At 74.9% G+C, this 115343-nt stretch carries 88 protein-coding genes, 2 tRNA genes and 3 pseudogenes (2 of these 93 only partly in view); 59 read left to right on the plus strand and 34 right to left on the minus strand.

The window, feature by feature from the left end:
* Positions 1 to 258 (plus strand): annotated as a pseudogene (gene clpX / locus ACOQFB_RS03675) (ATP-dependent Clp protease ATP-binding subunit ClpX) (it extends 983 nt beyond the left edge of the window).
* A 105-nt stretch (positions 259 to 363) separates the two neighbouring features.
* Here the strand turns inward: clpX and ACOQFB_RS03680 are convergent.
* Positions 364 to 2106 carry an aminotransferase class V-fold PLP-dependent enzyme gene (locus tag ACOQFB_RS03680; RefSeq protein ID WP_421608662.1) on the minus strand — a complete coding sequence of 581 codons (1743 nt, stop codon included), beginning with the start codon at positions 2104 to 2106 and terminating at the stop codon, positions 364 to 366.
* Positions 2107 to 2289: 183 nt separating this feature from the next.
* Here ACOQFB_RS03680 and lon point away from each other — a divergent pair, with 183 nt between their 5' ends.
* Positions 2290 to 4722, plus strand: a complete 2433-nt coding sequence (gene lon, locus ACOQFB_RS03685; RefSeq protein ID WP_059437416.1) for an endopeptidase La — start codon at positions 2290 to 2292, stop codon at positions 4720 to 4722.
* On the opposite strand, the gene ACOQFB_RS03690 is transcribed toward lon, so the two are convergent.
* Positions 4719 to 5867, minus strand: coding sequence for an HNH endonuclease (locus ACOQFB_RS03690; RefSeq protein ID WP_059437400.1), 1149 nt, complete (start codon positions 5865 to 5867; stop codon positions 4719 to 4721). The two genes, lon and ACOQFB_RS03690, sit on opposite strands and share 4 nt — an antisense overlap.
* Positions 5868 to 6241: 374 nt before the next feature.
* Positions 6242 to 7036 carry a class I SAM-dependent methyltransferase gene (locus ACOQFB_RS03695; RefSeq protein ID WP_421608663.1) on the minus strand — a complete coding sequence of 265 codons (795 nt, stop codon included), beginning with the start codon at positions 7034 to 7036 and terminating at the stop codon, positions 6242 to 6244.
* A 153-nt stretch (positions 7037 to 7189) separates the two neighbouring features.
* Between ACOQFB_RS03695 and ACOQFB_RS03700 the strand changes: the two genes are divergently transcribed.
* Together ACOQFB_RS03700 and nadA are read left to right on the plus strand one after the other, a co-directional pair.
* Positions 7190 to 7411, plus strand: coding sequence for a hypothetical protein (locus ACOQFB_RS03700; protein ID WP_421608664.1), 222 nt, complete (start codon positions 7190 to 7192; stop codon positions 7409 to 7411).
* Positions 7408 to 8412 carry a quinolinate synthase NadA gene (nadA, locus tag ACOQFB_RS03705; RefSeq protein ID WP_421608665.1) on the plus strand — a complete coding sequence of 335 codons (1005 nt, stop codon included), beginning with the start codon at positions 7408 to 7410 and terminating at the stop codon, positions 8410 to 8412. The genes ACOQFB_RS03700 and nadA overlap by 4 nt, the downstream gene beginning before the upstream one ends.
* A gap of 51 nt (positions 8413 to 8463) precedes the next feature.
* Here nadA and ACOQFB_RS03710 read toward each other — a convergent pair whose 3' ends face one another.
* Positions 8464 to 9834: an NCS2 family permease gene (locus ACOQFB_RS03710; protein ID WP_421608666.1), complete on the minus strand. Its 1371-nt coding sequence runs from the start codon at positions 9832 to 9834 to the stop codon at positions 8464 to 8466.
* 112 nt (positions 9835 to 9946) lie between these two features.
* Positions 9947 to 12067, minus strand: coding sequence for a S46 family peptidase (locus tag ACOQFB_RS03715; RefSeq protein ID WP_421608667.1), 2121 nt, complete (start codon positions 12065 to 12067; stop codon positions 9947 to 9949).
* An 874-nt stretch (positions 12068 to 12941) separates the two neighbouring features.
* Between ACOQFB_RS03715 and ACOQFB_RS03720 the strand changes: the two genes are divergently transcribed.
* Positions 12942 to 13997 (plus strand): MXAN_5187 family protein, encoded by a 1056-nt coding sequence (locus ACOQFB_RS03720; protein WP_494492573.1) that lies wholly within the window; start codon positions 12942 to 12944, stop codon positions 13995 to 13997.
* A gap of 228 nt (positions 13998 to 14225) precedes the next feature.
* On the opposite strand, the gene ACOQFB_RS03725 is transcribed toward ACOQFB_RS03720, so the two are convergent.
* From ACOQFB_RS03725 to ACOQFB_RS03745, 5 genes are all read right to left on the minus strand, one after another.
* Positions 14226 to 15980 carry a sensor histidine kinase gene (locus ACOQFB_RS03725; protein ID WP_421608669.1) on the minus strand — a complete coding sequence of 585 codons (1755 nt, stop codon included), beginning with the start codon at positions 15978 to 15980 and terminating at the stop codon, positions 14226 to 14228.
* Positions 15977 to 17437 (minus strand): ABC transporter substrate-binding protein, encoded by a 1461-nt coding sequence (locus ACOQFB_RS03730; RefSeq protein WP_421608670.1) that lies wholly within the window; start codon positions 17435 to 17437, stop codon positions 15977 to 15979. Before ACOQFB_RS03730 ends, ACOQFB_RS03725 begins: the two co-directional genes overlap by 4 nt.
* The gene (locus ACOQFB_RS03735) at positions 17434 to 18813 is read right to left on the minus strand and encodes a VCBS repeat-containing protein (RefSeq protein WP_421608671.1); all 1380 of its coding nucleotides are present in this window, start codon (positions 18811 to 18813) and stop codon (positions 17434 to 17436) included. The genes ACOQFB_RS03730 and ACOQFB_RS03735 overlap by 4 nt, the downstream gene beginning before the upstream one ends.
* Positions 18814 to 18833: 20 nt before the next feature.
* Entirely contained in the window at positions 18834 to 21599 is a 2766-nt protein-coding gene (locus ACOQFB_RS03740; RefSeq protein ID WP_421608672.1) for a penicillin-binding protein 1A, read from the minus strand.
* Positions 21600 to 21807: 208 nt separating this feature from the next.
* A complete protein-coding gene (locus ACOQFB_RS03745) occupies positions 21808 to 23169 on the minus strand; it encodes a sigma-54-dependent transcriptional regulator (protein ID WP_421608673.1) in 1362 nt (453 codons plus the stop codon).
* 152 nt (positions 23170 to 23321) lie between these two features.
* Between ACOQFB_RS03745 and ACOQFB_RS03750 the strand changes: the two genes are divergently transcribed.
* The 3 genes from ACOQFB_RS03750 (at position 23322) to ACOQFB_RS03760 (ending at position 25493) form a co-directional block, all read left to right on the plus strand.
* Positions 23322 to 24020 (plus strand): OmpA family protein, encoded by a 699-nt coding sequence (locus ACOQFB_RS03750; protein WP_421608674.1) that lies wholly within the window; start codon positions 23322 to 23324, stop codon positions 24018 to 24020.
* On the plus strand, positions 24017 to 24859 hold the full coding sequence (locus ACOQFB_RS03755; protein ID WP_059439218.1) for a tetratricopeptide repeat protein: 843 nt from the start codon (positions 24017 to 24019) through the stop codon (positions 24857 to 24859). Before ACOQFB_RS03750 ends, ACOQFB_RS03755 begins: the two co-directional genes overlap by 4 nt.
* An 85-nt stretch (positions 24860 to 24944) precedes the next feature.
* A complete protein-coding gene (locus tag ACOQFB_RS03760) occupies positions 24945 to 25493 on the plus strand; it encodes a GspE/PulE/PilB domain-containing protein (protein WP_059439219.1) in 549 nt (182 codons plus the stop codon).
* A gap of 9 nt (positions 25494 to 25502) precedes the next feature.
* Here ACOQFB_RS03760 and ACOQFB_RS03765 read toward each other — a convergent pair.
* Positions 25503 to 27163, minus strand: a pseudogene (locus ACOQFB_RS03765) (sigma 54-interacting transcriptional regulator).
* 93 nt (positions 27164 to 27256) lie between these two features.
* Positions 27257 to 28081, minus strand: a complete 825-nt coding sequence (locus tag ACOQFB_RS03770; protein WP_421608676.1) for a tetratricopeptide repeat protein — start codon at positions 28079 to 28081, stop codon at positions 27257 to 27259.
* A gap of 127 nt (positions 28082 to 28208) precedes the next feature.
* Here ACOQFB_RS03770 and ACOQFB_RS03775 point away from each other — a divergent pair, with 127 nt between their 5' ends.
* Both ACOQFB_RS03775 and ACOQFB_RS03780 read left to right on the plus strand, forming a co-directional pair.
* Positions 28209 to 28736, plus strand: coding sequence for a hypothetical protein (locus ACOQFB_RS03775; protein ID WP_421608677.1), 528 nt, complete (start codon positions 28209 to 28211; stop codon positions 28734 to 28736).
* A 55-nt stretch (positions 28737 to 28791) separates the two neighbouring features.
* Positions 28792 to 29760: a homoserine kinase gene (locus tag ACOQFB_RS03780; RefSeq protein ID WP_421608678.1), complete on the plus strand. Its 969-nt coding sequence runs from the start codon at positions 28792 to 28794 to the stop codon at positions 29758 to 29760.
* A 153-nt stretch (positions 29761 to 29913) separates the two neighbouring features.
* Here the strand turns inward: ACOQFB_RS03780 and ACOQFB_RS03785 are convergent, their stop codons facing one another.
* Entirely contained in the window at positions 29914 to 30375 is a 462-nt protein-coding gene (locus tag ACOQFB_RS03785; protein WP_059439496.1) for a nuclear transport factor 2 family protein, read from the minus strand.
* Positions 30376 to 30484: 109 nt separating this feature from the next.
* Between ACOQFB_RS03785 and ACOQFB_RS03790 the strand changes: the two genes are divergently transcribed.
* Positions 30485 to 30943 (plus strand): AAA family ATPase, encoded by a 459-nt coding sequence (locus ACOQFB_RS03790; RefSeq protein ID WP_421608679.1) that lies wholly within the window; start codon positions 30485 to 30487, stop codon positions 30941 to 30943.
* A gap of 10 nt (positions 30944 to 30953) precedes the next feature.
* Here the strand turns inward: ACOQFB_RS03790 and ACOQFB_RS03795 are convergent, their stop codons facing one another.
* Positions 30954 to 33215 carry a type VI secretion system protein gene (locus tag ACOQFB_RS03795; RefSeq protein WP_421608680.1) on the minus strand — a complete coding sequence of 754 codons (2262 nt, stop codon included), beginning with the start codon at positions 33213 to 33215 and terminating at the stop codon, positions 30954 to 30956.
* A 65-nt stretch (positions 33216 to 33280) separates the two neighbouring features.
* Between ACOQFB_RS03795 and ACOQFB_RS03800 the strand changes: the two genes are divergently transcribed.
* On the plus strand, positions 33281 to 33646 hold the full coding sequence (locus ACOQFB_RS03800; RefSeq protein ID WP_421608681.1) for a TIGR02266 family protein: 366 nt from the start codon (positions 33281 to 33283) through the stop codon (positions 33644 to 33646).
* A gap of 119 nt (positions 33647 to 33765) precedes the next feature.
* Here ACOQFB_RS03800 and ACOQFB_RS03805 read toward each other — a convergent pair whose 3' ends face one another.
* Both ACOQFB_RS03805 and cglC read right to left on the minus strand, forming a co-directional pair.
* Entirely contained in the window at positions 33766 to 34224 is a 459-nt protein-coding gene (locus tag ACOQFB_RS03805; RefSeq protein WP_059439077.1) for a DUF192 domain-containing protein, read from the minus strand.
* Positions 34221 to 34640 carry an adventurous gliding motility lipoprotein CglC gene (gene cglC, locus ACOQFB_RS03810; protein ID WP_059439076.1) on the minus strand — a complete coding sequence of 140 codons (420 nt, stop codon included), beginning with the start codon at positions 34638 to 34640 and terminating at the stop codon, positions 34221 to 34223. Before cglC ends, ACOQFB_RS03805 begins: the two co-directional genes overlap by 4 nt.
* A gap of 201 nt (positions 34641 to 34841) precedes the next feature.
* On the opposite strand from cglC, the gene ACOQFB_RS03815 reads away from it, so the two are divergent.
* The 8 genes from ACOQFB_RS03815 (at position 34842) to cglE (ending at position 46205) form a co-directional block, all read left to right on the plus strand.
* A complete protein-coding gene (locus ACOQFB_RS03815; protein WP_421608932.1) occupies positions 34842 to 35660 on the plus strand; it encodes an outer membrane beta-barrel domain-containing protein in 819 nt (272 codons plus the stop codon).
* The gene (locus tag ACOQFB_RS03820) at positions 35657 to 36442 is read left to right on the plus strand and encodes an outer membrane beta-barrel domain-containing protein (protein WP_059439074.1); all 786 of its coding nucleotides are present in this window, start codon (positions 35657 to 35659) and stop codon (positions 36440 to 36442) included. The genes ACOQFB_RS03815 and ACOQFB_RS03820 overlap by 4 nt, the downstream gene beginning before the upstream one ends.
* 6 nt (positions 36443 to 36448) lie before the next feature.
* Positions 36449 to 38191, plus strand: coding sequence for an adventurous gliding motility protein GltC (gltC, locus tag ACOQFB_RS03825; RefSeq protein ID WP_421608682.1), 1743 nt, complete (start codon positions 36449 to 36451; stop codon positions 38189 to 38191).
* A 24-nt stretch (positions 38192 to 38215) separates the two neighbouring features.
* Complete coding sequence (locus tag ACOQFB_RS03830) at positions 38216 to 41794, plus strand: tetratricopeptide repeat protein (protein WP_421608683.1); 3579 nt, start codon at positions 38216 to 38218, stop codon at positions 41792 to 41794.
* Positions 41791 to 43152, plus strand: coding sequence for an adventurous gliding motility TPR repeat lipoprotein GltE (gene gltE / locus ACOQFB_RS03835; RefSeq protein ID WP_421608684.1), 1362 nt, complete (start codon positions 41791 to 41793; stop codon positions 43150 to 43152). The genes ACOQFB_RS03830 and gltE overlap by 4 nt, the downstream gene beginning before the upstream one ends.
* A gap of 89 nt (positions 43153 to 43241) precedes the next feature.
* The gene (gene cglF, locus ACOQFB_RS03840) at positions 43242 to 43511 is read left to right on the plus strand and encodes an adventurous gliding motility protein CglF (RefSeq protein ID WP_059439616.1); all 270 of its coding nucleotides are present in this window, start codon (positions 43242 to 43244) and stop codon (positions 43509 to 43511) included.
* A 30-nt stretch (positions 43512 to 43541) separates the two neighbouring features.
* Positions 43542 to 45575: an adventurous gliding motility protein GltG gene (gltG, locus tag ACOQFB_RS03845; RefSeq protein WP_421608685.1), complete on the plus strand. Its 2034-nt coding sequence runs from the start codon at positions 43542 to 43544 to the stop codon at positions 45573 to 45575.
* Between the two features lie 159 nt (positions 45576 to 45734).
* Entirely contained in the window at positions 45735 to 46205 is a 471-nt protein-coding gene (cglE, locus tag ACOQFB_RS03850) for an adventurous gliding motility protein CglE (RefSeq protein ID WP_494492455.1), read from the plus strand.
* A 52-nt stretch (positions 46206 to 46257) separates the two neighbouring features.
* Here cglE and ACOQFB_RS03855 read toward each other — a convergent pair whose 3' ends face one another.
* On the minus strand, positions 46258 to 47940 hold the full coding sequence (locus ACOQFB_RS03855; protein WP_059439398.1) for a CotH kinase family protein: 1683 nt from the start codon (positions 47938 to 47940) through the stop codon (positions 46258 to 46260).
* Between the two features lie 117 nt (positions 47941 to 48057).
* A complete protein-coding gene (locus tag ACOQFB_RS03860) occupies positions 48058 to 49392 on the minus strand; it encodes a metallophosphoesterase (protein ID WP_059439399.1) in 1335 nt (444 codons plus the stop codon).
* 286 nt (positions 49393 to 49678) lie between these two features.
* Here ACOQFB_RS03860 and ACOQFB_RS03865 point away from each other — a divergent pair, with 286 nt between their 5' ends.
* The 9 genes from ACOQFB_RS03865 (at position 49679) to ACOQFB_RS03905 (ending at position 69834) form a co-directional block, all read left to right on the plus strand.
* Complete coding sequence (locus ACOQFB_RS03865; RefSeq protein WP_421608686.1) at positions 49679 to 50899, plus strand: putative porin; 1221 nt, start codon at positions 49679 to 49681, stop codon at positions 50897 to 50899.
* Between the two features lies 1 nt (position 50900).
* Positions 50901 to 51572 (plus strand): VTC domain-containing protein, encoded by a 672-nt coding sequence (locus ACOQFB_RS03870; RefSeq protein WP_421608687.1) that lies wholly within the window; start codon positions 50901 to 50903, stop codon positions 51570 to 51572.
* A 4-nt stretch (positions 51573 to 51576) separates the two neighbouring features.
* Positions 51577 to 53262 (plus strand): thymidylate kinase, encoded by a 1686-nt coding sequence (locus ACOQFB_RS03875; protein WP_421608688.1) that lies wholly within the window; start codon positions 51577 to 51579, stop codon positions 53260 to 53262.
* On the plus strand, positions 53250 to 53768 hold the full coding sequence (locus ACOQFB_RS03880; RefSeq protein ID WP_059439589.1) for a DUF4956 domain-containing protein: 519 nt from the start codon (positions 53250 to 53252) through the stop codon (positions 53766 to 53768). Before ACOQFB_RS03875 ends, ACOQFB_RS03880 begins: the two co-directional genes overlap by 13 nt.
* A gap of 364 nt (positions 53769 to 54132) precedes the next feature.
* Positions 54133 to 65217 (plus strand): tetratricopeptide repeat protein, encoded by an 11085-nt coding sequence (locus ACOQFB_RS03885; protein ID WP_494492456.1) that lies wholly within the window; start codon positions 54133 to 54135, stop codon positions 65215 to 65217.
* Entirely contained in the window at positions 65214 to 66446 is a 1233-nt protein-coding gene (locus tag ACOQFB_RS03890; RefSeq protein WP_494492457.1) for a hypothetical protein, read from the plus strand. The genes ACOQFB_RS03885 and ACOQFB_RS03890 overlap by 4 nt, the downstream gene beginning before the upstream one ends.
* Before the next feature lie 94 nt (positions 66447 to 66540).
* Positions 66541 to 68325: an adventurous gliding motility protein GltJ gene (gene gltJ / locus ACOQFB_RS03895; RefSeq protein WP_494492458.1), complete on the plus strand. Its 1785-nt coding sequence runs from the start codon at positions 66541 to 66543 to the stop codon at positions 68323 to 68325.
* Between the two features lie 193 nt (positions 68326 to 68518).
* Complete coding sequence (locus ACOQFB_RS03900; protein WP_059439371.1) at positions 68519 to 69640, plus strand: TIGR04552 family protein; 1122 nt, start codon at positions 68519 to 68521, stop codon at positions 69638 to 69640.
* Entirely contained in the window at positions 69637 to 69834 is a 198-nt protein-coding gene (locus ACOQFB_RS03905) for a hypothetical protein (RefSeq protein WP_059439370.1), read from the plus strand. Before ACOQFB_RS03900 ends, ACOQFB_RS03905 begins: the two co-directional genes overlap by 4 nt.
* Before the next feature lie 3 nt (positions 69835 to 69837).
* On the opposite strand, the gene amrB is transcribed toward ACOQFB_RS03905, so the two are convergent.
* A complete protein-coding gene (amrB, locus tag ACOQFB_RS03910; protein WP_059439369.1) occupies positions 69838 to 70737 on the minus strand; it encodes an AmmeMemoRadiSam system protein B in 900 nt (299 codons plus the stop codon).
* A gap of 12 nt (positions 70738 to 70749) precedes the next feature.
* The gene (ffh, locus tag ACOQFB_RS03915; protein WP_059439368.1) at positions 70750 to 72402 is read right to left on the minus strand and encodes a signal recognition particle protein; all 1653 of its coding nucleotides are present in this window, start codon (positions 72400 to 72402) and stop codon (positions 70750 to 70752) included.
* 55 nt (positions 72403 to 72457) lie between these two features.
* Here ffh and ACOQFB_RS03920 point away from each other — a divergent pair, with 55 nt between their 5' ends.
* Positions 72458 to 72919 carry a DUF2203 domain-containing protein gene (locus ACOQFB_RS03920; protein ID WP_237758187.1) on the plus strand — a complete coding sequence of 154 codons (462 nt, stop codon included), beginning with the start codon at positions 72458 to 72460 and terminating at the stop codon, positions 72917 to 72919.
* On the opposite strand, the gene ACOQFB_RS03925 is transcribed toward ACOQFB_RS03920, so the two are convergent.
* The 3 genes from ACOQFB_RS03925 to ACOQFB_RS03935 form a co-directional block, all read right to left on the minus strand.
* Positions 72912 to 74906: a M48 family metallopeptidase gene (locus ACOQFB_RS03925; RefSeq protein ID WP_421608691.1), complete on the minus strand. Its 1995-nt coding sequence runs from the start codon at positions 74904 to 74906 to the stop codon at positions 72912 to 72914. The genes ACOQFB_RS03920 and ACOQFB_RS03925 overlap by 8 nt on opposite strands.
* Positions 74907 to 74909: 3 nt before the next feature.
* Positions 74910 to 75491 carry a LemA family protein gene (locus ACOQFB_RS03930; protein ID WP_059438046.1) on the minus strand — a complete coding sequence of 194 codons (582 nt, stop codon included), beginning with the start codon at positions 75489 to 75491 and terminating at the stop codon, positions 74910 to 74912.
* A 135-nt stretch (positions 75492 to 75626) separates the two neighbouring features.
* A complete protein-coding gene (locus ACOQFB_RS03935) occupies positions 75627 to 77060 on the minus strand; it encodes a hypothetical protein (RefSeq protein WP_059438047.1) in 1434 nt (477 codons plus the stop codon).
* Positions 77061 to 77408: 348 nt separating this feature from the next.
* Between ACOQFB_RS03935 and ACOQFB_RS03940 the strand changes: the two genes are divergently transcribed.
* Positions 77409 to 77612: a hypothetical protein gene (locus ACOQFB_RS03940; RefSeq protein ID WP_059438048.1), complete on the plus strand. Its 204-nt coding sequence runs from the start codon at positions 77409 to 77411 to the stop codon at positions 77610 to 77612.
* A 228-nt stretch (positions 77613 to 77840) separates the two neighbouring features.
* Positions 77841 to 79439, plus strand: coding sequence for a phytoene desaturase family protein (locus ACOQFB_RS03945; RefSeq protein ID WP_059438049.1), 1599 nt, complete (start codon positions 77841 to 77843; stop codon positions 79437 to 79439).
* On the opposite strand, the gene ACOQFB_RS03950 is transcribed toward ACOQFB_RS03945, so the two are convergent.
* Positions 79375 to 80121, minus strand: a complete 747-nt coding sequence (locus ACOQFB_RS03950; RefSeq protein ID WP_059438050.1) for a tetratricopeptide repeat protein — start codon at positions 80119 to 80121, stop codon at positions 79375 to 79377. The genes ACOQFB_RS03945 and ACOQFB_RS03950 overlap by 65 nt on opposite strands.
* 63 nt (positions 80122 to 80184) lie before the next feature.
* Positions 80185 to 81570, minus strand: coding sequence for a pyridoxal-phosphate dependent enzyme (locus ACOQFB_RS03955; RefSeq protein WP_421608692.1), 1386 nt, complete (start codon positions 81568 to 81570; stop codon positions 80185 to 80187).
* Between the two features lie 212 nt (positions 81571 to 81782).
* On the opposite strand from ACOQFB_RS03955, the gene ACOQFB_RS03960 reads away from it, so the two are divergent.
* The gene (locus ACOQFB_RS03960) at positions 81783 to 82358 is read left to right on the plus strand and encodes a nuclear transport factor 2 family protein (protein ID WP_059438052.1); all 576 of its coding nucleotides are present in this window, start codon (positions 81783 to 81785) and stop codon (positions 82356 to 82358) included.
* A gap of 54 nt (positions 82359 to 82412) precedes the next feature.
* On the opposite strand, the gene ACOQFB_RS03965 is transcribed toward ACOQFB_RS03960, so the two are convergent.
* A complete protein-coding gene (locus ACOQFB_RS03965) occupies positions 82413 to 84104 on the minus strand; it encodes a multicopper oxidase domain-containing protein (RefSeq protein WP_494492459.1) in 1692 nt (563 codons plus the stop codon).
* A 119-nt stretch (positions 84105 to 84223) separates the two neighbouring features.
* Here ACOQFB_RS03965 and ACOQFB_RS03970 point away from each other — a divergent pair, with 119 nt between their 5' ends.
* The 6 genes from ACOQFB_RS03970 to ACOQFB_RS03995 all read left to right on the plus strand — a co-directional run bounded on the left by ACOQFB_RS03970 (position 84224) and on the right by ACOQFB_RS03995 (position 87924).
* Positions 84224 to 84388 (plus strand): hypothetical protein, encoded by a 165-nt coding sequence (locus tag ACOQFB_RS03970; RefSeq protein ID WP_494492460.1) that lies wholly within the window; start codon positions 84224 to 84226, stop codon positions 84386 to 84388.
* A 123-nt stretch (positions 84389 to 84511) separates the two neighbouring features.
* A complete protein-coding gene (locus tag ACOQFB_RS03975) occupies positions 84512 to 84718 on the plus strand; it encodes a hypothetical protein (RefSeq protein ID WP_494492461.1) in 207 nt (68 codons plus the stop codon).
* Between the two features lie 527 nt (positions 84719 to 85245).
* Positions 85246 to 85617 carry a CBS domain-containing protein gene (locus ACOQFB_RS03980; protein WP_494492462.1) on the plus strand — a complete coding sequence of 124 codons (372 nt, stop codon included), beginning with the start codon at positions 85246 to 85248 and terminating at the stop codon, positions 85615 to 85617.
* Between the two features lie 133 nt (positions 85618 to 85750).
* The gene (locus ACOQFB_RS03985; protein ID WP_059438055.1) at positions 85751 to 86119 is read left to right on the plus strand and encodes a GFA family protein; all 369 of its coding nucleotides are present in this window, start codon (positions 85751 to 85753) and stop codon (positions 86117 to 86119) included.
* Positions 86120 to 86221: 102 nt separating this feature from the next.
* Positions 86222 to 87676: an NAD(P)/FAD-dependent oxidoreductase gene (locus ACOQFB_RS03990; RefSeq protein WP_421608694.1), complete on the plus strand. Its 1455-nt coding sequence runs from the start codon at positions 86222 to 86224 to the stop codon at positions 87674 to 87676.
* A 14-nt stretch (positions 87677 to 87690) separates the two neighbouring features.
* The gene (locus ACOQFB_RS03995; RefSeq protein WP_421608695.1) at positions 87691 to 87924 is read left to right on the plus strand and encodes a hypothetical protein; all 234 of its coding nucleotides are present in this window, start codon (positions 87691 to 87693) and stop codon (positions 87922 to 87924) included.
* A gap of 9 nt (positions 87925 to 87933) precedes the next feature.
* Here the strand turns inward: ACOQFB_RS03995 and ACOQFB_RS04000 are convergent, their stop codons facing one another.
* Entirely contained in the window at positions 87934 to 89496 is a 1563-nt protein-coding gene (locus tag ACOQFB_RS04000) for a putative Ig domain-containing protein (RefSeq protein ID WP_494492463.1), read from the minus strand.
* Between the two features lie 25 nt (positions 89497 to 89521).
* Here ACOQFB_RS04000 and ACOQFB_RS04005 point away from each other — a divergent pair, with 25 nt between their 5' ends.
* The 4 genes from ACOQFB_RS04005 to ACOQFB_RS04020 all read left to right on the plus strand — a co-directional run bounded on the left by ACOQFB_RS04005 (position 89522) and on the right by ACOQFB_RS04020 (position 92178).
* Positions 89522 to 89881 carry a hypothetical protein gene (locus tag ACOQFB_RS04005; protein WP_421608697.1) on the plus strand — a complete coding sequence of 120 codons (360 nt, stop codon included), beginning with the start codon at positions 89522 to 89524 and terminating at the stop codon, positions 89879 to 89881.
* A complete protein-coding gene (locus ACOQFB_RS04010; protein ID WP_421608698.1) occupies positions 89881 to 91041 on the plus strand; it encodes a hypothetical protein in 1161 nt (386 codons plus the stop codon). The genes ACOQFB_RS04005 and ACOQFB_RS04010 overlap by 1 nt, the downstream gene beginning before the upstream one ends.
* A complete protein-coding gene (locus ACOQFB_RS04015; RefSeq protein ID WP_421608699.1) occupies positions 91041 to 91538 on the plus strand; it encodes a hypothetical protein in 498 nt (165 codons plus the stop codon). The genes ACOQFB_RS04010 and ACOQFB_RS04015 overlap by 1 nt, the downstream gene beginning before the upstream one ends.
* A 253-nt stretch (positions 91539 to 91791) precedes the next feature.
* A complete protein-coding gene (locus ACOQFB_RS04020; RefSeq protein ID WP_421608700.1) occupies positions 91792 to 92178 on the plus strand; it encodes a hypothetical protein in 387 nt (128 codons plus the stop codon).
* A 50-nt stretch (positions 92179 to 92228) separates the two neighbouring features.
* On the opposite strand, the gene ACOQFB_RS04025 is transcribed toward ACOQFB_RS04020, so the two are convergent.
* Positions 92229 to 92489: a hypothetical protein gene (locus ACOQFB_RS04025; protein ID WP_421608701.1), complete on the minus strand. Its 261-nt coding sequence runs from the start codon at positions 92487 to 92489 to the stop codon at positions 92229 to 92231.
* A gap of 204 nt (positions 92490 to 92693) precedes the next feature.
* On the opposite strand from ACOQFB_RS04025, the gene ACOQFB_RS04030 reads away from it, so the two are divergent.
* The 8 genes from ACOQFB_RS04030 to ACOQFB_RS04065 all read left to right on the plus strand — a co-directional run bounded on the left by ACOQFB_RS04030 (position 92694) and on the right by ACOQFB_RS04065 (position 98103).
* Positions 92694 to 93776: a phage major capsid protein gene (locus ACOQFB_RS04030; RefSeq protein WP_421608702.1), complete on the plus strand. Its 1083-nt coding sequence runs from the start codon at positions 92694 to 92696 to the stop codon at positions 93774 to 93776.
* A 247-nt stretch (positions 93777 to 94023) separates the two neighbouring features.
* A complete protein-coding gene (locus tag ACOQFB_RS04035; protein WP_421608703.1) occupies positions 94024 to 95388 on the plus strand; it encodes an ATP-dependent Clp protease proteolytic subunit in 1365 nt (454 codons plus the stop codon).
* A gap of 136 nt (positions 95389 to 95524) precedes the next feature.
* Positions 95525 to 95689 (plus strand): sigma factor-like helix-turn-helix DNA-binding protein, encoded by a 165-nt coding sequence (locus ACOQFB_RS04040; protein WP_421608704.1) that lies wholly within the window; start codon positions 95525 to 95527, stop codon positions 95687 to 95689.
* 61 nt (positions 95690 to 95750) lie between these two features.
* Positions 95751 to 96323, plus strand: coding sequence for a hypothetical protein (locus ACOQFB_RS04045; protein ID WP_421608705.1), 573 nt, complete (start codon positions 95751 to 95753; stop codon positions 96321 to 96323).
* A gap of 40 nt (positions 96324 to 96363) precedes the next feature.
* Positions 96364 to 96567, plus strand: coding sequence for a hypothetical protein (locus ACOQFB_RS04050; protein WP_421608706.1), 204 nt, complete (start codon positions 96364 to 96366; stop codon positions 96565 to 96567).
* A gap of 105 nt (positions 96568 to 96672) precedes the next feature.
* Entirely contained in the window at positions 96673 to 97224 is a 552-nt protein-coding gene (locus tag ACOQFB_RS04055) for a hypothetical protein (protein ID WP_421608707.1), read from the plus strand.
* A 76-nt stretch (positions 97225 to 97300) separates the two neighbouring features.
* Positions 97301 to 97912: a hypothetical protein gene (locus ACOQFB_RS04060; RefSeq protein WP_421608708.1), complete on the plus strand. Its 612-nt coding sequence runs from the start codon at positions 97301 to 97303 to the stop codon at positions 97910 to 97912.
* Positions 97909 to 98103, plus strand: a complete 195-nt coding sequence (locus ACOQFB_RS04065; RefSeq protein ID WP_421608709.1) for a helix-turn-helix domain-containing protein — start codon at positions 97909 to 97911, stop codon at positions 98101 to 98103. The genes ACOQFB_RS04060 and ACOQFB_RS04065 overlap by 4 nt, the downstream gene beginning before the upstream one ends.
* 251 nt (positions 98104 to 98354) lie before the next feature.
* Here the strand turns inward: ACOQFB_RS04065 and ACOQFB_RS04070 are convergent, their stop codons facing one another.
* Entirely contained in the window at positions 98355 to 98816 is a 462-nt protein-coding gene (locus ACOQFB_RS04070; protein WP_494492464.1) for a hypothetical protein, read from the minus strand.
* On the opposite strand from ACOQFB_RS04070, the pseudogene ACOQFB_RS04075 reads away from it, so the two are divergent.
* Positions 98746 to 99180 (plus strand): annotated as a pseudogene (locus ACOQFB_RS04075) (hypothetical protein); the annotation flags it as partial. The gene ACOQFB_RS04070 and the pseudogene ACOQFB_RS04075 overlap by 71 nt on opposite strands.
* Before the next feature lie 187 nt (positions 99181 to 99367).
* Here the strand turns inward: ACOQFB_RS04075 and ACOQFB_RS04080 are convergent.
* Positions 99368 to 99453: transfer RNA gene (locus tag ACOQFB_RS04080), tRNA-Leu, on the minus strand.
* Between the two features lie 183 nt (positions 99454 to 99636).
* On the opposite strand from ACOQFB_RS04080, the gene ACOQFB_RS04085 reads away from it, so the two are divergent.
* Positions 99637 to 100521 (plus strand): hypothetical protein, encoded by an 885-nt coding sequence (locus ACOQFB_RS04085; RefSeq protein WP_421608711.1) that lies wholly within the window; start codon positions 99637 to 99639, stop codon positions 100519 to 100521.
* Here the strand turns inward: ACOQFB_RS04085 and kdd are convergent.
* The 3 genes from kdd to ACOQFB_RS04100 all read right to left on the minus strand — a co-directional run bounded on the left by kdd (position 100518) and on the right by ACOQFB_RS04100 (position 105993).
* Positions 100518 to 101540, minus strand: coding sequence for an L-erythro-3,5-diaminohexanoate dehydrogenase (gene kdd / locus ACOQFB_RS04090; RefSeq protein ID WP_421608712.1), 1023 nt, complete (start codon positions 101538 to 101540; stop codon positions 100518 to 100520). The genes ACOQFB_RS04085 and kdd overlap by 4 nt on opposite strands.
* A 63-nt stretch (positions 101541 to 101603) precedes the next feature.
* Positions 101604 to 102413, minus strand: a complete 810-nt coding sequence (locus ACOQFB_RS04095; RefSeq protein WP_421608713.1) for a hypothetical protein — start codon at positions 102411 to 102413, stop codon at positions 101604 to 101606.
* A 214-nt stretch (positions 102414 to 102627) separates the two neighbouring features.
* Positions 102628 to 105993: an ATP-binding protein gene (locus ACOQFB_RS04100; RefSeq protein ID WP_421608714.1), complete on the minus strand. Its 3366-nt coding sequence runs from the start codon at positions 105991 to 105993 to the stop codon at positions 102628 to 102630.
* 77 nt (positions 105994 to 106070) lie between these two features.
* On the opposite strand from ACOQFB_RS04100, the gene ACOQFB_RS04105 reads away from it, so the two are divergent.
* The 5 genes from ACOQFB_RS04105 (at position 106071) to ACOQFB_RS04125 (ending at position 112008) form a co-directional block, all read left to right on the plus strand.
* Positions 106071 to 107837: a M61 family metallopeptidase gene (locus tag ACOQFB_RS04105; RefSeq protein ID WP_421608715.1), complete on the plus strand. Its 1767-nt coding sequence runs from the start codon at positions 106071 to 106073 to the stop codon at positions 107835 to 107837.
* Between the two features lie 101 nt (positions 107838 to 107938).
* Positions 107939 to 109258 (plus strand): aminopeptidase P N-terminal domain-containing protein, encoded by a 1320-nt coding sequence (locus ACOQFB_RS04110; protein WP_421608716.1) that lies wholly within the window; start codon positions 107939 to 107941, stop codon positions 109256 to 109258.
* A gap of 387 nt (positions 109259 to 109645) precedes the next feature.
* Positions 109646 to 109719: transfer RNA gene (locus ACOQFB_RS04115), tRNA-Pro, on the plus strand.
* 301 nt (positions 109720 to 110020) lie between these two features.
* Entirely contained in the window at positions 110021 to 110581 is a 561-nt protein-coding gene (locus tag ACOQFB_RS04120; RefSeq protein WP_421608717.1) for a hypothetical protein, read from the plus strand.
* Positions 110582 to 110715: 134 nt separating this feature from the next.
* Positions 110716 to 112008, plus strand: coding sequence for an ATP-binding protein (locus ACOQFB_RS04125; RefSeq protein ID WP_421608718.1), 1293 nt, complete (start codon positions 110716 to 110718; stop codon positions 112006 to 112008).
* A 40-nt stretch (positions 112009 to 112048) separates the two neighbouring features.
* Here ACOQFB_RS04125 and ACOQFB_RS04130 read toward each other — a convergent pair whose 3' ends face one another.
* On the minus strand, positions 112049 to 112708 hold the full coding sequence (locus ACOQFB_RS04130; RefSeq protein ID WP_421608719.1) for a recombinase family protein: 660 nt from the start codon (positions 112706 to 112708) through the stop codon (positions 112049 to 112051).
* Positions 112709 to 112817: 109 nt separating this feature from the next.
* Here ACOQFB_RS04130 and ACOQFB_RS04135 point away from each other — a divergent pair, with 109 nt between their 5' ends.
* Positions 112818 to 115343, plus strand: partial view of a DNA methyltransferase gene (locus ACOQFB_RS04135; RefSeq protein WP_421608720.1) — the 5' portion only. Its footprint extends 375 nt past the window's final position; only the first 2526 of its 2901 coding nucleotides appear in the window; its start codon is at positions 112818 to 112820; its stop codon lies off the right edge, out of view.

The raw sequence follows: 115343 nt of genomic DNA on the forward strand, positions 1-115343 counted from the left end.
CAGTACAAGAAGCTGCTCGAGATGGACGGGGTGAACCTCAAGTTCACCGACGGCGCGCTGGTGGCCATCGCCCGCGCCGCCATGAAGAACAAGGCCGGCGCCCGCGGCCTGCGCGCCATCCTCGAGAACGCGATGCTCGACATCATGTACGACGTGCCGAGCCGCCGGAACGTCCGGGAGATCGTCATCTCCGAGGACGTCGTGGACAAGCACGAGGCGCCGCTCGTGGTGATGCAGAAGGAGGCGGAGTCGGCCTAGGCCGTCCGTCCCTCGACTTCTGGTTCGACGGGCTCACCATGAGCGGGCCCGACCGGCTCACCCTGAGCGTCCCTCGACTCCGCGCGGCCCACGGGCCGCGCTACGCTAGGGATGAGCGAGCGGCTCCTGGGCCGCCGGGGTCGAAGGGTCCGCGTGCACGTAGCGGAACCAGACCAGCCGGTCCACGAACGCGTCGCCGGTGGGCGGGTTCCACCGCGGGGGCTGGGCGGCGTGGCGGGCCTCGAGCTCCCGCGCGAGCCGCCGCGCCTCGTCCAGGTAGTCGCGGCGCAGCGCCGCCGCCTGCGCGTCGGTGACCGGCTCCTCGGCCGGGGTCGCCGGCGGCTCGTCGCGCAGGAGCGCCGCGCGCACCGCCTCCACCGTCAGCTCCACCGGCACCGGATCGGCCGGCGCCGCGTCCAGCGGCCGCCACATCCCGTCGCCCCAGCCCAGGCGGTACAGCGGCAGGAACGCCTCGCCGTGGTCCGCCACCAGCTCCACCGCCTCGAGCAGGAACTCGATCTCCTCGTCGGTGGCCGTGTAGGGCAGGGAGATCCGGACCCAGCCCGGCTTCAGCGCCAGCACGCCGAGCGCGATGGCCCGGCGGAGCTCGCCCGAGCGCTCCGGGCCGATGCCCAGCAGCCGGTGGCCGTACGGCCCCGCGCAGGAGCAGCCGGCGCGGTTCTGGATGCCGAACAGGTGGTCGAGCAGCGCCGAGACGAAGTCGTGGTGCAGCCCCTCCACGTTGAACGAGAGGATGGGCAGGCGGGGCCCGCGCGCCGGCCCGTAGAGCTGGATGCGCGGGTGCCGGCGCAGGCGCGCCATGGCGCGCTCGGCGAGCGCCGTCTCGTGCGCGAGGATGGCCTCGGGGCCCAGCGCCTCCTTCACCAGGAACGCGAGCCCGGCGCGGACGTCGCCCAGGATGTCCGGCGTGCCGCCCTCCTCGCGCTCCGCGAGCCGCTCGGTGTAGTCCACCGAGAGCCGGTCGAACGCTGCCACGTACTCGACGGTGCCGCCGCCGGGCCGCTCCGGCGTGCGGCTGCGGAACAGGTCGCGGTGCGCGACGAGGATGCCGGATCCCTCCGGCCCGCCCGCGAACTTGTGGGTGGACACCACGATGGCGTCGAGCCGCTCGTCCGGGTCGGCCGGGTGCATATCGATGGGGACGTACGGGCCGGCCGCGGCGTAGTCGGCGCAGGCCAGGAACCCGCGGCGGTGGAGCACGCGCGCGACCGCGCGCACGTCGGTGAGCGCGCCGGTCACGTTCGACCCCGCCGAGAACGCGCCCACGCGCAGGGGGCGTCCGGCGTAGCGGGCCGCCTTCCGGTCGAGGTCGGCCAGGTCCACCTGGCCGTCGCCGTCGAGCTCCACCTCCACCACCTCGGCCACCGACTCGAGCCAGGGCAGCTGGTTCGAGTGGTGCTCGTAGGGGGAGACGAGCACCACCGGCCGCTCGTCCGCCGGGAGGTGGCGCGAGAGGCCGTACGCGCGCTCCAGCGGCTCGGAGATGCGCAGGCCCAGCAGGCCGACGAGCTTGTTGACGGCCGAGGTGGCGCCGCTCCCCACGAACAGCACCACGTCGTCCCGGCCCGCGTTCACGGCGCGTGCGATGGCGTCCCGCGCCGACTCGCGCAGCCGGGTGGTGACCCGGCCGGTGGTGGAGATGGCCGTGTGGGTGTTCGCGTAGAGCGGCCGCGCGGCGGCCACCAGCGCCTCCACGGGCGCGAGCGCCCGCCCGGTCGCGGTCAGGTCGGCGTACGTCACGAGCCGGCGCCCGAAGGGGGTGCGGACGAAGGTACGCCGGCCGATCTCGCCGCGGCGAACGTGCGCGGCCACCTGGTCGAAGGACATGGGTCCCGGCTTGTAGCGGGGCGCGGGACGCCCGACAAGAGCGCGGGCGGGCGGGGGAGCCCGGCCGGTGCGAAACCTGTGTGCGGTCCCGAAGAACGGGGTCGGCCCGGATGTTAAGTGTTAGTCTCTCACCGGCCTCGACGGGCAGCTCCGGGGCCATCAAGGAGCCTGAACACCGTGCCCATTTTCTCGCGCAACGACGACGGGAAGAAGGACGGGAAGAAGAGCCGCACGCTGCCGCTCCTCCCGCTCCGCGACATCATCGTGTTTCCCCACATGGTGGTGCCGCTGTTCGTCGGTCGTCAGAAGTCGATCGCCGCACTCGAGGAGGCCATGGCGCACGACAAGGCCATCCTCCTCTGCGCGCAGAAGAAGGCGAAGACGAACGAGCCCGCCGCCGACGACATCTTCGCGGTCGGCACCGTCGGCTCGATCATCCAGCTGCTCCGGCTCCCCGACGGCACCGTGAAGGTGCTGGTGGAGGGCAAGCAGCGCGCCCGCATCCGCCGCTTCCTCGACTCGGACAAGTTCCTGGTGGTCGAGGCGGACGACATCGAGGAGGAGAGCGAGCGCACGGTCGAGCTCGAGGCGCTGATGCGCTCCGTGCACTCGACGTTCGAGGCCTACGTCAAGCTCAACAAGCGCATCCCGCCGGAGATGCTGACGTCCGTGTCGTCCATCGACGACCCGGCCCGGCTCGCCGACACCATCGTCGCGCACCTCTCCCTCAAGCTGAACGACAAGCAGTCGATCCTCGAGACCGAGTCCCCGGCCAAGCGGCTGGAGAAGCTCTACGAGCTGATGCAGGGCGAGATCGAGATCCTGCAGGTCGAGAAGAAGATCCGGACGCGCGTCAAGAAGCAGATGGAGAAGACGCAGAAGGAGTACTACCTCAACGAGCAGATGCAGGCGATCCAGAAGGAGCTCGGAGAGCGCGACGAGTTCAAGAACGAGATCCAGGAGCTCGAGGAGAAGATCAAGAACAAGAAGATGTCGAAGGAGGCCACCCTCAAGGCCAAGAAGGAGCTCAAGAAGCTCAAGATGATGAGCCCGATGAGCGCCGAGGCCACGGTGGTGCGCAACTACATCGACTGGATCCTCTCGCTCCCCTGGTACGACTACACCGAGGACAAGCTCGAGATCCCCGAGGCCGAGAAGGTCCTCGACGAGGATCACTACGGGTTGAAGAAGCCCAAGGAGCGGATCATCGAGTACCTCGCGGTCCAGAAGCTGGTGGACCGGATCCGCGGCCCCATCCTCTGCTTCGTGGGCCCGCCGGGCGTGGGCAAGACGTCGCTCGCGAAGTCGATCGCCCGCTCCATGAACCGCCGCTTCGTGCGCATCAGCCTCGGCGGCGTGCGCGACGAGGCCGAGATCCGCGGGCACCGCCGCACGTACATCGGCGCGCTGCCCGGCAAGATCATCCAGTCGCTGAAGAAGGCGGGCTCGGGCAACCCGGTGTTCCTGCTCGACGAGGTGGACAAGATGTCCACCGACTTCCGCGGCGACCCGTCGGCCGCGCTGCTCGAGGTGCTCGACCCCGAGCAGAACTTCAACTTCAACGACCACTACCTCGACCTCGACTACGACCTCTCCAAGGTCATGTTCATCTGCACGGCGAACACGATGGCGGGCATCCCGCTGCCGCTGCAGGACCGCATGGAGGTGATCCGGCTCGCCGGCTACACCGACCTGGAGAAGCTCTCCATCGCGCAGCGGTACCTGATCCCGAAGCAGAAGGAGGTCAACGGCCTCGAGCACGTGCCGGTCGAGTTCAAGCGCAGCGCGCTGCGGGCCCTGGTGCACAAGTACACCAAGGAGTCCGGGGTCCGCTCGCTGGAGCGCGAGATCGGCTCGATCTGCCGGAAGATCGCGAAGGACGTGCTGAAGACCGGCCAGGTGGACGGGAAGACGTACGTGGTCAGCGAGCGGATGGTGCAGAAGTACCTGGGCCCGCCGCGCTACCGCTACGGCACCGCCGAGGAGCAGGACCAGGTCGGCCTCACCACCGGCCTCGCCTGGACCGAGCTCGGCGGCGAGCTGCTCACCGTCGAGGCGCAGGTCATGCCCGGCAAGGGCAAGCTCACCATCACCGGCAAGCTCGGCGAGGTGATGCAGGAGTCCGCGCAGGCCGCCATGAGCTACGTGCGCTCGCGCGCCGAGCTGCTCGGCCTCGACAAGCGGTTCCTCGAGAACGTGGACATCCACGTCCACGTGCCCGAGGGCGCCATCCCCAAGGACGGCCCGTCCGCCGGCATCACCATGGCGACGACGCTGGTCTCCGCGCTCTGCCGGATCCCCGTCCGCAAGGACGTCGCCATGACCGGCGAGATCACGCTGCGCGGCCGCGTGCTCCCCATCGGCGGCCTGAAGGAGAAGGTCCTCGCCGCCCACCGCGGCGGCATCAAGAAGGTCCTGATCCCGAAGGAGAACCAGAAGGACATCCGCGAGATCCCGCGCCGCGTCCGCGAGAAGCTGCAGATCGTGCCCGTGGACCACGCCGACGAGGTGCTGCGCGAGGCGCTGGTGCTCGAGCGCCCCGAGGAGTTCCTCGCGAAGCCCGGCGGCCCGAAGCCCGAGGCGCCGTCCGCCGGCGGGGCCGCGGCGCAGGCCTAGCCTCCGCCGCTCGGAAAACTCCGGGGCCGGTCGCGCGCAGGCGCGGCCGGCCTCTTCGTTTGTGGCGCGTACCCGTCCATCAGCGCGTCCCCGAGGACCCGGCGCGCCTCCGCGAGGTTGTGGCCCCGGCAACGGATCCTGAGGTTGTCCTCCGTCGAGCCCCCGCCGCGCGCTCGCGGCACGATGTGGTCGAGCTCGAGCTGGTGCGTGGACTCGCAGCGTTCCCCGGACGCGAGCACGAAGGTGCACCGCCCGCCGTCCCGCGCCCAGACCTCCCGGCGGACGTGGGCAGGGATGTGGTCCGCCTTCGAGGGGCGAGCCTTCTTCTGCGGCCGAGCGATGAGCCCCTTGCGGCGGGCGCGGTCGGCGAGGAGCACGTCGAGGGCGGCCTCGAGGACCTTCTCGCGGGAGGCGCCGGGCATCGCGTGGGAGAGCGCATCGCGGGCAGCGTCGAGCTTCTTCAGGAAGGCCTTGGAGACGGTGAGGTGCATCCGCGCGGAGTCCCCGTCGAGCCAGTCCACCGAGCTGGGCCTGGCGGCAGGGGGCAGCCCAGGAGTGAGCGCCACCGGGCACGCCCCCACGGCTCGCGGTTCGACAGGACCACCGCGAGCGGAATCCGGATGGCCCGCGGGCTCGACCCGGTCGGGTGCGTTTGGTTCGGGCGCCCGAAATGGAATCGGCGCCGAGATGGGCGCCGCCACCGACGCCGGCGCACTGACCGCCCGGACCGGCACGACGACCTCGCGGCGGGGCGGGTTCTCCACGGGCCGGATCGAAGCAGCGACCGCAGCCGCATCCCGGCTCGACAGCCCGAAGAACCGCGGCAGGATCTCGGCGCAGTTGTCGGGGGTCACCACCTTCGCCAGCTCGCAGACGGAGGACAGACACAGCCGGCCGTCCCGGAGCGCGCCCTCGACGGCGGGGTACCGCTGGATGAGCTCGGCGGCGGTCTTCCGGTACTGGGCCGCGCCGGCCGAGAGTCCCAGCTCGCGGCGGAGGAACGAGAACAGCGACGTGTGCCCGCGCTCCCTCCACAGCCCCCTGCGGTCGAACTCCGCGAGGGCGACCAGGAACTCCGCCATGGCGTGGCGCTCGGAGCGAAGGAGAACGACGAGACGCTTCGTGAACTCGAGTGCGGTGTCCATGCACGAAGCATCGCACGCGAATTTCGCGCATCGTAAAACGCGCGAGAACGCCTCAGGGCGCGCGAACGCGAGCAGGGGTCCGCGCCCCCTCGGCTGACGTCCGCGCGCCGCAGCGGCGCCCCAGGAGCGCGCGAGAGGGCTGCGCCCGAACGCCGCTGCTCACGAACGCCGCGCTGCGCCTGAACGCGGTCAAGCGTTCACGCGAGGAAAAACGGGTGCACTCTCGGTGCGTCACCCGTGCCCACCTCGCGCACGTTCCGCGTGCCACGCCCCGCGCTCGGGCCTCTCGTGAGCCGATCCCGCCGCCCCCGGTTCCGGCCACGCAGGACCGGTCCAGATCCCGCCGGACCCTCGTAGCCCAGCCCCCCCGGCCCTCACCCCGCCACGACCCTCGCATAATACCGATGCGCCCCCCGCGCGCTCGGCAGCGGCACCAGCCCCAGCCGCGCCAGGTCCCACCCCGGCGCGCCGTCCTTCACCACCACCCAGCGCCTCGCCACGCGCCGCGCCTCGGCCAGCGCCTCCGGCGCGAGCGGCCGCGCGTCGGCGAGCCGGCGCACCACGTCGAACCCGCCCGGCTCCGCGCGCGCGTGCCGGAACATCGGGTCGAACACCACCACGTCGAAGGACCGGTCCGCCGCGGCGGCGAGGAACGCGGCGTGGTCGGCGCAGCGGATCTCCACCCGCCGCGCCGGCTCGTGCTCCAGGCGGCGCATCCCCTCGCCGGTCCACGCGGCGAGCGCGCGCGAGGACTCGAGGCCGAGCACCTCGCCACGCGGCCCGACCGCGGCGGCGGCGACCAGCGCGTCCGCCCCCAGCCCGGCCGTGCAGTCGAGCACGCGATCCCCGGGCTCGAGACCGGCCGCCTCGGTGAACGGATCGCGATCGGGCGGCGCGGCGGGGCGCCCGGAGGCGCGCGCCGCCAGCACCCGCTTCATGCGCAGGATGCCCATCCCCGGCGACCAGGCGTGCTCGGCCCCGCCGGCCACGAGCACCGCGCGCGCCGCGGAGAGCACCAGGGCGGTCTCGCCGCCGGCCGCAGCGACCACGCGGGTGAGCGCCCGCCCGCCGCGGGCGGCGTAGGGCAGGTCGTAGCGCGCCGCGGCGAGCACGGCGTCGCGCTCCTCCTCGGCGGACGGGCGGAGCGGGGTGGTGACGACGAGGCGCACGCCGCCAGGGATGCCCGCTCACGGCGCGGCGCGCAAGGCCCGGCGTGCGCGGGCCGGCGCCGGGCGGGTTGCGCCGGAGCGCGCAGGCGGCGTAGGATGCGTACGTCTTCGCGAACGTTTATATAATTGTTCGAGCAGTCGGAACCGCGGCGCATGAACCGAAAGAACGGCGAGCGGCAGGGCGGCAGGGCGGCCAAGGTCCGCAGCTACTCGGCCACCGACGAGGACGTGGCGATGCTCGACGCGGTGGCCCGCTACCACGGGTTCTCCAAATCGGCCACCCTGGTCGGCCTCGTGCGCCGCGAGTTCTGGCGCCTCTTCCCCGCCGGCACGGGCGACATCAAGCCCGCGCGCGGCGCCCGGGTGAAGCCATGACCCTGCCCGTCGTCCCCATCCACGATCCGGTCGCGAACCCCGGCACCGGCAGCGACCTCCCCGCCGCCGAGGTGGCCGGGCTCGAGGCGGAGATCCGCGCCCTGGCGAAGGAGAAGGACGCGGTCATCCTGGCGCACAACTACCAGCTGCCCGAGGTCCAGAACGTGGCCGACCACGTGGGCGACTCGCTGCAGCTCGCCATCGTGGGCCAGAAGGTGCCTCAGTCCACCATCGTCTTCTGCGGCGTGCACTTCATGGCCGAGTCGGCCAAGGTGCTGGCGCCGGACAAGCGGGTGCTCCTGCCGAACCTGTCCGCGGGCTGCTCGCTGGCGGACTCGATCACCGCCGAGTCGCTGGAGGACTGGAAGGCGCGCTACCCCGGCCACGCGGTCGTCACCTACGTGAACTCCACCGCCGAGGTGAAGGCGCTCTCGGACATCTGCTGCACCAGCGCGAACGCCGCCTCGGTGGTGCGCTCGCTGCCGCAGCAGAAGATCCTGTTCACGCCGGACCGGAACCTGGGCCGCTGGGTGGCGGCGAAGGTGCCGGAGAAGGAGGTGGTGGTCTACGACGGCTGCTGCCCCGTGCACGACGTGCTGCGCTCGGCCAACGTCGAGAAGGTGCGCGCCAGCCGCCCCGAGGCGGTGGTCATCGCGCACCCGGAGTGCCGCGCCGACGTGATCGACATCGCCGACGTGGTCTGCTCCACCACCGCGATGATCTCCGCGGTGGAGAAGTTCCCGTCGGCCCGGACGTTCATCGTCGCCACCGAGCACGGCATCGTGCACCAGATGAAGAAGCGCTGGCCGGACCGCGAGTTCATCGTGGCCGACGGCTGCATCGGGTGCCGGATGCACTGCCCCTACATGAAGATGATCGACCTGCTCATGATCCGCGACGCGCTGGTGCGCGGGAAGCACGAGGTCAAGGTCGAGCCCGACGTGGCCGCCGGCGCGCGCCGCGCGCTGGAGCGGATGATCGCGGTGCCGCGGGACGCGTGAGCCCGGCGCGGCCGCCGCGGGCCCTCCCGCGCGCGCCCGCCGGCCCGCCGCCTACCCGCCGATGGCGAAGTAGACCACGAACGCGATCGAGGCCCCGATCATGAGCGGGTGGACCTCGCGCGCCTTGCCGCCGGCGAGCTTCAGGAGCACGTAGGAGACGAAGCCCGCGCCGATGCCGTTCGTGATCGAGTAGGTGAACGGCATCACCGTCACGGTCAGGAACGCCGGGATCGACTCGGTGGGATCGTCCCAGGCGATCGCGCCGACGTCGCGCATCATCATGTAGCCGACCAGCACCAGCACCGCCCCGGTGGCCTGCGGCGGGACGATGCCCGCGAGCGGCGAGATGAACAGGCACAGCGCGAACAGCGCCGCCGTGGTCACCGAGGTGAGCCCGGTCCGGCCGCCCGAGGCCGCGCCCGCGGCGCTCTCCACGTAGGTCGTCGCCGAGCTGGCGCCGGCGAGCCCGCCCGCGATCGCGGCGAGGGAGTCCACCATCAGCACCGTGCTGGCGCGCGGGAAGTTGCCCTTCTCGTCGAGGTACTTCGCCTCCTGGCCCACCGCCACCACCGTGCCGACGGTGTCGAAGAAGTCGGAGAGCATGATCGAGAACACCGCCAGCGAGGCGGCGAGCGGGCCGAGCACGGCGACGAACGAGAAGTCCACCTGGCCGAGCATCGAGAAGTCCGGCAGGCCGAAGATCGAGGTGGGCAGGTTGGCGACGTGCGGGGCGAAGCCCGCGCCGCCGAACGCCGCCTTCGCGGTGACGGCCACCGCGGTCGAGACCGCGATGCCGATGAGCAGGGCGCCGCGCACGCCGCGCGACACCAGCCAGGCGGTGAACACGAGCGTCAGCGCGAACAGCACCACCGGGAACCCGGTGAGCCGGCCCGCCGCGCCCTCCGGGCCGAGCTGCAGCAGCGCGCCGCCGGCCGAGATGAAGCCCGCGGCCTTGAAGCCGATGATGGCGAGGAACAGGCCGATGCCGATGCCGATGGCGCGCTTCAGCGTCATCGGCACGGCGCGCACCACCGCCTGCCGCAGGCCGGTCGCCACCAGCAGCGTGATGAGCACGCCCTCGGCCACGATGACGCCCATGGCCTGCGGGTAGGAGAGCTTCTTGCCCAGCACCAGGCCGAACGCCACCACCGCGTTCAGCCCCATCCCCGAGGCGAGCGCGAGCGGCAGGTTCGCGAACAGGCCCATGGCGGCGGTCATGACCGCCGCCACCAGCGCCGTCGAGGTGAGGATCGCCGCGAAGTGGCCCGCGCCCGCCGCGCTCCCGAGGATCTCCGGGTTCACGAACAGGATGTACGCCATGGTCATGAACGTGGTGGTGCCGGCCAGGATCTCGCGGCGCACGGTGGTGCCGCGGGCACGGAGGCCGAAGAAGCGATCGAGGGCGGAGGCGGAAGCGGTCACGGCGGTCTCCTTGAGGCGGCGGAGGATACCAGGGGCCCTGGGCGGGGCGGCGCGGCAAAATGGACGGGCCCGGGCGCCTCGGCGGCACCCGGGCCCGCGGCGATCCGTCTCGCTACTTCGTGCTGCGGGTGCCGCCCGGCGGGGTGGCGGCCCCGGCGGTGCCGGCCGGCCCGGCGCCGAGCTCCGAGACGAGGCGGTCGGCGCCATAGACGCGCTGCAGCGCGTGGACGATGGCGGACGAGTGGACCGCCACGGCGCGGTTCGCCGAGTCGTCGAACCCGTAGTCGCCGCCGAGCGAGGCCAGGTTGCCGTCGAAGGCCAGCCCCACGATGCGGAGGTCGCGGTCGAACACCGGCGAGCCGGAGTTGCCGCCGATGATGTCGTTGTCGGTGACGAAGTCGAGCGGCGTGGCCAGGTCGAGGCGGGGCTTCGCGTCCAGCCAGCTCTTCGGGAGCGCGTAGGGCTCGCTGCCGGTGTGGCGCTCGAACGCGCCCGCGAAGGTGGTGAACGGCGGCACCTCGTGCCCGTCCTGCTTCCAGCCCTTCACCTGGCCGTAGGAGAGCCGCGGCGAGAAGGTGGCGTCCGGGTAGATGGTCCGGCCGTAGACGGCGAACCGGGCCTGCGCGATGAGCGCCTGGTTCTGGGTCTCGACCGAGTCCACCTCGTCCTCCCACCGCGTGCGGATCGCGCGGGCGTCGGCGTCCGTGGCGCGCGCGAGCGCGATGAGCGGGTCCTTGCTGGCCTCCACCGCCGCCGCGCCGCCCTCCCAGAGCGCCTTGCGGACCGCCGGGTCGCGCAGCGCCGTGCCGGCCACCGCCTTGCGCGCGACCTCGGCGGGCGAGGCGGTCCCGAGCGCGTGCTTCACGGCGGCGTGATCCGTCCCGAGCCGCTCGCGCACCTTCTCCAGCCAGAACCCGAGCCGGACGGTCTCGTAGGCCGCGTCGATGGGCGCGGCGCTGTCGACGCGGTCCGCGAGCGAGGGGAGGGCGGTGTCGCGGTACTCCTTCAGCCGCTCGCCGTCCGGCTTCTTCCGCTCCTCCGCGGCGCGCACCAGGTGCCGCGCCATCCAGAACAGGTCGCCGCCGATCCGGGTGCGCCCCGAGGGGAAGAGCTCGAGCCAGTCGTAGGGGACGTCGAGCGCGCGCGCCCGCACCTGCGCGGCCGCGATGCGGTCCCAGGCCGGGAGGTACTTCCGGGCCTTCGCCGGATCGCGACGCAGCGCGGCGCGGAGCCGGTTCTCGTCCGCCACCTTCGACGCGAAGAACGCCGCATCGCGGAGCGCGGCGAGCTGGCCGCGGCGCGCCTTGACGCTGTTCTCGTTGTAGAAGAGCCGCGAGGTGGAGACGCGCTTCGCCTCCGGGCCGGTGAGCTGGAAGCCCGTGAGCAGGCCGCGCTCCTCCGCCAGCCGCTCGAGCGCGTCGGGCAGGGCGTGGTCGCGCACGTACTCGAGCTGCGCCACCGTGAGCAGCCGCTCGGTCTTGCCGGGGTTGCCGGACACGAACGTGAGCGCGCCCGCCGGGGCGCCGGCCGGCGACCAGCTGAAGTGGTCCGGGGTCGGCGCCGGCTTGCCGTCCCGGTACACGCGGATGAACGCGACGTCGAGGTCGTACCGCGGGAACATGAAGTTGTCGGGGTCGCCGCCGAAGAACGCGATGGCGAACTCCGGCGCGAACACGAGGCGGACGTCGTCGTAGCGGCGGTACTGGTACAGGCTGTAGACGCCGCCGTGGTACAGCTCCACCAGCTCGCAGAGCAGGCCCGGGTCGCCGCCCTGGCACTCCTTCTCGATCGCGGCCTTCTGGGCGACGAGCGCGGCGTTGAAGCGCGCGCCCTCCAGCCCCGCCAGCGCGCCGTGCACGCGCTTCGTCACGTCGGTGATCCGGAGCAACTGGTCCACCTGCATCGCGGGGCAGCGCAGCTCCTCCGCGCCCGAGCGCGCGAGGTATCCGCTCGCCACCAGGTCCTTGCCGGCGCTGGAGAGATCCTCCACGCACCCGTGCACGCAGTGGTGGTTCGTCATGATCAGGCCGCCGTCCGACACGAACGACGCCGAGCAGCCGCCGGCGAGGCGGGCGGAGGCGAGCCGGGCGCGGTCGAGCCAGGCCGCGGAGGGATCGAAGCCGTACTTGCGGGCCACGCGATCCGACGGGAACGCGTCGTAGGTCCACATGCCCTCGTCGGCGCTGCCGGCGAGCGGGGTGGCGAGGAGGAGCGCGAGCAGGAGTCGCTTCACGAGGTGGGTCTCCGGGCGAGTCGGACCGGCCCGGAGGGGCAGCCCGATCGAGGTTGGAACAGCATCGTACGGAGGAAAGGTGCACTCGGACGTGACACAGGGCGAGGGGGCGGCGCCCCTTCTGGCCCGGGGTCCGGCCCCGTGCCAGCCGCCTGCTCGATCCGGGGCATCGTGCACTATGCGTGAACCCGGGCCCGGCGTCGAAGCGCCTGGGAACACGGAAGAAAAGAGGCGCTCGCTCGCCCGGCGGCAGGTTTGACACCCCCTCGGCAAGCCGCCTATAAGGGCGGACGATGAACCGGCTCAAGCTCTGGCTCTATGCGCTCATCGTGGTCGGGGCCGGTGCGGCCGCCCTCCACCTCCTCACCTCCGACCTCCGCGCGAGCGCCCTGCGCCAGCTCGACGGGCGGCTCCAAGCCGGCGCGGCGCGGCTCGCCGCGTCGCAGCACGCGCTGCAGGCGGAGGCGAACGGGGTGGCGGCGCTCGCGGCCCGCGACGCCGCGCTGCTCCAGGCCCTCGCCCCCGCTGCGGCCGTCCCCGCCGGGAAGGCGCGGGGCGTCCCCGCCGCGGCCCCGGAGCCGGCCGCGCGCGCGGCGGCGCTCGACGCCGCGGCCGCGGCCGCGCTCGCCGCGGCGCAGTCCGAGCTGGGGACGGCGCTGGCAGGGGCGCGCGCGGTCGCGGTGGACGCGGCCGAGCTGGATCGCCGCGCGGCCGAGCCGGCGGCGGACGCCGACGTGGTGGCCGCGCTCCGCGAGGCGCTCGCCGGCAAGCCGCGGCGGGCCTACACCCGGGCGCAGGGCGGGCTCGCGTTCGCCGTCGCGGTCCCGGCCGGCGGGGCCGGCGCCGTCGCGGTGGTGGTCCCGCTCGACGCGGCCTGGCTGCGCGGCGTCGCCGCGGGCACCGGCGTGGACCTGACCCTGGCCGTGCCCGGCGCGAAGGTCGCGTCCTCGGCGCCGGCCGGCGCCGACGAGCTCGCGGCCGCCGCCCGCGGCGGCGCCGGGCGCGAGCGCGACGCGGGCCGGCTCGCGCCGGTGAAGGTGGACGTGCTCGGCGTCGGCCTCGGCGCGCAAGGGTTCCTGGTCGGCGCCGCCCGGCGCACCGGGTGCTCGCGGTGCCGGTCGCGGGGCTCCAGGACGCGGCGGTGGTGGTGTCGGCGCAGGCGGCGCCGGCGCTCGCGCCGCTGGTGCGGCTGCAGTGGAACGGCGTGGCGCTCCTCGCCGTCCTGCTGGTGCTCGGGCTGCTCTTCGGCGCGCTGGTGCGCAGCGCCGAGCCCGCGCCGGACGTGCCGGCCGACCTGCTCGCCGCCGCGGACCGGATCGGCCGCGGCGACTTCGCCGCCCGCGCGCCGGCCATGGCCGGCAAGATGGGCACGCTCTCGGCCGCGCTGAACCGGGCCACCGAGGCGGCCGGCGCCGCGGCGCACGGGCCGGCCCCGTCGCTGACGCAGGAGTTCTTCGCCGCGCCGGCGCCCGCCCCCGAGCCGGAGAGCTTCCAGCTCCCGCCGCGCCCGCCGCCCGCCCCGGTGGCCGCGCCGTCCGCCGGCGCCACGCAGCGGCTCGACGCCAGCGCGCTGCAGGGCGGCGCGTTCGAGGCGGCGCCCGTCCCGGCCCCGCCGCCGGCCCGCCCGGCCCCGGCGTTCGCGCCCGAGCCGCCCCAGGCCGTGGCCGGCGACCTGCTCCAGGCCGCCGCGCGCACCGCGGCGCCGGAGCCGGCGAGCGACGAGGAGCACTGGCGCGAGGTCTTCCGCGACTTCCTCCGGGTCCGCGGCGAGTGCGGCGAGCCGGTCGAGGGGCTCACGTTCGAGCGCTTCCGCCAGAAGCTCGAGCAGAACCGCGCCACGCTGGTGGCGAAGTACGGCTGCCGCACGGTCCGCTTCCAGGTCTACGTGAAGGAAGGGAAGACCGCGCTGAAGGCCACGCCGGTGCGGTGAGCGGCGGCTGCGCCCCCGCCGCGCTCACGCGCCGTGCGCGGCGGCCGCAGGCGCCGCCACCGGCAGCCTCAGCGTGAACGTCGCGGCTTCTGGGCGGGGGGCTGCGCCCCCCGCTCCATCGAGCGGAGCTCGATGGAGCCTCACCCCCGCTGCGCGGGTCCCGTGACCTCGCGCGCCCGCGTTCGCGGGCGCGCGCGAGGTCCCCGCGGGCGCGGCTCCGCCGCGCAATCAGGCGCCCCGTGCGGCTTGCGGCGCGGGCGCCGCCGGCGCGGCCACCGGCAGCCTCAGCGTGAACGTCGCGCCCGCGCCTGGCGGGGACGCCGCCTCGAGCGCGCCGCCGTGCTCCTCGGCGATGCGGCGCGCGATGGCGAGCCCGAGCCCGGTGCCGCCGGGCTTGGTGGTGAAGTAGGGCTCGAACACGCGCTCCAGGTCGCCGGGCGCGATCCCCGGGCCGGAGTCGGACACCTCGAACGCCACCGCGTCGCCGTCGCGGTAGGCCGCGAGCCGCAGGCGGCCGCCGGACGGCATCGCGTCGAGCGCGTTCCGGACCAGGTTGAGCAGCACCTGCATGACCTGGTCGCGGTCGGCCAGCACCGCCGGGAGATCCGGCGCGACGGCCCGCTCGACCTCGACGCCCGGGGGCGCCGCCGGGAACAGCGCCAGCACCGCCGACGCCAGCTCCTCGGCCGGCACCTCGGCGCGCTCCGGCGCGGGCAGGCGCGCGAAGCGGCTGAACTCGTCCACGATCCGCTTCAGCCGCCGGACCTCCTCGCCGATGGCCTGCGTGCCCTCGTCGAAGATCTCCGGGAAGTCCGCGCGCCCCTGCGCGTGCGCCTCGCGCAGCGTCTCCACGCTCATGGCGATGGGGGTGAGCGGGTTCTTGATCTCGTGCGCCAGGCGGCGGGCCACCTCGCGCCAGGCCGCGATGCGCTCCGCCTGCGCGAGCCGGGCGCGCCCCTGCGCCAGGTCCTGCGTCATGGCGTTGAACGCGCGCACCAGCTCGCCCACCTCGCCGCCGGCGTGGACGTCGACCCGCGCGGCGAGGTCCCCGCCCGCGACCCGCGCCGCCGCGGCCCGCAGCCTCTCCAGCGGCCGCGTGATGCGCGCCGCCACCACCGCGCCCAGCGCCGCCGCGGCCGCGACGCCCGCGGCGAGCGCGCCCAGGAACGCGAGCAGCACCGTGGTCTCGGCGCGCGCCAGCCCCTCGGACGCGAGCGACACCTCGACCCGCGCCACCGGGGCGTCCGCCGGGCCGAGCGCGAGCGTCCGGCGCGGCGCGGCGGAGAGCCCGCCGAATAGCAGGCGCAGCCGCCGCCAGCCGCGCGCCGGCCCGGGCGCCTCGGCCGACGCGGCCGCCACCACCTCGCCGTCGGAGGAGCGGATCACCACCGCGCCGCCGGTCAGCGCGGCGAGGCGGGCCGCGCGGGCCTCGGTGAGCGCCACGCCGCCGGCGACCCGCAGCGGGGGATCGCCCGGCCCCGGCGCCCAGGCCACCAGCGCCAGCACCGGCTCGACGCCCTCCGGCCCGGCCCGCGAGACGACGCGGGGCACCGCGCGCCCGGGGCGCGCCGCGTCGGGGAGGTCGGCCAGCTCCGGGTCGGGATCGCCGGCGCGGCCGGGGAGGTGGCCCGACGAGACCACCCGCCCGTCCGCCTCCAGCACCGCGAGCACGTCGAGCCCGCGCGGCCCCATCCACTCGCCGGCGCGCGCCGCCGCCTCGGCGAGCTCGGCCCCGTCCGCGGCCCGGTCGCGCGCGAGCGCCTCCAGCTCCGGCGCCCGGGCCAGGTCGGCCACCGCGCCGGCGGCGTGCTCGCCGAGGCGCGCCAGCTCCTTCTGCACGGCGGTCGCGGCGCCGTCGAGGCGGGCGGCGTGCTCGGTGGTGAGGGCGCGCCCCAGCGCCCGCGACACCGGCACCAGCGTGGCGGCCAGCGGCACCGCCGCGAACAGCGCGAACGCGAGCGCGAGCTTCGTGCGGAGCGTCATCGCGAGCCTCCCCCCAGCAGCCAGAGATCGCCGGGGTCGATCCCGCCGTCGGCGCGCGGCGCGGCCCCCTGGAGCGCCGGCGCCGGCGAGGCGCGCTGGCCGGACGCGAACAGCGGCACGAGGTCGAGCGATCGCTCCAGCTCGGCGACGCGCGCCAGCGCGGCCGGGCCGTCCAGCCCCGCGAGCGCGGCGAGGGCGCGGCGCGCGGCGGCCGGCCCGCGGGTGGCCAGCGCCACCTGGCCGGCGGCGAGCGCCGGGCGAAGCCCGAGGATCGGGACCGAGACGATCGCCACCTCGCAGTCGCCGGCGGCGAGGCGCGCCGCGAAGCGCTCCGGCGGCGCCACCTCCACCGAGACGCGGATCCCGGCGTCGTGGAGCTTCACCTGGAGGCGATCCGCGGCGGCCCGGGCCTCGGGCGCGCCGGCCGGGACGAGCAGGGTGAGCTGGCGCGGCGCCGGCGTGGTCGCGAGCGGCGCCGGGAGCGGGCGCGGCCGGCCGGGGAGGATGGCCGGGGGCACCAGCGTCTCGAGCGGCGCGGAGGGGCCGCGCACGAAGCGGCGGGCCAGCTCGGCGCGGTCCACGGCCTCCAGCGCGCGCCGCACCGCCTCGGCGCCCGCGCCCAGGCGCGACCGCTGGAGCGCCAGCACGGTGACGGTGAGCGGCGCGGCGGGGACGGCGCCGTCCGAGACCGCCTCCGGCCGGAGCGCCAGCTCCGCCTGGCCGCGCTCGAGCGCGCGCGCCGCGGCCCGCGCGTCGGCGGCGCCGAGCAGCAGGCGGTCGGCGAACGGCAGGCCGCGCACAGCGTACGGGTTGGGCGCGAGCCGGACGCCGCGCGCGTCGTGCCCGTCGAGCACGAACGGGCCGGCGCCGGCGCCGCGCGGCGACACCACCGCCGAGGGGAGCGCGGCGAGCGCCCAGGGGAGCTCCGGGAACGGGAACGCGAGCACGACGCGCAGCTCCAGCTCCGAGAGCACCTCGAGCCCCGCCGGCGCGGCGGCGCGCCCGTCCAGCACCGCGTCCGCGCCCGCCACCGGCAGCAGCGCCCAGGCGTGCGGGGCCGGCTCGCGCCCGGGGCCGGTCCGCGCGAGCAGGCGCGCCAGGCTCGCCGCCACGTCGGCGGCGCGGAGCGGCGTGCCGTCGCCGAAGCGCAGCCCGGGGCGGAGGCGCAGCCGGTACGCGGTCCCGCCCGGCTCGGGCGCGGGGAGCTCGGCGAGCAGGCCCGGCGCGAGGCCGCCGGCCGCGTCGAGCTCCACGAGCGTGGCCTGCAGCGCGCGCACCAGCGCGAGGTCCTGGGGCGCGGTGGCCTGCGCCGGATCGCCCACGCGCGGCGTCGCGGGGAGCAGCACGCGGAGCTCGCCGCCCGAGGCGGGCGGGACGGCGCCCGTCGCCGGGCCGGCGAGGCCGGCGCCGAGCGCGAGCCCGAGCGCGAGGCAGGGCGCGGCGGCGCCCCGGATCACCGGGCCTCCCGCGCGTCCGCGCTCACCAGCAGGAGCGTCGTGAGCGGCCGGCCGTCCGGGCCGGCGCCCACCGAGGCGAGGACCGCGTCGTCCACGCCGTCGCCGGTGACGTCCCCGCCGGCGCCCGCCAGGATGCGCCCGGGGATCGGGCCGGACTCGAGCAGCGGCGGACCGCCGGAGGTGCGCAGCACGCGGACGCGATCCGGCGCCGCGGGGCCGGGCTCGGACGCCACCAGCTCGGCGGCGCCGTCGCCGTCGAGATCCGCGAGCGCGAGGCCGGCGCCCACGCCGCGGAGCGGCGGGGCGGCGGGCGCGAGGTCGGGGCCGAGCAGGTCGAGCCGGCCGTCCACGCCCAGCGCCGCGACGGCCACGCGCCCGCCGTGCGGCGCCGCGGCCACGCGGTAGAGGCGTCGCGGCGCGCCGGCGTCCGGGGGGGCGGGGACCGCCGCCGGGGTCGCGCCGGCGGGATCCGCGGCCAGCCGGTCGAGCAGCTCGCCGCGCCCGGGCGCGAACGCGCCCCACACGCGCAGGCCCTCGGCGGCGCAGAGCGGCGTCCCGTCGAGCGGGCCGGCGGGCTCGAGCGCGCCGGCGCGGAGCGCGAGCACCTCGCCGCGCGCGGCGCCCGCCAGGCGCACCGCGATCCGCCCGGGCCCGAAGTCGCCCACCGCCAGCGCGGCGGCCGGCGCGCGCACCGGCGTGCGCTCCCCAGGGTCGAGCGCGCGCCGCGCCACCGGTGCACCGCCGGTGGAGATCACCCAGGCCTCCGACGCGGTGACGGCGACGATGGCCCGGACGCCGGCCTCGCCCGGCTCGCCCACCGCGAGCGCCAGGACCTCGTCCGGCACCTGCCCGATCGCGCGCACGCTCGCGAAGCCCGCGCCGGCCGGCCGGTCCTCGCGGGCGAGGAGCAGCGTGTCCGGGTCGGCGGGCGCGCGGGCCTGCACGAGCCGCGGCGGGATGGCGCGCGCGCCCGGGCGGTGCTGCAGGAAGAAGGACGCCCAGGCCGGGATCGCCTCGCCGACCAGCGACAGCTCGCGCCGCCCCGGCACCAGCCCGGCCTGCACGCGCAGGAGCCAGTCCTGGCCGGAGGCCCGCGCCGCCGCCTCGGCCTCGCTGGCCGGGACGCGCGCCGGGGTCACGGCGTAGCCGCGCCGGGCGAGCGCCGCCTCCAGCGCGGCCTCCAGCGGCGCCGCCAGCGCCCGCGCGCGCGTCTCCACCGAGAGCGTCAGCGCGCGGCGGCCGTCCGGCGGCGGCCCGAGCGCGTCCGCGAGCGCCTCGGCGGCGGCGGCGAGCGCCGGGGGCGCGGCGCCGGGCGCCTGGGCGCGGGCGGGGAGGGCGGCGAGCGCGAGGGCGGCGAGCAGCGCGGGCGGGATCACGGGGATGGCCGCCCGCGGCGTCAATGGTCGTCCATGAAGAAGTTCTGCGGCGCCGAGCCCGGGTGCGACGAGGCCTCCTGCGCCGGCGCGGTGCCGGACAGGAACGGCAGCGCGGGGGCGGCGGCCTGGTCGGGCGGGGCGAGCATCCCGCTCTGCGGATCGACCCGCGCCAGCTCGACGCCGGGCACCGGGTCGAAGTCGGTCGCGGGCCGCCCGCCCAGCGCGCCCTGCATGAACGCGATCCACGCCGGGAGCGCCGCCACCGCGCCGGTCTCGCGCGGCCCGAGCGGCGAGTGGTCGTCGAAGCCGACCCACACGCCCGCGACCAGCTCCGGGGTGTAGCCGACGAACCAGGCGTCGCGGTGATCCTGGGCGGTGCCGGTCTTGCCGGCGGCGGGCCGCGCCAGCACGCGCGCGGCGGCGCCGGTCCCGCCCTCGATCACGCCCCGCAGCATCGAGGTGACGACGTACGAGACGTCGGGCCGCGTGCCCGAGGCCGGGACCGGGAACGGGGTGGGCGCGGCGGTGGCGCCCGCGCCGGCGACGGCCGGGGCCGCGGCGGCGAGCGCGCCGGCGGCGGCGTCGGCGGGGGCCGGGGCGCCCGCCGGGGCGGCGGGCGTGGGCGCGGCGGCGGGCGCCGCGGGGGCGCCGGCCGGCTCGACGGCGGACGCGGTCACCACCACCGCGCCGTCCGCGGACGGCGCCGGCGGCGCGACCGGCCGCTGCTCCTCCAGCACCTTGCCGGCGCGGTCGCGGACGCGCAGCACCACCAGCGGCGGCGTCTGGAAGCCATTCGCCGCGAGGCTCGCGTACGCGTTCACCAGCTCGATGGGCAGCACCTCGCCGGTCCCGAGCGCGAGCGTGAGGTTGCGCGGCAGCTCGGACGCGATCCCCATCCGCTTCGAGAAGCCGATGACCGCGTCCACCCCGAGCGCGTCCACCAGCTTCACCGAGACGGTGTTCTTGGAGTGGGCCAGCGCGGCGGCCAGCAGCATGGGGCCGTCGAACTGGTCCTTCTCGAAGTTGCGCGGCTTCCACTCCTTGCCGGTCCACGGGTCGCGGTAGAGGTCGGGGGTGTCGTAGACCACCGTGGCCGGGGTGAAGCGGCGCGACTCGATGGCGGCGCCCCACACGAACGGCTTCATGGCGCTGCCCGGCTGCCGCCGCGCCTGCGTGGCGCGGTTGAACTGCGACGCCTGGAAGTCGAGCCCGCCCACCAGCGCGCGCACGCCGCGGGTGGCCGGGTCGATGGCCACCAGCGCGCCCTGCACGAGCGGCGTCTGCTCCAGCGCGAGCGGCAGCGGCTTGCCGGCGGCCGCGGTGCGCGCGGCCGGCACCTTCCCCGGCACCACGCGCACGTTCACCACGTCGCCCGGTTGCACCACCGTGGACATCTTCTTCGGCGCGGCCGTGGCGGAGGTCGGGTTCCACTTGCGGGCCCAGGCGGCCTGCGCCAGCGTCACCTCGCCGCGCGCGTTGCCCAGGTCCACCACCGCGGCCCGGTCGTCCACCTCGCGCACCAGGCCGGCGTAGACGCCGCCGTCCTCCAGGCGCCGCGCGCGCGCCATGCGCGCCACGTCGCGCTCCTGCTCCGCGTCCTCGCCCGGCTCGATCTGGTCGGGGTTCACGCGCCCGAGGTCCCAGACGTACACCTCGCCCGGGCCCGGCTCGATCGCCTCGAGCCGCTTGCGCCAGAGCGGCAGCGCCGCCTCCACGCGCGGCCGGTCGAGGTGGAGGAGCGGGCCGCGCCAGCCCTGGCGCTTGTCCACGGCGCGCAGCGCGCCCTCGAGCGCGCTCTCGGCGGCCGCCTGCAGGCGCGCGTCCATGGCCACGTCCACCTGGAGCCCCTGCGTCTCGACCACCTCGGCGCCGTAGCGCTCGTCGAGGTACTTCCGGACCGCGTCCGCGTACCAGGCGCCGGGCGGATCCTCCGGCGGCGGGCGCGTGCGGATGGCGCGCGCCGACTCGGCCTCGGCCTGCGCCCGCGTGATGAAGCCCTCCTCCATCATCCGGCGCAGCACGTACCGCTGCCGCTCCTTGGCGCGGGCGGGGTGGTTCACCGGCGACCAGCGCATGGGCGACTGGATCACGCCGGCCAGCACCGCCGCCTCGCCGAGCGTGAGGTCCTTCACGCCCTTGCCGAAGTAGAAGCGGCTCGCCTCCTCCACGCCGTAGCGCCGGTGCCCGAAGTAGATCTGGTTCAGGTACAGGTAGAGGATCTCGTCCTTGGTCAGGTTCTGCTCGAGCCGCGGCGCGAGCACGAGCTCCTTCACCTTGCGCTTCACCCGCCACTCGGTGGGGAGCAGGAACGTCTTCACCACCTGCTGCGTGATGGTCGAGCCGCCGCACTTCACGCCCCCGCCCAGCAGCCCCTTGGCCGCGCAGCGCGCGATGGCGAGGTAGTTCACGCCCTCGTGCTCGTAGAAGCGCGCGTCCTCCGCCGCGAGCACCGCCTTGCGCAGCACGTCCGGGATGCCGTCGATCGGGACCACGGTGCGCCGCTCGCGGGCGAACTGGAACACCTCCTCGCCGTCGGCGCCGAACACGCGGGTGGAGACGAGCGGCGCGTAGTCCTTGAGGCCGTCGAACGCGGGCAGCTCCCGGGTCCAGGCGAGGAGCAGGCCGCCGCCGAGCAGGCCGCCGGCGAGCACGGTCAGGGCGGCGGCGCGGAGGAGCCGCTTCGACTTGCGGGAGAGGCGACGGCGCACGCGCGGCGGCTCCTCGCCCTCGGCGGCGCGGACCACGGCGGCCGGGGGCGGTGTGGCGGGGTGGGAGGGGGTGTCCACGGCGAGGGCTCGAACGATAGCTCCCGGGGTGGCGTCCGGCAAAGCGCCGCGGCGGCGAAAGGTCATGCCCCTGGGGGAGCAGTCGGCGTGCCAGGGGCCCCATCGTCATGGAACGCCCGGCGGCGCAGCGGATTCCGTGCCGGCGTGTCCCGGCCGACACGCCGGCACGTGGCCGGGGCGACACGGCCGGGCGGGGGCGGGCGGGCGGCTACTCGGCGCCGCGCTTGATGCCGAGCGCGCGCATCTTCTTGTAGAGGTGGCTCCGCTCGAGGCCCAGGGCGCGGGCGGTGTCGGACACGTTGTCCTGGTGCGCCTCGAGGGCGGCGAGCACGATCTCCCGCTCGGCCTCCTCGACCAGCTCGTGGAACGCGGCGCCGGCGCGCAGGCGATCGCCGCGCGGGCGGCGGGCGCCGGGCAGCATCGCCACCACGTCGTCGGCGCCGATCTCCGGGCCGTCGCAGAGGATGGCGAGCCGCTCCACCAGGTTGCGCAGCTCGCGCACGTTGCCGGGCCAGTCGTGCGTCTGGAGCGCGGCGATCGCCTCGCGGCCGAGGCGCATGGCGCGCCGCCCGTTCCGCTCGCAGGCCTCGCCCAGGAAGCGCGCCGCCAGCTCGGGCACGTCCTCCTTGTGCTCGCGCAGCGCCGGCGTGTGGATGGGCACGACGTTGAGCCGGTAGTAGAGGTCCTCGCGGAAGCGGCCCGCGGCCACCTCGGCCTGCAGGTCCTTGTTGGTGGCGGCCACCACCCGCACGTCGCAGCGCAGCGTCTGCTGGCCGCCGACGCGCTCCAGTTCGCCCTCCTGCAGCACGCGCAGCACCTTCGCCTGCATGGCGGCGGGCATGTCGCCCACCTCGTCGAGGAACAGCGTCCCGCCGTCGGCCTGCTCGAAGCGGCCGCGGCGGGCCGCCACGGCGCCGGTGAACGCGCCGCGCTCGTGGCCGAACAGCTCGCTCTCGATCAGCTCCGCCGGCACCGCTGCGCAGTTCAGCTTCACGAACGGCCGGTCGCGCCGCCGCGACTGCTCGTGGATGGCGCGCGCCACCAGCTCCTTGCCGGTGCCGTTCTCGCCGGTGATGAGCACGCGGCCCTCGGAGGGCGCGGTGCGGCGCACCAGGTCGAACAGCCGCTGCATGGCGGGGCCGCCGCCGATCATCTCGAGCTGGCCCGCCGCGCGGCGCAGCGCCGCGTTCTCGGCGCGCAGCGACTCGAGCGCGAGCGCGTTCTTCACCGCGACGAGCAGCTTCTCCTTCTCGGTGATGGGCTTCTCGAGGTAGTCGAACGCGCCGAGCTTGAAGGCGCTGCGCACGGTGTCGATCGAGCCGTGCCCGGACATGATCACGACCGGCAGCTCCGGGCGGGTCTCGCGTGCCTTCTGGAGCACTGCCAGCCCGTCCAGGTCGGGCATCCGCACATCCATGACCACCACATCCACCGGCAGTGCGGCGAGCTTCTCGAGCGCCTCGCGGCCCCCGGAGGCCGTCTCCACCGCGTAGCCCTCCATGGAGAGCGCGCGCGAGAGCGTGAGCTGGATGTTGCGTTCGTCGTCCACGACGAGGACCGTCGCCGGCATGCCGGGATGTTAATCCCGGATGGTTCTGCGAGAAGGAAATCCTTTGACAGCCGATCCGAATGGAGCCAATAAGCGGACGTCCCCAAGTTCCCAGACTTGTCATTTTTCGACTGGAGGTCGTCATGCGTCGTGTTCTCCTTCTCGCCCTGACCGTGTCAGGCGCCCTCGTCCTCGGCGGCTGTCCGTCGAAGCCCAAGAACGGTGAGTGCAAGACCAGCCAGGACTGCGCCGAGCAGGAAGGGTACGGCAAGGTCTGCGTCGAGGGCCGCTGCCAGGAGTGCGGCCAGGACTCCGACTGCAAGGAGGGCTTCGTGTGCCGCGCCAACGCGTGCGTTCCGAAGCCCCAGTGCGCGGCCGACACCGACTGCCCCGCCGGCCAGATGTGCCAGGGCGAGCGCTGCGTGGCCCGCGAGCCCGGCTCCTGCGCGTCCGATCGCGACTGCGGCGCCGGTGAGAAGTGCCAGGCCGGCCGCTGCGCCGCCGCCGCCCCCGAGGCGTCCGTCCCGCCCGAGTGCGCCGACGTCACCGCGTTCAGCGTCCACTTCGCGTTCGACCGCTCGAACCTGACGGCCGAGTCGCAGCAGAACCTGCAGAAGCTGGCCGACTGCCTGAAGCAGGCCCCGGCGAAGCGCGTGCTCGTGCAGGGCAACTGCGACGAGCGCGGCACCGCGCAGTACAACGTCGCGCTCGGCAACCGCCGCGCCGAGGCCGCCAAGAAGTACCTGACCGATCTCGGCGTCAGCTCCACCGTGGACACGGTGAGCTACGGCGAGGAGAAGCCGGTCTGCACCGAGGCGACCGAGGCCTGCTGGGCCAAGAACCGCCGCGACGACTTCCAGATCGAGCGGTGATCCTCCGCACCTCCATCCGGGCCGCCGCGCCGGCGCTCGCGCTCCTGCTGACCGCATGCTGGGTCCCGCTGGAGCGCGGGCGTCAGATGGAGGCGCGCCTGGACAAGCTCGAGGCGGACTCCGCCGAGCAGCAGCGGGTCGTCGCCGATCGCGTCGCCGCGGTCGATCGCAAGATCGCCGAGGTGCAGCAGAAGATCGACGAGCTGAACCGCGCCGCCCGGCGGAGCGGCGCCGATCTCGGGGTCTCCCTCCAGCGCCTGCAGGACGACTTCACGCGCGTGAAGGGCGACCTCGAGGTCGAGGCGCACCGCCTCGGGCAGGTCGAGAAGTCCGTCGCCGCCCTCTCCGACCGCACCGACAAGCGCTTCGCGGCCCTCCGCGGCCGCGGCGCGCTCGACGAGCTCGAGGCCAAGGAGCGCATCGGCACGCTCGACCGGCCGGACGACAAGGTCTCCTTCCTCGCGCTCGCGCAGAAGGAGGAGGCGACCGGCGACAAAAGCGTCGCGAAGACGCTGTACGACGAGTACCTGCGCCGCTGGCCGGCCGACGCCATGGCCCCCGAGGCCGCCTTCCGCTCCGGCGAGATCTGCATGGAGCAGAAGCGCTGGCGCGAGGCGCTGGTCGCGTACGGCTGGATCTACGAGAAGGCCCCGCGCTCCGAGCGCGCGCCCGACGCGATGCTGGGCATCGCCCGGGCCATGCTCGAGGTGGACGAGCTGAAGAAGGACGCCCCGGGCGTGCTGAAGGAGCTCGTGGCGAAGTTCCCCAGGTCGGACGCCGCCGCGCAGGCGAAGAAGCTCCAGGCCGAGCTCGCCCCGAAGAAGCCGCGCCGGAAGTAGGTTCGTTCCTCTCACCTCCCTCCGAGGTAGGTGGTACACTCCGTCCCGTTCGAGGCGGTGTTCCACCGTCCGTGGAGGGTGTGCGATGGCGAGGATGCGGATCGGCGAGCTGCTCGTGGCGCAGGGCGCCATCGACGCGGTCCAGCTCGAGAGCGCGCTCGCGCACCAGCGCCGCTGGGGCGGGCGCCTCGGCCGCAGCATCGTCAGCCTGGGCTTCCTGGGCGAGCCGGTCGTGCTCGGCGCGGTGGGTGCGCAGCTCGGGGTGCCGTTCATGGAGATCGGCGATCGGCACGTGCCGCCGGCGGTGCTCCGCCTGCTGCCCGAGAAGCTCATCCGCACCCGCAAGGTGCTGCCGCTGTCGCGCGTGAACGAGCCGCGCGGCGCGGCGGTGGTGGTGGCGCTGCCGGACCCGGCCGACCTCGGCGTCCTCGACGAGATCACGTTCGCCACCGGCCTGCGGGTCAAGCCGGTGCTGGCCGCCGAGGACGACCTCGAGCAGGCCATCGCGCGGCTGCTCGACGGCGCGACCCTCCGGCCCGGCGGCTTCGCCTACCGCCCGGACGCGCTGGACCTGCCCGAGGACACGAGCCCGCTGACGCTGCTGCGCCGCGCGGATCCGTCGAGCTACAACTGATCCACGGCGTCAGGCCACCTCGGCCTCGTCGTCGGGCTCGGGCGCCTCGCCGGGCGGCCGCCCCTCGTCGTGCAGGCCCCACTGGCCGATCCGCTTCATGACGGTGCTCTTGGCGATGCGCAGCTCCTTCACCACCGCCGCGCGCTTGCCGCGGTTCCGGCGCAGGGACAGGCGGATCGCCTCCCGCTCGATCTCCTCCAGGGTGAGGCCGCGCACGTAGAGCGTGTCGTCGTCGCCGCCGTCGGCGGGCGCGGCGCGGGTGTCCTCGAACGTCACCGCCGCGGGCCCGATGGCCAGCCCCTCGCCGCGGAACAGGAGCGCGCGCTGCACCACGTTCCGGAGCTGCCGGACGTTCCCGGGCCAGTCGTACGCCTCCAGCTTCGCGAGCGCCTCCTCGCTCCAGCGCAGCGCCACGCCGCGCGGCGCCGCGCGCGCCAGGAACGCCTCCGCCAGCTCCCGCACGTCCCCGGCGCGCCGCCGCAGCGGCGGGACGGTGATGGGCACCACGCAGAGCCGGTAGAACAGGTCCTCGCGGAACCGTCCGGCGCGCACCTGCGCGCGCAGGTCTCGGTGCGTGGCGGCCACGATGCGGACGCTCACCTGGATCGGCCGCGACGCGCCCACCCGCTTCACCTCGCCCAGCTCGAGCACCCGGAGCAGCTTCGGCTGCAGGTCGAGCGGGAGCTCGCCGATCTCGTCCAGGAAGAGCGTGCCGCGGTCGGCCTCCTCGAAGGCGCCCTTGCGCATGCGCTCCGCGCCGGAGAACGCGCCCTTCTCGTGGCCGAACAGCTCGGACTCGATGAGCGTCTCGGCGATGGCCGAGCAGTTCACCGGGATGAACGGCCCGTCCCGCCGCGCGGAGCGGGCGTGCAGCGCGCGGGCGAACAGCTCCTTGCCGGTGCCGGTCTCGCCGAGGATGGTCACCGCCGCCTCCGAGGGGCCGACCCGCTCCACCAGCTCGAACGCCTGCCGCATGGCGCCGTCGCGCGAGATCATCCCCTCGAACGCCTCGGCGCGGGCGGGCTCGGGCGCCTCGCGCGGCTCGAGCACGATCTCCGCGTCCCCGAGCTGCACCGCGAGGCCGAACGGCAGCTCGGCCCGCGTCACGCGCGCGCCGCTGATGAACGTGCCGTTCGTCGAGCCGAGGTCCACGAGCGCCCACCGCCGCCGCCGCGCGCCTCGACGCGCAGGTGGCGGGCCGAGACGAACGGGTCGTCGAGCGGCGCGTCGCAGGTCGGGTCCTTGCCCACCACCACGCCCGCGGCGGTGACGGGGACGGTGCGCTCGCGGCCGCCGGCGCGGAGCCGGAGCCGCGCGGGCGGCGGCGCCGCGGCGGCCGCGTCCCCGGGCGCGCGCAGCCGCGTCTCGCCCGCGCCCGGCGCGACGCCCTCGACGGCGCGGAAGAGCGCCCGCCACGCGCCGAGCGCGAGGTCGGCGCCGTCCGCGAGCCGCGCCTCCCGCGCCGGCGTCCCGCCCATGACGGTGCCCGCGCCGGAGCGGTCCACCAGCCACCACCCGTCGGCGCGCCGCTCGACCACCGCCTGCACGCGGGCGAGCCCGGGATCGGGCAGGGACACGTCGCACTCCGGGCCGCTGCCGAGCGCGGTGCGATCGGTCAGCGTGACGCGCAGCAGCTCCTCGCCGTGGCGGAAGAAGGCAAGCTCGGGCATGCGCCCGAGGCTAGCCAACCCCGCGCCGCGGGTGAAGGTCCGGCCTCCGCTGTGAGTGCGGCAAGACGGGGAGTGCGTGGTTGACCCGGGGCGCTAGCCCCTGGCCAGCTCCTCGAACTCGGCGTTGCCCTTCAGGCCGTCGAACATCGGGTCGGTGCGGAGCCAGTCCCGCACCTTGTCGGCGTCCTGCGCCAGCGCCTTGCGCAGCGCCTCGAGCGCCGCGGCCGGCTTGCCCCACAGCGCGTACAGCGCCGCCACGTCGTAGTTGAGGAGCAGGTCGTCCGGCTTCAGCGCCGCGGCCCGCGCGTAGGCGCGCTCGGCCTCGGCGTAGAAGCCCTTCTGCGCGTAGCAGATACCCAGGTCCAGCTCGGCCTCGAAGTTGGACGGCTCGAGCCGCACCACCTCCCGGAGGTGGGCGATGGCGGCCCGGTAGTCGCCCTCGTCCATGAGCAGGCCGGCCAGCTCGTGGCGCGGGAACGGGTCGGACGGCTCGAGCTCGATGGCGACGCCGAGCTCCTTCACGGCCTCCTCCGTCTTGCCCTGGTCGGCCAGCGTCAGCCCGAGGTTCAGGTGCGCGTCGGGGTGGTCGGGCTCGAGCTGGATCGCGTCGCGGTACTCCGCGACCGCCATGTCCGGCCCGTGCGTGGCGAGGAAGCAGGCCAGGTTGTAGTGCGCGGTGGCGCTGTCCGGCTCCAGCCGCAGCGCGGTGAGGTACTCGTTCAGCGCCTCGCGGTAGAGCTTCTTCTCCGAGTACACGGTCGCGAGGTTGTCGTGCGCGTGGGCGGAGCTCGGGTCGAGCTCGATGGCCTTGTGGAACTCGTTGATGGCCTCGTCGAGCCAGCCGCGGTCGGCGAGCTCGATCCCGCGCGAGTTGTGCGCGTCGGACTGGGCGATGGGGTCCTTCTTGTCGCGGCTCACGGCGGCGGAGTGTACTTTCGTTTCGCCCGGAACAGGGGCGCGGAGGTCGGCAGGGGCGAATCTAACCGGCGCCGGCCCCGGGGCCAGGGACGGAGAGGGCGGACGGGCGGGCGCCCGGGAGGCGAGGGTGAGGCGAGGGACCGCGTGGTGGGCGGCGGCGATCGCGCTGGCGATCGCGGCCGCGGGCGCCGCCTGGTGGTGGGGCCGAGGCGAGGAGGACGACGAGGCGCGCATCCGCCGGCTGGTGGACGGCGCCGCGGCGGCGGTGGCTTCGCGCGACGTGAACGGGGTGGTGGCGCCGCTCTCCGAGCGGTTCCGCGGCCACGGCCTCGATCGGCATGGCGCGAAGCAGCTCGTCGCGCTCGAGGTGCTGCGCGGCGCCTGGGTCTCGGCCACGGTGGCCGGCGCGACCGTGGCGGTGGACGGGGAGCGCGCCGCGGCGCAGGTGGACGCGGTGCTGGCGCGCGCCGCCGGCCGCGGGAAGGCGCTCGCCGAGCTCCTCCCCGGCGAGGGCAGCGCGCACCGCTTCGCGCTGCGGCTCGAGCGCGAGGGGGACGGCTGGCGCGTGGTCGAGGCGGCCTGGCGGCCCATCACGCTCGCCGAGGCGCTGGCGGGGCCGCCGCCGGCGGAGCTCGCGCCGGCCCCGGACCGTTGACGGGGACGACCCTGGAGGGCATGCTCCGCCTCCCGGCTCGCGCCGGCCCCGACCGATGGCCCTCTACACCGTCCTCTCCAGCGAGCAGATCGCCGCCGCGGTCCGGAGCTTCGGGCTCCCCGCGCCGGACCGCGTCCAGCCGGAGCCGAAGGGCAGCGTCAACACGAACTACCACCTGTGGACCGGCGGCGAGCGCTGGTTCCTGCGGCTCAACGAGGGCAAGACCGACGCCGACGTGCGGTTCGAGGCCGAGGTCCAGCGCTACCTCCACGAGGCCCGGTTCCCGGTGGCGCGCCTGCGCCTCGCGGTGGACGGCCGGCCCTGGGTGCCGGTGGAGGGCAAGCAGGCGATGCTGTTCGCCTACGCGGCCGGCGAGGAGATCTCGCGCGACGCCGCCGGCCCCGAGCGCTGCCGCCGGGTGGGCGAGCAGCTCGGGCGGCTGCACGAGCTCGCGTCCGGGTTCGTGCCGGAGCGCCGCAACCCGTACGCGCCGGAGCGCGTGCGCGGGTGGATCTCCGAGCTGCGGCCGGACGGCGGGGGCGACGCCGACGTGCGGGCGGCGCTGCCGATGCTGGACGACGAGCTGGCGCGCGCGGACCGGCTCCCCGGCGCGCCGCGCGGGCTGGTCCACGGCGACCTGTTCATCGACAACGTGCTGTGGATCGGCGACCGCGTCGGCGCGGTGCTCGACTGGGAGATGAGCTGCGTGGACCCGTTCGCCTACGACCTCGGGGTCGCGGTGAACGCCTGGTGCTACGTGGACCGCTACGACCCGGCGCGCGCGGCCGCGCTGCTCGCCGGCTACCGGTCGAAGCGCCGGCTCGAGCCGGAGACCGCGGACGCGCTCTACCCGTGGGCGCGCTACGCCGCGCTGCGCTTCACCGCCTCGCGCATCCACGCGTTCCACCGCGCCGAGCTCGGCGCCGACCGGCTGGCCTGGAAGGACTGGCGGCGCTACCGCGACCGGCTCGCCGCGCTGCGCGACATGGGCGAGGGCGGGTTCCGGGCGCTGCTCGGCGTGTGACGGCCGCGCCCCGCTCGCGGTTCGAGGGGCTCACCGCGAGCGAACTCGGTCTCCGCTCGCGGTTCGACGGGCTCACCGCGAGCGAACCCGGTCTCCGCTCGCCCCGAGCCTGTCGAGGGGCGCGCGGACGGCTCGAACCGGATCGCTCCCGATCTACATGCCGGCGGTGAACAGCCAGCGGCCGTCCACCTTGCGCAGGTGCATGCGGTGCACGTCGGAGTCGCGCCGCGGCACCACGCCGGTCGGGGTCTTCACCCGGTACCAGCCGTCGTAGAACACCTCGGCGACGGCGCGGTCGCCCTGGACCTCGATCTTGCGGACCTGGATCTCCAGCTTCAGCGCGTCCACCTTCGCGAGGTCCTCGGGCAGCGTGCGCGCGAGCGTGGCGCGATCCACGTCGTCCTCCGGCGCGGGCGTGGCGGCGTCGTCGAAGTAGTCCGGCGCGGCGAGCGCGACCACCGCGGCCGCGTCGCGGCGGCCCATGGCCTGGACGTACTGCTGGATGGCCTCGAAGACCCCGCGGTTGTCCCGGGTGTCCTCGATGTTGGTGCCGGGGAGCTGGCGCGCAGCGCAGGCCGTGGCCAGGGCGAGCAGGAGGGCGAGGCGCTTCGTCATGCGCGCGACTTTGTCCCGCCCGAGGTGCCGCGTCAATCTTCTCGGGCCTTTCCGGGGCGCCGCGGCGGGCGGTTGCCGCCGCGCTTTCCCGCCGCATACATTTCCGGCGATGGCCGATCCCAGCCTCGCCTCGCTCCGCGCCTTCTTCGAGACCGCCCCCGCCGCCCGCAAGGCCACCCGGCCGCTGGCGCGCGGCGCGCGCGTGAACCTGGCGCTCGACGACGGCCCGGCGCGCTTCACCATGGCGAGCGGCGCGCCCGCGGTGGAGGCCGGCGCGGCGCCGGACCCGGACTTCACGCTCACCCTGCCGGCCGGGGCGGTGGAGCGCATCACCGGGCTCCGCTCCGACGACGTGGGCGAGTTCGGGGTGGAGTTCTTCAGGCTCGTCATCGAGCGCGACCCCGCCGTGAAGGTCCGCGTGAAGGTGGACGCGTCCACCGCGCGGCTGCTGGAGCACGGGTACCTGGGCGTGCTCGCGGTGGGCGGCATGAAGGTCGGCTGGTGGCTGCTGAAGAAGGGCGTGAAGAACCCGAAGGCCGCCATCGACCGGCTCCGCAACGGCGTCTGACACCCGCGCGTCAGCGCGCCCCGGGCCTGGCCCCGGCCTCGAACGCGCAGCGGCGCAGCCCCGCCTCGAGGCGCTCCCGCTCCGCGTCGCCGGCCGCCCGCGCCAGCGCCGCGCGGAGCGCCCGCTCCCCCTCCTCGCGCTCGCCGGCGGCGCAGGCCGCCTCGCCGCCGGCCGCGCGCGCCTCGGCCTCGAGCGCGGGCGGGAGGCCGCCCGCGGCGGCGCGGGCGAGCAGGGCCGCCGCCGGCGCCGCCTCGCCGCGGATCCAGTGCGCGCGCCCGACCAGGTAGGCCGCGAGCGGCGCGTCCACGGCCGCGGTGCGGGCCAGCGCGAGCGTCGCGTCGCCGAGGCCGAGCAGGTACGGCAGCGCGGCGGGGGCGAGCCACGGGTCGCGCAGCGCCGCCAGCTTGGCCGAGAGGAGCCGGGCCTCGCCGCGGTCCGGGCCCGCCGCGAGCGCCTCCGCCCAGCCGGCCGCGGCCGCGGCGGCGTCGCCCTGCCGCCAGCGGACGTCGGCCTCGGCGGCGTCGAGCGCGCCCTCGAGCGCGCCCTGGCCCTCGCCCCGGGCCCGCGCCTCCGCGTACGCGGCGAGCGCGCCCGCGAGGTCGCCGCCGCGCGCCAGCGCGTCGCCGCGCGCCTTCGCCGCCCAGGGCGAGCCGGTCAGCGCGCCGGCGCGGCGGTACAGGTCGCAGGCCTCCCCGGTCCGCCCGGCGGCGGCCGCGGCGCCGGCGCCCGACTCCAGCGCCGCCGCCTCGCGCGCGCAGCGCCGCGCGAACAGGCTCCCGCGCGCCAGCCGCGCCTCGGCCTCGCGCCGGAGCCCCTCGGGCACCGTCACGCCGTCGAGGAAGCGCTGCCACTCCTCCACCAGCGCCGGCAGCGGGCGGCCCAGCGCGGCGGCGACGTCGCCGGTGGCGTAGGCGCGCGCCACCGGCGCCGGGCCGTGGCGCGCGAGCAGGAACGCGAGGAAGCTCCCGGCCGCGGTGTACGCGCGCGCCGGCGCCTGCGTCCAGAAGCCGCCCGGGCCCACGATGGCCGGGAGCTCCGGGAGCCGCCCCTGATCGCGCGCGGCTCGGGACCACTCGTGCACCGTCCAGGCGCCGCGCGGCACCTCCAGCGCCACCGCCAGCCCCTCCACCAGGCCCGCCGACACCAGCACCCCGGCCCGGGCCGGGACGCGCAGCGGGCCGGGCGCGAGCGCCGAGGCGACGGCGTGGACCACCTCGTGGCGCAGGACCGGGTGCGGGAGCGGCGCGTCGCCCAGGTGGATCTCGGCGCGCCAGGGCTTGGTGAAGTCGGTGCCGGCCGCGCCCACCAGGCGCCGCTTCTCCTCGGCGCTCCGGTAGACGTACACCGTCACCCGCGGCGGCCGCTCGACCCCGAGCGCGCCAGCCACCTCGGCCACGTGGAGCTCGCACTCCGCCAGCAGCTCGGCCGCGGCCGCCTCGGGCTTCTCCGAGGGGAGCACCAGCGTGCAGCGCGGCCCCTCGCGGACGCCGCCCAGCGCGCGCGCCACCGTCTCGCGCGAGCCGTCCAGCCCGAGCGCGGCGCGGGCGCCCCGCGCGGCGGCGACCGCGCCGGCCGCGCCGGCGAGCGCGAGCAGGACCCCGGCCAGCCGGCGTCGCGCGCGGCGGGGGCCGAGCGCGAGCTCGGCCGCGGCGGCCACCGCGACCGCGAGCGCGGTGGCGTCGAGGGCGCCCAGCACCACCCGCCCGTCCACCCGGAGCGCCTCGTCGTAGAGCGGCCCGGGCCAGGCGCCGAGCAGCGGGCTCCAGGCGAACGCGGCCGGGCCGGCGTACGCGCCCCGGAGCGCCGCGCCCAGCGCGGCCAGCACCGCGAGCGCGTACAGGGCCGCCGCCGGGCCGGGGCGGCCGCGGGCGAGGAAGGCGGCCGCGGCGCCCAGGGCGGCCGCGAGCAGCGCCGACGGGAGGGCGAGCAGCGGGAAGAAGCCGGCGGCGGCGAAGGCGCTGCACGGTCCGAGCGCGGCGCGGACGAGGGCGCCCGCGAAGAGCAGCGCGAGCAGCGCGGCGGCGATCGCCCCCGCCGCGGCCGCGGCGGCCGCGGGCGACGGGGACGGGCGGGCCCGGGCCTCGCGGGCGGCGGCGAACCCGAGCCAGGGACCGAGGGCGAGCGCCGCGAGCAGCGCGCCGGCCTCGGCCAGCTCGTATCCCGGCGCGTCGAGCAGCGGGAGCGAGCCGCTCGCCAGCCCGAGCGCGGCGAGCAGCGCCGCGGCGCCGCGCACGGCGCGCCGCCGGACCAGCGCCTGGAGGAGATCGAGCATCGCGTCCCGCCGATATCGGCGCCGCAGCTATCGGCCGCGCCAGCCCCGGGATAACATGGCGCGCGATGCCGGAGAACCGCGAGCACGCGCGCGCGCCCATCGAGCTGAAGGTCGACTACAAGAAGCTGAACAGCTTCTTCGCCGACTACACGAAGAACATCTCGAAGGGCGGCACGTTCATCAAGACCCGGAAGACCCTTCCGGTGGGGACGCGCTTCGTGTTCCGGCTCGCGGTGCCGGGGCGCCCGGCCGCGTTCGAGCTGAACGGCGAGGTGGTGCACGCGAGCGCGCAGGGCGAGGAGGCGGGGATGGGCATCCGCTTCGTCTGGTCCGACGCGCGCCTCCGCGCCGACTTCGAGGGCACGGTGGAGCGCCTGATGTCCGAGAGCCTCGGGCCGCTGCTGGCGAAGCGGCTGCTGAGGAAGGGCTAGGCGCCGGTGGGAAACGCTCATGGTTCGACGGGCTCACCATGAGCGGATCCAGGCCCGAGAGCTCCGCTCGCCCTGAGCCCGTCGAAGGGCGGGCGGGGGGCGCTCGACCGGGCCGGTCCTCAATACAGCACGTTCTCGAACCGCACCCGGTCGCCGGCCTTCACGCCGTGCGCCGCGGCCCAGCCGCCGTTCACCTCGAGCACGTAGCGGCTCGGCACGCCCACGTCGCGCGGCGACAGGGTGAGGGGCTCGGCCCGCTCCACCACGCCCACCACGCGGCCGGCGTCGTCGACGAAGATCATGTCGAGGGGGATGAGCGTGTTGCGCATCCAGAACGTGTGGACGTCGCTCTCGTCGAACACGAACAGCATGCCGGCGTCCGCGGCGAGCGAGGACCGCTCCATGAGGCCGCGCGTGCGTGAGGCCTCGTCGCGCGCGACCTCGACCCGCACCGCGTGGCTCGCGCCCGCGGCGGTCTCGACGATGACGCGCGGGGCGGGGCGCGCCGGCTCGGGTGCCTTGGGAGAGGCACACGCCAGCGCGGCGGCGAGCAGGAGCACGGCCCGCGCGCCGCTCACTGCCGCGGGACGACGCAGTAGGACGAGTACTGCGTCTCGCCCAGGTAGCGCTGGCGGGTCGTCTCGTCGAGGCTGGCGAGGAACGCCGGGTCGAGCACCACCTGGTCGCAGACCAGGCCGGTCTCGGACTTGTAGCAGTCCTGGTCGGAGACGCACGGCTTCGAGCAATATCCGCACGAATCGCCGGAGCAGCCGCCGTACTTGGAGCCCGCGGGGGCCGGCGAGACGATGCAGATGAGGTCCTCGCAGCCGATGTTGCCGGACTCGAAGTAGTCGCCCGACGCGGTCTGCGGGCTCGGCGGTTCGCCGCTCCCCCACGAGAGCTTGCAGCGCTCTCCGACGTTCGGGTTCTGGCAGGCGCTGAGCGCGGCGACGGAGGCGAGCGCGGCGATCAATCGGATGACCTGGGGACGCATGATTGTGGGAATCGTTAGCACGCACCTCGCGGCTCGACAAGGAAGGCTCTCGACCCGCTACAAGCGCCTACAGGCGCACAGAATCACGCATTTCTGCGCGGTACGCTCCGTTGCTCCTCCCATTTGCTTTGGCTAGGATGCCCCGTGTACGTGGGACGCCATCGAATGAGAAAACATCTCGCATATGCCTGGTTGCTCGTCGTGGTGGTCCCGCTGTCCGGGGCCGCCCAGGACCTTCCAGGGCTCGATCTGAGCCAGCCACCTCCGCCCGCGAAGGACGCGGACCCGGTGCGCACGGATGACCTTCCGCCACCCAAGCCGGCCACGCCACCGCCCTCCCAGGGCGCGGCGAAGGCCGAGCCGGCGCCGGTGCTGCCCTTCTCCGAGAAGGACGTGGCGCTCGGCGACAAGGTGAAGGCCGTCCAGCGCAAGGGGTTCATGAAGCGCGGGCGCTTCGAGATCGCGCCGATGTTCTCGGCCACGGTGAACGACGCGTTCTACCAGAAGCTCGGCGTCGGCCTGCGGCTCGCGTACAGCGTGCACGACTCCTTCGCCATCGCGCTGCGCGGCGCCTGCTACCGCGAGGACTGGGGCTGCGGCACCTCGCTGCGCACCGACAACGTGCGCGAGGGGAAGCTCGCCTTCCAGAGCCAGCTCCTCACGTCCGATCTGTACGGGCAGGCGATGCTGGCCGGGGTGTGGTCGCCGATCTACGGCAAGGCGGCCTTCCTCAACCAGAGCATCATCCACTTCGACCTGTTCCTGACCGCCGGGTTCGGCGCGGTGTGGACCGCGACCAGCGTCGCGCCGCGCAACGAGGGGCCGCACCTGGCCACCGACCTCGGCGGCGGCGTCCGCTTCTACCCGCGGGAGTGGATGGCGTTCGAGCTCGGCCTGCTCGCGACGCTCTACCCCGACCAGCCCGTCGCCTCGGTCCCGAGCACGCTGCAGAAGGTGTTCACCGCGAACGTGGGCTTCTCGTTCTTCTTCCCGACGACGTTCGAGTACGTCCACCCATGACGACCGACGGCCTGACGATCCGATCCCTCGCCGCACGGGCGCTCGCCGCGCTCGCGCTGGCGCTCCTGCTGGCGCCGCTCGCGGCGCGGGCGCAGAGCAAGTCCGACGCCTTCGCCGGCAAGATCCCGCCGGTCTCCGGCGCGCTCTTCCAGAAGGCCGGACGCTTCGAGCTCTCGCTGACCGGCAACCTCTCGCTCAACGACGCGTTCTACGCGAAGCGCTGGGGCGGCCTGAAGCTCGGCTATCACCCGGCGGAGTGGCTCTACGTGGGCGCGGCCGTGGCGGCGGGCAGCTCCACCCGGACCGGGTCCGCGGTGGTGTGCCCCTCGAACGGCGGCTGCCAGGACGCCGCCGACACGCAGCTGTACCAGGTGCCCGGCAACCTCAAGATGGTCACGGGCCTGGAGGTGGGCTGGTCGCCGGTCTACGGCAAGCTCAACGTGTTCGCGGAGCGCGTCGCGCACTTCGACCTCTCGGTGATCGCCGGTGCCGACTGGATCTCCTACGAGGAGGTGCTGTCGGCCACGCAGGCGGAGGCGCTCGCGGTCTCGGGCGGGAAGCCCGGCACGAAGAGCACCTTCGGCGGCCACGTGGGGCTCGGCTTCCGCGTGTTCTTCGCCGAGTGGATCGCCGCCCGGCTCGAGTTCAAGGACTACATCTACTCGGTCCCGGTGCCCAACTGGCAGGAGGGCGGCGCGGCCCGGGACGACATCCAGAACCAGCTGTTCACCGAGATCGGGTTGTCGTTCTTCTTCCCGTTCCACAACCGGGCGGGGCACTAGGCCACCATGGCGCGCGCCACCTCCAAGATCCTCCTCGCCGTCGCCGCCCTCGCCGCCGCTCCCGCGGCCGAGGCGCAGCTCGGCATCGATCTCACCGCGCCGGACAAGAAGCCGGCCCCTCCCGCCGCGCAGAAGCGCGACGAGTCGCTCTCGCTCCCCGCGCTCGAGCTCGGCAAGACCGCGCCCGCCGCCGAGGCGAAGGCGCGGCTCGACGCCGCCAAGCGGCTCCTCGACGAGAAGGCCACCGAGACGGCGGCCCTCGCGTTCGACCAGATCCTGCGCGAGCCGGCGCTGGCCGTCGCGCACGACGAGGCGCGGTACCAGCTCGGCAAGGCGCTCGCGCGCATGGGCCTGCTCCACTCGGCGCTCGCCACCTTCGACGAGATCCTGGCGAAGGGGCCGGGCGGCTCGCGCTTCTACGGCTCCTCGATGGAGTGGCTGTTCTACGCGGGCAACAAGCTCAAGAACGAGCAGCCGCTGCTGTCCCGCGTGGCGAAGCACGCCCGCGACTCGTTCCCGCCCGGCTTCGAGGACCGCTTCCACTTCCTGCTCGCCAAGTACGAGTTCGAGCGCGGCCGCGCGCTCGCCGACGCCGGGCGCGCCGACGAGGCGCGCGGCGCCTGGGGCGAGGCGCGCCGGCTGGTGTCGCTGGTGCGCGAGCAGGCCGGCGCCGCGGCGCCGAAGGGCGACGCCCCGTCGAACGAGCAGGGCGACGTGTACGCGAAGGCGCGGTTCGTGGACGGCCTGGTGCTCTACGCCTCCGGCGACGACGTCGGCGCGTCCGAGGCCTTCAAGCAGGTGGTCCGCCTGACGAACCCGAAGCGCGGGCGGGCCTCCGACCCGCAGCTCCGCGAGCTCGCGTTCCTGCAGCTCGCGCGCATCCACTACCAGAACCGGCAGAACCGCTACGCGATCTTCTACTACGGGAAGATGCCGTGGGGCGGCGAGAGCTGGCTCGAGGGGCTGTGGGAGGCGTCGTACGCCCACTACCGCATCGGCGACTACGAGAAGACGCTCGGCAACCTGCTGACGCTGCAGTCGCCGTACTTCAAGGACGAGTACTTCCCGGAGTCGTACGTCCTGAAGTCGATCGTCTACTACGAGAACTGCCGCTACCCCGAGGCGCGCCGCGTGCTCGAGACGTTCGCCGGGCTGTACCAGCCGGTCTACGACGAGCTCGTGAAGACCACCGCCGCGCAGCGGCCGCCGGCGGCCTACTACGACCTGCTCGACACCGACGCGCGCGGCGGCGCCCTCCCGCGCCGCATCATGAAGCTCGCGTTCACCGACCAGAACGTCCGCCAGCTCGCCCAGAGCGTCGCGGAGGTCGAGGACGAGATGGACCGCGGCATCGGCGGGCGGCGCTCCGAGTTCCGCCAGTCGGCCCTGGCCAAGCGGCTGGGCGACCAGCTCCGGGCCGAGAAGGTCACGCTGGTCGAGGAGGCCGGGGCGCGCACCCGCGCCAAGCTCGAGTGGGAGCGCGACCAGCTCCGCTCGCTGCTGGCCCAGGCGCTCCGCATCAAGATCGAGGTCTCGCGCAAGGAGCGCGAGGCGCTGGAGGGCTCGCTGGCCCGCGGCAGCCAGGTCGAGGTGGTGAAGGACCTGAAGTACTCCTCGGCCGTGTCCGACGAGCACCTGTACTGGCCGTACGAGGGCGAGTTCTGGCGCGACGAGCTCGGCACGTACTCGTACACGCTCACCCGCGGCTGCAAGGACCGCCTCTCGCGGCCCGGCACCGCCTCGAAGTAGGGCTTCACCAGGAGAGACCGAAGCATGACCCGTGCTCTCGCCCTCGGCGCCGTGGTGGTGGCGCTCGCGGCCGGTCCCGCGCGCGCCGCGGATCCGCGCCCGCAGCCCAAGGAGGCGGACCTCGGCCAGAAGCGCCAGGTCGCGCCCGACGCGTCGCTGGGCGGGAGCCTGCAGGCCGCCAAGAAGGCGTCCGAGCCGGGCGGCCCGAAGCTGGACTTCGAGACGTTCCGCAAGAAGGTCGAGGTGGACATCTCGGCCAAGCGCCGCGAGGAGATCGCCAGCCTCCAGCAGCTCATCCAGCTCGGCGGCGGGTCGGCCACCGAGACGCCGCAGTGGTACTTCCGGCTGGCCGAGCTGCTCTGGGAGGAGTCGCAGTACTTCTTCTTCGAGGCGAACCGCCGCGACGACCGCATCATCGAGATCGGCACCTCCAACCCGGCCGAGGTCGGCCGGCTCCAGGACGAGAAGAAGGGGCTCGACCAGCAGTCGCGGCGGCTGCAGGAGCAGGCGGTGGCGCTCTACAAGGCCATCATCTCGCGCTACCCGAACTACCCGCGGCTGGACGAGGTCCTCTACTTCCTCGGCGAGAACCTCTCCCGCCGCGACCGCAACGACCCCGACGCGCTGAAGGCTTACCGCGCGCTCATCCAGAAGTTCCCGAGCTCGCGCTACGTGCCCGACGCGTGGATGGCCTTCGGCGAGTACTACTTCGACCGGGCCAACAAGAACGACCGCAACGGCAACCTGCGCAAGGCGCTCGAGTCGTACCGGAAGGCCGCCGAGTACCAGGAGAGCTCGGTCTACGGCTACGCGCTCTACAAGCAGGGCTGGGTCCACTACAACCTCGGCAACTGGAGCGAGGCGCTGGAGCTGTTCCGCGGGGTGATCTTCTTCGGGGAGATGCCCACCAGCACGGTGCCCGCCGACCGCAAGCTCGCGCTGGTGAAGGAGGCGCGGAAGGACTACGTCCGCACCTACAGCCACGTCGGCTCGGCCGAGGGCGCCTGGGACGACTTCCGCCGCGTCGGCGGGCAGACCGGCTGGTGGGACATGCTGAAGTCCCTGGCCGGCCTGTACTTCGACGAGGGCAAGGATCGCGACGCGGTGCTGGTCTACCACCGCATGATCCAGGAGAAGCCGCTCTCGGTCGAGGCGCCGTTCTTCCAGTCGCGCATCGTCACCTGCGCCGGCCGCATGGGCCGCAAGGACGCGGCGGTGGCCCAGGCGCACGTCTTCGTGCGGATGCTCCGCGACATCGAGGCGTCGGCCGAGGGCAAGGACCCGAAGAACGAGAAGGTGCTGAAGGAGGCGCGGCGCGACGCCGAGGCCACCCTGCGCATCCTGGCGGTGCAGTACCACAACGAGTGGAAGAAGACGCGCGACGACCCGGTCGCCGGCTTCGCCGCCGCGGTCTACAAGGACTACCTCGACGTCTTCCCGGGCGAGCCGCCCGCCTACGAGATGCGGTTCTTCCACGCCGAGCTGCTCTACGCGCTGGCCGAGTTCGAGGCCGCCGGCGCGGAGTACGAGCGCGTGGCGCTCGTGGACGTCCAGGCGCTCAAGGCGAAGCCGCAGGCCGGGCAGCCGGCGCCGAAGCCGGGCAAGTTCTTCAAGGACGCGCTCGAGAACGCGGTGTTCGCCTACGACCTCGTGGCGAAGAAGCTCGACGAGACCGAGAAGCGCCAGCCCTCGGACCCGAGGAAGAAGCTCCCCATGGCGCCGCAGCGGCAGAAGCTGGCCGAGGCGTGCCAGCGGTACCTCGAGTACCAGCCGAAGGGCGAGAAGTGGGTGGAGATCGCGTACAAGCTCGCGAACCTGCACTACCGCCACAACGCGTTCGGCGAGGCGAGCGACCTGTTCACGCGCATCGCGCTCGACCACCCGCAGCACGAGCTGGCCGGCTACTCCGCGAACCTGGTGCTGGACGCCTACAACCTGCTCGGCGACTGGCGCAACGTGAACGGCTGGGCGAAGCGGTTCTACGACAACCGCGCGCTCATCGCCGCGCACCCGCAGCTCAAGGACGACCTCTCCCGCGTCATCGAGCAGAGCGCGTTCAAGGTGATCGAGGAGAAGGAGAAGGCCCAGGACTTCGTGGGCGCGGCCGAGCAGTACCTCGCCTTCGCGCGCGACTGGCCGGCGTCCCGCCTCGCCCCCACCGCGTACTACAACGCGTCGGTGGACTACGTCCGCGCGCACCGGCTCGACCGCGCGATGGAGATCCGCGAGCAGTTCCTGCAGCGCTACCCGACGCACCAGCTCGCGCCGAAGTCGCTCTACGACAACGCCGAGGCCTACGAGGCGGTGGCGGACTTCGGGCGCGCCGCGGACCACTACGAGCGCTACTTCCAGGCCTGGCGCGCCGCCAGCCGGCGCGAGCCGCCGCCCGCCGCGAAGGCCAGGGGCAAGGCGCGCGGCAAGGCCGCCGCCGCGGCCGAGGCGCCGGCCGGCCCGCCCGCCGTGTACGAGGAGAAGAAGGCGAACGACGCCATCGTGAACGCGGCGGTGTTCCGCGCCGGCCTGCGCGAGTGGGCGAAGGCGGAGGCCGCCACCCGGGCCTACCTCGACACGTGGCCGAACGGGCCGGACGCGCGGCGGATGTTCCGCTCGCTCGCCGACCTCTACGGAAAGCAGGGCCAGGCCAGCCGCGAGCTGCGCCAGCTGGAGGAGTTCCAGCTGAAGTACGCCCGCGACCCGGAGGACTGGATGGACGCGCAGCAGCGCATCGCCGCCATCCAGGAGAAGTCCGGCAACGGCGCGGCCGCGCAGCGCACGTACCAGGCCGGCTACGCCTACTGGAAGCGGAACCGCGACAAGGTGAAGGAGCGCGGGCTCGGCCTGGTGGCGCAGGCGATGTACCTCGAGCTCGAGGACGACTTCGCGAAGTACGACAAGATCACGCTCGACGTGGCGCCGAACTACCTGAAGGCGCAGCTGCAGGTGAAGGGGCGCAAGCTGAAGCAGCTCGAGGACGCCTACGGCGAGGTCGTGAAGCTGAAGCAGGCCGGGCCCGCCATCTGCGCGCTCTACAAGATCGGCCTCGGCTACGAGCGCTTCGCCCGCGCGCTCCACGCCGCGCCCATCCCGCGCGAGATCCGCGGCAACAAGGCGTTCGTGGAGGAGTACCGGGCCCAGCTCACGCAGGCCTCCGAGCCGCTGGAGCGCAAGGCGGTGGAGGGCTTCGAGCTCGCCGCGAACGCCTCGCGCGACTACGGCGTGGTGAACGCCTGCGCCCGCGACGCCTCGGCCCAGCTCGCGAAGGCGAAGCCGGACCACGCCGCCGGCGCCGCGGCGGCCGAGGTCGTCCCGCCCGTCCCGGCGCCGCCGCTCGCCGAGGCGCCGAAGGGCTACGGCATCCTGGCCGAGATCCAGCCGGTGCAGGCCCGCCCCGCGGCCGGCGCGCCCCGCGCCGCCGAGGCGCCGCTGCCCGCGCTCCGCCTGCAGCCCGTCGGCGCCCGCAGCGCCGCGGCGGAGCCCGCCGATCCGCGCACCGGGCGCGGCGCCGCCGAGCCCGCCGACGCCCGCGCCGGCCGCGCCGACGCCGAGCCGCAGCTCCCCCGCCGCAAGAAGGGCGGCGACGAGGACGAGGACCTCCTGCCGTGACCACCGCGCGCACCGCCTCCCTGCTGCTCCTGCTCGCCGCCGCCGGCTGCGCCGGCTCGCGCGCGAGCGCCCCGGCGCCGGCGTCCGGCGCCCGCCCCGCGGGGCTCCCCGCCGACGCGGCCGAGGCGCTCTCGGCCCGCTCGCAGCGGCTCTACTCCGAGGCCGTCCAGGCGCAGGAGGACCAGCGCCGGCTCAAGGTGCCCACCGACTGGGCGGTCCTCGAGCGCAAGTGGCGCGCGGTCCTCGACGCGGGCGAGGTCGCCGAGGCGCGGCACAACCTGGGCGTCGCGCTCGAGGCGCAGGGGCGCGTGGACGAGGCGCGGGCCGAGTACCAGAAGGCGCTCGCCGCGAAGCCGGGCCTGCGCCAGGCGGCCGTCAACCTGGGCGTGCTGCTCGAGAAGCAGGGCGACCTGGCCGGCGCGCAGTCGATCTACGCGGCGGTGGTGCGCGACTTCCCCGAGGACGCCCGCGCGCGCGAGCGGCTCGCGGCGATGTACCGCAACGCCGGGCAGCTCGACGAGGCCTGGCGGCTGGCCCGCGAGGCCCTGCTGCGCGACCCGCGCTCGGTGGGCGCGTACATGGTGATGGCGCGGGTCTCCCTGCAGCGCGGCAACCTGGACGTGGCGCAGCTCATCCTGCTGCGCGCGCAGAAGCTCGCGCCGTCCGAGCCGGAGCTGCCGTTCCTCGCCGGCGAGGTGCTGGCGAAGCAGGGCGAGGTCGAGGCCGCGGCGGTGCAGTGGCGCAAGGCGCTCGCCCTCGACGACGGCTTCCTGCCGGCCCGCCGCGCGCTGCTCGACGCCGCCGTGAAGGGTCGCCGCTGGCCGGTGGTGGCGGAGCACGCCCAGGCCATGGTGCGCGCGGATCCGAAGAGCGCGCCCGCCTGGCTCGCGCTGGGCGTCGCGAAGCGGCACCTGGACAAGCCGGACGAGGCGCTGGCGGCGTACGCGCGGGCGCAGGAGGCATCCGGCGACGCGCTGCCCGAGGTGCACCTCGCCCGCGGCGTGCTGTTCATGCGGGTGAAGAACGAGTGCGAGCCGGCGCTGGAGGAGCTCCGCGCCTACGGCCGGATGGTGGGGCCGGTGGCGGCCGCCGACTCGCCGGCGCTCAAGCTCCAGCGGGAGTGCGAGCAGATCGTGGCCGAGAACCGGCGGGCGCAGGAGGCCGCGAAGGAGATGCAGCGGGAGGCGGAGCGCAAGGCGGCGGAGGCCGCCGCGCGCAAGGCCGCGGCGACCGCGCCCGCGGTCGCGCCTGCCGCCGCCGGGGCAGGGGCGGGGGCGGGGAAGGGCGAGCCGGCGGAGCCGGGCACCGGTGCGGGCGGAGGTGCCGCTCCCACATCGCCCCCGAACCCGTCACGGTGAGCGTCGAGGTCGGTTCCGGAGCACAGGCGTTGCTACTTGCACCACCGGCCGCGGTGATAGCCTCGGCCAACGAGAATCGGGGTTCGAAGATGCGAATGCTTCTGCTCATGCTGGTGCTCGGCGTTCCGCTCGCGGCATCCGCCCAGTCGAAGGGCCAGGGGGCGGCCCAGCAGCCTCAGGGCAAGGTCGAGTACGAGAAGAAGACGGTGATCAACTTCGAGGACGACACCATCGAGGGCGACCTGAAGCGGCCCGACGGCGAGTACGTGGAGTCGCGCCAGAAGGTGGACCACTCCAACCTCATCAAGATCCGCGAGGACTGGCGCGACAAGGTGATGCAGGCATCCGGCGACCTGTAGCCGTCACCCAAGGCGACCACCCGGGAGACCATGGCCACCCCCATCACCCTCAAGGTGTTCCGCGGCAACGAGCTCGTGCGAAGCGAGCAGTTCAGCCGCGAGATCATCAAGATCGGACGCCTCGCGTCGGCGCACCTCGTGCTCGACGACGAGAAGGTCTCGCGCATCCACTCGGTGATCGAGGTCTCGCCGGACGGCGCCATCTCCATCATCGACATGGGCAGCGCCGAGGGGACCTTCGTCAACGGCAAGAAGGTCAGCCGCGGCGCGCTGCGCGCCGGGGACCAGATCACGCTGGGCGGCCTGCTCATCGTGGTGGAGGGCGCCGCGGCCGAGGCGCCCGCGCCGGTGCTCGCCGCCGTTCCCGCGGTCGAGGCGGTGAACCACGCGGTCGCCGCGCCCGCGGCGGCCCGCCCGGCCAAGGTGAACGGCAACGGCGTGAACGGCCACGGGCACCCGCACGCCGAGCTGCCCGCGCCCGTCGCCGCACCGCTCGCGTCCGCACCGCTCGCGGCCGCGCCGCTCGTCGCCGCGGCCGGCGCCGCCGCGGTCGCCGCCGCGCCCGCCCCGGCCCCGCAGCCGGAGCCCGAGCCCGCCGCGGCCCCCGCGCCGGCCCCGCGCCGGCCCGCCGAGCCGCGCCGCCGCGCCGCGCTCCGGCCCGCCGAGAGCGCCGCCGAGGACCTCTCCGCGGCCGCCGACCTCGGGGTCGAGCTGCGCGTGCTCTGGGGCGACACGCTGCTCGACGCCGCCACCTTCGTTCGGCCGAAGCAGCCGGTGCTGGTGGGCGACGGCGAGAAGTGCAGCCTGCGCGTCGAGGGGCTGCCGCTCGCCGAGTTCCCGATGCTCCGCTTCGAGGACGGCGACTACAAGTTCGCGTTCGGCTCCGGGATGACCGGGGTGGTGGACGAGCGGGGGCAGCGCACCGCCTTCGGCGAGCTGGTGAAGTCGCGCAAGGCCGCCAGCGACGAGAAGGTGAAGGGCGCCTACTGGATCCCGGTGCCGCGCGCCGGCGCGGTCCGCGCCGAGGTCGGCAGCCGCCTCGCCATCGAGGCGCGCCCGAAGAAGCCGGAGCCGGTGAAGCCGGTGCCGTTCTGGGACCGCATCAACTACCGGCTGCTCAACCTGTTCCTGGTGCTGTTCTTCATCCAGTCCGGGTTCATCGTCGCGGCCAACAACTTCCCGTACGACACCGACGTCCTCGCCGACGACCTGTTCAAGAACCCCTCGCGGATGGCGAAGTTCATCATCAAGCCGCCCGAGGCGAAGCCGAAGAAGCCGGAGAAGCTCGCCGGCGGCACGCAGAAGGACGATCCGGGCGAGATGGCCGAGAAGCACAAGGGCGACGAGGGCAAGATGGGCAAGCGGGACGCGCCCAAGTCGAACGCCCGGTCCGCGCCGCGCGCCATCGACCCGAACGCCAAGGACATCGTGAAGAGCACCGGCCTGCTCGGCGCGCTCGGGCGCGGCGGCGGCGGCCTCTCCACCGTGTTCGGCTCCGGCGGCCTGGGCGGCGACCTGAAGGGCGCGGTCGGCAACATGTTCGGCCCGGTGGTCGGGGACGCGCAGGGCCTGGGCGGCCTGGGCATCCGCGGCTCCGGCTCGGGCGGCGGCGGCTCCGGCGAGACCATCGGCATCGGCGCGGTCGGCACCAAGGGCCGCGGCGGCGGGCTCGGCACCTACGGCACCGGCGTCGGCGGCCTCGGCAAGAAGGGCGACCGCGACATCAGCATCGGCACCGGCGCCGCGCAGGTGATGGGCTCCATCGACAAGGAGCTGGTCCGCAAGGTCATCCAGGACCACGCCGCGCAGATCCGCTACTGCTACGAGCAGCAGCTCGCCATCAACCCGCGCCTCGCGGGCAAGGTGTCGATCAAGTGGATCATCCAGGCGGACGGCAGCGCCACCAGCCCGCAGGTGGACTCCGGCGCGACCACGCTCGAGGACGCCAAGGTCCACGACTGCATGATGAGCCGCATCACCAGCTGGCAGTTCCCCAAGCCCAAGGGCGGCGGCATCGCCGTCATCACCTATCCCTGGATCCTCCGGTCCGCCGGCGGCGAATAGGAGGGACATCTCCGTGAAGAACATCCTCGCCATCCTGGCGCTCACCGCGCCGCTCCTCGCCGGCGCACAGGAGTCCGCGCCCGGCTGCAGGAGGACCCGCGCGCCGCCCGCTTCCGCGACGTCGAGCGCGGCCTCTTCGTCGGCATGGAGGCCGGCTACATGGCCTTCACCGACACGCCCACCGAGGACCCGGCGAAGTACCCGTACGCCGGCAAGGCGGGCGGCTCGGCCGGCGGCCTGATGGTCGGGCTCACGCTGGGCATGGACTTCGGCAACCGGCTCTCGCTCGCCATCTACGGCCAGGGCGGCAACCAGAAGGGCAGCTCGAACTACGGCGCGTTCAGCCTGTTCGCGGGCGGCCTCGACGCGCGCGTGGCGCTGCTCGGCTGGACCGACCGCAACGACTGGGAGCGCTTCTTCCTGTACGTGCACGGCCGCGGCGGCTACGCGAAGAGCTGGCCCGAGGGCCTGTTCAGCACGAACGACGTCGTGGTGCAGGGCGGCCCCGGCATCGAGTACTTCACGCGCCTGCGCCACTTCTCGGTGGGCCTCGCCGCCGACTACGTCTACGCGACGAAGGCGAAGGCGAGCGGGTTCGCGGTCTACCCGACGGTCCGCTACACGTTCTGATCCCGCGGCGGGCGCGCGCGGTCCTCGCCGCGCGCCCGCCCCGGCTCCCCCCTCACCGCCAGCCCCAGGTCTCCGCGCCGTCCGGCGTGCGCGCGTAGGTCCGCCCGCCGGGCGGCCCGTAGTAGACCGCGTCCACCGGCAGCTGCGTGGCGACGTCGAAGATCCCCACCTCGCCGCCCTCGGCCGCCACCGGGAACGGGAGCCGCAGCGTCCCGTGCGGCGGCACCACCGTGCCGGCGGGCAGCGGCGTCGCGAGCCGCTGGCGGAGGTCGCCGGTGATGGCGAGGCCGCCCAGGTCGCGCGGCGTGTCCTCGCGGTTGTAGAGCTCGATCGCGTCCGGCGCGACGGCGTTCACGACCAGGCCGCCCTCACCGCGGTGGCGCTCGAGCGCGATCTGCTCGCGCAGGAACCCGGTCCGGCGCCGGACGTAGTCCTTCAGCACCTGCACCGACGCGTCCGCGTGCGCCGGGTCCACCCAGGGATCCGCCGGGAGCAGCCCGGCGATGAGCGCGTGAAGCCCCTCGATGCGCGGCGACGTCTCGGCCTCGGCGAACGGGCCGTCGAGCATCGCCTCCACCTCGTCGAGGATGCGGTTCCGCAGCGCCGGCCGGTCCCAGATGCGCTGGAACAGCACCACGAACGGCGGGTGCGCGCCGCCGTAGCGCGCCTCCTTGCCCGCCGCGACGCCGAGGGTGCCCGCGTCGTACAGCGTGTAGAACGGGATGGCGTAGCGGAACGGCACGCCCCACTCCACCGCGTTGTCGCGCCAGAACACCAGCTTCGCGTTGTTGAGATCCCACGGGACCCACAGCCACCTGTCGCGCACGCGGTCGTGCACGAGGTAGCTGCCGGAGTCGTCGATGCCGGAGAGGCTGATGAGGATGCCCACCGCGTAGAAGCGGAAGAACCGGGGCAGGTCCACGTGCCGCTCCAGCCACGCCTCGATCTCGCCCTCGGGCGTCCGGCTCAGCCCGACCAGGAACGCGTCGAGGTCGTCGGAGGGCTCGCTCGAGTTCGTCTTCTTCTCCCACGGCCCCTGGTAGTGGGCGGGCGGGGTGAGCTTCAGCTCGCAGTCGCGCAGCCCGCAGCGGTAGACGTTCGCGTTCGGGTCGATGCCGTTCTCCAGGAGGAAGTGCTTCTCGTCCGGCTCCTCGACCTCGACGTACACGCCCTGGTGCTCGCCGTTCACGTCGAGCGTCACGAACCGGGCCCGCGGCGTGGGCACGCCGGCGCCCATCATGAGCGCGTAGGAGAACGGATCGGACAGGTACCCGCCGTCGGGCCACTCGGCGAGCAGGTTGCGCGTGCGCTCGCCGTCGAGCGGCGCGTCCTTGGGGCGGCGGACCTTCCAGCTGTGCTTGGGGTGCTCGCGCGAGCCGTCGCCGCGCTGCCGGAGCGTCACGTCCCACCAGGCGCCGTGGTAGTGGAACCGGCCCGGCGCGTACTCCTTGCTCCACATCGTGTAGACGATGGCCGCGGTCGCGTCGTCGAACGCGAGCGCGTAGGGCTCGACGCTCGTCTGCAGCGGAGGCCACGCCGGCGCGCCGAGCGGCGCGTCCGGGTTCACGACCCCGCCGTTGCCACCGCCACCGCCACCGCCCCCGCCCCCGCCGCCCGGGCCCGGGCCGCCGCCCGGCTGGCCGCCGAGCGAGCCGTCGGGGAGGGGCGCGCCCCCGGTGCAGGCGAGCAGCAGGATCGGGATCAGCAGGCGGGCGGCCGCGAACGTGCGTCGCATGACCACATGCAGCGCAGCGGGCGACGCGCCGGGAAGCGGGCGCGCGGGTGATCACCCACCGTGCCTGCCCGCCGTCGCCGGACGCGCGGGCGGGCGCCGGGGGTGCGTGCGGGCGGCCTAGCGGCGGCGGCGGCGCAGCGCGGCGGCGGCAACCACCGCCAGCGGCGCGAGCAGCGCCCAGCCCGAGCCGGCGGCGGCCTGGCAGCCGACCGCCACCGCGCCGTTCGGCGGCGGCGCGCCGGGGGTGCCGCCCGTGCCGTCGTCCCCGCCCGGCGGCTGCGCGGGCAGCGCCGGGACGTCCTTCACGATCGTGAAGGTGTCGTGGACCACGCCGTCGCCGCGGATCGAGTCCACCTTCAGCGTGCCGCCGTCGAGCGTGAGGCGGAGGTGCTGATCGATCTTCTCGCGGTAGGCGGTCCAGGGCTCGGCGGGGAGCACGAAGTCGTACAGCCAGCCGCCCGCGCCGCCGCTCGTGACGTACACCGGCGCGGCGGGGTGGTCGTAGTCCTTCTGCACCGGCTGCCCCTGCCGCGTCGGCCAGCTCCGCTCGTAGAGGTGGTTGTGGCCCTGGAGCACCAGGTCCACCCCGGCTCCCTCCAGCACCCCGAGCAGCGCCGCCGGGATCTGCGGGTACACGCCGTACTTGCCGGTCGCGACCACGGGCCGGTGGATGAGGACGATCTTCCACGGGGCGCGGGTGGCCGCGAGGTCGGCGGTGAGCCAGCCGACCATCGTCTTCGCGTCGCAGCCGGCGGTCGCCGCGTCCATCGGGACGATGCAGTTCGAGTCCAGCGCCGCCACGTGCACGTCGCCCCAGTCGAACGCGTAGTAGCGCTCACCCTGCGGCCCCTCCGGCAGCTCGAAGGCGTCGAGGTACGGCTGCGCCCAGGGCTGCCGGTACTCGTGGTCGCCGGGCGCCGGCCACATCGTCACGTCCGCGAGGAGCGCCGCCATCGGGCGGAACAGCTTGGAGAGGAAGTCGGCGGCGGTGGCGTCCGGGTAGGCGTTGTCGCCCACGGTGAGGATCGCCTGCGCGCCCTCCTCCCGGATGCGCGCGATGTGGTTCAGCTCGGCGGGATCGCCGGTGCCGTAGTCGCCGACGACCGCGAGGATCGCGGCGCGGCCGGCGGCGGTGTCCGGCCGGCCCGGCGTGTGGAGCGTGCCGCCCGGCCGCTCGGCGCCGTCCACCGTGAGCCGGTACGGGATCGCGCTCGCCGCGGGCAGCCCCTCGAGGCGGAGCAGGTGGTGCGTGCCGTCGCTCGCGGCGCGCGCCGTGCCGCCGCCCGGGAGGTCCGCGACGGCCTCCACCGCCGCGGCGGCGTCGGTGTCCACCACCACCAGCGCGGAGGACGGGCCGGTCTGCTGGAGGAAGGGGCCGCGCGTGACGCTCGCGGCGAGCGCCGCCGAGGGCAGCGCGGCGAGCGCGAGGAGCAGGCGGGTGATCGAGCGCATGTGGCGTCTCCGTGCGCCCGGGGGCGCGCGCCGCAGGTCGGCGTGTCGAGGGGGTCAGCCCGTCTGAACACGCGCGGGGCGCCGGGCCATCCCGGCGCGGGCGCGGGCGCGGCGATCGCGTGCCGAGCGCGTGGCGCTCCGGCGCCGCAGGTGGGAAGCGCGCTTCCGCGGGAGGCGACGTGCGGGCGCCGCGGGAGCGGGGGAGCGTGGGCGCGGATGTGCGGGCACCGCCGTTGCACCGCGGCCCCGCGTGCTCGCCGACCGACCCTCGCACCGTGCGCTACCGTTGCTGCTCCTGCTCACCACCCCTGGCGCCGCGCTCGGCGTGGAGGCGGACGCCGCGCCGGCCGTGGCACAGGCGGAGGAGGAGGCGCTCGCCGTCCCGGCCGCCGGCAGCCCGCTCGCCGGCCAGCCGGATCCGGCGGCGGCGAGCGCGGGGGCGCCCGGGCCGGCGAGCGTCCGCGAGGTCGGCCACCCGCCGGCCGGCGCGCCGGCGCGGACGGCGCGCGTGGAGGTGGTGCGCACGGCGCCGTTGCCCGCCGCGCCCGGGCCGCCGCCGAGGACGGCGCCCCCCGCGCCCGTGGCGCCGCCCGCGAGCCCGGTGGCGGAGCCGATCCGCGCCCGTCGCGAGGGGCTGCAGATCGAGGTGGGCGGGCAGGTGTTCGTCGGCGGCGCGGCGGACGCGCGCGACGGGTGGAAGCGCGACGTGGCGCTCGACCGCGCCCGCATCGAGGTGCGCGGGAGCATGCCGGGCCTGCTCACCGTCATCGAGGCGGACGTCGCGGACACGAAGCCGCTCAAGGACGCGTTCGTGCGCCTCGACGGCCCCTCCGCCACGCGGCTCACCGCCGGCCGGTTCAAGCCGCCGTTCCTCGAGCGCGAGAACGTCTCCGCGTGGAAGCTCCCGCGCATCGGCCGCGGCGTGGTGAACGACTACCTCGTGGACCGGAACGAGCTGGGCGGGCGGCGCGTCGGCGCGGTGGGCGCGGTCCGGCCGTGGGACGGCGCGCTGGAGGTCTCCGCGGGCGTGTTCCAGGGCACGCCGAACGGCGACGAGAAGCCGCCCCAGGACTACGTGGCCCGCGCCGCGGTCCGGCTCGCCGGCGCGCTCGAGCTCGGCGCCGCCGGCTACCGCGCCGGCCGCTCCGCCCCGGACGCGCCCCGGCGCGAGGCGGGCTCCGCGTTCGCCGCGCTCGACGCGGGGCCCCTGGCGGTGAGCCTGGAGGCGCTGACGGGTCGCATCGAGCAGGGCACCTTCACCGCCGGTATCGGCCTGGTCGAGTACACCATCCCGGTGGGGAAGCGGCTCCGCGTGACGCCGATGGCAGGGGTGGAGGCGCTGCGGCTCCGCGCGCCCGCGCAGGGGACCGGCTCGTCCGCCGTGGGCGGGGCGGTGCTCGGCTTCGGGGAAGGGCTCAAGCTGAAGGTGCAGGGAGAGCGGGCGCGCCGCCCGGGGGAAAAGGCGCCGGCCAACGCGATCGCCGTCCAGCTCGCGACGAGGTTCTAGCGTGGTGCCCTACGCGGAGGGACCGGTGACGCTGCTGCGGCGCGAGCACAAGGTGCTGCTCGCGCCCGGGGAGGCGCGGGACGTCGCCGCCCGGCTCGGCGCCGGGGGATCGCCCGCGACCCGGGTGGCGACCGTCTACTTCGACGCGCCCGGTGCGCCCCTGGCGCTGCGGGCGCTCGAGTCGCCCGGCGACTGCGTCAAGGTGCGGGCCAAGGCCTACTGCCCGGACCGCTCGGGCCGGCCGGGGCGCGTGGTGCTGGAGCTGAAGCGCGAGCGGGGAGGGGTCACCACCAAGGACCGCACCTGGATCCCGCGCGCCGCGCTGGCGGGCGCGCTGGCGCGGCTGCCGGTGCCGGGCCCGCTCGCGCCGCTCGTCGCGACCTCGTACCGGCGGCGGGTGTGGCAGCCGTGCGAGGGGTGGCGCGTCACGCTCGACGACGGGCTCCGGTTCCACCCCGCCGGCTGGCCGCTGCTCGACCCGGACGCGCCGCCGTGGCCGGACGGGCTGCCGCCGCCGGCCGGCGCCGAGCCGCGCGCCGTCCTCGAGCTGAAGCTCGGCGCGGGCGCGCCGCCGCGCTGGCTGGTCGCGCTCGTGACCGAGCGGGCCCAGCCGTACAGCAAGCTCGCCGAGGCGTTCGCGCGCGCCGCGCCGGCGCGCACGCGCAGGGCCTGACCTCATGCTCGTCTCCTTCGAAGGCATCGACGGCAGCGGCAAGACCGCGCTCTCCAACCTGGTGTGCGAGCGCCTCCGGCGCGGCGGGCGCGAGGTGGTCCACGCGCGCGAGCGCGGCGTCCTCGCCACCGCCGCGGCCCGCCGCGTCCGCGAGCTGACGCGCGACCCGCGCCTGCTCGAGCTCTCCCCGCGCGCCGAGCTGTTCCTGAACCTCGCCCGCGAGGCGCAGCAGCTCGAGGAGGTGGTGCGGCCCGCGCTGGCCCGCGGCGCGCTGTGCGTGGCCGACCGGAGCCTGCACTCGATCCTGGCCCTAGCCGTCGCCGGCCGCGGCCTCCCGCGCGCCGAGGCGGAGGCGGCGGTGCGCGCCGCCTCGGGCGGCACCTGGCCCGACCTCGCCGTGCTGGTGGACGTGGATCCGGACCTGGCGCGGCTGCGCAAGCGCGTGGGGAAGATCCTGGAGGGCCGCGCCGACGAGCCGGGCTCGCGCAAGGGGCTCGCCGGCCACGGCCTGCTGGTCCGCATCCGCGAGCACCTCGCCGCCGAGGCCGCCGCCGCGCCGCGCGCCTGGCTGCGGGTCGCGAACGAGGGGAGGTCGCTCGAGGCGCTCGCGGACGAGGTCGCGGAGGCGATCGCGGCCCGCGCGGAGGGCCGCGCCCCGCGCCGGCGCCCCGCGCCCGCGCCGCCGCCGGCGCGCCTGCCCGGGCCCGCCGGGATCGCCGAGCGGTTCGAGGCGGCGGTGGATGCGCTCGCCGCGCGGGAGCCCGCGCTCGCGGCGCACCTGCTCGCCGGCATCCCGGGCCGCGCCGCCCACGCGCGGCGGGCGGCGCTCGCCGGCCGCTGCCCCGCCGTGGTGGCGCGCGCGCTCGAGGGCTTGTCGGATCCGGAGTCGCACGCGCTGCGGTGGGCGCTGGCGGGCCGGGTCCCGGCCGACGTCGCGGCGGGCCTGGGCGCGGACGCGTCGCCCGAGGCGATGCGGCTCCGGGCCGCGCTGCTGGCGCGCGCGCCGGGGCCGGCGGTGGCCGGGCTGGTCGCGGCGGACGGGGCGGACGCGTGGGCGCTCCGCGAGGAGGCGCTGGACCGGGGCGAGCTGGAGGGCGTGCTGCGCGGGCTGGCGGGGCTCGGCTCGGAGCGCGCCTGGGCGCTGCGGGCCGACGGGATCGGGCGCGGGCTCTGGGAGGCGGTGGGGCGCAGCCTGGCCGGCGTGGACGGCGCGCGCGCCGACGCCCTGCGGACCGCGCTGGCCGCGCACGACCGCCTCGCCGCGCTGCGCGGGACGGCCGGGGTGGACAGCGGCCCGGCGCGCGCCCTCCGCGAGCGGCTGTTCCCGCTCGCGCCGAAGCGCGTGCTCCGCACGCTGGCGGGCAACGCCGCGCCCTGGACCTGGCCGCTCCGCGAGCGCGCGCTCGCCGAGACCAAGGAGGCGCTCGACGCGGTGGACGGGATGGACCACCCGCTGGCCTGGGCGCTGCGGGCCGAGGGCGTCGCGCGCTGGCCCGCCACCGCCGTCTCGTCGCTCCGGCACCTCGCCGCGACCGCGCGCGGCCGGGAGATCGTCGCGGCCGCGCTGCGGACCGCGCCGGCGAGCCTGCCCGTGCTGCGGAACGCGCACGCGGCCCTCGCGCTCGCCGCGCACGCCCCGGGCCCGGCCCCGGGCCTGCCCGCCGCTGTGGAGGCGTCATGCACCCCGTGACGTTCCCCGCCGGGATCGACCTGCACACGCTGCCGCTCGGCACGGTGCTCCCGCGCATCGGCGCGGCGCTGGCGGTGGGCGTGGCGCTCGGGTTCCGGCCCTGGCGGCTGCTCATGGGCCGGCGGCTGCCGAGGCCGGAGATGGCGCAGGCGCAGATCCTGCTGTGCGCCGCGGCGGCGATCATCACCATGGTGATCGGCGACAGCGTGGCGAAGGCGTTCGGCCTGGTGGGCCTGGGCAGCTTCGTCCGGTTCCGCTCCGGGCTGAAGGACCCGCGCGACGCGGCCGTGCTGTTCCTCACCATCGGCCTGGGCATGGCGTGCGGGCACGGGACGCTGGGCCTCGCGCTCACCGCCGGGCTCGCGGCGTCGGCGGTGCTGGCGGCGCTCGACCTGCTCCCCGCCGGTGAGCCGGCGGACGCGGACGCGGCCGCGCGCGCCGCCGGCGCGCCGGCCGCCGAGGTGGCGCCGCCGCGGCTCGCCGACGCGTCGCGGAAGTCGCCGTGAGGCGATCGCGGGCTGGTATCGGGCGCTATCCGCGCCGTGCGCGCGCCGCGCGGCGCCGCGCGCGGGCCGCCCGCGATCACCGCGCGTGCACGGCCGCGCCGGCCGCCGCGGAGCGCGCGATTCGGCCGCGAAACGCGCCCCGGCGCCCCCAAACCCGTCCCGCCGAGGGACGGTCACCGTGGCCCCGGGCCCTGGGTCGGCCGGGTTCCTGCCACCCCGCCCGCGACCGGGGGCAATGTAGTCAAATGCCCGTAAGGGCAAGGGAATCCGGCCGGGACAACGTTGACCCTCCTGCGAACAGCGCCCTATACTTCCGCGTCGTCAGGCGCTTTTTTCCGGTTCCTCACTCCCCCGCGAAGCCACCTTGAGCGCACCCTCCCTGGACGAGCAGATCCGATCCCACGTCGAGTCGCTCGAGGCGGCCCCCGGCGATGACGAGGCGTTTCACGCGCTCGTGGGACTTTACGAGCGCGACGCGCGCTGGGAGGAGCTGATCGCGCTTTACGAGGGGCGCGCGCGCCACGCGCCCGGACCGGGGCCGCTCCTTGCCGAGGCCGCGACGCTCGCGCACCGGAAGCTGCGCAACGTGGCCCGCGCGGAGGACCTCTACCGCCAGCTCCTGCAGCTCGAGCCCGCGCACCCCGTCGCGCTTCGCGCGCTGGTGGAGCTCCTCGAGGAGCGCGGCGACTGGGCGGGCGTCGCGGCCGCGCTGGAGCGCGAGGCCACCGGCACCTCCGATCCGGTCGCCGCCGCGGCGGTGACGCTCCGGCTCGCCAAGGTCCAGGAGGAGCGCCTCGGACGGCGGGACCGCGCCGCGCTGCTCTACGCGCGCGCGCACCGGCTCGACCCCGCGCTGGAGGAGGCGCGCGCCCGCGCCCTGGAGTGCTTCGCCGCGCTCCGCCGCTTCGCGCAGGCGAAGCGGCTGCTCGACGCCGCGCGCGACGCCGGCGCCGAGCCGCGCGCACTCGCCGCCGCGTACGCGCGGCTGGGCACCGCGCTGGTGGACGAGCCGCTCGACCACGCGCTCGCGACCGACGCGCTCATCGACGCGCTCGCGCTCGATCGCTCGGCGCCGGGCGCGGCCGCCGCGCGCGAGCGGCTGCGCGGCTTCCCGCGCGCCTGGCGCGAGGAGGCCGGGCGGGTGGAGGCCGAGGCGACGCGCGCGTCGGACCGGCGCACGGCCGCGGCGCTCCAGCTCCGGCTCGCGCAGATCCACGCCGCCTACGATCCGGAGGGCGCGGGCCGCGCGGTGGAGCGCATCGAGCGGGCCTGGGCGCTCGCGCCCGGCGCGCCGGCCGCGCTGGAGCTGCTGGAGCGCGTGCTGGCCGAGCGCGGCGACCACCGCGGCCACGCCGACGCGCTGGCGCGCCTCGCGGCCCAGACGCGGGACCGCGCCGCGCAGGTGGCGCTCCACCTCGAGATGGCGCGGGTGGACCTGGTGCGCTTCGGGGACGCCGAGTCCGCGCTGGCGGCGCTGCGCCGCGCGCTGGAGCTCGACCCGGCCTGCGAGACCGCCGCGCTGCAGGCGTTCGAGCACGAGGCCGACGCGGGCCGCGTCGGGGAGGCGCTGGAGGTGCTGGAGCGCCACCTCGCCGCCGCCCCGGCGAAGCCCGCCCACGCGCCGCTGCGCGTGCGCGCCGCCGCCCTGGCGCGCGAGAAGCTGGGCGACCCCGCCCGCGCCCGGCGCCACCTCGAGGCGGCGCTGCGCGCCGACCCGGGTCACGCCCCCGCCGCCGCCGCGCTGGCGCCGCTGCTCGCCGAGGCCGGCGAGTGGCAGCCGCTCGCGCGCGTGCTGGAGCTGTCCGCGCGCCGCGAGCGCTCGCCCGGGGAGCGGGTCCGGCTGCTCGAGCGGCTCGCCGAGATCCAGCAGGAGCGCCTCGGGCGCCCCCGCGACGCGCTGCGCACGCTGGCGGGCGCGCTCGCGCTCGACCCGGCCCGGGCCGCCACCCGCAAGGCGATGGAGGGCGCCGCCGCCCGCGCCGACGCGTTCGCCGAGCTGGCGCGCGCCTACCGCGCCGCGGCCGCCACCACGAACGGCGACCTCAAGGCCCGCAAGACGCTGCTGCGGCGCGTGGCCGAGATCCTGGACCGCGACCTCGGGCAGCCGGAGGAGGCCGTCCGGGCCTGGCGCGCGCTGGTCGAGGTGGACCCCGAGGATCGCGGCGCCCGCGCGGCGCTGGAGTCGTGCCTGGCGCGGGCGGGCCAGCAGCAGGAGCTGGCCCGCGAGCTCGAGGCGCGGCGTGAGCACGCGACCGGCGACGAGCGGCGGGCGCTCGGGGCGAAGCTGGCGCGGCTGTGGGCCGAGGCCGGCGAGCCGGATCGCGCCGGGGCCGCGTGGCGCGCGGTGCTCGCCGAGGGCCCCGACGACGAGGAGGCGCTGTGGGGCCTGCACGCCGCGCTCGAGGCGCAGGGCGGTGCGGCCGCGGCCGAGGAGCGGATCGCGATCCTGGCGCGGCTCGCCGCCCGCGCGCGCGGCCCCGCCGAGCGCGCCGCGATCGAGCTGGCCCGCGCCGAGGCGCTGGCCGAGCCGCTCGGGCGCCACGCCGACGCCGCCGGGGTGGCCCTGGCGGTCGTCGAGGCCGGCGGGCTCTCCGCCACGCAGCGCGCCGAGGCGGTGGCGCTCCTGGAGCGGCTGCTGGCGCGCGGCGCGGAGCCGCTGCGCGTCGCGCAGGCCCTGGCGCGCGCGCACGCCGCCGCGGGGGACGCGGCGCGGCAGGCGGCGATGCTGGAGCGGGTGGCGAAGGAGCTGCCCGCCTCCGCCGACCCGCGCGAGCGCGCCCGCCACCTGCTCGACGCGTCCGCCGCCCGGGCCGAGCGCCTGGGCGACCGCCGCGGCGCCCTCTCCGCCGCGGCCGCGGCGCTGCGGGCCTGCCCCGATCACGCCGAGGCCCGCGCCCGCTGCGAGGCGCTGGCCCGCGAGGTCGGCGCCCACCGCGAGCTGTTCGCGCTGCTGGTCGAGGTGGCGGGCCGGCTGGCCGGGCGCCCCGAGGAGGAGGCGGCGCTCCGGATCCGCGCCGCCGCCACCGCCGAGGAGGACCTGGGCGCGTTCGACGACGCGGCCGCGCAGCTCCGGCGCGCGCTGGAGCTGCGGCCCGGCGACCCGGCGGTGCTGGCCGGGCTCACCCGCGCCGCGCTCGCGTCCGAGCGGTGGGCCGACGCCGATCGCCTGCTGGCGCAGCGCGCGGCGGCGGCGACCGGCGCGGAGCAGGTGGCGCTGCTCGCGCAGCGCGCCGAGGTGCTGGAGGAGCGGCTCGGCGACCCGGCCGCCGCGGCCGAGGTCTGCCGCGCGGCGCTGGAGCGCTGCGCCCCGGAGCAGCGGGCGCGCCTGCTGGCGCGGCTCGCCGGCGCGCTCGGCGCCGCGGGGGACGAGGCCGGGCGGGCCGACGCGCTCGGCGAGCTGTCGGCGGCCTCGCAGGAGCCGGCCGAGGCGTCCCGGGCCGCGCTGGAGAGCGCGCGCATCCGCGCCGGGATGGGCGACGCGCGCGCCGCGGTCGAGCGGCTGACCGCCGCGCTGCGGGCCTCGCCGGACGACGCGGCCGCGCTCGCGGCGCTGGAGGAGCAGCTCGCGGCGGAGGATCCGGCCGCGGTGGTGATGGCCGCGCGCGCGCTGGCCGGGCAGGCGGATCCGCGCCGCCGGCTGCGGGCGCTGGAGGCCGAGGCCCGGGCGCACCCGGAGCCGGCCGGGCGCGCCGCCGCGCACCGCGCCGCCGCGCGCGTCGCCGAGCAGGAGCTGGGGCAGGCGTCCCTCGCGTTCGCGGCGCTCGCCGCGGCCGCGCGCGAGCTGCCGGAGGACGCGGAGCTGCGGGCCGAGCTGCGGCGCGTGGCGGGCGAGGCCCAGGAGTGGGACGCCTGCGCGCGCGTGCACGACGCGCTGGTGGACGCCGTGCCGGCGTCCGGGCGGCTCGCCGTCCTGCGCGAGCGCGCCGAGCTGGCCGAGCGCCGGCTGGACCGGGACCGCGCCGCGGCGGCCTGGGCCGAGGTGGCCGGGGCGGCGCCGGGCGATCGCGACGCGCTGGCCGCGCTGCGCCGCCTGCACCGCGCCCGCGAGCGCTGGGGCGAGCTGGCCGACGTCTGCGCCGCGCTGGCCGCCATGCCCGCCGCCGCGCCGGCCGCGCGCGAGGACGCGCTGCGCGAGGAGGCCGCCGTCGCGGAGTCGCGCCTCGGCGACCCGGGGCGCGCGGCCGCGGCGTGGGCCGAGGTGGCGGCGCTCGCGCCCGACGACGCCGAGGCGACGGCGGCGCTGGAGCGGCTCTACCAGCGCCTCGACCGGCCCGAGGCCCTCGCGGCCCTGCTGGAGCGCCGGCTGGCCCGCGCCTTCGACGCGGACGCGGCCGCCCGGCTGGCCGAGCTGCGGCGCTTCCGGCTGGGGGATCCGGCCGGCGCGCTGGCGCTGCACGCCGAGCTGCTGCGCCGGGATCCGTCGCGCGCGGACGTGCGCGACGCGCTCGCCGAGCTGGCCGCGGTCCCGGGCGCGGTGGGGCGCGAGGCGCTCGACGCCGCCGACGCGGCGCTGCGCGAGGGCGGCGAGCACGCCCGGCGGGTGGCGGCGCGCGAGGCGCGGCTCGCGGCGGTGGAGGACCTGGGCGAGCGCGCCCGGCTGCACGCGGAGCTGCGCGCGATCCTGGAGCGCGACCTGGGCGAGCCGGGCCTGGCCTGGGTGGCGGCCTGCCGCGCGTTCGCCGAGGGCGGGCCGTCCCGCGCCGGCGCCGAGGAGGACCTGGCGCGGCTGGCGCGCGAGACCGGCTCGGAGGACGAGCTGCCCGACGTCTACGAGCAGGCGGCGGCCGGGGCCGGCCCGGGGGAGCGGCTCGGGCTGCTCCGCCAGGCGGCGCGGCTGCGCGAGGCGCGCGCCGGCGGCCAGGCGGCGGTGGACGCGTGGAACGCGGTGCTGGCGCTCGCGCCGGACGACGCCGAGGCGCTGGAGGCGCTCGCGGCGCTGCACGAGGCCGCGCGCTCGGCGCGGGAGATCCTCGAGGTCGCGCGCCGCCGCGCCGCGCTGGCGGAGGGCGAGGAGCGGGTCGGCCACCTGCTGCACGCGGCGGTGGTGGCGGACGAGCTGGGCGACGCGTCGGTCGCCGCCGAGGCGTACCGCGCCGTGCTCGACGAGGCCCCGGACCGCGTGGAGGCGCTGGAGGGCCTGGCGCGCGTGCTGGAGCGGGCGCCGGGCGCGGAGCCCGCGGCGGCGACCGCGGAGCTGCTCCAGGTGCTGGAGGCGCTCGCCCGCGCCAGCGGCGCCGACCCGGACCGCCGCGTGGCGGCGCTGCTCCGGCGCGCGGCCTGCCTGGAGGCGGACCCGGACCCGCGCCGGCCGGTGGAGGGCTACGCGGAGGTGCTCGCCGAGCGCCCGCGCGAGCCGGAGGCGGTGGCCGGCCTGGAGCGCCTGCTGAGGCGCCCGGACGCGCGCGAGGGCGCGGCGCGGCTGCTGGAGGACGTGCTGCGCACCGCGGGCGACGCGGGCCGGCTGGTGGCGCTGCTCGAGGTCCGGCTGGAGGGCGCCGACGAGGCCGAGCGCGCGCCGCTGCTGGCCGAGATCGCCGCGCTGCACGAGCGGCTGGGCGACCGGCGCCGCGCGTTCGAGGCGCGGGTGCGCGAGCTGGCCGACGCGGCGCGGGCGGGGCGCGACGCGCCGGCCGCGCGGGCGGACCTGGAGCGGCTGGCCGCGGCGACGGGCGCGTGGGCCGAGCTGGCGGAGGCGCTGCGGGTGGCGCTCGCCGCCGGGCTGCCGGCGCGCGCGGCGCTGGAGGCGCGGCGGCGGCTGGCGGCCGTGTGCGCCGACCGGCTCGGCGACCTCGCCGAGGCGGCCCGGCAGTACGAGGAGGTGGCCGCGGCGGCGCCGTCTCCCGAGACGCTCGGCGCGCTGGCGCGCGTCTACCGCCGCATGGGCGCGCACCGCGAGCTGGCCGTCACGCTCTCGCGGCTCGCCGAGGTCGCCCCCGCGGCGGCGGCGCGCAAGGAACTCCTGCTCGAGGTGGCGAAGATCATGGCTGAGCAGCTCTCGGATCGCGAAGGCGCGGTGGACGCGTACCGGAAGATCCTGTCGGTGGACCCGGAGGATCCGCAGGCGCTCCGGCTGCTCGGGCGGCTCCTCGGCGCGGCCGAGCGCTGGGAGGAGCTGGTCCAGGTGCTCGATCGCGAGGTGGCGCTGGCCGACCGGCAGCCCAACTTCGTCGCCGAGGCCGCCGAGCTGCGCTTCCGGCTCGGACGCATCCGCCACCAGCGGCTGGCGGACGCGGAGGGCGCGCTGGTCGCCTACCGCGAGGTGCTGCACCGCGTGCCCCGCCACCCGGCCGCGCTGTCCGCGCTGGAGGAGCTGGCGCGCGGCACCGGGCCGGCCGCGCTCGAGGCGGCGCTGCTGCTCGAGCCGGTGTACGCGGCCGAGGGCGAGCACGGCAAGGTGGTGGAGACGCTGGAGGCGCGGGCGGCGAACGAGACCGAGCCCTCCCGGCGCGCGGCGCTGCTGCGGCGCGTGGCCGAGGCGTACGGCGGCCCCCTGCGCAACGCCGAGATGGCGTTCCTGGCCGCGTCGCGCGCGCTCGCGGCGGACCCGGACGCGCCCGAGTCGCTCGAGCTGGCGGTCCGGCACGCGCAGGCGGCGGGCCTGGGCGACGAGCTGGCCGCGCTGCTGGAGGAGCACGCCGACCGGGCCCGCGAGCCGGTCGCGCGCGCCGAGTACCAGCGGCGGATCGCGCGGCTCGCGCAGGGCGAGCCGGCCCGCGCGGCCGCGGCCTGGCAGAAGGTGCTCGACCTCGCCCCGGACGACCGCGAGGCGCTGGTCGGCCTCATCGACGCGCTGGAGGCCGGCGCGGATCCCGAGGCGCTGGCGCAGGCGCTGCGGCGGGGCCTGGCGGTGGAGGAGCTGCCCGAGGGCCGCGCCCACCTGCTGCGGCGGCTGGCGGCGGTGCAGGACGAGCGGCTCGGCGACGCGGCCGGCGCCATCCAGAGCCTGAAGCGGCTGCTGGAGCTGTCGCCGGACGACCGCGAGGCGCTCGCCCGGCTGGATCGCCTGTGCGTGAAGGCGGAGCGCTGGGTGGACCTGGGCGACGTGCTCGCGCGCGAGATCGCGGCCGCGGCCGAGGCCGGCGACGCGAACGTGCTCGGGTCCCTGCGGCAGCGCCTGGCGGAGCTGAAGGAGCACCGGCTGCTCGACCGCGAGGGCGCGCTGGAGCTGTACGAGGAGGTGCTGCGCGCCCGGCCGGACCACCCCGAGGCGCTGGCGCGCCTCGAGGCCATGCTCCAGAAGGACCCGGGCAACGCGCGCGCCGCGGTGGCGCTGGAGCGGGCGTACGCCGCGGCCGGCGACCCGCTGCGCCAGGCGGCGGTGCTGGAGCAGCGCGCCGGCGAGCGCCCCGACCCGCAGGAGCGCAAGGCGCTCTACCTGGCCCTGGCCGAGCTGCGCGAGAAGGGGCTCGGCGATCCCTCGCTCGCGTTCCTGGCGCTGTGCAAGGCGTTCCGCGAGGACCCCGCCGACGCGGCGCTGCGCGCGCGCATGGAGGCGCTCGCGGGGCGGAGCGGCCACGAGGAGGAGCTGGCCGCCATCTACGAGGACGAGCTGGACCGGCTGGCGCCGGCCGACACCGCGCAGGTGGCCCTGCGCCTCGGCGCGCTCTACGAGGAGCACCTGGCCGAGCCGGCCCGCGCCGCCCAGTTCCTGCGGCGCGCCGCGGCGCTCGACCCGGCCGCCGCGCCGGCGGCGCTGCCCGCGCTGGAGCGCATCTACCGGAAGCTGGAGAGCTGGCCGGACCTGGCCGACGCGCTGTCGTCGCTCGCCTCCTCCGCCCAGGGCGCCGAGCGCGTCCAGCTCCTGTTCCGGCTGGGCCAGCTCTGCGAGGAGCGGCTCGCCGCGCCGGACCGCGCCGCCGAGGCCTACGAGGCGGCGGTGGCGGCGGACCCGCGCCACGTGCCGTCGCTCCGGGCCCTCGAGGCGCTGTACGAGGGCGCGGGCCGGCGCGAGGACCTGTTCCAGAACCTGGCGGCGCAGCGCGCCGCCGCGCAGGAGCCGGCCGCCCGCGAGCGCGTGCTGGCCCGCATGGCCGCGCTGGCCGCCGAGCTGGGCCGCCTCGACGAGGCGGTGGCCCTGTGGAAGGAGCTGCTCGGGATCCGCCCGCGCCACGAGGCCGCGCTGGCCGCGCTGGAGGACCTGTACGAGCGGCTGGAGCGCTGGCAGGACCTGGCGCAGCACCTCCGGGTCCGCGTGTCCGCCACGGTGGACCGGCGCGAGATCGCGCGCCTGAACGACAAGCTCGGCCACGTGCTGGGCACGCGGCTCGGCGACGCCGCGCAGGCGGTGCAGTCGTACAAGGCGGTGCTGGAGTCGGATCCGCGCAACCGGCGCGCGCTCGAGGCGCTGCGCGACATCCACGCCGCCCAGGGCGACCAGGACGCGCTGGTCTCGGTGTACCGGCGCCTGGTGCCGCTGCAGGAGGACGCGGCCGGGGTGAAGCGCGTCCGGCTCGAGCTCGCGGACGTGCTGCTGCGCGCCGGCCAGAAGCGCGAGGCGGTGGAGCAGGCCAAGCTCGCGTTCGACATCGAGCCGCACACCGCGGACGACCTCGTCCGCATCGAGGAGATCTTCCGGCAGGGCGGCGCCGCCCAGGACGGCGTCCGCGCCGCCGAGGCGCGCGCCGCGCTGCTCGCCGCCGAGGGCGGCCCCGCCGAGGCGGTGCCGGCGTGGCTGGCGGTGGCCGAGCTGTGGCGGGCGCAGAAGCGGGGCGACGCCGCCGCGGCGGCGCTCGACAAGGTGCTGGAGCTCGACCCGGCCAACCGCACCGCCTACGACCAGCTCCGGGCGCTGCACGAGGCGGCCGGCAACTGGCGCGCGCTGGCGCGGGTCTGCGACCTGTTCGCGCCGCACCTGCCCGACCCGGCGGAGAAGCTGGCGCTGCTGAAGGAGGTGGCCGGCGTCCACGAGAAGCGGCTCGGCCAGAAGGAGATGAGCTTCCTCGGCTGGTGCCGCGCGCTGGCCGAGGGGCCGGGCGACGCCGAGGCGCTCGCCGAGGCCGAGCGGCTGGCCGGCGAGACCGAGGCCTTCGACGAGCTCGCGGCGGTGCTGGAGCAGGTGGCGGAGGACGCGAAGGGCATGGTCCGGGCGCGGCTGCTGCTGCGCCTGGGCAAGGTGCGGGACGAGCGGCTCGACGCGCCCGACGAGGCGGAGGCCGCCTACCGCAGGGCGCTGGAGGCCGACCCGGCCAGCCCGGAGGCGCTCGACGCGCTGACCCAGCTCTTCAAGCGGCGCGGGCGGGTGCGCGACCTCGTCATCACGCTGGAGCAGAAGCTCGAGGCGGCCGCGGGCCTGGAGGAGAAGAAGGCCACGCTGCTGGAGATGGCGCGCATCTACGACGGCGAGCTGCACGACGTCGAGGAGGCGGTGAGCGCGCTGCGGCGGGTGCTGGAGCTGGACGGCGCGGACCCCGCGGCGCTGGAGGCGCTCTCCGAGCTGCTGCGGCGGGAGCAGCGGTGGGCCGACCTGGCCGGCGTGCTGGCCCGGGCGCGCGACCTGTCCGCCTCGGACCAGGCGCGCATCGCCTACCAGCTCCAGATCGCGTCGCTGCACGAGAACGAGATCGGCGACGACGAGGCCGCGGTGGAGGGCTACCGGACCGTGCTCGGCCTGGACGACCGGAACGCCGAGGCGCTGGCCGGGCTGGAGCGCCTGTACACCAAGCTCGACCGCTTCGCCGAGCTGAACCGCGTCTACGAGCGGCTCATCGCGCTCACCCAGGACCCGCGCGAGCAGGTGCGCGTGCTGTCGCGCAGCGCCGCGATCCACGACGAGAAGCTGCGCGACCCGCGCTCCGCCATCGAGAAGAACGAGGCGGTGCTGCGCATCGACGGCGCGAACGCCGTGGCCATCAAGAACCTCGAGCGGCTCTACCGCGACGAGGCGCTCTGGGACCGGCTCATCAGCGTCATGCAGCACCACGTCTCGCTGGTGCAGGACCGGCGCGAGCAGGTCGCGCTCGAGGTGGCCATCGGCGAGATCTGGTGGAAGGAGCTGCAGCGAGTGGACCGCGCCGAGGCGATGCTGAGCCACGCGCTCCAGCTCGACCCCGACTCGCGCCAGGCGGTCAGCGCGCTCGGGCGCCTCTACGAGAACAGCGGCAACTGGAACCTGGCGCTCGACATGCTGCGGCGCGAGGCGCGGGTGGCGGGCGGGTCCCGGGACGCGGTGGACCTCCAGGTCCGCATGGGCGCGATCTTCGAGGACATGCTCATGGACGTGGCCGGGGCCAAGGAGGCCTACGGCCGCGCCCTGCAGCTCGACCCGGGCAACCTCCCGGCGCTGCGCGCGCTGAAGGGGATCGCCGAGCGCGAGCGCGACCGCGACCGCTACCTCGAGCTGCTGGTGGACGAGGCCCGCTACGCCACCGACGTCCAGGAGAAGACCGAGCGCTACACCGAGGCGGCGCGCGTCTACCAGGAGGAGCGCGACGACCGCGAGAGCGCGGTCCGCTACTACGAGGAGGCGCTGAAGCGGACCCCCGGCCACCTGGACGCGGCGCGCCCGCTCTCGGACATCTACGTGGCCCAGGCGCGCTGGGCCGACGCCGAGCGCGTGCTCGACGTCATCGTGGGCGTGCTCGACTCGGCCGGCGACGCGCGCGAGCTGTGCCGCCAGTGCTACCGCCAGGGCTACGTGGCGGAGAAGCTCGGGCGGCTGGACAAGGCGCTCGCGTCCTACCGCCGGGCCTACGAGCTCGACGCGACCTACCTGCCCGCGCTGGAGGGCCTGGGCAACCTGCTCGTCCGGCGGGAGGAGTGGGACGAGGCGCTGCGCATCTTCACCGCGGTGATCATCCACCACCGCGACGGCCTCACCGACCTCGAGGTGGTGGAGACGCACTGGCAGATCGGCGAGATCGCCGCGAAGCTGGGGCAGCTCGACCGCGCCGCCAACGCGTTCCGCAAGGCGCTCGAGATCGACGCGAACCACGAGCCATCGCGCCGCAGCCTGGTGCGCGTGCTCGAGGCGGTGGGCGACTGGGAGGGCGCGGTGGACCAGCGGCAGCGGCTGCTGGCGCTGCTCGAGGGCAAGGCCCGGTTCGACGACTTCGTCGCCATCGGCGAGGCCTGCCGCGACAAGCTCCAGGACCCGTACCAGGCCATCGACGCGTTCCTGGGCGCGGCGCGCATCGACCCCACCAGCCTGCCGGTCACCGAGGCGCTGCTCGGCCTGTACCGCGAGACGCGCCAGGGCCAGAAGGCGGCCGACGTGCTCGGCCAGATGGTGGCGCGGCCCGAGGTGCAGGCCGATCCGCTCCGCGCGGCCCGGCTCCACCTGGCGCGCGCGGAGGTGCTGCGCGACGAGGTCAAGGACGAGAACGCCGCGCTGGCCGAGCTGGAGCGCGCGCTCGACCGCAACCCGCGGCTGGTCCAGGCGTTCGCGGCCTCGAGGACACCCTCACCCGCGGCAAGCGCTGGCAGGAGCTGGAGCAGGCCTACCTCCGGATGATCCAGCGGCTGCCCAAGACGCCGGACGTGGCCCAGGCCCGCCTGGCGCTGTGGAAGACCGTCGGCGAGCTGTACCGCAGCGTGCTCCGCAACGACGACGGCGCGCGCCTCGCCTACCAGGTGGTGGCGAAGGCCGATCCGGACGACGCGGTGTCGCTGGAGCTGTACGCCGACCTGGCGGCGCGGAAGCCGGGCGAGGAGGCCGAGGCGGTGGCGGCGTACCGGCAGCTGCTGCGCGGCGGGAGCCGCACGCAGAAGCCGGCCGCGGCGCTGGTCAAGCTGCACGCGTCGCGGCGCGAGTACGACCAGGCCTACTCCGCGGCGCAGGTGCTCGTGCACCTGCTCGGCGCCACCGACGGCGAGGAGGTGCAGGTGGTGGCGCGGCTGCGCAAGTTCGCGCGCGAGCAGGCGAGCCGCCCGCTCGACGACGCGCTCTGGGCGCTGCTGCTCCACGAGCGCGTGAAGGGCCCGCTGGCCGACATGATGACGCTGCTCGCGGTGCACGCGCGCCCGCTGTTCCTGCAGCGCGACAAGGACCTCGGGCTGAACCCGAAGAAGGACGAGCTGGACGTGCAGGGCTCGATGCTCTTCTTCGCGAACATGTTCAAGTACGTGGAGCGCACGCTCGGCTTCAAGGGCCTGCGGCTGTTCCGCAAGTCCGGCGCCGCCGCCAAGCTCGCGATCGTGCCCACCGACCCGGCGGGCCTCGTCGCCTCCGACGAGCTGTTCGAGGAGGCGCCGAAGAAGGAGCTGTGGTTCGCGATCGGCAAGGCGATGGCGTTCGCGCGCCCCGAGCTGTACCTCGCGCGGCTCATGCCGCACGACCAGCTCGACCTGGTGTTCCAGGCGGCGTGCTCGGTGGGCACCTCGCGCTTCGTGGTGACCGCCGATCCGCACCTGGTGGAGAAGCTGAAGCGGGAGCTGGAGCGCACGCTGCCCGAGGGCGTGCGCAAGAACACGCTCAAGCTGCTGGCCCGGAGCTACTGCGAGGTGCAGCACCCGGGCGACGTGCGGTCGTACCTGGACGGCGCGGAGCTGACCTCGAACCGCGCCGGCGCGCTGCTGGCCGGCGATCTCGAGGTGGTGCGGCGGGCGGCGGCGGCCGAGAAGCCGCAGGTCTCGAAGCTGCGGGAGGAGACCCGCCTGCGCGACCTGGCGACGTTCTGCGTCTCGGAGGAGTATGCGACGCTCCGGGAGAAGCTCGGCCTCTCCTGCGTCGTGCCGGCGTGAGCGGGGGCGTCCTTGACGGTGCGGAGCAGGCAAACCTAGGATCTGGGCGGGTTGGCACATGAAATTCGGCTGCGATCGGTGTGACGCTCAGTACATGATCTCGGACGACAAGGTCGGTCCGAACGGCGTCAAGGTGCGCTGCAAGAAGTGCGGGAACGTCATCCGGGTCCGTCGGGCCGCGGAGAACGGCGCCGTGGCGCCGGAGACGCCCGCGTCCACGACGGCGGCGGTGCCCGGCGACGGCGCCGCGGGGGCCCCGGCGCCCGGCGGCGGCGCCGCCCCGGAGGGCGGGCTCGACGCCGAGCTGGGCCAGGCGTTCGACCACGCCTTCGGCGACACGCCGCCGGCCGGCGTGGCGGCGCCCGGGCCGGATCCCGACGCCACCCAGGAGACCACGCCGGAGGAGCAGGCGCGCATCGCCGCCGCGTCCGCGGCGCCGGCGGCCGAGCTGCCCGCCACCGAGTGGTACGTGGCCATCGGCCAGGCGCAGGTCGGGCCGCTGCCGCTCCTCGAGGTGAAGAAGAAGTGGGAGGGCGGCGACGTCGGCCCCGACTCGCTGGTCTGGCGCCCGGGCATGGGCGACTGGGCGGCGGTGTCCGCGGTGCCGGAGCTGGCCGCGTACCTCTCGCCGATCCCGCGGGGCGCGCGCCCGTCGCGCACGCCGGCGCCGTTCGCCGCGTCCGCCTCCACGGCGCGGGCCGCGCCGGAGCCGACGCCGGCCCCGGCGCCCGGCGCGGACGTGGACTGGAAGCCGGTGGGGGCGTCGGCGCTCGCCGCGCTCGCCAGCGACGAGCTGGCCGCCCGCGCGCCGGAGCCCGCCGCGGCCCGGCCGGCCAACGGCGGCGTGAAGTCGCTGATGGACTCGATGGACCTGCCGGACGGCGGCGGGGTGGATCCCACCGGCGCGGTGCCGCTGCCCATCAAGGCGCTCGAGACCACCGGCGAGAAGAAGATCGAGCGGCGCTCGTCGGTGGCGCGCGGCGCGGAGGAGCTGCGGAACCGCCGCTCCGCCTCGCGCGCGGCGGTGTTCGGCGCCGTGGCGACGGTGGCGGTGCTCGCGGCGGCGGGCGCCGGCTACTGGCTGCTCGGCCGCGCGCCGGCGAACCCGGCCGCCCCGGCCCCGGTCGCGACCGCGCCGGCCCGGCCCGAGCCGGCCCCGGCGGCCGCGCAGCCCGCGGCGGCCACGGCCCAGGCGCCCGCGCCGGCGCCTACGCCGGCCGCGGAGCCGGTGGTCGCGAAGGCGGAGCCGGCCCCGGCCGCCGTCGAGCCCGCGCCCGAGGCACCTGCACCCGCACCCGCGCGCGCTGCCGCCAAGGCGGCGCCGGCCCCCGAGCCGGCGCGCAAGGTCGCGGAGGCGCCCGCGCGCCGCGAGCCCGCGGCGGCCCGCCCGGTCCGGCGCGAGGCGCCGGAGCGGACGGTGCGCGAGCCCACCCGCGTCGCCAAGGCCGAGCCCGCGCCGGCGCCCGCGACGCGGAAGCGCGACTCCGTCCTCGACTTCGAGAGCAACGACGCCGCGCTCGACGCCGCGCTCGGCGGGACGAAGCCCGGCGCACGCTCGGTGTACGTGCCGCCCGCGCCCGGCGGGGGCGCGCTGCCGGACCGCGTCTCCGACTCGCAGGTCAACGAGACCATCCTCGGACGCGTCTCCTCGCTGCAGCAGTGCGTGCAGGAGCAGAAGGCGCGGGATCCGGCCGCGTCCGGCGTGCTGAAGATGCGCTGGAGCATCACCCCCGACGGGTCGGTGCAGAACGCGAAGTGCGCCACGCCGGAGTACGCCTCCGGCCCGCTCGCCCAGTGCCTCTCGGGCGTGCTCCGGGGCACGAAGTTCCCGAGGTCGAAGAGCGGTCGCTCCGACGTGACCTTCCCGATCAAGTTCTAGCCGCGCGATCCGGGTTCACGCAGGGCGGGGGCCGGATCCGCCGGCCCTCGGACGGGCTCGGGGCCGGCGGGGCGGGGCGCTCCCCGTGGCGCCAGGCGGCCGCTCGCGCGTGCGGCCATCGGCGCCTTGACCCCGTCACCCCGCGCTGACATCTTCAGCCTCGCCGCTCGCGCCCCGCGACCTCCGAGGTGAGATGCCCTTCGAGCTGAAGCAGCCGAAGCAGCCTTCCGTCCCGGGCGCTCTCTACCGCCCGCTCGAGGAGATGGGGCTGGCCGAGCTGGAGGCGCTCCGGCTGGTGCTGCGCGGCGGCTCGGTGGTGGACTGGCGCCGCCTGGACTTCACCACCGCCGCCGAGGTCGACGCGTTCCTCGGCCTGAACCTGTTCGACCTGGAGGACCCGCGGGACGAGCGCCGCCTGCGCGCCATCCTGGGCCAGGCGGTCGAGTACCTGCGCCACGCGTTCGGCTACCGCGTCGCCGACCCGGTGGCCATGCCGGACGACGTGCGGGACCTGTTCCTGCTCGCCTCCGGCGCCGCCGAGCCGCGGAAGTACCGGCGCATCGCCTGCGTCGTGCTCAAGGTGATGCACGTGATCCACCACCTGGAGGCGCGCGAGCTGCTGTTCCGCACGCCCATCCGCGAGAGCGATCTCTCGGAGCGGGTGGACCGCCGCATCATGGCCGAGGGGGCCCGCATGCAGGCGGGCGGGCTGCCCATCCTCGAGTTCGCCGGCAGCGTGAAGGCGCGCGGCTCGCTGGTGACGAAGCTCATCGCCAAGAAGGAGTCGGTGGCGGCGCAGATCTTCGACCGGGTGCGGTACCGCGTCGTCACCGAGACCCCGGAGCAGATCGCGCCGGTGGTGTGGCACCTCACGCGGACGCTGTTCCCGTTCAACTACACGGTCCCGGGCCAGACGCAGAACAGCCTGGTCCGCTTCGTGGACCTCCTGAAGCGGCACCCGCGGGGCGCCGAGCTCTCCGGCCAGCTGCAGCTCCCGCCCGACCTGGAGCGGCGCGATCCCTCCGAGCCGCGCAACGAGTTCAGCGGCCGCGGCTACCGCGTGCTGAACTTCGTGGTGGACCTGCCGGTCCGCATCGACGACCTCCTGCCGCCGCTCGACCCGATGGCCGACGAGCTGGGGCGGATCGTGTTCTCGCTGGTGGAGTTCCAGGTGGTGGATCGCGCGACCGCGGAGGCGAACGAGGCGGGTGACTCGTCGCACGAGCGGTACAAGCGCCGGCAGCTCAAGCGCGTGCTCCGGCGCCTCTCGCGCGGCCTGGTGGTGCCGAAGCGCAGACGGCGAGGTGGGTCATGAGGGAGCCGACCAAGAACAGCCCGCAGGACCGCGGCGAGGTCGTGATCGCCGGCGTGTGCCAGGTGTGCGGCGCCGAGGGGGACACCATCGCCGTGCCCGGCGCGCCCGCGCCGAACGCCTTCTGCCCCCGCTGCGCCATCGAGTACGGCGAGGCGGCGGGCGAGGAGGACGCGCACGGGGGCGGCGAGATCTAGGGGTCAGCCCGCGGCCGCGGCGAAGGACACCGAGTCCACGCCGTCGGTCCACTGCTGGTAGTGGAGCAGCCGCGCGCCGGCGCCGGCCGCGCGGAGCGCGGCGTAGATCGGGGCGATCCCGCAGAGCCGCCGGCGCGCGCCGTCGCGGACCGCGTCGCGGTGGAACCCCGCCGCGTCCCCGGCCTCGACGTAGCGGAGCGTCCGCCGGTCCGCGGCCGCGAGCGCGGCCAGCTCGGCCGGCGCGGGCGGCCGGGCGTCCCCGTACATGGGCCCGACGTGGGCGAGGTCGGCGGCCGCCACCCAGCACACGCTCCGCCCCGCCACCGCGCGGGCGAGCGCGCCGAGGAACGGGGCGGTCGCGGCGGCCGGGTCGGCCAGGTGGCCGATGGAGGAGCAGAGCACCGGCAGCACGGTGAAGGGCCGGCGCAGCCGGTGGGCCAGGATGACCGCCTGCAGCTCGACCGAGTGCTCGTCGCGGTGGCAGAGCTCGTCGCCGAGCAGCGCGTCCTCGCCGAGCGCGGCGCAGAGCGCGTCCACCAGCGCGCGGTCGGTGCGGACCGGCCCGAGCGGCGTGCCGTAGTCGAGGCGGGTGAGCGTGAACCGGCGCGGCGGGGTGGCGTGGGCGGTGCCGAAGATCACGAACAGGTCGGCCCGGCTCGCCTCGAGGGTCCGGTACGCGTGCGCGTAGCCCGCGGCGCCGCGCGCGTAGTCGATGTGCGGCGCCACGAGCACCCGGCCTGGCGCGGGCGGCGCGGCCGGGGCGCCGGCGGGGAGCGCCAGCCAGCGGTCGAGCGCGCGGCGCAGCGCGCCGGGGGCGTCGGGGTAGACCGCGCCGGCGCAGGCGGGCGGCCGGAACGGCGCCGCGCGGTACGTCGAGAGCGCGCGCTGGCCTGGCCCGTCCACCCCGCGCTCCGTTCAGCGGCGGCCCTTCTTCCGGGCCTTCTTGCGCGCCTGGCGCTCGGCCTTGCGCTTCTTCTTGCGCGCCTCGCGCTCCTTGGCGGACTCGATCGCGATCGGCTCGGGCGCGTAGCCCATCATCCGCGCGCGCGCCATGGCGCCGGCCGACATGGGCGGCGTGTAGCCCTTGGGCAGCCCGGCCATCTGCGCCGCCATGCGCGGGTCCACCAGGCCGCCCTGCATGGCGCGCTCGACCGCGTCGGCGTCGGCGCCGAGCACGTCTTCCATGCCCTTGCCCTGCATCTTCCGCAGCTGCATGAGCTGCTTCACGCCGGGCAGCCGCGCCAGCAGGCCGGGCGCCGACCCCACCTGCTTCATCACGCCGCGCATCGCGTTGTACTGCTTGAGCAGGTCGCGGACGTCCTTCTCGGTCCGGCCGGAGCCCTTCGCGATCCGCTTCAGCCGCGGCTCGGTGATCGAGTCCGGGCGGAGCCGCTCGGCCTGGGTCATCGAGTCCACCATCGCCACGATGCGGGTGAGGGCGGAGTCGTCGAACTGGAAGTTCTCCGGGAGCTCCCCGAACATCGGGAACTTCTCCATGAGCTCGCCGAGCGGGCCCATCTTCCGGACCATCCGGATCTGGTTGACGAAGTCCTCGAGCGTGAAGTCGCCGGAGAGGATCTTCTGCGCCTCGGCCTCGGCGGTCTCCTCGTCGACGTGCTGCTCGAAGTCCTTCACCAGGCCGACGATGTCGCCGAAGCCCAGGATGCGGGAGGCGAGCCCCTCGGGCCGGAACTCCTCCAGCCGGTCCAGCGCCTCGCCCATGCCGAGGAACTTGATGGGCTTGCCGGTGACCTCCTTGATGGAGAGCGCCGCGCCGCCGCGGGCGTCGCCGTCGAGCTTGGTGAGGATGAAGCCGTCGATGGCGAGGCGCCGGTCGAACTCGCTCGCGGTCTTCACCGCGTCCTGGCCGATCATGGCGTCGGCGACCAGCAGGATGTTCTCGGGCGCGACGTTCGCCTTGATGTTCTCGAGCTCGGTCATCAGCTCGTCGTCGATGGCGAGCCGGCCGGCGGTGTCGTAGATGACCGCGTTGCGGTGCTCGCGCTGCGCCGCCTCGAAGGCGTGGCGGCACATGTCCGGCGGCGACACGCCCGGCTCGTGGAACACCGGCACGCCGAGCCGCTCGCCCAGCACCTTGAGCTGGTCCACGGCGGCGGGGCGGTACACGTCCGCCGCCACCAGCATGACCTTCTTGCCGTCCTTGAGGAGGCGGTTCGCGATCTTGCCGGCGGTGGTGGTCTTGCCGGAGCCCTGCAGGCCGACCATCATGATGCCGGTCGGGCGGCCGCGCTCGCCCTGGCGGAGCGAGGTGTCCACCGGGCCCATCAGCGCCTCGAGCTCGTCGTGGCAGATCTTGACGAAGTGGTCCTGGGGCGTGACGCGGAGCTGCCCCTTCTCCGTCTTGATCTTCGTCTCGACCACCTCGCCGATGGCCTTCTCGCGGACCCGGGCGACGAAGCGCTTCACCACGTCGAACGAGACGTCGGCCTCGAGCAGGGAGACGCGGATGTCGCGGAGCGCGTCGTCCACGACCTCCGGGGTGATCTCGGTGCGCCCCTTCAGCTTGTTGCGGGCAGCCTTGAAGCCCTTGGATACGGTCTCGAGCACTCGGCGTGATCCTTTCGGCCCTGGCTGGGCCACGCGCCGCGCTTATAACACGGAGATGACGAGGTTTCCGCCCATGGACGAGGGCCCCCGGTACTTCACCGTCGAGGAGGCGAACGACCTCGTGTCCGACCTCGAGATCGAGTTCGGGCGGGTCGCCCAGGTGCGCGCCGACATGGTCGCGTGCGTGGAGGCGCTGGGCGGCGCCGAGGTCGCGATGGCCATCCTGCAGCGGGGCGAGCCGGGCCCCGCCGGGCACGAGGCCGGCGCGCGGCGGCTGCGCGCGCTGGCGGACCAGCTCGCCGCGGCGGTCGAGCGCATCAACGGCCTCGGGTGCCTGGTGAAGGACCTCGAGGCGGGCCTGGTGGACTTCTACTCGCTCCAGGACGGCGAGCCGGTGTTCCTGTGCTGGCAGTACGGAGAGCCGGCGGTGTCGCACTGGCACCCGGTGGACGAGGGGTTCGCCTCCCGCCAGCCGATCGAGGGCGTGACGGTCCGGCCCCCGGCCTTCCTCAACTGAGGGGTACGACCGCGCCGGCGCCGGGGGCCGCCGCCGCCTCCAGCCCGGGCGGAAAGGGTAGGCCGAGCGAGGCAGCGACCGCCCGCACCAGCTCGGCCTCGTCCGCGGTGACGCGGCCGTCGGCCCGGACCACGGCCGAGCACGCCTCCAGCGTCGCGGCCTTCACGGTAGGTGACGCCGCGTCGAGCCGGTCGAGCGCGGTCTCCAGCCGCCCGAGCCCGAGCTGCTCGCGGGGGAGGAGTCGCCACGGGCCGCGCGCGCCCAGCGCCCGCGCGCCCGCGTCGAGCGCAGCCTGCGCCGCGGCCGCGTCGCGCCCGCCGGTCCAGGCCAGGCAGGAGAGCAGCTCCAGGCACTCCGGCCCGGCCTCGTCCACGGTGCGCAGGAGCGCCCGCGGCGGGGGGCCGGCGCCGCGGGAGAGCCGCCGGAGGACGGCGCGGAGCACGGCCAGCTCGTAGGGCGACACGGCGCGGTCCGCGGCGGCGAGGGCGCGCAGGTCGGCGCCGAGCGCGGTGCCCTGCCGCGGCGAGAGCGCGTCGAGCGCCGGGAGCGCGAGCGCGAGGAGCGCGTTGCGGGCGGCGCGATCGAGCCCGGCCAGCGGCGGCAGGAGCCGCTCCACCTCGGCGCGGAGCGCCCGGTCGTTCCGCTCCAGGTACGCGAGCTGCGCCGCGCGCGCCGGGCCCGCCGCGTCCACCAGCAGCGCGCAGGCGATGGCGCGGGCGCCGAACGGCTCGCGCGCCGCCGCCGCGAGCGCCGCCGGCAGCCCGGAGAGCAGCCCGGCCGCGCGGGGGAGGTGGTCGGCGCGGAGCGCGGAGGGGGGCGGGGAGGCTGCGGACACAGCCGTCCCGCCGGCGAGCCCCGCCACGCCGGCGCGGTCCGGCGCCTGCGCCGGGGCGGCCGGGGGGCCGCCCGCGGCCGCGGCGGGCGCGCGGGGAAGCGGCGCGCCGGCGAGGTGCGGCGCGATCCGGCGGATCCGCTCCTCGATGGGCGGATGGGTCGAGAACAGGCCGGCGAGGAGGCCGCCCGAGGCGCGCGCGAAGAACAGGTGCGCGGCCTCCGCGACGTGCGGCCCGGACACCGCCGAGCCCTCCGCGGCGATCTTGCGGAGCGCGCCGGCCAGGCCGTCCGGGTTGCGCGTGAACTGCACGGCCGACGCGTCCGCCAGCCACTCGCGCTGCCGGGCCACCGCGAAGCGGACCAGCCGCCCGCACAGGCTGCCCATGGCGCCCGCGAGGAGCAGCCCGAGGCCGACCAGCGCGATGGCGCCGCGGTTGCGGTCGCGCGAGCGCCGGGGCCCGGAGCCGACGTCGAGGAGCAGCCGCCCGAGCAGCGTCAGGAACCCGAGCCCGCCCACCGCCGCCATCAGCCGCAGGTCGATGCGCGTGTCGGCGTTCAGCACGTGCGACAGCTCGTGCGCCACGACGCCCTGCAGCTCGTCGCGGGTGAGCCGCTCCAGCGCGCCCCGCGTCACCGCCACCACGCTGTGACCGGGCGTGTAGCCGGCCGCGAACGCGTTGATGCCGCCCTCGCCGCGGAGCACGTAGAGCCGCGGCACCGGCATGCCGGCCGCGAGGGCCATCTCCTCGGTCACGTTGACCAGGCGCCGCTCGGCGGGATCCTGCGTGGCGCGGTCCACCGGCGTGCCGCCCAGCAGCTCCGCCACCGCGGCGCCGCCGCCCGAGGAGAGCCGCACCGCGTGCCAGGCGCCGCCCACCCCGGTGATGGCGCCGACGCCGAGCGCGGTGAGCGCGAGCAGGCCCGGCTGGAGGAGCGGCGGGCCGTACACCGCGCCGGACGCGTCCACCGCCCATCCCCCGGTGCCGGCGCCGAGCCCGAGCGCCACCGCGAGCGCGAGGTAGACCACCGCGATCACGGCGGCGAGCGCCACCGCGAACGCGATCACCAGGACCGTGGTGCGCCGGCGGGCGTTCCGCTGGGCGGCGAAGAAGTCCAGCGTGGCCCGCCCGGCGGGCGGGGCCTGGGCGGCCATCGGCTAGAACTGCACCCGCACCGGCTCGCGCTCGGCGGCGACCTGCAGCTCGAACGCGGTCGCGGGCGGGAAGCCGCCGGCGAGCAGCACGCCGGGGAACGTCTCGCGGGCGTTGTTGTAGGCCATCACCGCGTCGTTGTAGGCCTGGCGCGCGAACGCGATCCGGTTCTCGGTGGAGGTCAGCTCCTCCTGCAGCGCCAGCATGTTCTGGTTCGCCTTCAGGTCCGGGTAGGCCTCGGCCACGGCCAGGAAGCGGGTCAGCACGCCGGCGAGGGCGCCCTCCGCGCCGGACAGCGCGGCCATGGCCGCCGGGTCGCCCGGGTTCGCCGCGGCGGCGCGCGCGGCGGCGGCGGCGCCGTTGCGGGCCGCGACCACCGCCTCGAGCGTCTCGCGCTCGTGCTTCAGGTAGCCCTTGGCCGTCTCGACCAGGTTCGGGATGAGGTCGTACCGCCGCTTGAGCTGGACGTCGATCTGGCTGAACGCGTTCTTGTACGCGTTCCGCCGGGTGACGAGCCCGTTGTAGATGCCGACGGCGGCGAGCACCGCCAGCACCACGAGCCCGAGCAGCACGAGCACCACGGACATGGGTTCCCTCCTGGCGCAGCGGACGCACCGCGCGCGAACGGGAGGATGCCACAGCCGGATGGTGGGAGGGGGTAGGACGCGCGCGGCGGCACCGGGACCGGGAAGCCCGGTGCCGCGCGCGCGGCGGCCGCCGGGCTACGGGGCCGCAGGCGGGAGGTAGGTGAAGACGCCGAGGAGGTCCTCGGTGCGCGACACGGCCATGCCGGCGTTGTCGTACGCGGTCACGCGCACCTGGTAGGTGCGGCCCGGCTCGAGCGTCACGCCGGCGTAGGTCGCGGACGTGACCGCGGCGGCGAGGCGGGCCGGGGCCCACACCGGCGTGCCGAGCGAGTCGAACACCACCACGTCGTAGCCGCCGACGGCCGACGGGTAGTCCAGCCAGTCGAAGGTCGGGGTGGCGGAGTCGGTGACCAGCGTCTCGCCGACCGTGCCGGTGGACGGGCTGATCCCGTCCACGGCGAAGCTGACCGCCCCGGTGATCTTGAACGCGCCCGGCGCGCTGGTCATGACGCCGTTCTCGACCCGCACCTCGACCGGCGCGGTGCCGCCGATGCCGGAGACGTCGCGGATGTAGCCGTCGGTCCCGAACGCCGCGAGCACGGTGTACTCGCCGTCCGGCACGCCGGTGACGTGGAAGGTGGTCCCGGTGGCGTTCGTCAGCCGGGCCACCAGCCCCGGGGGCGACTCGCCGCGATCGAGCTCGACGTCGTAGGTGGCGCGGACCACCAGCACCACGGTGGTGTCGAGCGCGGGCGGCTGGTTCTGCCCGGTCGGCTGGATGCTGCCGGTGACCGTGGCGGCGGCGCGGTTCTTCACCACCAGGTTCACCAGCCGGTCCTCGAGGTCGGTGAGCCCCGCCACCGGCGCCGGCTGGTAGTTCACGCCCTGCGTGTAGCCCTGCACCGCCCAGTCGCCGGCGGGCACGTTGAAGATGACGTAGTCGCCGGAGGCGTCCGCGACGCCGGTGCGGACCGTGCCGTCGGCGCGCTCGGCCACGACCAGCGCGCCGGCGGTGGCCTGCGCGGCGTTGCCGTGGATGCGGCCGGTGCCCGCGCCGGTGGTCGGCTCGAGGCCGACGTCGGTGAGCGAGGACGCCACCACCCACTCCGTGGTGCCCGCGGTCACCTCCGTCGCCGCGGAGAGATCGACCGGCACCGCCGAGCGGATGCCGGACGGGAACGTGGCGAACCCGTCGGCGTCGGCGCGCAGCGTCACGTGCCCGGAGACCGGCGCGAGGTTCGCGTCGCGCTCCGCCGGCACCTGCACCGAGTAGGCGCCGGTCGCGTCGGTGGTGGCGGCGGAGCCGACCGGCGCGCCGTTCACGTCGAGCGGGACCACGCGCGCGCCCTCGATCGGCCCGGCGTCCAGGCCGAGCGAGAGGTCGTACACCACGCCGGTGATCACCACCGGCGACGCGCAGCGCGTCCCGACGCCCTGGACCACCTCGCAGACGAGCCCGTCGGCGCAGGCCGCGGGATCCGCCTGGTTGCAGTTCGGGTCCTTCTTGTCCGAGCCGCCGCCACAGCCGGTGGCCGTGGCGATCGCGGCGAGGAGGAGGAGGCGCTTCATCGAGGATGCTCCTTCGTGGAGGGGGAGGGCGTGTCGCCGGAACGCGGGACACGCCGCGCAGTAGACCTCCGCCCGCCGGCGCAGGCCACCTGCGAATCCGGCGACGGCGTGCGTCGTCAGGGTGAGAGGTGGGTGTGCAGAGCACCTCGGTGACGCGCGTCGCCGGCGGCGTGCGGCGGCCCCGCGGTGGGTGGCGCCCGGCCGGCGCACGCCCGCCCCCTGCCGCGGCGCGCCGTGGGGGCGCAAGCGGACGTTCACCGCCGCCGCGGTTGCGGCGGTGAGGCGCGGCGGACATGGGCCCCGGGTCGCCCCGATCCCCGGGGCGGCGAGGAGCGGAAGGAGTTCCCCATGAAGCTGCTGTTCCGCGCCGCCGCGGCGCTCGCGCTGGTCGGCCTCGCGTCGCCGGCGTTCCCGTGCGGCGAGAAGAAGACCACCACGGCCACCGCCACCGAGGCGAAGGCGAAGACCACCGCCGTCGCCAAGGCCGAGAAGAAGGCGCAGCCGAAGACCGCGCAGGCGCCGTCCGAGAAGCCGGTCAAGGCCGCGAACTGAGCCCCGGAGTCCGCTCGCGGTTCGACGGGCTCACCGCGAGCGGATCCCGCGCGACCGCGCGCACGACCTCGCGGTTCGGCTCACCGCGAGCGGACCCGGTCTCCGCTCGCCCCGAGCCTGTCGAGGGGCGGGCGGAGGTCGCCGGGACCGGGCGCCGTCGTCCCGCTCCGCCGGGGCGCGGCGTCCGCTGCGCTTGCGCCCGGCGGCCCGGACGCCTACCACCGCGGGATGGAGCCGTTCGACCTCGTGGTGGTGGGCGGCGGGCACAACGGCCTGGTCGCCGCCGCGTACGCGGCGCGCGCCGGCCAGCGGACGCTGGTGCTGGAGGCGCTCGACCGCCTGGGCGGCGCGAGCGGCGGCGACGAGCCCTGGCCCGGCTTCCGGGTCTCCACCGCCGCGTACGTGGTGAGCCTGTTCCGCCCCGAGATCGTCCGCGAGCTCGACCTCGCCCGCCACGGCTACGCGGTGCTCCCGCGCGATCCCTCCTCCTTCACGCCGCTCCCCGACGGCCGCTCGCTGCTGCTCGGTCCCGACCCGGCGATGAACCAGCGCGAGATCGCGAAGTTCTCCCCGCGCGACGCCGAGCGCTTCCCGCGCTACGAGGCGCTGCTCGACCGGCTCGCCCGCGCCATCGAGCCGTCGCTGCTCGAGCCGCCCCCGGATCCGTTCTCCGGCCGGCCCGGCGACCTGTGGCGGCTGGCGCGCACCGGCTGGCGGCTGCTGCGGCTCGGGAAGGACGGCCCGCGCGCGCTGGAGCTGCTGCTCGGCGCCGCGCGCCCCATCCTCGAGCGCTGGTTCGAGTCGGAGCCGCTCCGCGCCACGCTCGCCACCGACGCGATCATCGGCGCGATGGCGTCGCCCTCCACGCCCGGCACCGCCTACGTGCTGTTCCACCACGTCATGGGCGAGGTGAACGGCGCGCGCGGCGTCTGGGGCTACGTGCGCGGCGGGATGGGCGCGCTCGCGGCGGCGCTGGCCGGCGCGGCGCGCGCGGCGGGGGCGGAGGTCCGCACCGGCGCCCGGGTGGCGCGGGTGCGGGTGCGCGGAGGCCGGGCGGACGGGGTGGTGCTGGCGGACGGGACCGAGATCGCGGCCCGGCGCGTGGCCTCGTCGGTGGACGCGCGCCGGACGCTGCTCGGGATGGTGGGCGCGCAGCACCTCGCGCCGGAGGTGGCCGAGGCGGTCGGCGCCATCGACTACGCGAGCGCCTCGCTCAAGATCAACCTGGCGCTCTCCGAGCTCCCGCGCTTCCCGGCGGCGCCGCACGCCGGCGCGGCGCCCGGCCCGCACCACCGCGGCACGATCCACGTCTCCCCGACGCTCGACCACATCGAGCGCGCGTTCGCCGACGCGGCGGCGGGCCGGCCCTCGGAGGAGCCGGTGCTGGAGTGCACGATCCCGTCGGCGGTGGATCCCGGCGTCGCGCCGCCGGGGCGCCACCTCATGTCGATGTTCGTGCAGTACGCACCCTACCGGCTGGCCGCGGGTACCTGGGACGAGCTCAAGGAGCCGTTCGCGGATCGCTGCGTGGCGCTGCTCGACCGCTACGCGCCCGGCTTCGCCGCCTCGGTGCTGCACCGCGAGGTGCTCTCGCCGCTCGACCTGGAGCGGCGCTTCGGCCTCACCGGCGGGAACATCTTCCAGGGCGCGATGACGCCGGCGCAGCTGCTCTTCCTGCGGCCGTTCCCCGGCGGCGGCGGCTACCGCACGCCGGTGCCGGGCCTGTACCTGTGCGGCGCCGCCACGCACCCCGGCGGCGGCGTCATGGGCGCGTGCGGCCGGAACGCGGCGCGCGAGATCCTGCGGGACGCGCGGCGGGGGCGGTGACGCGCGCGGGCGCCCTCCGCGGCGCCGCGCCGCCGAGCACCGTCCGGGCCTCCGCGGCCAGCTCGGTGGCCTTCGGCTCGCCCTTGCGCGCGGCGGCGAGCAGGAACGGCGCGGCCCGCGCGCGATCCCGCGGCGCGCCCATCCGCCCGAACCAGTAGGCCTGGCCCACCAGGAGCGCCGCGCCGGCGTGGCCGTGCGTGGCGGCGCGCCGGAGCCAGCGCAGCGCGGCCGCGTCGTCGCGCGGCACGCCGGAGGCGCCCTGCCGCAGGCACTGCGCGAGGTCCACCATGGCCCGGACCACCCCGGCCGACGCCGCGCGGCGGAAGAGCCGGATGGCGGCGGCGCGATCCCGCGGCGCGCCCTCGCCGTGCAGCAGCGCGCCGGCCAGGTCGGCGATGGCCTCGGGCTTGCCGCGCCGCGCCGCCTCGGAGAACCAGCGCACCGCGCCCTCGAGGTCCCGCGGGCCGCCGCGGCCGTCGCGGAGCAGCTCGCCCAGCGCGGCCATCGCGTCCGCGAGCCCCGCCTTCGCCGCGGCCTCGTAGGCCCGCCGGGCCGCGGCGTGGTCGCGCGGCGGATCGCGCTCCAGCGAGCGGGCCAGCGAGAGCGCGGCGCGGGCGTCGCCGGCGCGCACGCGGGTGCGCAGCGCGGCGCGGCGTGCCAGCAGCTCGGCGCGCGGGTCCATCGCGCCATGGTGCCACGGGGCCGGGCGGCCCGCGAATCCGCGCCGGCCGGACGGCGGCGAGGCTCAGCGGGCGAGCCGCCGGCGCAGCGCGCCGAGCACGTCCATGCGCGTGACCAGGCCGACGAAGCGGTCGCCGTCCATCACGATGGGCACGAGGCCCGCCGCGAACATGGGCAGCAGGACCTTGAGCGGGGTCGCGGGCGTCACCGTCTCGAGCCGGGTGGCCATGACGTCGCGGACCGGGAGCGAGAGGCGGGACGCGTCGTCCACCGCGGCGAGCAGCAGGTCGGACTCGTCCACGATGCCCACCACCCGCCCGCCCTCGACCACCGGCAGCTGCGAGACGTCGTTCGCCTTCATGCGGTTGAGCGCGACGAGCAGCGGGTCGCCGGGGCCGGTGGTCACCACCGCGCGGTCGGCGAAGCGGCGGGTGACGAGATCGGTGAGGTCGCCCACGGTGGGCCGGTCCGACAGCCCCTGCTCGAGCATCCAGAGGTCGTCGAACATCTTCGACAGGTACTTGTTGCCCGAGTCGCACACGAGCGTGCAGACGCGGAGCGGCCGGTCCGCGGCGCGGCAGTGGCGCAGCGCTGCCGCGAGCAGCGTGCCGGTGGACGAGCCGGCCAGGATGCCCTCGGCGCGGAGCAGCTCCCGCGCCGTCTCCAGGCTCTCGCGATCCGGGATCCGGTACGCCCGGCGGACGCGCGAGAGGTCGGCCACCGGCGGCAGGAAGTCCTCGCCGATGCCCTCCACCAGCCAGCTCCCCGCCCGGCCGATGGTGCCGGTCTCGACGTAGCCGGCGAGCACCGAGCCCTCCGGATCCGCCAGCACCAGCTCGCAGCCGGGCACGGCCGCCGCCAGGTGGCGCGAGAGGCCGGTGAGCGTGCCGCCCGAGCCGACCCCGCACACCATCGCGTCGAGGCGGCCGCCCAGCTGCGCGACGATCTCCGGGCCGGTGCCGGTCTCGTGCGCCGCCGGGTTCGCCGGGTTCGCGAACTGGTTGACGTAGAACGCGCCCTCCTCGCGCGCGATCCGCTCGGCGAGGTCCTGGTAGTACTCCGGGTGGCCCTTGCCCACGTCGGAGCGCGTCATCACCACCTCGGCGCCGAGCGCCTTGAGGTGCAGGATCTTCTCGCGGCTCATCTTGTCGGGGATGACGAGCGTCAGCCGGTAGCCGCGCTGCGCGGCCACCAGCGCGAGGCCGAGCCCGGTGTTGCCCGCGGTGGCCTCCACCAGGTGCCGGCGGTCGCCGCCGAGGCTCCCGTCGCGCTCGGCCGCCGCGATCATCGACAGGCCGATGCGGTCCTTGATGGAGCCGCCCGGGTTCGCGCTCTCCAGCTTCAGGAACAGCTCGCAGGGGCCGGTGTCGAGGTGGCGCACGCGGACCATGGGCGTCGCGCCGATGAGCTCGAGCGTGCCGGCGGCGGGAGGCGGGGCGGCGAGTGGCATGCAGCGGCACATGGTGTCGCGGGGGATCCCCTGTCAAGGCGGGGGCCCGACGGGGAGCGCACGCCGCGCCGGCCTCGGAGCGGCCGGTACGTCGCCGGGACGGCGACCTTCGCGAGGCCGCCCCGCCCGGGCGCGAGGCGGCGCGACGCGGGAGGCGGATGCTTCCGGGTCGCCGCGCGCCGAGCGCGGCGATGGACCATCGAGGAGGAACCATGACCCGGATCGCGCTCCTGCTGACCCTCGCACTCACCGCCGCCGGCGCCGCCGCCCAGGAGAAGGCCCCACCCGCCGCGGATCCCATGTCCGCGTGGAAGCCGCACAAGGTCGCGCGCGAGGCGGCCGACAAGAAGGAGATCCTCGCGGTCATGAAGGCCATGGACGCCGCCGCGGTGAACGGCGACGTCGAGGCCGCGGCGACGCTCGTCCACTTCCCGGTGCTCATGGCGACCGACGACGCGAAGGGGCAGGGGAGCGCCGAGGCGTGGACCCGCGAGCAGTGGCTCGAGGTGATGAAGCCGATGTACGCGAAGCCGATGTCCGACGCGAAGATGGCGCACAACCCGACCATCTTCCTGGTGAGCGACTCGCTCGCGCTGGTGGGCGACACCTGGTCGATGACGATGGGGAAGAAGAAGATGGCCGGCCGCAGCGCCGCGATGCTGGTGCGCGTGGACGGGAGCTGGCGCTTCGCCGCGATGATGGAGAGCGGCTGGGGCGACATGCCGGGCATGGACTCGGCCGCGGGCGGGGGCGCCGCCGGCAAGGAGCCGCCCGCCGGCGGGAGGTGACCGCGGCCGCGGGGCCGGCTCCGGCGGAGCGGGCCGGCCCCGGGCGGCGCGCGCTCAGAAGTCGGTGCCCCTCACGTAGCTCCGGACGGCGCCGGGGATGGGCAGGACGGCGTCCGGCCGCATCATCTCGTTGTCCTCGTGGTCGATGATGTGGCAGTGCCACACGTAGTTGAACGCGCCGCCCTGGCCGCCCGGGTCGAACGGGAACGCGGCGGTCGTGCCGACGTCGGCGCTGGTGGGCGCCCAGCGGACCACGAAGCGCGTCACGGTGCCGGGCGGCACCTGCACCGTGTCCTTCCAGCCGCGCTCCTGCGCGGACGCCGGGACGGGCGCGCTCTTCAGGAAGCGCGCGACGTCCGGGTTCCCGCCCAGCTTGCCGGGCGTGCCCGTGTCGTAGTCGAGCGGCGGCCCGTAGCCGGGGCAGTAGGCGCCGGCGGTGCACACGTTCATGCCGAGCATGAGCGGCTGGCCGGTGGCGGGATCGTTCACCTGCGGGAACGCCGCCGCGTACGCCGCGGAGTACTTGGGCACGTCGAGCGCCTGCCGGTTCATGAGCTGGAACTGCACCAGGTGCAGGTGGATCGGGTGCGAGTCGGCGGTGAGGTTCGCGATCTCCCAGAGCTCCGTCTCGCCCTCGGCCGGCAGCTCGGAGTAGTGGAGGCCGCCGGGCAGCGTCTGCGTGAAGTCACCGCGGTACGCCGCGCCCGACGCCGGATCGTTGCGCGCCGAGGCGCCGCTCCACTTCGAGTTGTTGACGAGGATCTCGAGCGGGCCGCCCGGGTAGGCGGTCGTCACGCCGTCGATCGGGTTCACCGCGTTCACCGGCATCCCCATGACCTCGTTCAGCGTGAGCAGGCGGGTCTTCTGCGCGATCACGCCGGCGCCGAGCGTGCCGGTGCCGAACGCCACGAGCGGCTTCACCGCGCCCGCGCCGCTGCGGATGGTGGGGCTGGCGGCGGGGTCCCACGCGATCCCGCCGGTCCCGCACTGCGCGGGCGCGGGCGGGCAGGCGACCCTGAATTGCATCAGCTGGCCCAGGCCGCCCGCCGGCGTGGCGCCGCCGGGGTACGGCGTCTTGGCGACGTTCTTGAGCACGAGCGCCGTGCCCACCGGCTGGGCGCCGAAGTCGATCACGACCTCGTAGCGCTCGCCGGGCATGATCACGAGGCGCTGCGGCGCGGGCTTCAGGGCGTTCGGGTCGAGCTTCTGCGCCACGTCCACGTAGCCGCCGTCGGTGCCGATGACCCACATCGCCGGCCCGTTGACCTTCGTCTTCGGGTTCGTCAGGAACAGCTCGTAGGTGCGGGCGTTCGAGCCGTTCACGAAGAGGAAGCGGTAGCGCTTCGGCTCGACCTCCAGGTACGGCCAGACCGTCCCGTTCACGAGCAGCGTGTCGCCCACGAACTCCGGGTTCCAGTACGGGTGCTCGGGGTTGAGCGCCCAGAGCACGCCGCCCTTGGTGCCGGCCGTGAAGAACAGCTCGCCCTTCGTGTCGAACATGCGGTCCTGCAGGACGAGCGGGACGATGTCGGTCGGGTCCTCGAGGCCGGCGGGGAGCGGCTGTGCGGGATCGACGAGCACGTACGCGCCCGCCAGGCCGGCGTACACGTTGAGGCGCGTGGCGCCGAGCGTGTGGTCGTGGAACCAGAGCGGGCCGGCCTCCTGCGTGTTGGGGTAGCGGTAGACGGTCTCGTTCGGCGCCGGGTCGAACAGCGGGCTCGCGTACCAGGTCGGCCCCGTCATCATCCCGGTGCTGGTGAACCAGGAGTCCGGGCTGCCGTCGAGCTCGGCGGGGATCGCCGCCGCCGTGCAGGTGCGGGGCGGCGGGGATGCCCATCGCGCCGTTCGCGTCGCGGTAGGGATAGGTGCAGACGTCGCGGAGCGCAGGCGGCATGGTGGACATGCACATCTGCATGTTCGCGTCCGCCCAGTGGAGCGTCTGGTCCACGCTGTCCGAGTACGCGAGCACGTGCGTGCCCAGCGGGTTCGAGGCGATCGGATCCGGCGAGGCGGGGAGCGCGTTCACGTAGCGCACCGTGGTCGGGTGGTTCCGCGTCGCCACGATCACCGGGCCGAGGTACGTGTCCTGCGGGAGCGCGCCGGCGGCGGGACAGCCGCCGAGCTTGTAGCCCCACGTCCACGTCGCGGGACGCTTGCCGGCCGCGAAGGTGCCGGTGGGGAGCACGTTCGACTGGAACTCGCACATGTGCACGGCGAGCGGCGTCGCGCCGTCGTCCACGACGGTCGCGATGCGCGGGTACGCCGACCACAGCGGCTCGCTGCTCGCGGAGAGCACCGGCAGCCGGTCCGTGAACGACGGGATCGCCTTCGGCGGGAGCCGCGTCTGCGGCGTGAGGTAGGTGGTGGGAAGCGGCTGGGCGGCGGCGGACGGTGGCGCGACGGCGGACAGTGCGGCCGACAGCGCCAGGGCGATGCGGATGCGGACCATGGTTTCCCCCTTCGGACATGGCCCGACCGTCCCGCTCGCCTTCGAGGCGAGACGTCGGAGTGCGAGATCGGATGCTTCCCCCTTGCGACCAGCCCCCGCCGACCGCCCGCTCGCGCGCCCGGACCGTGACCGGCCGAGCCACTTCCGCACACCTGCTCACAGACCCGGAGGGAGACCAGATGCCGCAGCGGGGTGGTCCGTTGGGAGGTCGGCCGCTCGCGGGGCGGATGCACGTACAAGCGCTCGGATCCACGGGGCCTGGTTCACTGTGCGTGTCGGCGAGGCTCCTGATGGGGCTGGGGACTTGGCACCGGGCGGCCGCGCGCCCGGCCATTGCGGCCCGCGCCACCGTCCGCACCCTCATCCACGGGGAGGAGGCCGACGATGCGAGTCGAACAGGCGATGAGTCATGCGACGGGGTGCCGGGAGAGCGACTCGGTGCGGGACTGCGCGGCGCTGATGCGGGACGAGGAGATCGGGTTCGTGCCGGTCTGCAACGACGCAGGCGAGCCGGTGGGCGCGATCACCGATCGCGACCTCGCCATCCGCGTGCTGGCGGAGGGGCGATCGGGCGACGAGCAGGTGTCGAGCTGCATGACGCGCGAGGTGGTGGCCTGCCGGATGGGCGACGACCTGAGGGACGCGGAGCAGCTGATGCGGCAGCGCCAGCTCTCGCGCGTGATGGTGTGCGACGACGACGGCAGGCTTCGCGGCGTGATCAGCCTGGCCGACATCGCCGAGGTGGAGAGCGAGCGGTCCATCGGCGACACGGTCCAGGCGGTGAAGAGCGACCAGCCGTCGATCCACTGAGTGGAGCGGAGGCCCGCGGCGCGGCGGAGCCGTCCACGGCGGCCGCCGCGCCGCGCGGCGCACGGACGCGGCGCGCGCGCACGCCCCGATTCGGCGCACGCTGCCCGGCCGGCGCGCTGGTATCAGGTCGCGCATGCCAGAAACCCAGACCTACACCGGCGGCTGCCACTGCGGTGCCGTCCGCTACCAGGTGGACCTGAAGCTCGACGGCGCCGTCTCCTGCAACTGCTCCATCTGCTCGAAGTCGGGCACGCTCCTCGCGTTCGCGCCGGCCGCGAGCTTCCGGCTCGAGCGCGGCGAGGACGCCGTGACCGACTACCAGTTCGGCAAGCGGCGCATCCACCACCTGTTCTGCCGTCACTGCGGCGTCCGCTCGTTCTCGCGCGGCGCCATGCCCGACGGCACGCCCATGGTCGCGGTGAACGTCCGCTGCCTCGAGGGCGTGGACCCGGCCGCGGTGCCGGTGCACGCGCACGACGGCCGGAGCATCCCGATCGACTGAGCGACCCTTCGAGGCCGCCGGTGCGCGCGAACCTGCGTGCACCGGCAGCGGCTCGGACAGCCATCGCTCGCGGCCGCCCCTGCGGCCGGATCGGAGGCTGCCGTGGCACGCGTCGTGGTCCTCGGGGCCGGCATCGCCGGCCACACCGCCGCCCTGCTGCTCCGAAAGCACCTCGCCCGCGGGCACGAGGTGACGGTCGTCTCCCCGAAGCCGACCTACAACTGGATCCCCTCCAACATCTGGGTCGGCGTCGGGAAGATGCGGCCGGAGCAGGTGGTGTTCGAGCTCGCGCCCGTCTACGCGCGCAAGGGCATCCGCTTCGAGCAGGCGCGCGCCGTCGAGCTGTGGCCGGAGGGCGGGCCGGACGAGCCGTCGCCGCACGTGGTGGTGGAGCGGACCGGGCCCGGCGCCGGGGAGCGGGCGCGGATCCCGTACGACTACCTGGTGAACGCGACCGGGCCGCGGCTCGACTTCGCGGCGACGCCCGGCCTCGGCCCCGACGGGAACAGCACCTCGGTGTGCACCCACGATCACGCGGCGCACGCCGCGGAGGCGCTCGCCGCCAGCATCGCGCGCATGAAGCAGGGCGCGCGGCAGACGCTGGTGGTCGGCATGGGCCACGGGCTGTGCACCTGCGAGGGCGCGGCGTTCGAGTACACGTTCAGCGTGGACTTCGCGCTGCGCCAGGCGGGCGTGCGCGACCGGGCGCGGCTGGTCTACCTGACCAACGAGGCCGAGCTGGGCGACTTCGGCGTGGGCGGGGTGCACCTGCGGCGGGGCGGCTACCGCGTGCACAGCAAGACGTTCGCGGAGTCGCTCTACGCGGAGCGCGGCATCGAGTGGATCCTCGGGGCGCACGTGCAGCGCGTCGAGCCGGGCGTGGTGCACTACGAGACGCTCGACGGCGAGGAGCACGCGCTGCCGTTCGACTTCGCCATGCTGCTGCCGAAGTTCGCCGGCCAGCCCATCAAGGCGCGCGGGCGCGGCGGCGAGGACGTCACCGACCGCCTCTTCGCGCCGAGCGGCTTCATGAAGGTGGACGCGGACTACGCGCAGAAGCCGTACGACCAGTGGCGGGCGGCGGACTGGCCGCGCACCTACCAGAGCCCCGCGTACCCGAACCTCTTCGCCATCGGCATCGCGTTCGCGCCGCCGCACCCGATCTCCATGCCGCGCAAGAGCGCGCGCGGGACGCCCATCGCGCCCTCGCCGCCGCGCACCGGCATGCCGTCGGCGGTCATGGCGCGGATGGTGGCGGAGTCGATCTACGGGATGGTCGAGCTGGGCCTCGACCGGCCGACCCGCACCGCCTCGCTCGCCGAGGTGGGCGCGTCGTGCGTGGCCTCGGCCGGCGCGAGCTGGCTCGGCGGCACCGCGGCGTCCATGACCATGTTCCCGGTGGTGCCGGACTTCGAGAAGTACCCCGAGTTCGGCCGCGACCTGCGCTTCACCTTCGGCGAGATCGGCTCGGCCGGCCACTGGATCAAGCAGCTGCTGCACACGATGTTCCTCTACAAGGCCCGGGCGCGGCCCGGCTGGTGGCTCATCCCCGAGTGAGCGGAGGCGACCCCATGTACCGGCCCACCGATCGCGGCTTCTTCGTCCCCACGCCCTCGCGCGCGACGCTGTTCTTCCGCACGTTCCTGCCCTGGCAGCTCGTGCGCTTCGTCTGGATCAACCTGCGGATGGTCCGGATGATCGGGATCGGGCACCACGGTCGCGCGCCGCTGCGCCCGCTGCTCGAGGCGGGCGGCGAGGACGGCGGCGCGCGCAGCGGTGCGACGACCGCGACCGCCTCGCGGTGAGGCGCCGGGTCAGGGCCCGTTCACGAACGTCGTCGGGAACCCGAGGGCGGCGAGCTCCGCCCCGGGGATGACCGTCCAGTTGCGGGCCTCGTCCCTGAGTGTGAGCTCCCGCAGCTGCCGGGTTCCGAACTCGGCGTACTGGGGCACCTTCAGGGTGAACGTGTAGATCCCGTCGCGGCCGTCGCCCCATACCAGGCTCGGGTCCGCGCCCAGGGACGTCGTTCCAGAAGGACCGTCGAAGACGACGACGGCGCCCAGCGGATCGACGCCGGACAGGTCATCGGTGAGGCGAGCCGTGAGCGTGACGACCTGGACCCCGGCGCGTGTGTCGATCCTCGCGGGGGCGATCGACAGCGCGAGCAGGCGCGGCGCGGAGGTGTCGCCCGGCGTGCCGACGTTCACGAACGTCGTCGGAATCCCGAGCGCGACGACCTGCTGCTCGCCGAAGGTCGCCTCGTTTCCCGCGCGATCGAGCATCCGGATCCGGTCAAGGTGCCAGGTCCCGGGCTCGGAGTACCGCGGCACCTCGACCCTGAACGTGTAGATTCCGTCGAGGCCGTCGCCAGAGTCCAGCGTCGGAAAGCCGAACAGGTGCCTTCCGGAAGTGCTGACGAACGTGACGCTGCCTTCCCACGAGATCACGCCGGACGCGTCGTCGGTGAAGCGAGCCGCCACCGTGACGACCTGGGCCTGGGCGCTGGCGTCGATCTCCGACGGGGCGATCAAGAGCCCGAGCAAGCGGGGGGCGACGGTGTCGCTCTCGCTGCCCACGTTGACGAACGTGGTCGCGTATCCGCGGGCGATGAGCTCCTCCTCCGGGAACGTCGCCGCGTTGCCGATGCTGTCGGCCAGCTCGACGCGCTCGAGGTGCCAGGTGCCCGGCCCGGCGTAGCGAGGAACCCCGACGACGAACGTGTAGGTCCCGTCGAGCGCATCGCCTGAGATCCGCGTCGAACCCACGTAAACGGTCTTGCCGGTGGGACTGCGGAACACGACCCGGCGCTCCGACACGCCAGCCAGGTCGTCCGTGAGGCGAGCGGTCACGCGGACGATCTGGTCCTGGGTGCCGGTGTCGATGGTCGCGGGGGCCATCGACAGCTCGACGAGCTTCGGCGGCGCAGCGTCCGTTCCCTCGGCCTTGATGGTGATGCGGATGGACGCGGTGGCCAGGCCGCCGCCGTTCACCGCCGTCACGTGGTAGCTGCCCACGGCGGTGACGTCGTTGGGGGTGCCCGAGATCACCCCGGAGCTGCGGTCGAGCTTCAGACCCGCCGGCAGCGGCGGCCAGACGGCGTACGAGGTGACAGGCCCGCCGCTGCTGCTCGGCACGTTGGGCACGATGGCGTTCGCCACCACGTAGACGGCGGGGTTCTCCGAATAGGCCAGGCCCGCCGGTGCCGGCGTCGCAGGGGGAGTGACGGGTCCGCCGCCCGCGCCGCTCGAGGAGTCTCCACCGCACGCGCACAGCACCATCAGCGCGAGGGCGTGAGGAACGATCCGAACCGACGTCTGCCCTTTGCGCGCCACCGGTGACCTCCCGAGCGAACTTCCAGTACGGAAGGTGTACCACACGGAGAGTGTGTAGGGCGCCTGCGCCGTGAAAAGCGAGGAACGGCGAGCACGTCGCGTGCAGGAGGGTGTAGGGCCGCCCGGACTCGAACCGCCCCAGACCCGCACTGTATACGGTCGAGACGCGTTCACGGGCGCGCATCCCGCCGGATTCACTGACGGCGGTTCCGGGCCTCCGCTGTACCGGGACGGCTCCGATGCATCCGACGCGACGCTCCGGGCTGCACCAGGGCTGCAACTTCCGCCGATCCCCGTCGACCTGTTCACCCGGGCGGCCGCGATCTGCGCGCGGCGCGCGGCCGTCGGCGGGGCGACCGTCGACGAGCTCGAGGCCCTCATCGCGCGCGGCGCCGCCCAGGCGGCGCGCCTGCTCGCCGAGGTGGCGTGATGGAGCGCCCTCCGGCGATCTTCATGCCGTTCCCGCTGGACGAGTACCTGGACTCGCTCCCGGGCGACTACGGGAAGATCGCGCGGCGCCTGCTGCGGGCCTGCCGGTGGACGCGCGGCGTGGTGGACGGCTTCGATCTGGACGCCGGCGAGGCGCTCATGGACGAGCGCTCCGAGAAGCTCTGGGGCGGGCTCACGCTCGATCGCGACGTGTCTGCCGCCGGCCGGCGCGCCCTCGTGCGGCGCGTGCTTGAGCGGCTGGAACGCGACGGGATCGCGTCACGACGTGCGGCCCAGGTGGGCGGCCCAAGGAACGGCCCGGAGAACGGCCCAAGAAACGGCCCAAGCCCAACGGTGGTCAGGTTCCTGAAGTTCCGGGACATTCTGTGGCCGGCCGGCATCGATTCGGCCCAAGTAACGGCCCAAGCTTCGGCCCAGGATTCGGCCCCGCCGAGCGGCCCCATTCTACCTGTAGCTCCACCTGATCCACCTGCTCCACCGGAGACGCTGAAGCTTGCGCCGAGCGCTGACGCGCTGACGGCGCCGCCCTCGCCGGTGCTCGTGAGGCTGCCATGCGTCGGGGCAGGACCGCAGGTGTTCGAGGTCAGCGAGGCGCAGGTCACGACCTGGCGGGAGGCGTTCCCCGCGGTCGATGTCCTGGGCGAGGTCCGGAAGGCGAACGCCTGGCTCGAGGCGAACGGGACGAGGCGGAAGACGCACCGCGGGATGCCAGCGTTTCTCGTGCGCTGGTTGACCCGAGCCCAGGATCACGGCGGCTCGCGAGGAGGGCCGTCGGGCGGTGATGAGCGCCGGCGCATGGGCGGGGTCGGGACGGCGAGCGACCTGGCCGAGGCCCCGTGGTCGCAGCGGCGCCACGGCCCGCAGGTCGGGGTTGGGGTGCCTGCCCCCGCGTCCGCGCTCTTCGACGACGAACTGGACATGGACGGCCTCCCCGTCCTGGACCGCGCTTGGCTCGACTCTCTTCCCGAGAACGACCGCCCTCGGGCGATCGAGCAGTGGTCAGACGTTCGCGCGCAGGTGGCCTACTCAGCGTACGCCGATCAGCGGCGGCGACTACTGCACGAGGCGCGCGTGCGCTTCCAGGCGAAGTTCCAGCTGCCGGCGTTCGAGCGGGCCACCACTGCGGCCGGGGCACCGTGATGGCGGGCGGGGAGCTCACGTGGGAGGAGAAGCTGGCGCTGGCAATCTCTCGCTGCCGCGCTGCCGCTGCCGCGCTGCCCGCAGGAGAGGCGATCGGACCCGAGGCCGCTCCGGAGCACGGCGGCAGGGCCGATCGCCCCGCAGCGGCCGTGCCCGTGCGCGAGGAGGGGCCGCCGCAGCACTGGCAGGAGCTGGCCGAGGAGCGCAGCCTCGAGGTCCGGCAGCCGCCGCGCTCGCGACTGCAGGTCGAGTTGGGCGACCTGGTTGCCCGCGATGGCGCGTGCGCGCGGCTGCGCGCTCTCCTCGCCGATGGCGCATGGCACTCGGCGCTCGAGCTGGTCGAGGCCGGCGGCCTCCGCTTCGGCGCCCGCCTCTTCGAGCTCCGCCGCGGACAGGACGGCGGCCCGCCGCTCGACGTCGAGGGCGAGGCGCGTGACGCCGGCGGGCGCTCGCGATGGTTCTACAGGCGGGCGGCGCCCGGGCGGGAGCCGCGGTGATGTGCACGACCCCGGGGGCCGTCACGTCCTCCCGCCGCCCTCCCGGCGCGACCGACTCCGCAGTCGCGGTCGGGCAAACGCACTCCATAAAAATCGGATGGACCGTGCGTGTATGCGGCGCGACGGCGGCCGCGGCAGGGGGATCGCCATCCTCACAGCCCTCAGCCCGCCGGACCGGCCTCCCCGAGCGCAGGAAGATCTGTCGGATTTCGAGGGAGAGGGTCGTCCGCCGCCGCGGACAGGAAGAGGCGCGATGAAGCGGCCCGGCAGGTACACCGTACGTTACAGGCGGACTGAAGCGTGGTGGGAGGCGAAGGTCGAGGGGGCTCCGAGGCTTGAGGCCACCGGACGCTCGCTGTCGCAGACGCGCAAGCACGTCCGGATGATGCTCGCGCTTGATGGCTTGGGTGGCGCCGTGCTCGTGGAGGACGTGCGCCTACCGCCCGCCCTGCAGCGCGCGCTCGACCGCGTCCGGGAGGCGCGCGCGAAGGCGAGCCTTGCCGGCGCGGCGGAGCAAGCCGCGACCGTTGCGGCGCTGCGCCTGCTCCTCGGGCGCGGTCGGCTGAGCGTGCGCGACGCGGCCGATCTGCTCCAGCTCGGCAAGTCGCAGGTGTGCGAGCTCGCCGCGAGGGCGAAATGACTCTAAGCATGGGCCTCGGCGGCTCGCCGAGAGATCGCGGCCCGAGGCGCTCATCGTCGCATCGGGGGCATGTCGATCGTCGGCGGCTCACCGAGGACCGCGAGCATCCGTCGCTCGGCTGCCCACCCGCGGAGCGCCTCGACGTCGCTCACACCGCCGTGGCGCACGCTCGCGGACCGGCGAGTGGTTGGCGATCCGCCGAGGATGTCGAGCTCGGCGAGCACCTGGCGACGCACGCACACGCGCTGCCGGAGCATGCAGTGCAGCGCCTCGCAGCGAAACAGCGCATCGGGAGCCGGGTCCGAAGGCACGTCCCCACGTACCGCCCCGGGGCGCTACGGTCCTTGCGGACGCGGCTCCCCGGCGTGCTGCGCGATGCAGACCGCCGGGCGGCCGCGGGACCCCTGCCGAGATGGCGGGATCGCAGGCCCTCCGGAGCGTGATGCGACCGGGATCGGAACTGACCAACGGGTGATGGGGCTAACGAACCGACACACACGACAGGAGAGGCAACGATGAGCGAAGAGATTAAGGCCGCGCTGACCGAGATGAACGACGCGTTCAGAGAGTTCAAGAAGCACCAGACGAACCGCATGGACGAGATCGAGGCGAAGTTCGGCCGCGTGCAGCTCGGTGCCGGCGGCGCCGGTGAGCCGCGCACCGACGAGGAGACCAAGGCGTTCGTGGGCTTCCTCCGCACTGGCCGCGCCGAGGAGAAGAGCCTGAGCACCGACTCCGACCCGAAGGGCGGCTGGATGGTGCCGACGTACCTCGACAACGTGATCGGCGTGAGCGAGCGCGACGCATGCCCGCTCCGCCAGGTCGCCCGCGTGATCACCGTGGACGGCGAGGGCTACGAGAAGCTGATGTCGACCGGGACCGCCGAGGCGCGCGAGGTCGGCGAGCGCGAGGAGCGGACCGAGACCGGCACGCCGTCGCTCGAGCTGGTGAAGCCGTCCTTTTGCGAGATCTACGCGGAGCCGCCGATCACGCAGAAGCTGCTCGACGACTCGTCGCACGACGTGGCCGGCTGGCTCACCGAGGAGCTGGGCCTCGCGTTCGGCGCGAAGGAGAGCTCGATGTTCGCGGCCGGCACCGGCGTGAAGTCGGCCCGCGGGCTGCTGTCGTACGACATCGTGGCGAACCCGTCCTTCGGGCAGCTTCGTCAGGTAAAGAGCGGGTCGAACGGCGCCGTCGTGGCCGACAAGCTGCTCGACGTGGTGTTCGCGCTGAAGCCGGCCTACCGCCGGCGCGCTGCGTGGATGCTGAACACCCAGGCGCTCATGCAGGTCCGGCAGCTCAAGGACTCGCAGGGCCGCTGGCTCTTCGAGGCGCCGAAGCAGGCGGGCGAGCCCGGCATGCTGCTCGGCTACCCCGCCTACGAGTGGCCGGAGCTGCCCGCGCCGGCGACCGGCTCGCACTCGATCGCGTTCGGCGACTGGCGGCGCGGGTACACGATCGCGGACCTGCGGCAGGGCACGCGCGTGCTGCGCGACCCGTACACGAAGAAGGGCTGGGTGCTGTTCTACACGACGAAGCGGTTCGGCGGCGGCGTGGAGGACTCGAACGCGATCGTGGTCCACACGCTGGCCGCGTAGCGGCTGGGCTCGTCCGGGGTCGCAGGGTCGTCATAAAGGGCGCGGCGCGTCAGACGTCGCGAGGCAGCGTCACCTTGTTCGCTGCCGACTTTCCGGCCTTCGACTCCGTGAGAGACCGCGCCGCTCTGGCGGAGCGCGACCTCGGGCGAGCTGCAGTTCAACCCTCCGCGGGCGGGGCGGTGCGTCGAGACGCTCCCCCAGGCGCTCACCCCGCCCCGCCCGCGGATCTTCTCTGGGGGGTCACATCATGCAGACCGGAACCTGGGCCGAGATCGCCATCACCCGCCTCAAGATCATGGACGCGCAGCCGCCGCCGGGAGGCTACAGCTTCGACCACCACGGCGGCGAGTCCTACGGGCCCGAGAAGGTGCACGTCGGAGCCGATCTCGTGAGGGAAATCGAGCGCCACGCGGCGGCCGGGGCGCGCGCGCTCCTGCTCACGATCTCCAACTGCGAGGGCGGCAGCAGCTCGGCCGCGGACCAGGTCTACGCGGCGCTCCGGCGGATCTCGGATCGGGGCGGCAAGGTCGTCGTGTACCTCGAGGGCATGGCGGCGAGCTCGGCGGCGCACATCGCGCTCGCCGGAGACTACGTGCTCATGAACCGTGAGTCGGTGTTCGTGCTGCACAGCGCGGTCATCATGGGCGGAAGCGGGCGGCCGGCCGAAGAGCTCGAGCGCATCCGCCTCGCGCACAACGAGGTGACGAGGGCGACGGCGCTCGAGCGGAGCGCGATCCCCCCGCGCGCGATCGACGACGCCCTGGCCTGCCAGTTCAACCCGGCGAAGGGCCTCTGGGACGTGAAGACGCTCGAGCCGGACGTCGCGCTCGAGTGGTGCTGGGCGGACGCGATCTCCGATCTCGAGGGAGCCCGCGCGTTCACGCGCATGGTGGCCGAGCCCGCGATCCGCTTCGAGACCCTGCGGTCCGCGATGCTTCGGGTACGCCGGGGGCTGCGCGCGAGGGTGCTTGGCCCGCATGCCGGGCAGGGGATGCGACCCGCGGTCGACGCGCAGTGCACCATCTCCGCGAACAAGCTCACTGGCGACGCCCTCGAAACGGCGAACTACGCCCAAGACGCGAGCGGGAACCCGACCGCAGGTGCGAAGCTGGACAGCTACGGCACCGCGCTGAAGGTCGCGCCAGCCAACTTCCAGATCGGGCAGACGCTCATCCGCGACACGTGGTTCGCGAACCAGCGCCAGGTAATCGGGCGCCGGCTCACGTACGCGTCCGGCGCGTGGACGCTCACCAGCTCCGGGCTGACGCTCGGGACGTGGAACGCCACGAACAAGCAGCTCCGGATCTGGGGTACGGGGGCGGGAGCAGCCGGATTCAACGACGCAGTCGTGCACGCTACCCGCATCGACGGCGTGACGGCCGGGTACGCGTACGAGCTGCGCTCGGGCCACCTGAACCGCGGATCGAACGGGACGGACGTCTGGTTCGACGTGGAGCTCTGGCGGATGCGGGCCTACTGGGACGAGATGCTCGGGCTGCAGACGGTGTGCGAGAGCGTGGACTGGCCAGGCCTCGGCGCGAGCGCCCCCTGGTTCGACATCTCGGTCACGTTCTTCAACGGCTCGCCCACGTGGCGCTGGCCGTGGCAGTAGGAGGCCCGCCGAGGCGGTCCGGATGGCGATGCCCAGGACGCGAGCGGAGTGCGTGAGCGGACCTCGTCCCTGCCCGCATGTCCGCTGCAGGTTCCACCTGGGCGTGGAGACGAGCCGGCGCGCGCGCCCCGAGGACGTGGAAACCTGCGCGCTCGACGTGGCCGACCGCGGCCCGCTCACGCTCGACGAGGTCGGGAAGATCCTGGGCGTCACGCGGGAGCGCGTTCGGCAGATCGAGGTGGCCGCGCTGGAGAAGCTGCAGGAGGCCGGAGGCAGGACGCTGCGCCAGCTCTTGACGTAGGAGCCATGAGCCGTCTAGCATTCCAGCAGTCCGATAATCGGACGACTGGGGAGACGGAGACATGACGACGAACAGCATGGCGAAGTTGACGCGGCGCAGCTTCCTGACGACCGTGGGCGTGGGCGCTGCGGTGGTGACTGCGCCGGGCGCAGCGGCGGCGGCCAGCGGCCGCGCGCGCCTCGCGGCGGGCGGAGCCGTCCAGTCGTGGCCGGTCGCGGTCGAGGCGATGAAGGCGGCGGAGGAGTCGGTCCTCGCGCAGTTCCGGCCGGCCTACCTCGCCGAGGTCGAGCGGTTCGCCGAGGAGCTCCGCCCGCGCTTCGAGAAGGGCGACCTCCGCGCGTCCGTCGTCGTCGCGCCGGGATCCGCGGGGGAGGAGCGCGCGAAGCAGGCGGCGCTGGATCGGCTCGAGGGCGCGTGCGCGGAGCGCTTCGGTGTCGAAGTGGTGCGGGCGGGGTACGAGGTCGAGGGCGACGACGTGCTGGGTCGGATGATCTGCGCGGTCTCGCCCTCGGCGCCGAGCTGGGACGTGGACGATGGGGACTGGAGCCATCCGTGCTGCGCGGCGCAGGCGTGTGCGTGCTCGGACGTGGTCGCCGTGGCGCGGCGCGCGGGCTGGGGAGTCCGCGGGGCGTAGGGGCGGCGTGGGGTGGGGGGTGGCTGGTATGCTGAAACCCATGCCGACCGTCCCCCCGCCGAAGACGAAGGGCCGACCGCCCGAGGGCCGCCTGAAGGTGATGATCAGCCTCGATCCAGGGCAGGTGGACGCCCTGCGAAGCGAGGCGTTCAAGCGCGCCGAGGGAGGTCGCCGGCTCCGGCCGGACGTCAGCGCGCTGGTGCGCGAGATCGTCGGCTCGTGGATGAAGCGGCGCGGCAGGTGAAGTAGCAGCACGGCGTGGGGCTAGGGTCTGCAGCCCGAAGAGCCGCCTCCCCCCGGCGGCCTGCCCCTGCGCCTCCTTCTCGGGGAGCGCCTGGGGAGGCGCACCATGCCGGTCGATCGGCACAGCGCAGTTGCGACCCTCGCCGGGCTCGAACTCGTCGACGGCGTGCGCAAGGCGGTTGGGATCGACGCAAGGCGGAGGATGGCGCTCAACTCGGCGCACTCCGTGCTGCGCCTGGTCCGGCGCGCGCAGAACACCCTGCTCGATGTCAGGGCCGACGCCCGTGCGGTCGAAGTCGCCATCCTGCTGGCACACGACGCGCTGGCCGGCGTGACGGGGCACTCCGTTGAGAAGCTCGCGTCGTTCGCTCTTCTCGACGCACTGGACGACGTCAGGGCAGGTCGATGCGCTGCCCCCGAAGCCCTGCGCCGATTCCGGCTGCTGTGGCCGGTGTACGGCGAGCGGTTGGAGGATGCAGCCTTCGCGCTCGCGGCGGCCGCGCACCGGCAGACCAACACCGCCGCGTGCCTCAAGGCCGCGGGGCTGCCCACCCGATCTCGCGGGAGTGCGGAGCGGGAGTGGCGCGCGTGGCGTAGGGAGAAGGCGTTCAGGGCCCAGCTGCGTCCCAGGAAGCGGGGAACCGGAGATGCGGAGTAGGGCGGAGTCTAGTTCTCCGCCCGCGGAGATGGGTTCTCCGCCCGACCCCCGAGCCGCCGCGCGCATGATGCGCGGCATGTCCACCATGTTCCGAGTGCTCGACAGGACGACGAAGCGTTCGATCGCCGCCGCGGCTCCGTGCGACCGGCGCAGTCTCGACAAACTCCTGGCCGGCGGGGTCGTTCGCGGGCTCGCGGCGAAGCGCGCCCGCGCGGCGCTCGCGGCGGCCGGCTTCGCGCCGCCCAACGAGGGCCCCGGCGGAGGGCAGAGGAAGCAGGGCGGCCGCGGCAGCGGCGGGATGGGGCCTCGCTGCCTGCAGGTGATCGAGGTCCTCGGCTTCCTCCCCGGCGAGCTCGGCGGGGCGCGCCGGCTGTTCGTGGCGTTGGCCCTGCTCGAGGGGCTCGATGCGTCCGCTCAGGTGCTGCGCGTGCTCGAAGCGCTCACGGAGCTCCGGCACGGTGCAGTCCGCAGGCTTGACCCGCAGCACGTGATGGTCGAGGTGCAGGGCGCGTCGATCGTCGCCGGGGATGACGGGCGCGGAGCGATGCTGCTGCAGCTCGCCGCCGGCCTGACGACCACGCTCGCGGGCGCCGTCCTCGACGTGCGAGCAGAGCTCGAGATCGACCGCGATGCCCTTCGCGCCGAGCTGATCGGCACGGCCGCGGCTGGCTCGGGTGCGAAGGCATGAGCGGGACGACCGCCACTGCGCTGGGCGCACCCCTGCTCACGGCCGAGCAGGTCGCAGCGCACCTCGCGTGCTCGGTCGAGCTGGTCTACAAGCTCCGCCGCCTCGGCAAGCTGCCGGCGGTGAAGCTGGGCGCGCTGTACCGTTGGCGGCCGGAGGTCGTCCGCCGGTACCTGGACGCGGCGGAGGAGTAGGGCATGGGCACCATCCTCGAGCGCGGCGAGCGGATCGTGGTGCAGTGGGTGGACGGCGCTGGCCGGAAGCGGCAGCGGACCGTGAAGAAGCGCCGCGCAGACGGGCGCCCGCTCTCCATCATCGCGCTGCGCGGCGAGGCGCGCCGGCTCCTGGCCGAGCTCGAGGACCTCGCCGAGCGGCAGCGCGCCGGCCTCGCGCCGCGGCCGCGGGGCTCGAGCGCCGGCATCACGTTCGGCGACCTCGAGGACTTCTACGAGACCACCCGCGGCGCCGGGCTGCGCTCGCCCACGTTCGTCGCGTGGTGCTCGAGCCACCTGGTGCGCCTGCGCCGGATGCCGGCGGTGGACGTCACCACGGCCGCCGTCGACCGCCTCTTGGGCGCGAAGCTGGGCGAGCTCAGCGAGAAGAGCGTGAAGCACCTCCGCGGCCACCTGAACGCGATCTTCGAGGCGGCGCGGGTGCAGGGCGGGCCGTGGGAGGGCCGGCCGAACCCGGTGACGGAGGCGCGCCAGCTGCGGCCCGCGGAGAAGACCATCCAGGTGATCACGCCGGCCGAGTGGCCCCTGCTCGAGCCGCACATCTTCGAGCGCTGGCGGACCGTGGCGAAGGTGGCGTTCTTCACCGGGCTACGCCGCGGCGACGTGTTCGGCCTCCGGAAGGCCGACATCGACCTCGAGCACCAGGTCATCAACGCGACGATCTCGAAGGGCAAGAAGGCCCGCCGCCTCCCCATCCACGGCGACCTGGTGGCGGACCTCGAGCGCCAGCTCGCGACGCCGGGGCCGTACCTCTTCGCGTGGGACCGGACGAAGCGCCTCCCGAACCTGGTGAAGATGCTCCGCCGCGCCTGCGGCCGGGCCGGGCTGGTCACCGGGCACGAGCTCCGCTGCCGGCGCCGCACGGCGTGCGGCTGGACCGAGGAGCGGGGCGGGGTGCAGCCGCCGCCGGTTCCGGACGCCTGCCCGCGCTGCGGCCACGACAGCGTCTACGCGCGGCCCGTGCCGCGGAAGGTCCGCTTCCACGACCTGAGGCACTCGTTCGGCACCGCGGTGGTTGCGGCGGGCGGGACGGGCGCGGGGCAGGCGCTGCTCGCGCACTCCGACCCGCGCATGACCGCTCGTTACACGCACCTCGCCGAGGACCTGCTCGGCGGCGTGGTCGCCCGGGCCTTCGATGTTCCGCGGGCTGCACCAGGGCTGCAACCGGTGCCCGGGCTCGGCTCCCCCCGCGTTCTCGCCCCTGCGGCGACGGCGTTTCAAAGAGTAGGGCCGCCCGGACTCGAACCGGGACGCCGCTTCCGCGGCCGGAGATTTTAAGTCTCCCGCGTCTGCCAGTTTCGCCACGGCCCCGTGACGACGGCCGCGCGCCGCGCGGCGGCGGGATGATACCGCGGGCGGGCTACCGCGCCAGCGGACCCGTGCTCGGGGCGGCGGCGGATGGCCGCGGCCGGAGCGGGGGACCACGGCAGCCCGGACGCGGGGTCCAGCCGCGCGGCGTACGCTCATCCTGCCGGGGGAGAGGAGGGGGCGCATATGACGTTCCGCTCCATGGGGGTGATCCGGAGCGCGGCCGCTGCCGTCCTGCTGACGGTGGCCGCGTGCTCGGGAGGCGGCGACGATCACGACGGCGGCGGACCCATCATCAACGCCGAGAACGCGATCGACGTCGCGGGGCTCGCGGTGAACGCGCTCGACACGGCGCCCAGCCTGGGCGAGCTGCTGGCGGACCTCGTGGTCGGCCGGATCGCGAACGAGCCGTTCCCGCCCTGCATCACGGTGACGGTCACGCCGGGCCTCCCGGTCGCGGCCGGGCACGTGTTCGCGATCGCGTTCAACGACTGCGTGGACGAGAAGGGCCTGATGCGCGGCGCGGCGACGGCCACCGTGGCCGGGGTCACGGGGGATCCCGCGGGCGCCGCCTACACGCTCGACCTGCACGTCTCGGCGCTCGACTTCACCATGTCCGAGACGACCGTGACCGCGCACGTCACGGGCGCGCTCCGCTGCGAGCGCGAGGCGTCTGCCGGGATCGTCTCGCACCATGCCGAGGCCGAGCCGGGCACCCCGCTCGTCCTGGCGTTGACCGCCGGCGGCGCAACGGCCGAGCTGCGGCTGACGGCGTACTCGGTGCACAGCGAGGCGACGCTCGCCGGCGGCGCGACGCTCACCACCGGCGGCGACACGGCGACGTTCACCATCACCGGGATCGACGGCGCGCTATCCGTGGCGGTCACCGGGAGCATCGCCTGGATCGAGCCGGACCCGCCGGGCACGGGCGAGCTGACGGTCACCGCGGCCGACGGCACCCGCGTCGCGGTGCACCTGGCGAGCGGCGGCGCGGTGAACCTTGCCGTGGACGACGACGCGGACGGGCAGGTGGAGGCGAACGTCCCGACGGTCTGGGACTTCCTCTACTAGCGCGCGTAGCGCTGCTCGAACAGCGCGCGCAGCCGCGGGTGGCGGCGGAGGAGCTCGAGGGTGAGGTCGGCGTGGCCGGGGGCGTAGCCGTTGCCGACCAGCATGGTGACGTCCTTGCCCACGCCCTCCGCCCCCAGCGCGGCGGCGGTGAAGCTGGTCGCCATCGAGAAGAAGATCACCGTCCCCCCGTCCTTCGCGGCGAGGATGGCCGCCATCTCGGTGCCGGGGACGCTGGCGCAGTTCACCACCAGGTCGAAGCGCCCGCCGGCGCCCTCGGCCGCGGCGAGCACCGCCAGCGGATCGGTGGCGTCCACCCGCAGCCGGGCGTCGGCGACCCCCAGCGCGCCGAGCGCGTCGAGCGCCTGCTCGGATCGGTCCGCCAGCACCACCGCGCCGTCGCCGCCCATCGAGGCGCGCGCCTGGACCGCGACGAGCGCCCCGGACTTCCCCGCGCCCAGCACCAGCACGCGCATGCCCGGGCGCACGTGCCGCGCCACCAGCGCGGGCGCGCCGCACACGTCGAGCGCGGCGAGCGCCAGCGTCTCGGGGAGGTCGTCCGGCAGCCGCGCCCACAGGCCGGTCGCGAACAGGATCGCCTCGCCGTCGCACTCGACCCGGTCGATCTCCGGCCGCACCGCGCGGACGCGGTCGATGCGGAGCGGGGTGAGCGTCAGCGAGACGAGCGTCGCGATCCGGTCGCCCCGGCGCAGCGCGGCCGCCGCCGGGTGGCGCGGGCCCACCGCGCGGACGCGGCCGATGAGCATGCCGCCCGAGCCGGTGACCGGGTTGTGCATCTTGCCGCGCGCGCGGACGAGGCGGAGCACCTCGTCGCCGATGCGGCCGGGATCGCCGCCCACCGCGCCCTCGAGCTGGCGGAAGCTGGCGGCGTCCACGTTGAGCGCCTCCACCGCGATCGACAGCTCGTCCTCCCCGAGCGGCAGCGCCGGGTCGAGGACGTCGGCGCGCTGGGGGAGCACGCCCGCGGGGGAGACGACGCGGCGCAGGCCGTAGGGATCCATGGCGGCGCAGCTTAAGGGGCCGGCCACGGCGCGTCGAGGCCCGCGACGGAGCGCCGGGCGCGGCTAGAAGCCGGTCTTGAACGCCACCAGGCCGCTCGTGGACTCGACGACGTTCCGGCCCCACACCGCGCGCTGGACGCCGGCCAGCAGGCGCGTGCCGCCGCTGCCGGCCAGGTTCACGCCCGCGGTCACCGCGACCCGCTGCGCGGTGGTGGCGCTCCGGGTGAGGTCGTAGTTCGCCTCGACGAGCGGCTGCAGCCAGGGCAGCACCGCGTACCCGGCCGCGAGGTTGGCGCAGGTGACCGAGCGGAAGCCGCCGGCGCCGCCGCCCAGCGGCACCGTGAGCGCCAGCTCGGCGTTGCCGGTCAGGCGGCCCCAGTCCTTCGAGGCGACGAGCGCGTTGCGGGCGCTCCAGAAGCCCTGCGTCAGCCCCAGCGACCCGGTCGCCGCCTCGTGCCCGATGGGCGCGACGACGGCGGTGGTGAGCATGACGTCGAGCGCACGGCGGGCCGAGGCGAGGAGGCGCCAGCGCGTGGCGACGGTGAGGTCGGTGAGGCCCGAGCCGCGCGTCGCGGCCGACGGATCCGAGCGATCCATCGCGTGCGCGAAGCCGCCCGTGACCTTCAGGTCGAGGTCGCCGGTGACGCCGTAGAGCGCGGTGACCGAGAACGCGTTCACGTGCGCGTGCGCGGCCCGCTCGAAGCGGCCGCCGCCGTGGTGCGTCACGGAGGGGAGATAGCCGAGCTCCAGCTCGCGCGTCCCCGCGCCGGCCGGCGTGGCGTCGTCGGTGGCCACCTTGCCGTGATCCGGCGCGGGCGAAGGCGGCGCCGGCTCCTGGGCGCGGGCCGCGGAGGCGAGGAGGAGGGCTGTCACTGCGGCCGCGAGGTGCGGGACGGCCATGCTGCGGACCTGGGCTCTGGCTGGGCTGGCGGACGGCGGCTGGCCCGTGAGCGATGAAGTTGAGAATCATTCTCATGTTCGGAGCGCCGGCGTCAAGGGCGCTGGCGCGCTTGATCCGGGTCAATTCCGCTGGGGCCGAGCGCTTTCCGGGCCGCGGGCGACGGCGGCGCGCGAGCGCGCGCCGCGACTACGCGTCCGCGTCCACCCGCACCAGCGCGTCGAGCGCCTTCAGGTCGTCCGGCACCACGCCGCCGAGCCGCGCCTCGAGCCGCACGCAGCGCGCGGCGTCGTAGCGCTGGCCGCCGGCGAGGAACGCGGCCCGCGCCTGCGCCAGCGCCGCGCGCGCGTCGCCGGTGCGCCCCTGTCCCGCGAGCACCCGCGCGCGCGCCAGCCGCGCCACCGCCGCGAGGCCCCGGCCCCCGCGCTGCCGCGCGATCTCCTCGAGCGAGAGCACCTCGAGGTCGGCGTCGGGGATCCGGCCGCGCGCCAGCGCCACGCGCACCGCCTCCGGGCGGAACGCCGCGTCGCAGGCCAGGCAGTCGCCGTGGCGGGCGGCGGTCTCGCTCGCCTCGTGGAGCGCGTCCTCCGCCGCCGCGGTGAGGCCCGACGCGAGCCGGTGGCGCACCTCGGCGGCGTGGATGCGGGTGAGCGCGTGGCGGCGCAGCGAGGCGCGCTCCGCCACCACCACCGCCTCGCCCAGCACCGTGCGCGCCTCCTCGAGGTGCCCGAGCACGGTGAGCAGCACGCCCAGCCGCTCGAGCGCGAGCGCCTCGCCCAGCGCCGAGCCCGCCGACCGGAACCCGTCCAGCGCCGCGCGGATGGCGAGCTCGGCCGCCTCGGGCTGGCCGGCGGCGAGCGCGAACGTGCCCTCGCCGAGCCGGCCGGAGGCCTGCGCCTCCGGGGCGTCGCGCAGCCGGGCCCGGTCCACCAGCAGCCCCGCGCCGCGCGCCAGCTCGGCGCAGCCCAGGTCGCCGAGCAGGTCGCGGTCCCAGAGGACGAGGTGCAGGTCGAGCGGGTGCTCCGGGGCGGCGTCCTGCGCGCGCCGCTCGGCCACGCCCACCGCGTCCGACTCGTCCTCCGGCGTGGAGGCCTCCCCGAGCATGCCGCGCGCCAGCGCCGAGAGGTCGTGGCTGCGGGCGAGCAGGTCCGCGTCGCCGGACCGGGCGGCGGCCTCGGCGCAGGCGCGGGCGGACTCGCGCGCCTCGGCGTACGCGCCGCGGTGCCAGTCGAGCTGGGCGCGCAGGTGGAGGAGCGGCGCCGGCTCGTCGCCCGCGGGCCCCAGCCCCGCTGCCACCTCCGCCAGCGCCGCGTCGATCCGCCCGGCGGCCGCGTGCGCGATGGCCGCGAGCCGGTGGCTCCGCGCGCGCACGTCGGGCCGGTCGGCGCCTTCTGCTCCGCCCGCGCCGGCGAGCAGGGCCGCGTCGCCGAAGCTGCGCGCCGCGCCGGACACCTCGCCCAGCTCGAGCTGCACCCGGCCCATGGCCTCGAGCAGCTCGAGCCGCTGCGCCGGATCCGGGCTCGCCTGCCCGGCCAGCAGCTCCAGGGCCTCCGCGTAGAACGCGACCGCCTCGCGCAGTCCGGCCCGGGCGGCGGCGCGGTGCCCGGCGGCGACGAGGTGGCGCAGGGCCCGCTCCGGCTGGCCGGCCTCGCGGCGGTGGCGCGCCAGCGCCTCCGAGGGCGGCTCGTGCCCGGCGCTCGCCTCCAGCGCGTCGGCGAGCGCGCCGTGCAGGGCCGCGCGCCGCGCCGGCTCCAGCCCGTCCAGGATCGCGTCGCGCACCAGCCCGTGGTGGAAGTGGTACCCGCTGCCGTCCTCGTCGAGCAGCCCGTGCTCGAGGCACGCCTCCAGCGCGCCCACCGCCTCGTGCGCGGTGAGACCGGTGACCGGGCGCACCAGCTCGAAGTCGAACCGCTGCCCGGCCACGGCGGCGGCCGCGAGCAGCACCTCCACCCGCGGCCCGAGCCGCGCCACGCGCGCGCGAAGGCCCGCCCGCGGCTCCGCGGGGACCTGGTGCCCGGTCTCGCGCTGCGCCCGCACCGCCTCCTCCACCAGGAACGGGCAGCCGTCGGTGACCCGGTACACCTGCTCGACCAGCGCGTCCGGCGGGATCCCGCCCACCAGGTCGGCCACCTGCTCGCGCGTCGCGACCAGGCCCAGCCGCGGCACGCGGATGCCGCGCGCCAGCCGGCCGCCGTCGAGGTGCGAGAGCGCCATCTGGATGGGCGTGCCCGCGTGGATGCGGTCCTCGCGGCAGGTGCCGACGATCATGAGCCGCTGGGCGGCGGCGCGGAGCGCGAGGTGGTGGAGCAGGTTGAGCGAGGACTCGTCGGCGTCGTGCAGCTCGTCCAGCAGGAGGTAGACCGGCCGGCCCTCGCCCAGCGCGGCCAGGCCGCGGATCACGCCGTCGAACACCCGCAGGCGCACCGCCTCCGCCGAGGCCCGGCCGTCGAAGTTCGCGTCGGCGAACGGGTCGGGGACGGCCGGGGCGAGCCGGCACTCCTCGCGGAAGAGGTCCGCGAACAGGCCGTACGGCACGCCCGCGCCCTGCGCGCCGGCCACGCCCGAGAGCACCACCGCGCCGCGGGACTGCGCGATGCGCGCGCCCTCCACCGCGAGCCGCGTCTTCCCCACGCCGCGCTCGCCCAGCAGCACCAGCGTGCCGCTGCCCCGCTCCACCAGCGACTCGAACAGCAGCAAGATGGCGCCGCGCCCGCGCACCGGCGGCGGGTCCACCGTGCCGAGCAGGCGGCGCGCCGCGCGCCGCACGCCGTCGAGCGCCGGGCGCGCCTGCGGGTGGCCCACCTCGCCGCGCTGGATCGCCTGGCGCAGGAGCCGCGTGTCGTCGGACACCGCCACGCCCGCGGTGCGGAGCGCCCCCTCGCAGGCGTCGTACTGGCGCAGCGCCTCCGCGCGCCGCCCGGTCTCGGCGAGCAGGCGCATGAGCTGGCGGTGCGCGTCCTCCGCGGCCGGGTCCACCTCGAGCAGCCGCCGCAGCAGCGGGATGGCCTGGGCGGGCGCGCCCGCCTCCGCGTGCGCGTGGGCGAGCGGGTAGGCGGCCTCCACGAAGCGCGCGCGCAGCACCGCGCGGCGGGCCGAGAGCCAGGGCGCGTCGCGGTCGCCCGGGCAGAGGTCGCCGCGGTAGAGCGAGACCGCCTCCGCGAGCCGCTCGCGCCCGCCGTCGGCGATGGCCTGCTCGAACGCGTCCACGTCCACCCAGACGTCCGGCCGCATCCGCACCTGGCCGCGCTCGATGTCCACCCAGCGCCCGCCCAGGATCTGGCGCAGGTCGTAGAGGGCGCGGTGCAGGTTGTTGGCGCCGCTGGCCGGGTCCTTGTCCGGCCAGAGCGCGTCGATGGTCTGGTCGCGGCCGAGCGCGCGGCCCGGGGTGAGCGCGACCAGGCGGAGGAGGTCGGCCGGGCGGCGGCGGCGCCAGGCGTGCGCGGGGATGGGCGCGTCCTCCCGGACCACCTCGAACCGTCCGAGCAGGTAGAGCCGCAGCAGCGGCGATGCAGGCTCGCCGGGCCGGGCTCCGCCTCGATGGACCTGGGTTTCCATCGCCGCGTCTCCCCCCGGGGCAACCTACCAAGAAGCCCCCGCGGCGGACTTGATCCCGGGCTACATTTGCCGGCCGCATGCACTACCGACTCTCGATGCCCGAGCCGCACGGCCACCTGTTCCACGTCGAGGTCCACCTCGACCGTCCCGGCCCCACCGCCGAGCTGCGCTTCCCGGTCTGGACGCCCGGCAGCTACCTCGTCCGCGAGTACGCGCGGCACGTGGAGGGGCTCGCCGCCGAGGACGGGAGCGGGCGGGCGCTCGCCGTCGAGCGGCTCGACAAGCACCGGGTCCGAGTGGCCTGCGGCGAGGCGACGCACCTCGTGCTCCGCTACCGCGTCTACGCGAACGAGCTGACGGTGCGGACCTGCCACCTCGACGGCACGCACGGCTACCTGAACGGCGCCGCCGTGTTCCCGTGGGTCCCCGGGCGCGAGCGGGAGCCGCACGTCCTCGAGGTCGCGCCGCCCGCCGGCTGGTCGGTCGCCACCGCGCTCGAGGGCGGCCCCACCAGGTTCACCGCGCGCGACTACGACGAGCTGGCCGACTCGCCGGTGGAGATCGGCACGCACCGGCTGGTCCGGTTCGAGGCGCTCGGGAAGCCGCACCAGATCGCGCTGTGGGGGCGCGGCCACGTGGACGGGGAGCGGCTCGCCGAGGACGCGCGGCGCATCGTGGAGGCGCACGGGAAGCTCATGGGCGGCGAGCTGCCCTACGACCGCTACCTCTTCATCGTGCACGTCACGGACAAGCGGCGCGGCGGGCTCGAGCACGCGCGCTCCACCACGCTGAACGTGGCGCGGAGCGGCTTCTTCCCGCGCGACGCGTACGTCGAGACGCTCGGGCTCTTCTCGCACGAGTACTTCCACCTGTGGAACGTGAAGCGGCTCCGCCCCGCGGCGTTCACGCCGTTCGACTACGGGCAGGAGCAGTACACGCGCCTGCTGTGGTGGTTCGAGGGCGCGACCAGCTACTACGAGCAGCTCGCGCTCGTGCGCGCCGGGATCCTCGCGCCGAGGAAGTGGCTCGAGAACCTGGGCCAGGCGCTCACCAGCCTCGAGCGCACGCCCGGCGCCGGGAAGATGAGCGTGGAGGAGGCGAGCTTCCTCGCCTGGGTGAAGCACTACCGGCCCGACGAGAACTCGCCCAACAGCGCCATCTCCTACTACCTGAAGGGCGAGCTGGTGGCGCTCGCGCTCGACCTCGCGCTGCGCCGCGCCGGGCACTCGCTCGACGCGCTGCTGCGGACGCTGTACGCGCGCTTCGCCGACGGCGGGGTGCCCGAGGACGGCGTGGAGCGGGTCGCCGCGGAGCTGCTCGGCGAGGCGCCCGCGCGCGCGTTCTTCGACCGCTACGTCCGCGGGACCGCGCCGCTCGAGGCCGATCTCGACCTCGTCGGCCTCGGGCTGCGGCGGCGCGCCGCGAGCGGCTTCGAGGACAAGGGCGGCACGCCCGGGAAGCCTGGCGACGCCGGGATCCCCGAGAACGGCCGGCCCCCCGCCGGCTGGCTCGGCGCGGACCTCGCGACCTCGCCCAAGCTCGCGGTGCGGAGCGTGCGCGAGGGCAGCCCCGCCTGGCGCGCCGGGCTCTACCCCGAGGACGAGGTCGTCGCCGAGGACGGGTTCCGCGTGGACGCCGGCGCGCTGTGGAACCGGCTCTGCGAGGTGGGGGAGGGCGGGGCGCTCAGGCTCACCGTGTTCCGCCGCGACGAGCTGGTCGAGGTGCCGGTGACGCTCGGGAAGGCGCCCGAGGACACCGTCTGGCTCGAGCCCGCCGCGACGCCGTCGCCCGCGCAGAAGACCGCGTTCGAGGCCTGGGCCGGCGTGCCGTTCCCGGCGCGCTGACGCCGTCATGACCGCCGCCCGCCGGGGCGCCGCGCCCCGGCCGGCCGTGCCCTGATCACGGCCCGAGCCTGCCTGCGGGGGCTGGGTTATAAGGGTCCGCCATGGCCCACGACCTCAGCATCCACGCCGCCCGCCGCGCCCGCGTCTTCGAGGAGATGGAGAAGCGAGGCGGCGGCGTGATGGTGCTCCCCGCCGCCGACGAGAAGGTCCGCAACCACGACTCCGAGTACCTGTTCCGCCAGGACTCCGACTACGCGTGGGCGATCGGCCTCGACGAGCCCACCGGCTGCGCTGTGCTGCTCGCGCGCGGCGGCGAGCGGAAGCTGGTGCTGTTCGTGCGGCCGCGGGATCGCGAGAAGGAGATCTGGACCGGGCGGCGCGCCGGCGTGGAGGGCGCGAAGGAGCAGTACGGCGCCGACGAGGCGTACGTCGTCTCCGAGCTGGACGAGAAGCTGCCCCGGCTCGTCGAGGGGGCGCGGACGCTCTGGTACCGCATCGGCTTCGACGCCGCCTGGGACGCGCGGCTCTCGCGCATCCTGACCGACCTGCGCGGCGCCGCCCGGCTCGGCAAGATGCCGCCCGAGGCGGTGGTCGATCCCGGCCGCATCGTCCACGAGCTGCGCCTCGTGAAGACGCCCGACGAGATCGCGAAGCTCCGCCGCGCCGCCGAGATCAGCGCCGAGGCGCACATGGCCGCGATGCGCGACGGCCTGCCCGGCCGCCGCGAGTACCAGGTGCAGTCGGAGATCGAGTACGCGTTCCGCCGCCGCGGCGGGAGCGGCCCCGGCTACGGGACCATCGTGGCCGCCGGCGTGAACTCGACCATCCTCCACTACCGCGCCGGCGACGCCGTGCTGAAGGACGGCGACGTGTGCCTGGTGGACGCCGGCGGCGAGTACCAGTGGTACACGGCCGACGTGACCCGCACGTTCCCCGTGTCCGGCGAGTTCTCCCCCGCGCAGGCCGAGCTGTACTCGCTCTGCCTCGAGGTGCAGAAGCGCGCCGTGGCGTCGGTGAAGCCCGGCCTCACGCTCGACGCCATCCACGACCAGACCGTCCGCGAGCTGACCGACGGCCTCATCGGGATCGGCCTGCTGAAGGGGAGCGTGGACGAGCGCATCGCCGACAAGTCGTACCGCCGGTACTACATGCACCGCACCAGCCACTGGCTCGGCATGGACGTGCACGACGTCGGCGACTACTACCTGGACGGCAAGTCGCGCCCCCTCGTGCCCGGCATGGTGCTGACCATCGAGCCCGGCCTGTACGTCGCCGAGGACGACGACACCGCCCCCGAAGCGCTGCGCGGCGTCGGCATCCGCATCGAGGACGACGTGCTCGTCACCCCGGACGGCCATGCGAACCTGACCGAGGCCGTGCCGAAGGAGATCGCCGAGATGGAGGCGGTCTGCGTGAGGTAGGGGAGGGCCTGGTCGTCCCCGTTCAGCTCACCAGCGCGTCTCCCGCGCTCTGTCGCCTCTCCCGCCGCTCACCCTGAGCCCCGTCGAAGGGTGAGCGGACGCGTACGGTCCGTCCTCTCCCCGCTCACCCTGAGCCCGTCGAAGGGTGAGCGAACGCGAGCGGCCCGTCCTCTCCCCGCTCACCCTGAGCCTGTCGAACGGTGAGCGGAGGCGCAGGTTCGGGCGCCCGAAACGCTTCCCACGCAGGCCTTTCAACACCCCCGGGCTTTTCTGTCCCCGCCGCGGAGAAGCCCCTTGACACCCTCTCGGCCGTCCAGTAGATACGCGGCCTTACGTCGGACCGAGGCCCTCCCGAGGCCCTGGTGAAGCACCGGCGTCCTGCAGCATCGGGGAGTGGCTCAGCCTGGTAGAGCACTTGGTTCGGGACCAAGGGGTCGCAGGTTCAAATCCTGTCTCCCCGACTCACTAACGCCGCTGGATCCTTCGGCTTTCGCCTTCGGACCAGCGGCGTTTTTCTGTTCTGGCTCGTGCCCCGCACCCACTGCCGCACCCTGCCCGGCGGCGAGAAGCACGCGGCTTTCGGCGGCGCGCTCTGCGACCTCGTCGGCCGGGATCGCCTCGGACCCGAACGGCAGGCGCGCGAGCGCGGCGCGCATGTCCTCCACGTCGAGGTGGCCGTAGGTCTCCGTCGTGATCCGGGGGTCGCTGTGCCGAAGGACCCGCTGGACCGTCGCATGCGAGACGCCTGCCTTCAACAGGGCGGTGCTCACGCCCGACGAGCGGCGCCGCGCTGCGGAGGGCGTCCGGGCGGCCGAGGTGATTCGGGCGGTCGCGCTCGATCTCATTCAGCGGCCGAGCGAAGCGTCGGACGGAGTCCTCCGCCGAGAGGCGGAACGCCTGCTGCGGAGCGTTGCGACCGAAGCGCGCAAGTTCGAGACCACCCGCGGAATGCGCGAGCGGGTCCTGAAGGCGGTACAGGAGCGAAAGCCCGTGGAAGAGTTCATGCGGGACAGCGCGCGCAACATTCGGGAGCACTCGGAACTCCTGGCGAGACGTGCCCGCGGGGAGTTCGTCGGTGGTTTCGTGCGGGCGGTGAACGCGATGCTCACGCAAGTCGGGTTCGACGCGGTGTGCGGTCCCGACGACATCCGCGCGTTGGAGCCGGGGGCGGGCGGTCCTGCTCGGAGCGCAGTACGCTTGCTTGCTCGCGCAGCACGTATCTCGGAGAGGCGCCTCGCAGAGGAGATCCGCCGCGCGGGTTCGAGGAGGCCGCGAGGGCGGCCGAGGGCGGAACGGGTAACGGCGGTGCGGCGCCAGCCCTAGTACTCTGCCGAACCGCCGATGCCGATACGGTGCTCAGGGCCTAGGTGACGAAGTGGACGGCCGCGCCCTTCGGGCGCGGCCGTCCATTGTCACGACGGAAGTCCCATCGGACCCGGGCGCGGTATGATGCAGGCATGCCCCCGCTTACCGTGGACCGCATCGAGAACGCCTTTCTGCCCGCGCGGGAGATCACTGACCCCGCGCGGTTCGCGGGGCGCGCCCCACAGGTCGAGCAGGCATACCTCGCGCTCGTTTCGGAGGGCGCGAACATCGCCATCGTCGGGAATCGCGGCATCGGCAAGTCGTCGCTGGCGCGGCAAGTGATCGCGATCTCCGCCGGAAAGACTGACCTGCTTGTGAGGCACGGCATCAGGGCGGACGCGTCGCTCGACTTCCTGAGTTTCTATCTCGCGTGCGGGAAAGACACTCTCAGCATCGACCACCTTCTCACGCGGCTGCTCACGTCGCATGACTGTCTCGCCGGGTGGATCTACCACGTACCCGAAGCGAAGAAGATCGTTGAGGGCTACTCGCCCAAGTTCAGCGCCGGGTTGTTCGGCATCGGCGTCGAGCTTGGCGGTGAAAAGTCCACCGAAACGGAGGCGCATAGCGCGGCACCATCAGCCGACGTGACGACGGTGTTCACGAACGTCGTGTCTGCGATGGTGAAGAAGGATCTCGCGAAGAATGGGATCCTTGTCGTCGTCGATGAATTCGACCAGATCCGCGATCCGTCTGGATTCGCCTCGGTCCTCAAATCGCTCGCGACCAACGTGCCGCACGTCCGGTTCTGCATCGTCGGTGTTGCGCACGACCTCTACGCTTTGATGAATGAGCATCAGTCCGCGGACCGCCTCTTCGCTGGCGGTGTGATCAACCTGCCTAGCATGACGGACACGGAACTTGCGGAGGTTATCGGGATCGCGGAAGCGTCCATCGACCATGAGATCTCGTTCGAGGACGCGGCCAAGGCGCGGCTCGTCGCGCTCGCGCAGGGACATCCGTACATGGTTCATCTTGTTGGGAAGCACTCGCTTCGTGCGGCCTGGAAAGACAAGCGGACGCGCATCACCACAGACGACATCGATGCTACCCTGCGTCTCATCGCGGCATCACGCGCTGACCCGGTGCTTGAGGCTCGCTACAAGCGCGCAATCGCGTCGTCGCCGCAACGCGAAGCCGTGCTCCGGGCGATGGCTGAAACGGAGAAAGGCGGAGAAGTGTGGACCAGCGATGCTTATCCCGTCGCGTTTAGAGTCGGGGTTGAGAACCCGAGTCAGTACGTCGGCAACCTCGTAACGGATGAGTACGGGGCTGAACTTGTGAAGGTGCGGGATCGCTATTACCGCTTCAAGGATTCGCTGTTCCGAGCCTACGTTCTCGCTCGCCCGCCAGAGTACGCAAGCCGCCTAGAGGCTGGTCAGTGACGCACCGGTGAACAGCCGTCGGGTCGCATCCCGGAAGGATCTACTCGGTGCGCCCCCCGCTGAGACGGCGTTCTCGGCCAGAACCGGAGCGCGTCAGCGGGGGGAGCTTTCGGGACAGGGCACGCGCCACGGTCGAGCGCGGAATCTTCACTGCCACGGCGATCTCGCGAACCGTCCGCCCCGCGGCAGCGAGGGTTTGGATCGTTCGATGCTCCGCGGGCGATACGCGCGTCGGCCGCCCCCACGCTCGCCCTTCGCTTGCGAGGCGCTCCCGGGCAGCTTCGATCCGGTCGAGTAGCGCAAGGCGCTCCATCTTCGCCGCCCACGAGATCACCGCGAGGATCACTTCGGCGGCAGGCCCGTCGAGTGAGAACCCGTCGGCGATGCTGACGACTTCGACGCCGCTCGCCCGCATCTCTTCGATGATTTCGAAAGTGTCCCGAACGCCACTTCTGGCGAGGCGATCCAGCCGGAACACGTACAGGCGACGAAACAAGCCGCGCCGCGCGTCTTCGCGGAGGCGCTGAAGCTCGGGTCGCGCCAAGGTCCGGGCGCTCTTCTTCTCGGCGTACCAGAACGCGATCTTGTCGCCCCGGGCCTTGGATGCGCGTTCGAGCGCGGACCGCTGGCTCGCGTGGTCCTGCGCGCGACCCGAAACACGGATGTACGCCGCAGCCACGGCGGTCTGCTTTGAGCGCATCAGAAGGGACGCTGAGTCCCGAGCACGCCAAAGGCAACCTTAGCCCGGAATGCGTCACTGTCAGGGAGTGGGTGTAGAGTCGCCGGGCGACCGAGACCGGAGCAACCCGATGACCACTGCGCACAACCAGGCGACGCCGAATCCTCTTCAGGAGTTTGTCGGGTGGGTGAAGGCCAACCTCCGCGGCGACGAGAAGTCAGAGGCGCAGTTGTTCCTTGAGCGGCTGTTCCAAGCGTTCGGGCACAAGGGGGTTGCGGAAGCTGGCGCGCACTTCGAGGAGCGCGTCAAGGGTACGGTCAAGGGGAAGAAGAAGAAGAGCACGACGTTCGCGGATCTCGTCTGGAAGCCGCGCGTCGTGATCGAAATGAAGGCCGGTGGCGTGAAGCTCGAACGCCACTATGAGCAGGTGTTCCACTACTGGGCGCACCTTGTCCCCAATCGCCCGCGCTGGGCAGTCCTCTGCAACTTTGACGAGTTCTGGATCTACGACTTCGAGCGGATGGTCGAAGAGCCGATGGACATCGTCTCCCTTGCGGAGTTGCCGCAGCGGAGTGCAGCGCTGGCGTTTCTTCGGCCTGAGTACGATGAGCCAGTCTTCGAACTGAATCGACTTGCAGTAACCCAGGCCGCCGCAGACTCTCTCGCTCAGGTTTTCAACAGCTTAGTCAAGCGGCGCGTTCCGCAGGAGTCAGCGCAGCGGCTCGTCTTGCAGAGCCTCGTCGCGCTCTTCGCGGAGGATCTTAGGCTCCTCCCTCCGGAGTTGTTCACGCGCGTCTTGCAGGAGAGCGTCGAGAGCAAATCGCCGTCCGAGCGCGCGTTTCAGCTAATGGGCGAACTGTTCACACAGATGAACAGCCGGATCCCTGCGCCGAGCGGCCGGTTTCAGAAGGTGCAGTATTTCAACGGTGGTTTGTTCGCCCGCGTCGAGCCGATCAAGCTCACCTCGGCCGAGCTACACGCGCTTCGGGAGGCATCTCTTCAGGACTGGTCGAAGGTCAGTCCCGCGATCTTTGGGTCTATCTTTCAAGCCAGTCTCGGAAAGGCGCAGCGGCACGCGTACGGCGCTCACTTCACGAGTGAGTCGGACATCCTGAAGGTGGTGCTTCCCACCGTCGTTGCTCCGTGGAGAGAGCGCCTGGCGGCGGCCAAGACGCTCGAAGCACTGGTGGCACTACGAAAGGACCTGCTGAAGTACCAGGTCCTCGATCCGGCATGCGGTAGCGGAAACTTCCTCTACGTCGCGTACCGTGAGTTGAAGAGGGTCGAGACCGACCTTGTAACGAGGATTCACCAGGAGTTCTCGGGCAAGCGCGCGAAGTCCATCGGAGCGGGGCATCTCAGCGTCAAGCAGTTCCACGGCTTCGACGTGCTGCCCTTCGCGGTCGAGCTTGCCAAGGTGACTCTGTTGCTTGCGAAGGAATTGGCGATTGTTGAGACGCAGGAGGCACTCGGGGACGCTCAGGGCCTACTTGAGATCGACCCGGCGCTGCCGCTAGAGAACCTCGACGGTAACGTGCGTTGCGACGATGCGCTGTTCGCCAAGTGGCCTTCTGTCGATGCGGTCATCGGGAACCCGCCGTACCAGTCTAAGAACAAGGCGCAGCGCGAGTTCGGGCGGAAGTACCTGAACCGCGTTCGCGCCGCGTTCCCAGATGTTCCCGGCCGTGCAGACTACTGTGTCTACTTTTTCCGCAAGGCACATGACCAACTGAGGGCGGGCTGCCGAGCAGGACTGGTCGGAACGAATACGATTCGTGAAAACGAGTCGCGCGAGGGAGGGCTCGACTACATCCTGCGAAATGGCGGAACGATCACCGAGGCAGTCTCGACGCAGGCGTGGTCGGGCGACGCTGCCGTCCACGTCTCAATCGTGAACTGGGTCAAGGGTGACGCCCGTGGTCGCAAGAAGTTGTGGGCGCAGGCAGAAAATGGTGAGTGGACGATCACGGAACTCGATGAGATCAACTCCGCCCTGAAGGACCGGATCGACGTCGCTTCTGCCGACACGCTCAAGGCGTGTGCGAAAGACGGACTGTGCGCGCAGGGGCAGACGCAGGGCCACGACGGCTTCTTGATGCCTGCGCCGGAAGCGCGGGAGTTGCTGAAGGGGAAGCCCGCTTTCCGTGCGGTCCTTTATCCGTTCCTCATCGGCGACGATCTGCTCGATAGCGGGCAGCCAACACGGTACGTGATCGACTTCCACGGGTTGAGCATCTTCGAGGCGCAGAAGTATGCCTCGCTTTTTCAGCGCGTGAAGCGAGAGGTCCTCCCGGACAGGGAAGAGGCAAAGGCGAAGGAGGACGCCCGTAACGCGGAGGCGTTGAGAGACAACCCAGGTGCCCGCGTCAACAGGCACCATGCGAACTTCCTGAGCAAGTGGTGGGTGCTGTCGTACGCTCGCGCTGAGCTTGTGAACGTACTTGCAGCGCTTCCGCGCTACGTCGCGTGTTCGCGTGTAACGAAGCGCCCGATCTTCGAGTTTGTCGAGACAGCGATTCGACCGAGCGATGCGCTGCAAGTCTTCCCGTTCGACGACGACTACACGTTCGGGATCTTGCAGTCTGGCATTCACTGGCAGTGGTTCACTGCCCGTTGCTCTACCCTCGAAGAACGGTTCAGGTACACGTCCGACACC

It is taken from the genome of Anaeromyxobacter sp. Red801 (assembly GCF_049201065.2).
GTDB lineage: Bacteria > Myxococcota > Myxococcia > Myxococcales > Anaeromyxobacteraceae > Anaeromyxobacter.

Coding starts and splice junctions, on each gene's coding strand:
- ACOQFB_RS03800 (WP_421608681.1), top strand. CDS start 33,281: ATGCCGGAGAACCGCGAGCACGCGCGCGCGCCCATCGAGCTGAAGGTC.
- kdd (WP_421608712.1), bottom strand. CDS start 101,540: ATGGATCCCTACGGCCTGCGCCGCGTCGTCTCCCCCGCGGGCGTGCTC.
- ACOQFB_RS03985 (WP_059438055.1), top strand. CDS start 85,751: ATGCCAGAAACCCAGACCTACACCGGCGGCTGCCACTGCGGTGCCGTC.
- ACOQFB_RS04045 (WP_421608705.1), top strand. CDS start 95,751: ATGACGACGAACAGCATGGCGAAGTTGACGCGGCGCAGCTTCCTGACG.
- gltG (WP_421608685.1), top strand. CDS start 43,542: ATGGCCACCCCCATCACCCTCAAGGTGTTCCGCGGCAACGAGCTCGTG.
- ACOQFB_RS04035 (WP_421608703.1), top strand. CDS start 94,024: ATGCAGACCGGAACCTGGGCCGAGATCGCCATCACCCGCCTCAAGATC.
- ACOQFB_RS03780 (WP_421608678.1), top strand. CDS start 28,792: ATGGCCCTCTACACCGTCCTCTCCAGCGAGCAGATCGCCGCCGCGGTC.
- ACOQFB_RS03760 (WP_059439219.1), top strand. CDS start 24,945: ATGGCGAGGATGCGGATCGGCGAGCTGCTCGTGGCGCAGGGCGCCATC.
- ACOQFB_RS03940 (WP_059438048.1), top strand. CDS start 77,409: ATGAAGCTGCTGTTCCGCGCCGCCGCGGCGCTCGCGCTGGTCGGCCTC.
- ACOQFB_RS04060 (WP_421608708.1), top strand. CDS start 97,301: ATGTCCACCATGTTCCGAGTGCTCGACAGGACGACGAAGCGTTCGATC.
- cglE (WP_494492455.1), top strand. CDS start 45,735: ATGGCCTTCACCGACACGCCCACCGAGGACCCGGCGAAGTACCCGTAC.
- ACOQFB_RS04055 (WP_421608707.1), top strand. CDS start 96,673: ATGCCGGTCGATCGGCACAGCGCAGTTGCGACCCTCGCCGGGCTCGAA.
- nadA (WP_421608665.1), top strand. CDS start 7,408: ATGACCCTGCCCGTCGTCCCCATCCACGATCCGGTCGCGAACCCCGGC.
- ACOQFB_RS04105 (WP_421608715.1), top strand. CDS start 106,071: ATGCACTACCGACTCTCGATGCCCGAGCCGCACGGCCACCTGTTCCAC.
- ACOQFB_RS04030 (WP_421608702.1), top strand. CDS start 92,694: ATGAGCGAAGAGATTAAGGCCGCGCTGACCGAGATGAACGACGCGTTC.
- ACOQFB_RS04100 (WP_421608714.1), bottom strand. CDS start 105,993: ATGGAAACCCAGGTCCATCGAGGCGGAGCCCGGCCCGGCGAGCCTGCA.
- ACOQFB_RS03930 (WP_059438046.1), bottom strand. CDS start 75,491: ATGTCCGTGGTGCTCGTGCTGCTCGGGCTCGTGGTGCTGGCGGTGCTC.
- ACOQFB_RS03785 (WP_059439496.1), bottom strand. CDS start 30,375: ATGACGAAGCGCCTCGCCCTCCTGCTCGCCCTGGCCACGGCCTGCGCT.
- ACOQFB_RS03995 (WP_421608695.1), top strand. CDS start 87,691: ATGTACCGGCCCACCGATCGCGGCTTCTTCGTCCCCACGCCCTCGCGC.
- ACOQFB_RS04010 (WP_421608698.1), top strand. CDS start 89,881: ATGGAGCGCCCTCCGGCGATCTTCATGCCGTTCCCGCTGGACGAGTAC.
- ACOQFB_RS03960 (WP_059438052.1), top strand. CDS start 81,783: ATGACCCGGATCGCGCTCCTGCTGACCCTCGCACTCACCGCCGCCGGC.
- ACOQFB_RS03945 (WP_059438049.1), top strand. CDS start 77,841: ATGGAGCCGTTCGACCTCGTGGTGGTGGGCGGCGGGCACAACGGCCTG.
- ACOQFB_RS03880 (WP_059439589.1), top strand. CDS start 53,250: ATGCACCCCGTGACGTTCCCCGCCGGGATCGACCTGCACACGCTGCCG.
- ACOQFB_RS04020 (WP_421608700.1), top strand. CDS start 91,792: ATGAAGCGGCCCGGCAGGTACACCGTACGTTACAGGCGGACTGAAGCG.
- ACOQFB_RS03920 (WP_237758187.1), top strand. CDS start 72,458: ATGACGAGGTTTCCGCCCATGGACGAGGGCCCCCGGTACTTCACCGTC.
- ACOQFB_RS03680 (WP_421608662.1), bottom strand. CDS start 2,106: ATGTCCTTCGACCAGGTGGCCGCGCACGTTCGCCGCGGCGAGATCGGC.
- ACOQFB_RS03935 (WP_059438047.1), bottom strand. CDS start 77,060: ATGAAGCGCCTCCTCCTCCTCGCCGCGATCGCCACGGCCACCGGCTGT.
- ACOQFB_RS04050 (WP_421608706.1), top strand. CDS start 96,364: ATGCCGACCGTCCCCCCGCCGAAGACGAAGGGCCGACCGCCCGAGGGC.
- gltJ (WP_494492458.1), top strand. CDS start 66,541: ATGATCTCGGACGACAAGGTCGGTCCGAACGGCGTCAAGGTGCGCTGC.
- ACOQFB_RS03855 (WP_059439398.1), bottom strand. CDS start 47,940: ATGCGACGCACGTTCGCGGCCGCCCGCCTGCTGATCCCGATCCTGCTG.
- ACOQFB_RS03700 (WP_421608664.1), top strand. CDS start 7,190: ATGAACCGAAAGAACGGCGAGCGGCAGGGCGGCAGGGCGGCCAAGGTC.
- ACOQFB_RS03890 (WP_494492457.1), top strand. CDS start 65,214: ATGATCCAGCGGCTGCCCAAGACGCCGGACGTGGCCCAGGCCCGCCTG.
- ACOQFB_RS03860 (WP_059439399.1), bottom strand. CDS start 49,392: ATGCGCTCGATCACCCGCCTGCTCCTCGCGCTCGCCGCGCTGCCCTCG.
- ACOQFB_RS03955 (WP_421608692.1), bottom strand. CDS start 81,570: ATGCCACTCGCCGCCCCGCCTCCCGCCGCCGGCACGCTCGAGCTCATC.
- ACOQFB_RS03925 (WP_421608691.1), bottom strand. CDS start 74,906: ATGGCCGCCCAGGCCCCGCCCGCCGGGCGGGCCACGCTGGACTTCTTC.
- ACOQFB_RS04130 (WP_421608719.1), bottom strand. CDS start 112,708: ATGCGCTCAAAGCAGACCGCCGTGGCTGCGGCGTACATCCGTGTTTCG.
- ACOQFB_RS03790 (WP_421608679.1), top strand. CDS start 30,485: ATGGCCGATCCCAGCCTCGCCTCGCTCCGCGCCTTCTTCGAGACCGCC.
- ACOQFB_RS04065 (WP_421608709.1), top strand. CDS start 97,909: ATGAGCGGGACGACCGCCACTGCGCTGGGCGCACCCCTGCTCACGGCC.
- ACOQFB_RS03820 (WP_059439074.1), top strand. CDS start 35,657: ATGACGACCGACGGCCTGACGATCCGATCCCTCGCCGCACGGGCGCTC.
- ACOQFB_RS03965 (WP_494492459.1), bottom strand. CDS start 84,104: ATGATGACGGGGCCGACCTGGTACGCGAGCCCGCTGTTCGACCCGGCG.
- ACOQFB_RS03725 (WP_421608669.1), bottom strand. CDS start 15,980: ATGACGCTCCGCACGAAGCTCGCGCTCGCGTTCGCGCTGTTCGCGGCG.
- ACOQFB_RS03795 (WP_421608680.1), bottom strand. CDS start 33,215: ATGCTCGATCTCCTCCAGGCGCTGGTCCGGCGGCGCGCCGTGCGCGGC.
- ACOQFB_RS04085 (WP_421608711.1), top strand. CDS start 99,637: ATGACGTTCCGCTCCATGGGGGTGATCCGGAGCGCGGCCGCTGCCGTC.
- ACOQFB_RS03690 (WP_059437400.1), bottom strand. CDS start 5,867: ATGGACACCGCACTCGAGTTCACGAAGCGTCTCGTCGTTCTCCTTCGC.
- ACOQFB_RS04015 (WP_421608699.1), top strand. CDS start 91,041: ATGGCGGGCGGGGAGCTCACGTGGGAGGAGAAGCTGGCGCTGGCAATC.
- ACOQFB_RS04110 (WP_421608716.1), top strand. CDS start 107,939: ATGGCCCACGACCTCAGCATCCACGCCGCCCGCCGCGCCCGCGTCTTC.
- ACOQFB_RS03875 (WP_421608688.1), top strand. CDS start 51,577: ATGCTCGTCTCCTTCGAAGGCATCGACGGCAGCGGCAAGACCGCGCTC.
- cglF (WP_059439616.1), top strand. CDS start 43,242: ATGCGAATGCTTCTGCTCATGCTGGTGCTCGGCGTTCCGCTCGCGGCA.
- ACOQFB_RS03900 (WP_059439371.1), top strand. CDS start 68,519: ATGCCCTTCGAGCTGAAGCAGCCGAAGCAGCCTTCCGTCCCGGGCGCT.
- ACOQFB_RS03830 (WP_421608683.1), top strand. CDS start 38,216: ATGACCCGTGCTCTCGCCCTCGGCGCCGTGGTGGTGGCGCTCGCGGCC.
- gltC (WP_421608682.1), top strand. CDS start 36,449: ATGGCGCGCGCCACCTCCAAGATCCTCCTCGCCGTCGCCGCCCTCGCC.
- ACOQFB_RS03905 (WP_059439370.1), top strand. CDS start 69,637: ATGAGGGAGCCGACCAAGAACAGCCCGCAGGACCGCGGCGAGGTCGTG.
- ACOQFB_RS04125 (WP_421608718.1), top strand. CDS start 110,716: ATGCCCCCGCTTACCGTGGACCGCATCGAGAACGCCTTTCTGCCCGCG.
- cglC (WP_059439076.1), bottom strand. CDS start 34,640: ATGCGTCCCCAGGTCATCCGATTGATCGCCGCGCTCGCCTCCGTCGCC.
- ACOQFB_RS03950 (WP_059438050.1), bottom strand. CDS start 80,121: ATGGACCCGCGCGCCGAGCTGCTGGCACGCCGCGCCGCGCTGCGCACC.
- ACOQFB_RS03745 (WP_421608673.1), bottom strand. CDS start 23,169: ATGCCGGCGACGGTCCTCGTCGTGGACGACGAACGCAACATCCAGCTC.